Raw genomic sequence first — 101,488 nt, 5'->3', positions numbered from 1 at the left:
ACCCTTCATAATTTCACTGGCATAGTCAAATACTTCTATTTCTCTTTTCATAATTTCCTCCTCGTAAAAATATTATATTTTAATAATAGATTAGTATACACCCATTAACAAGTACGCACTTTTTAGTAAGTTACTACAAAATTCATTGATGCTATAACTAAAATGATAGATTCTTTTATTAAATTATTTAAATCTATACATAACTTATCCTATCCTAAAAATTATATTTTATCTTTACTATTTCAAAACTTTTTTAATAACATATGATGTTTTATTGATGGAAAATATGAAATAAAAATATAGCTACAAATATATTTCTGTCAATAAAAGTTTTACTAATGATAATTTATATTCTAAATGAGATATCCTTAATATTTTAACTGAAGAAAACCTAATTCAATATTTATCTAGTATGTTCTTAATAGATTTTTAAATAATATAATTATAGTAATTAAATTTCATCTTATTTTTATAATTAAAAATCACTCTTATTAGCAATAAGAGTGATTCTGATAAAAATAATTCAGTTATTTATACATAGAAATCACATTCTCGTCCAAAAGATTGTAATTCCTTTTTTATATCTATATAATTATTTTAATTTATTTTCTAAGTTTTTTCTTCTATTATCTAATGGATTTAAATTAATATGATGAACTCTTTCTTCTTCACTTGGATGCATTATTACATCTTCCATATATACCTTACCACCTGGAATATGTGCAATTACTCTAGGTTGTTTATACCCTTTTGAATATACCCATGTATACCTTTTATTTATCACTCTATCTAGATCTTTAACCGATACTAACGCCTTTGCTTGTGGCTTACCATATCTATCTTTTAGTATTACAGCTATTGTTTCGTCATCTATATTCTCATATTCATTTTTTTCCTTTTGGTTAACAAGCTCTAAGTTAGATTTTCTGTTATCTAAAGTATCTCCATTTATATGTCTAATTGGAGCGTTTGATTGAGTATCCAATACTACTGATTGGATATTTCTTTTAGTACTTTTCACTTTTTTATTATCCTTAGTTATAGTTATATTTTGAACTAAGTAACTATTGAAGTCTTTATGCCATTCTGCAAACCAAACTCCCATTGCTTGTACCTTTTCTAAATCTTCTGTATCTATTTTAGCTATAAGCTCAGAACCATTCTTTTTAAGTATTGTTATATTAGTAACTGAACCTTGAGTCTCATAATTATTCTTTGTTGTTTTGTAATTGTTTATGATAAACACCTCGATCTTTAAATTAGTATTATTTAAGTTTAACAGAGTTTGTTAATAAAAGCTAATAAGTTTTATTATTGTAATTTTTTCTCTTTATTGTTATACATATAATTCAACAAAATAAGCTTTAATCTATCCTCTTATTATCTAACTCAATTTTTTGTATGTTAACTTTTCTACTGATGCTTTTTTAGATGTTCTTTTTAATATTGAATTTATACTACGTATATAGTAATCATCATATATTGGCAGGCTTATACCTAATAGTATTAAGTGTGTGGTTTAATTTAATGCACTTTCTATTATATTTTCAAATTCTTCAACTATCATTATTTCAGTTATCATTTAACTTTATGAGGAGATATATCTCACATTTTTTTCAACCACAATTCTTTTTATAAAAAAAATATCAACTAAATATTTGATATTTTTTGTGGATTTCAATGTTGGAGACGAGGAGAGTCTATAAGTAAGTTTTTTCTATTTTTTATGTTTTTGTACAAACTAGTATTTACAATATCTTTAGTTGTTTCATTTTATATTTTTAAGTTTTAATTTTTATAATATTTTATTTGTATTACAATTGTGTTACTCTGTATTGAATCTATTTTAAGAAATATAATATAAATACATTGAAATAGATTTGAATCCTTTCTGTACGCCTCCTATGACTTCACTTAGATATATAAACTAATAATTAAATTAACTAATTTTTAATTAATCCCTATTTCTTTAAATTTAATTTCTCGGCTTATAATATAGCTCTAGTTTCACCATCTATTATAACTACTTATAACATCTTCACCTTTTATAAAAATTAATATAAGTATATTATAAAGTGTTCACTAAAATATCACAAAATAATCCCTCGTCATATTATAAGAATTTATGTTATTTGAATTATATTTAACTTGATATTTATTAATAAGTTATTACTTTATAGAATATATATTGTATAAAGGGGGATGATTTATTTGGATTCATTGAATATATTTTTTGATTATATAGTAAGTAAAAATTTTAAAAATGAAATTAATGCAATAAGAGAATATCCAGGATACTATCATCATGTAGACAACTATAAAAAGATGTGGAAGAAAACTTCTAAAAAATTAATTCCAGAAGCGAAATATTTACTTAGAACTAAATCTAATAATTCATGTGGTTTTTCAATACCATATGATTTAGCCGGAGGAGTAGAGTATAGGTTAAACTTCGATGTTGACAAATTAAAAAAAATAACTGAAGATATAGATTTATTAAGCGAGGATTCTATGGCATTAGATAAGTATTTTAAAAAACACGGATGTAATAAGTTTATGAATAAAAATCTTTCTAAATATACAAATGATATTGATAAGAATGGAGTTAAGTTAAATTTAAAAAGCGGATTCTTCAAATATATACTTGATTATAATATTGATGAAATTGATAAAAATTATGCAAAAACACGTTCAGATGTGGAGGACCCTATTATCTGTCTTGATATGCTTGGCCTTTTAAGTTCAAATTTACAAATAGTTGTAGCCGATGGCAATCACCAGGCATATGAAAAAATATATATATCTAAAAATGAATATATTGATATATATTTATTAAGTAAAAACTTATGGATAAATGCTTTATTAACAGAATTAGATACAGCCTTTATTAAGATATTTAATAATATTAATTATATGCATTTATATATGACTAATCATCTTTCTTTAGAGGAAAGTAATAAATATATGTTTAAATTATAATAAAAAAGCACATAACCTTAACTTTATACAATTCTACAATTCGTAAGAGTGGTTTTTATATACATATAAAATATATAATCAGTACTATTTGTGGTACTAAATTTAAAACCTAAAGCCTTTACAGTTGCTAATGTCAGCTAAATGGACTATTTGGATTAATTTCTAAAACTTATATATGTAATATATATATAATATTTAAACCGAAAATAGTTACACGTAATAATACTTTTAAAATATAGTCCATTTAGCCCTAATAGTTTATTATATATAAACATACTTTGAATATATTTAGTCCCACTATAATTTATACATAACTAAAGAAGATACTACAAAAATGTAATCTCTTTAACTCCATCAACCACACTATATAATTTTTCTGCAAAAACATCCTCTGTTACGTACTATTGATATTCGAACACATACCATAGTTATACTAGTCATACTTCAGTTACTTAAGTTAGCTGAATACTTATTCATTTTTAAAAGTATATTTCATACAATTAGAAAATGTTAAAATATCAATACTTTTCTATTTGACACCTTTTTTACATTTTTTTATACAACATTTTACAGCAAAAAAGGTGCAACTTTCTGATGGAGTACTACGAATACCATACTGTATAAACATATCTATTCTAACACTTATAAGCCAATAAAATTTGTATTAGTCGTTTTGTAATATTATTTTATTTTATAAAAAAAGGGTGCACCCAAAATATAAATATGTGCACCCTTTTATGGAACCTTCCTAATAATAAAGGTTTCATTGTTTGTCGTTTTGAAAATAATTATTTATTTTGAACCTGAGCAATCTGTATTAAAGATATTAGTTTTTTTATATAACTTAAATATCACTTGGAAAATTATTTATAACTATTTTAATTCATCCATGCGTATCATACATACTAAAATTAGATGACTAGTTATTTGGATCTTCTAAATTAAATTTGAAACTAAGATAGTAACTTTCCATATCTTTATCTATAATACCTTGGAAAACTTGTCCATATATTGAATAAATCTTATTTACGTCGTTACCATAAATATTTTCGTATTTTAATTCTAGTTTTCCTAACGGCATATTCACATAAGTTTTATCGTTTTTATTTCCTTTGTTTGTTAATGCTATGCATTCGATTAAGTTTTTTATTAAACTTTCCCATCCTACAAATAAATATGTCTCTTGGACATCTTGATTATCACAAGATTTAATTATTTGTATTTCATCATCTCTTTTTTCCGGCCTTGAATTGCAAATCAGATTAAAACATTTCTTAAATCTGTTATCTATATGTTTCTGCTGCAAGAAGTTCTCTATTTGATGAGTTTCAGGTGGATTCCATCCTAACGATAAATTAAAAGCATGCTCTTTACCTAAATTTATTAATTTAAAATAGATTTGTTCATATATAAAGAAATTTTCATCTTTTCCTTGGTTACTAAGATAACATGTCTCATTTATTACATCTCTATAAACTAATATAGTATTTTTTAGTGGTACTATAAATGGTTTATTTTTCTCATTTTCTTTTTCTTTTTCTTTTTCATTTTCTTTAATTGTATATCTAACTCCAGTTAAAGTCAAAAAACCTCCAAAAACTCCACCTAAAAAACTTCCCCAAAAAGCTAGCCAATCAGAATCTGATGTTGAGTTAGTTTTTATAGGTAAGTACATAACTTTATTTATAACATATGGAATAATTAATGTTATAGTGATAAAAGCTACTCCTACTATAATCCCAAATTGATACTTTTTTATATACTTTTTCATATTTATCCTCCTGTTTATTTTTCCAACTAATTGTATATTAAATTTCAATATTAAACAATAAAAAAACTGCAGTATATCATTATCATTTTAAAATATTTGATTTTAACAGAATTGGGATAAGCAATAGACAAAATAAACTCACTCTTGCTGTAACAATAATATCTTTCATTGGAGTTTTAGCCTATACCATGAATGTATTTCTATAATAATTTAAAGCCACTTAAAAAGCTATCAGAAGCTTGAGAAGTGGCTTATTTTCATTACTATAGCTGCAATATACATTTATATATACTGTTATTTAATAAATCTGGATTTGTTTTAAATGCTATATTACCTATTTCCTCAATCTTTTTTAACATATTGAGATTATCTAATTTTAAGTGTTCAGTTTGTGGGAATCCGTAAGGATCTTTTCTATCTTTAAAACCATCTTCATTTTCGATTAAAGTAGTTTTTATATTCACAGATTCTTCATATAAATTAGCTACAATAGAAATTATATAAAAGATTCAGCACTAGGTAGGATTAAATTAAAAGATTTAAAATCCATTCATCTACAACAAAATTATAACAAGCTTCTTTATATAGATAAAAAAGCCGTATCAACTATTAAAGGTTTAAATACTAGATTAAAGCCTTGTCTTGCTGAAGCTGAAAAGCAAGGATATATTCAAAAAAATTACTGTAAAATGGTTACTTTACCTAAGGATAATGTAACTAAAGAAATAAAAGTATTAACTAATGACCAGCAACAAGAATTTATTCAATATATAAAGGGTCATGAATTAGAAGTATTATTCTTAGTTGCACTAAGCACAGGATTAAGACTTGGTGAAATTTTAGGTTTAAAGTGGTGTGATATAGATTTTAACTCTGGAACATTAACAGTTAATAGAACTTTACAAAGGGTTACGGAAATAGATAGAAATGGAAATAGAGAAAGTAAAATTATTGAGCAACTACCTAAAACTAAAAACTCAATAAGGACTGTGCCAATACCACAAAATATACTTTCAAGACTAAAGGATCATAGAGTTGAGCAAAATAAAAATAGATTAAAACTCGGTGAAGCTTATTTAAATAATGATTATGTATTTTGTAATAACTTAGGTTATCCTATTGATGATAAAAGACCGGCTAGAAACTTAAAAAGTATTTTAACTAAATTAAACATTGAGCCTATAAAGTTTCATGGATTAAGACATACTTATGCTACTAGATTATTCGAAGCTAATGTACCACCAAAGACAGTTCAAGTTTTAATGGGCCATTATGATATCAGTATAACTATGGATATTTATACACACGTTATGGAAGATACTAAGTTAGAAGCTGTTGAAAAATTAAATAGTATATTTATTTTATAGTGTAGTGTTTATTTAGAATAACACTACACTATTTTTCTTTCTCCTAAATTTAATTTATTTAATCAATTTTAATTATATAATCTTTAATAATTGAAGATATTTCATTTATATTATTAATATCTAATTTATTATCTTTTTTTGTATGTATATTATTAATATATAGTTGTTCATGTTTATTTCTATGAAATGTAGCAAATCGAATTCTATTTTTAAATCTTCTTTCATCCGAATTGGCTTTACTTAAATCCATCTCTTTTACTAAAATATTTTTTCCCTTTATTCCTTTTTTATTTCCACCTATTTTTTTAGCTTCACATATACTATCCTTGTCCCCTGTAATTACTATATTATCTCCTACTCCTACACAGTCAAAATTAATAAATAACTTATTATCAACATCTTTATTCTGAATTTTAAATACTTTAGAACCAATTAATCCCCATTCTTCATTATCAAATAATATGAAGGCTACTTTTGAACTATTTAATTCTTTGAGTTCTGCTGCTATTTTAAATATCGTCAAAACTCCGGAAGTATTGTCATTTAAATTTTCTTTATTTGGGACGCTTAAAATAAATAATGTTATTACAATTAAATATATTGTAGTTGGACAATTAAGTAAAATTAATAGAATTCCTATAAATATCAAATATGCTAATATTGCAATACCACCTTTAATTATATCTCTCTTAAGCATTTTTTTTCCATAAATTATTTTATATCTATGAAGTGATCGAAATGGAGTGTCATAATGAGCACACATAATAACTTTTGCTTTTTCTATATCTCCTATTATTAAATTTTGATTTAAAAATACATATTCACTAAGTTCAACCTTTTCTTGTACATATGTTTTATAACCCATTTGTCTAAATATATTTTGTGCATATTTTATAAAATCTAGTTTTTGATTTCTTCTAAATCTAATTCCATACTTAGATTTTAAATTAGACATAATATCTTGTATTAAATCTAATTCAGTATTATAATTCATGATTTACTCCTTTATTCATAACTGCATAATTACTTTAATTTATATTTCTTATTAAATAAAAAACAAGGAGTAGCTTAATTTAAGCTACTCCAAATTTTTATAACGCTTTTAATTCAGAAAATTCATCTCTAAGATTATTAAGCATTTTTTTTCTATCAAACATAAACTCTAAATTATTATTTTCATAATAATAAATTGTATTAATAAAGTTCTTAGAATCAAATTGATAGTAAAACTTAATTCTAGACTTATCTATATCGCATAAAACTTCTGCTATAATTCCCTTTTCATTTTTAGCATAATTAATATTTATAAAACTATCTAAGTTTAAATTTTCAATTAAATTTGCAGGTGTAAGTAAAGGTAAATAAGTTAAATCATATATTTCATTAAATAAATTCATTAGTTCACCTCCAAAATCAGTTTATTTATTTAGTTAATTATAATATTGTTTTATTGTTCCTTCAACAAGTTTTGTTAATTCTCCAATATATTCAAACGCTAAATCAAAATCTCTATCAACCCATTCTTTTCTAGGCCTTCCTATCTTATTTTTTAGTCTAATATTAAAATATACTGCAATCATAGCTGCATTTTTTTTCTGTTGGTTAGGAATATACCAGTAAGAACCTTTAAATAGATCACAACTCTTCAAGTCATTTCCATCTTTGTCTATATCAAATTTACTTATAAGATTGGGTACTATTTCTTCTCGTATAGTCTCATCTAGACCCTTCTTTTTTCTCTTATACATTAAATCTGGTCTGCCAAGATTTGATGCCGAGCTACGTACTTGATCCATCATCACCTTAGCTTGTTCTTCGGAAATACCTAATTGCTCTTTTAAAACTTTTATTTTCTCATTATAAGCTTCTTCTTCTTGCTTACTTTTTTGAATTAAATGAGTATCAAGATAGTTATCTATATTTAATGAGTTAGACATAGATTCACTAACTTTTCCTAAAGAAGCAACCCCTTTAGAATTACGACATTCATTTGGTAATTCTGTATCAAATTCATTATCAAATTCATTATCTAAAGACTCTTCTATATCTTTAAGACTCTTTATAATATCACTTTCATTTATTTCTTTTTTGTATTTTTCCCATAATCCATCTAAGAACAAATGATGATGAGAAATTATTTGAGCTATATTATCATTTGTATTTCCTTCAGGTATATACCTTAAAACTCTTCCGATAAACTGAACATATGGAAGTTCTGCTCTAAATGGCCTAAATATAGCAGCTATAGATAAATATTTATGGTCATAACCCTCTCCAAGCATAGCTACATTTATAACAGCTTGTACTCTGTGGTTTTCTATATCTTTAAACAACGAAGCTTTTTCCTCTTCTGGAAGATTACTATGTATAACTGCAGTTTTAATTCCTCTTTGTTCGTATAATTTAGCTATTTTTTTTGCATGGCTTATACTACATGCAATAGCAATTATTTTATGTGGTACCTTACTATTTTTTAACTTTTTGTATAATGATTCAATACTAGCATCTACAATTTTTAAGGAACATTCTGTAGAGTATGCAACTGTTCGAGTAACCCAATCCTGATCCCTCAACCCTAAATTAAATATTTCATCTATAGTATATTCTTTAGATTCATCTCCGTCGATTGTAAGTTTTAACTCATCTGGAACATGTTTGATATTTTGTAAGCTTTTTACATATCCATGATACATAGCCCTGCTTAAAGGATATTTATAAATAAGCTTAGCTGTTATCTCTTGACCATCTGTCCTAAATGGAGTTCCCGTTAGCTTTAAAACTTTTGCATTCTTAAAAAAATCTATGCATTTAGTCCAAGTGTCTGCAGTTGAATGATGTGCTTCATCTATAATTATAAAATCAAAAAAATCTGAATCAACTCTATGAAGTAAGGATGAGTCTAATCTTTCTTGCAACTTATGTATATTTAATATAACTATATTCGATGCATTTAGTACCTCATTTGTAGTATTTGCACCTTCATATTCTATTACATTAGGAAGTCCCATACCCATTTGAAATATAGATCTACTATACCAAAAATTCATAGGATTTTCGGGGTTTAAATTTTCTAAAACACTATTTTTTATAGTATTCCCAGGTGTTATTATAAGAGTTCTTTTTTTACATAATCCAAATGGCGCTAATGCCATAATACCTGTTTTGCCTACTCCGGTAGGAAGCACAACTAATGCATTTCTATTATCATTTTTTGCATTAGAATAATAATTTTGTATCGCCTCATACGCTTCATATTGAGGTTGTCTTATCTTTTCATTAGTATTTATATTTGGCATAGATGCCATAAAAAAGTTTTCATTAAAATTAAATGACATACTCATTCCCCCTTTTTATTATTTTTTTATAATATATGCTAAATATAATAAATCATTTTATATTGACTTATATATATCCATTACATAAAAAACTATTTTGTATTCCCTTTATTTTTTTATAGTTGTGTTACTATTGTGTTATTTATGCATAAAAAAAGGAATCGCTATTTATTCTAATTAAGCAATTCCAATCTTTGTAACGATAATTTTTTTAAAATGGTGGAGACGAGGGGAGTCGAACCCCTGTCCGCAAGTCCTTTCCTCGTTGCATCTACGTGTGTAGCCAACTGATTTAGATTCTCGTCGCCCACATCGCCCAGCGGCAAGCTATGTGATTGACCAGTCCCAATTAGTCCACTTTAGGTCGAGACACCCAAAAAGTAGTTCCCTGCATAGTTGACGTCCAGGCCTAGCCGGCAGGAGGGCTGAGGCGGGACGAGCAGAACTAAGCTGCTAAAGCGTAATTATCGTTTGCGTTTGTTTTAAGTCCCCAGTTTTTACGTGACCCAGAGTAACACGACACGCAGCCCCAAGTTCCAAACCCACGTCGAAACCTTTACGCCCCCGTGGTATTTTTAAGTCCTTGGACTGTAGTTATATCGCAAACTTGTTTTTCACCATCTGTATTAAGTTGTTTATCTTGATATATATATTAATACTTTTCGTATTAAAAAGCAATGTTATTTAGTGGATTATACTATAGTATTTGTAACTACTATTAATATTTTCCTCTTAATTCTCTCTCTATATTTCTTTGTGCATCTTTTTTAGCTAAGTCTTGACGTTTATCATGTAACTTTTTACCTTTAGCTAATGCTAATTGTACTTTAACTTTACCATTTTTAAGATACACACTTAAAGGAATTAATGAATAACCTTTTATAGTTGTAAGTCCTATAAGTTTTCTGATTTCATGTTTGTGAAGTAATAATTTTCTAGTTCTTAAAGGGTCTTGGTTAAATCTATTACCTTGCTCGTATGGGCTTATATGAACTTGTTTTAAAAATACTTCTGTATTATCTACTGATGCATATCCATCAGTTAAGTTTAATTTACCTTGTCTTATTGATTTTACTTCTGTACCTTTTAATTCGATTCCACATTCATAAGTTTCTTCTATAAAATACTCATGTCTTGCTTTTCTATTTGTAGCTAATGTTTTTGTTCCTGCCATACTCTCACCTTCTTAACTTTAAAATTTCTTCACTAACATTTATAAGTAAAAATATACCATATCTATACTTACTAGTCAAGTTATAAGACCGTATCTTAAAATGTATAAAAATGCGAAATTATACACCTCAACCCATACGGTTAGGTTACTTAGCTAAAAAACTAAGATTTATATTTAACATTAATTATCTTTTCTCTTCTTTTACAAGTCTTAGGCAAAAACAATTAATAATAAATACTCTTTTCTATAAAATACCCCATAAAGTACTATAATACAAATCGCTTGGTCTATACTATATCTTTACAGAATAACAATTATACTATTTTAACTTATCTAAAAAACCTTGACCTTTTCTAGCTATTACATAGCTTGCACTCTGATGACTACTTAACTTCTTTTCATACGCATACTTCTCTATGCCTATTTTACTTGTATTATAGGGGTTTACCATCTTCAAACCTACCTTATTTCTAAAACAACTATTCTCAAAGGTTTCTTTATACCTACTATAATCTAATTGATTTACCATCTTATTATACGTTTTTCCTTGCTTTCCTTTACCTTTTAGGATCTTGGCCTTTGTTTTCTTAAAGTTTAAATCCTCTATTACTATATCTTTTCCTACTCCCAAAGCATAGTTACATACTTGCGATACTACTTGTCTTATCTCATTTATTGCCTTAATATTACAACCTTTATGGTACATCTTTATATGCTTTAAATTTACTATATTTCCTTCTTTATTTATTTCACATAATTCTATAAAACCTTTATTATAATCTAAACCTAATACTCCATTAGTACTTCTTGTTAAGCAAGTATTCACTTCATTTCTTATAGTTATTACTACTTGTAAATACCATTTCGTTCCTACTCTTTTTACTCTATATGTTAATGGATAAATACCTTCTATTAACATATTTTTTAAATACTCTCTTTGATATTTAAAGTTACATATACCTTCTATATACTTACTATCTTCGGTATACTTATTTTCTTTTCTTAACTTTATATAAAAGTCATCTGTAGTTTCATTATAAGTTATTTGGAATAATTGATTACCCTTTGTTTCATCTTTACTACCCATATAATAAATATTCTTATCTCTATTCTTTACAAAAGTGTTATACCAACCTTTATGACTTCTAAATCCGTTATCGTTTAATCTATATTGGCTATCATACAATTTCTTCGTTCCAAAGCATATCTTTAATATATTATTTTCTAACTCATAACTTAATTGCTTTAACTTCATTTTCTTCTTATTTAGCTTTTGATTTATATAATATAAATACCTTTTATTCTCCCTATACTTCTTTAATTGCTTTTCAGTAGCTTTATTTACCCTTACTTTAGGCTTTATATTATTTATAGCATAACTTAGCTTATTTCGTTTATTTTCTAAACTACCTATCTTATACTCTAATTGTCTTTTCTCATACTCTTTTAAGGCTTTTAAAGACTTTACCCTACCCTCTACTTCATACATTATTGAGTTAGCAGTCCTCTTTAAAATAGTATATTTAGTACATAAATGAGTTACAAAGTAAGACTTCTTAGGATACTCTTCTTTATATGTTGGAGATGTTAGTTGTCGCCATACGTATCTTAGTATTAAGTTATAATCACGTATATAATTTTCAAAGTAAGATACTAATTCTTCGTTATTTTTTAACTCTAAACGAGTTTCTATTGTATAATTCTTACTTACTACGGACATACTAACACCTCCTTCAATTAAATTTAACTATTCTACACCATGAAAGCTTTATCTATGTCTTTTTCTTTCATAGTCACCATCAAATCCATTAAATTTTTCATTCTATTACCCTAATTAACCACTTAACAATTTGTTTTGTAGGGTCTTATTATTTATTTGTTATTATTCTTCATCTTCTACTTGAGTTTCTTGATTATTATCTTCTATTTTATAAAGTATTCTAAAGTCGATTTCTCTTAAATCAACATTTACATTTTCAACTCTAATTTTTACAGGATCACCTATTCTATAAGTCTTCTTAGTTCTTTCTCCTATTATAGTATATGTCATATCGTCATAAATATAATAGTCATCTCCCATATTTGCAAGTCTGCATAATCCTTCTACTGTTGTATCTAATTCTATAAACATACCAAATGATGTTACACTTGATATGATACCATCGAATTCTTCTCCAACTTTGTCTAACATATATACAGCTTTGTAGTAGTCTTTTACATCTCTTTCAGCAAGTTCTGCTGCTCTTTCTCTTTCTGATGATTGAACTGATGCATATTCTACTATATTAGTAAGTTGTTCTTGTCTCTTATTATTTATTTTATTATTTAAATGTTCTTTCATTATTCTGTGTATTTGTAAGTCAGGATATCTTCTTATTGGTGAAGTAAAGTGACTGTAATACTGTGCAGCTAGACCAAAGTGACCACTACATTCTGGTGAATACTTAGCTTGCTTTAATGAACGTAACATTATTGTACTTATCGCTTCTTCTTCTCTTTTTCCTTTTATCTGTTCTATTATAGATTGTAATGCTTTTGGATGAACCTCTTCTAAATCACCTTTTATAGTATATCCAAATGTAGATATAAATTTATTTAAATCTTGCATTTTTTCTGGTGATGGAGTCTCATGTATTCTATAAACAAATGGCATGTTTAACCAGAAGTAATGTTCTGCTACTGTTTCATTTGTTATAAGCATGAATTCTTCTATTATTTTATTAGATATTCTTCTTTCATAATGTTTTATATCTTTAACTGTTCCTTCAGGATTTAATATTATTTTAGCTTCTGGGAAGTCAAAGTCTATTGCTCCTCTCTTAGATCTTCTATCCATAAGTATTCTTGCTAATACTTCTGAATTTTTGAAGTCTTCTACTACATGAGCAAATTTAGCTTTTAATTCTTCATCATCTTTTTCTAATATATCTGAAACTTCTGTGTAAGTCATTCTAGCTTTTGAATTTATTACAGATTCTTGTATATCATATTTTTTAACTGTACCTTTTCTGTCTATTTCCATAAATACTGATAATGTAAGTTTATCTTCATTAGGATTTAAACTACACATTCCATTTGATAGTGTCTTAGGTAACATTGGTATTACTGTATCTACTAAATAAACTGAAGTTGCTCTTTTTAAAGCTTCTTTATCTAGCTTACTTTTTTCTCTTACGTAATGAGTAACGTCAGCTATATGAACTCCTAGCTTAAAGTTTCCATTAGGTAGGACTTCTATAGATATAGCATCATCTAAGTCTTTTGCATCTTCACCATCTATTGTGAATATGTTTAAGTTTCTTAAGTCTACTCTTCTGTCTAATTCATCTTCTGGTATAGCTATTGCTACATTTTCCGCTTCATCTAATACTTTTTTAGGGAATTCTTCTGGTAGTCCGTGTGCTTTTATTATAGAAAGTATTTCTACTTCTTTTGTACCTTTTTGCCCTAATATTTCTACTACTTTACCTTCTGGCTTTCTACCCGCTTGCGGCCATACAGTTATTTGACATACTACTTTATCATTATCTCTTGCACCAGAGAAATATTTTTTAGGTATATATATATCTTGGTTAAATTTCTTTTCATCAGGTATAACAAATCCGAAGTTCTTGTTTGGTTGGAATACTCCTACTACTTTAGTTACTTCTCTTTGTAATATTTTTATTATTCTACCTTCTGCTCTTTTTTCATCTGTAGCAGGTGTTACTATTTCAGCTACAACTCTATCATTGTGCATTGCACTATTTATTTCGCTTGATGGTATAAATAAGTCTTGTGTATATTCTTCATCAGACTCAACAAATCCAAATCCTTTTCTATGAGCTACGAATTTTCCTACAAAGTATCCCATTTGTTTAGCTGATGCTATTTTACCTTTTTTAGTTTTACATATATATCCGTCTTCTTCTAATTCATCTAAAAAGTTATAAAACATCGGCATTTCTGTTGAATGTATATCAAATATAATTGCCAATTCTTCTTTTTTTAGAGGATTGTATGCTTCTTCATTTATTAGTCCTAATAAACGTTCTTTAAGTCCTGGTAACATTTAAGTACCTCCTGTTTTTGTATTTTATATCTATATCAATTACATAATATAAAAAACTATCTATACTGTATCTTATGTTTCTTTAAATATATAATTGATACTAATTTTTATTTCTTATTTTTTCTATTAAATTTATCCGTTTCTTTTCGTTTAGTTACATATATAAACTAAACTTTTATTATACTATTTCCTTATTATACACCATTGCCATACATTGGTAAATTAAACTTATATATATTTAGTTTTTCCTTTATTTAAAAAAAATAGACATATTTTAATACATGTCTATTTTTGGTATTTAATAAAAATAAATTTAATCATAAAGCCCATTTAATACTCTACTTATAGTTGCTTTGCTCCATCTTGTTTTTCTTGATATTTCACTATAACTAAGTCCACAAAATCTTAAATCTTTTATACTTTGTATATCTATATCTGAAATTTGTTTTTCTTTTGGTCTTAATGTGTTTTTACTATCTCTTATTCTTAGTATTTCTTGTTTTAAATTATCAATTTCATCTTGTTTCTTTTTTAATTTAGATTCATATGCATCTCTCATCTCATTAAACTCTAATATATAACTTTTCTTCCACTCATCTTCAGTTTTCATTTTAAACATTGCCATAATTAATTCCTCCTTGTTTCAGTAGTGTTGTACCAATCATAACAATTGATTTCTTTAAAACTTTTTAAAATCCTTGTTGTTTATTACAACTTTATTACGTTAAATTTGTGTATTTTTCAACATTTATAACTAATAACTCTTATTTTAATATTATATATTTTTAGATTTTTAGATTGTTATGAAACTTCATATCACAATATGTTTATAAATTATTTCTAAATCAATTATTTTAATTTCCAAAAATTAGTTGAATGGGTTTATTTTGAGGAATATAATAAAAACAGTAATGATTACTATTATTAAAATTAATGGAGGGGTTTATTATGAATTTAAAAGGAACTAAAACTGAACAAAATTTAATGTCTGCTTTTGCTGGAGAGTCTCAAGCAAGAAACAAATATACTTACTATGCTTCTCAAGCTAAAAAAGAAGGATACAACAAAATAGCTGCTGTATTCGAAGAAACAGCTCATAACGAAATGGCTCATGCTAAAATGTGGTTTAAATTATTACATGACGGTGTACCAACTACTGAAGAAAATTTAAAGGACGCTGCAAGTGGTGAAAACTACGAGTGGGTTGACATGTATGAGCAATTCGCTAAAGATGCTGAAGAAGAAGGATTCAAGCAAATAGCATTTTTAATGAGAGCTGTTGGTAAAATAGAAAAACAACATGAAGAAAGATACTTAGAATTACTTAAAAATCTTCAAGAAGAAAAAGTATTCGTTAAAGAAGAAAATGTTGAATGGAGATGCATGAACTGTGGTCATATACATGTAGGTCCTAAGGCTTTAGAAGTCTGTCCTGTATGTGCTCATCCTAAGGCTTACTTTGAAATAAAAGCTGACAAATTTTAATAATATATGAATTTTATGATATTGATTCAAGCTCTATAAAGTGCTTTATAAATGATCTATCAAGTGAACATGATATAGATATTAGCTCTTATAATATAGTCTTTAAAGGCGTATGTAAATCTTGCAAAAAGCTGACTTAAATTTTTAAGTCAGCTTTTTTATTTATTAAGCTTTACTTTTTTTGATTTCTAAATGTTCAAACCAAGCACTTACTATATTTTTAACTAGTACTCCTATTAAAAATATTATCCATGATACATCCCAGTTATCATAAGTAAAACTAACTATGAAGTATACTATCAAAGTTAATGAGCCTACTATTGATCTTATTCTATATTCCATAGGTGTTTTTTTACTTCCTCTATCTTTCCACTGAATAAATTCTTCATACAATTCATCATTAATTCTAGATGTTGGTTTATCATGATTATTATATCTAAATATACCTGTAGCTATTGCAACTATAACTAATAGTATAACTATACCTAATATTTGGAGTTTTTCAGGTGATTCTGCAAAGAGTAATAATGGTATTGGGCACATTATATATAGCATAGTGGCTATTGTTGTTCTTATGCTTGATTTTTTTCTATAATTTTCTTCTTCTTTTGTATAATCCCTAACATCTTGTATTAATTCATTTATATCGCCAATGTTATCAACTGCTCTTGAATAAGCTTCTGATTCATCTAATCCCAGATCTAGTAAATCATTATACTTATCATTTATATTTGATAGCATTTCTTCTTTTAGTTCATATGATTTTCTAGTTTTAGGTGCATTTTTAAATAAATCATCTACATACATTTTAATTTTATTATTCATATTATTCACCCCTATAGTTTTATATTCAGCTATCTATTAATCCTTTCATTCTTTTTCAGTCTTCCCTATGTTTTATATATATTTTTTTAATTAATATTGGTGCACAAAAAAAGAGTATTCCTAGATGAATTAAATCACCTTGAAATACTCTTTTTTCTCTTAAAAACTAAATTTAATTTTTAAATATTAATCAGTTATATTAAATAATGGCCAATTATTTAAATTACTTAATTAAAAGCATTGCTAATGCATTTAAGAAAAATAATACTGCTGATATTTTTGTAACTCTTCCAAGAAAAGCTTCTTTTCCTTTTGGCTTGAAGTAACTTTGATTCCCTTCTCCACCAAATTGTGAAGGAACTGCACTCTTAGTGTCTTGTGGCATTATGCTCCCTACTAAAACAACAGCTAATACTACTTGTACACCCATTAATATTGTAGTTATATCCATAGTTACTCCTCCTCTCTTTTGTTTTTTCAAAAATTTTGCTTACTCTTTAATATATCACATAAACCCAGTGTATTCAAGCTATGTACCTAATTTTGCTTATATGCATAATTATTGCCATTTTATATTTTTTCTATTAATATTAGGCTTTTATTATCTACTATTTTTTCCATAATAAATCCTGTATAACAAAAAACACCTATCACACAACACTTTAGAATTATTTATGTGACAGGTGTTTTACTAAATGTAAAAATTAGATTTTATTAAACTTATATACTATGAACTTTTATTAAGTTAGTTGTTCCACTTACTCCAACTGGTACTCCTGCTGTTATTACAACTAAATCTCCTTCTTTTAAGTAGTTCATATCTTTTACTGAGTTGATTGAGTTGTCGATTATTTCGTCAGTGCTTCCTGCATGACTTGTCTTAACTGGGTATACCCCCCAAGTTAATGCCAACCTTCTCATTACTCCTTCATCTTCTGTTGTTGCTATTATTGGACACTTAGGTCTAAATTTAGATACCATTCTAGCTGTATGCCCACTTGATGTAAATGTTACTATCGCTGAAGCACTTAAATCTACTGCCGTTGTGCATGTTGCATGACTTATTGCATTTGTTACTGTTACATCAGTTACTTTTCTTTCTTTTAACATTTCATCATAGTCTAATGTTTGTTCAGCTCTTTTAGCTATTGTTGCCATAGTTTTTACAGCTTCTATTGGATATTTACCTGCTGCTGTTTCTCCTGATAACATTATTGCATCTGTTCCATCATATATAGCATTTGCAACGTCTGTTACTTCTGCTCTTGTCGGTCTAGGGTTTCTCATCATAGAGTCTAACATTTGTGTAGCTGTTATAACTGGCTTACCTGCTTCATTACATTTTTTTATCATCATTTTTTGAGCTATTGGTATTTCTTCTGTTGGAATTTCAACTCCTAAATCTCCTCTAGCTACCATTATTCCATCAGATACGTTTAGTATTTCATCTATATTTTCTACACCCTCATGGTTTTCTATTTTAGATATTATTTGTATATGTGTAGCATTATTTTTTTCTAATACTTCTCTTATAGCTAATACATCTGATGCTTTTCTTACAAATGATGCAGCTATATAATCTATGCCTTGAGCTATACCAAATTCTATATCACTTATATCTTTGTCTGTTAGTGCTGGTAAGTTTATTTTTACTCCTGGTACGTTAACTCCTTTATGATTTTTAACTATTCCTGAGTTTTCTACTTTACAGTATATATCTTTTCCGTATACTTCTTTAACTCTTAGTCCTACTAATCCATCATCTATTAGTATAACGTCTCCTTCTTTAACGTCATTTGCTAATTCTTTGTAGCTAACTGTACATATTTCTTTAGTTCCTACAACTTCTTCCATCGTTATAGTAAAGTCTTGTCCTTCTTCTAATAATACTTCTGGGTCTGCAAAGTTTCCTGTTCTTATCTCTGGTCCTTTAGTATCTAATAAAATTGCTATTGGCTTGTCCAATTCAGTTCTAACTTTTTTTACTAAATCCATTCTTGATTTATGCTCTTCATGAGAACCATGAGAGAAGTTAAATCTACATACATTTAATCCGTTTAATACAAGTTCTCTTAGTATTTCTTCTTTATCTGTTGCTGGTCCTAATGTACATACTATTTTAGTTCTTTTTATATCTTTTAACATTGCTTGCCTCCTAAGTATTGCTATTTCTCGATGTCTCTATTAATAATTTTTACTATTTACTACATTATTATGCCCCACATTATTGTAGATACTATCGTCATTGATAAACCTATTAATGATTCATATGGTATTAGTTTTAATCTATCTCCTATGCTCATATTTGTTGCTCCTGCTGTTGCATGGAAAAATGATCCATGTGGTAAATGATCAAGCACTGTTGCTCCTGCATGTACCATTGCTCCACCTGCTAATGGTGATACTCCAGATGCTATTATAGCTGGTGCAAATGTAGCTGATGCTATCGTTGCTCCTGCTGTTGTAGATGCTGTTGCTGCTGACATTAATACTCCTGATATTGGCGCTAATAAAAATGCTGGCATGTTCATTGCATCTAGTAATCCTATTGTTGTTTGTTGTAATGTTGATGCTTTTATTATTCCTGCTACTGTACCAGTTCCTATTAAAAGTATTGCAACTGGCATCATCTTTGAAAGTCCAAATGTTATATATTCATTAAGGTTTTTAGCTTTGCCCATTACTAAACATCCAACTATACCTCCAACTGGAAGTGCTATTAATGGATCTATTGCTATACCTGCTATTGGTCTTAGTGCAAGTAATACTATTGCTACTACTGGACCTATTATTGCTGCAAAGAATGATGGTAACTGTTCATTTTCTTTGTCTTGTTTTACTTCTTCTATTTTAGTACCTTTAATTTTTTTAGCTAACATTGATGCTAATATTACTGTAACTGTAAGTCCTACTAATGCTGGTATTATGTTAGCTGCCATTAAAGATGATAATTCTACTCCAAAGTTTTCTGCTGCTGATATTGTGTTAGGGTTTGGTGATATTATATTTCCTGCTTTTCCTCCACCTATCATTGCTAGTAATATTACCATTGGTGCATATCCTAATTTTTTAGCTATTGCTAGTGCTATTGGTGCTACTGTTATTACTGCTACGTCGACGAATACTCCAACTGATGTTAGTATCATAGTTGATAGTGCTAATGCAAATAATGCTCTTTTTTCTCCTAAAGTCTTAATAATTTGATCTGCTATTTTAGCCGCAGCTCCTGTTTGTATAAGCACTCCAGCTAAAACCCCTGAAGTTACTATACGAAGTATTGCTGGCATTATATCTTTTGCCCCGCCCATCATTACGTCTACTGTACCAGTAAGTCCTGCTCCACCTACTAATCCTCCAACTACAGCTCCTATGATTAAACTGTATGCTGGATGTATTTTTTTGATGATTAAAATGATAGCTACCGCAAGTCCTAATAGGGCTCCTAATGTTGTTATTTGTACATCCATTTATTCCACCGCCTATTCTCCATTGTCTATTTTTTTTTAAGTACATATATTTCATTAATATTTTCTTTTGTTTATTATCAAAATTTATTTCATAGCTTTTATTAAGTTAAATATTTGAGTTGTTGTTTCTATCATATTTTCAGTTGCATTTTCTTTTTGCATAGCTTCTTCTAAAGACATTGATCTGTTTACTATTGAGAAATATGCATCGATTCCTTCTTCATTACATTTAACTGCATCTGAAGTTGTACATCCTGCTATAGCTATTACCTTAGCTCCATGCTTTTTAGCAAGTTTAGCTACTCCTATAGGTGCTTTCCCCATAGCTGTTTGGTTATCTAGTCTTCCTTCTCCTGTTATAACTATATCTGCATCTTTTATTTCATCTTCTAGCTTTATTTCATCTAGTATTATTTTTATTCCTGATTCTAATTTAGAATTTAAGAATCCTAAAAATGCAAATCCTAGTCCTCCTGCTGCTCCAACTCCAGGTACTTGAGCTATGTCTTTTCCTAAATCTTTTTTAACTACATCAGAGAAGTTTATTAATCCTTTATCTAGTTCTTCAACTATTTCTTTAGTCGCTCCTTTTTGTGGTCCATATATATGTGCCGCTCCATTTAATCCAAATAATGGGTTGTTAACATCACATGCTATTTTAAAGTTACATTCATCTAACTCTTTTAATCTGTTATCTATTTTTATACTTTTTATTTGATTAAGTACTTTTCCACCTAATCCAACTAAGTTATTATTTTCATCATAAAACCCAAATCCTAATGCTTGAAGCATTCCTACTCCACCGTCATTAGTAGCACTTCCACCTATACCTACTATAAAGTTTCTACATCCTTTTTCTATAGCTTCTTTGATTATTTCTCCAACTCCATAAGTTGTTGTATTTAAAGGATTTCTAAGTTCTGTTGGAACAAGTGGTAATCCTGATGCTTGAGCCATTTCTATTATTGCTGTATTTGTTTCTTTTAATATTCCATAAGTTGCATTTACTTTTTCATTTATAGGACCTGTAACTGATATCACTTGTTCCTGACCATTCATACCTTCTACAAGTGCTTCTACTGTACCCTCTCCACCATCTGCTAATGGCATTATTTTTATATCTGCTCTATTATAAACATTTAATATTCCTGTTTTAATTGCATTTGCTGCTTCTATTGAAGATAAACTTCCTTTTAACGAATCTATCGAAATTACTATTTTCATATCTTTCGCCTCCCTTTGTTAACATTGTACCAAATACATTTTTCGACATATATGTTATCTATACCAAATTAATACGTTTTCAAAATTTATTTTTTATTATGTATAACATTGATTAATACTATACTTTTTTAAATTAAACTATAGTTTATTTTATGCAAAAAAATAAACTTATTCTTAATTATTTTTTACAAAACAATTTAAAAATAAGTTTATTAATTAGCTGTTTAAATTATAAAGATAGTTTTATACATACTGCAATATAAAGTATTACCGATTCATTAAAACATCTTGGATTTAATCCGCATTTTTGTTGTATCTTTTCTAGCTTATATTGCAATGTGTTTTTATGAATATATAAGTCTTCTGATGTTTGTTTTAAAGACATGTTATTTTTATAATAAATTTCTAATAAATCTATTTCATTATCATCTAAATTTTGAAGTGTTTTTTCTACATATTGATTTTTTATTTCATTATCTACACTTTCTAATATTAATTCTAATTGTAGTGAATCTATATATGTTAAAATCTTATTGTTTTTGCTAGAATGCTTTAGAGCTATTCTTGCTTCTTGATAGGACTTATGGCTTTCATATAAATTCTTTAGCCTACCTACTCCGCCACTTAGCTGACCCTTATATTTTTTTAATATATCCATATATACAAATTTAAGCTTTTCATATCTTTCTTCATTAACTAATGCTATAAATTCGTTTGGATAAATATAAATTTTAAATATATTTCCTATAGTATCAAAAACTCTTTTTATATCACTTTCTATAATTTCTAAATCTGACGTACTATGAGTTTTATTAATTTTCATTATTACAATTGCAAATTTTTGATTTATAGGTATTTTAAATTCTTGTAATATGTTTTCTATTTCTTCTTTATCTTCTACATTATCATATATAAGAGACTTTACAACGTAGTTTATTCTTTGCTTATCAGCCTCATGTTTGTAATTTAATTGTTGTTCTTTTATAAAAATTTCAGTGATCTTAGTAACTAAAAAACCAAACTTACTTATCTCACTTGGTTCTCCTGTTATTCCTATTGCACCTACTGCACTTTCATTTATTCTTATCGGATAATTTATTCCTTTTTTGCTTCCCTTATACTCGTCATTGTCTTCAACAGTTATATTTTTTAAATTCTTTATAGCTTTGTATCCTGCTTGATGAAAAGTATTTAATCTTTTTTTGTCTGTACTTCCTATTATTATTCCATTTATGTCTATAAAGTTTATATCTTTATCTACTACTTCTTTTACTGCATTTACTATCTCTTGAGCTAAATTCAAACTAATTTTATTAACTGCCATAAATTTATCCTCTTAATATTATTTTTTATAAACATAAAGGGTCTTAGATTTCTCCAAGACCCTTTCATTTATATTAACTTAAGTTAAAACTTAAATTATTTTTTTAAGTTGTAGAAAGAATTTAATCCACAGTATCTAGAAGATTCTCCAACTATTTCTTCTATTCTTAATAATTGGTTGTATTTAGCAACTCTATCAGTTCTTGATGGAGCACCAGTTTTTATTTGTCCAGCGTTTACAGCTACAGCTAAGTCAGCTATAGTAGTATCTTCTGTTTCTCCTGATCTATGAGATATAACTGCAGTGTATCCAGCTCTCTTAGCCATTTCTATAGCATCTAAAGTTTCAGTTATAGTTCCTATTTGGTTAACTTTAACTAATATAGAGTTTGCTACACCAGCATCTATTCCTCTTTCTAATCTTTCAGTGTTAGTTACGAATAAGTCATCTCCAACTAATTGTAATTTGTTTCCTAATCTTTCAGTTAATAACTTCCATCCATCCCAATCTTCTTCGTCTAATCCATCTTCTATTGTTATTATAGGGAAGTTGTTAGCCCAATCTTCATATAAATCAACCATTTCAGCAGCAGTTAATTCTTTTCCTTCTCCAGCTAAAACGTATTTTTTAGTTTCTTTGTTGTACATTTCTGTAGCAGCAACGTCAAGACCTAATCTTACGTCATCTCCTGGCTTGTATCCAGCTTTTTCTATAGCTTCAACTATTAATTCTAAAGCAGCTCTGTTTGATGATAAGTTTGGAGCGAATCCACCTTCGTCACCTACACCACAAGCTAATCCGTTAGCAGCTAATACGTTCTTTAAAGAGTGGAATACTTCTGCACCCATTCTTAAAGCTTCTTTGAATGATTTAGCTCCTACTGGTAATATCATGAATTCTTGAACGTCAACGTTGTTATCAGCATGCTCTCCACCGTTTATTATGTTCATCATTGGAACTGGTAATTGTTTAGCATTAACTCCACCTATGTATTGGAATAATGGTAAACCAACTTCTTCAGAAGCAGCTCTAGCTACAGCCATAGAAACCCCTAATATAGCGTTAGCTCCTAATTTACCTTTGTTTGGTGTTCCGTCTAATTCTATCATAACTGCATCTATTCCTGGTTGGTCAGTAGCGTCCATACCTTCTAATTCAGCAGCTATTATTTCATTTACGTTAGCAACAGCTTTTTCAACACCTTTTCCTAGGTATCTTGATTTATCACCATCTCTTAATTCAACAGCTTCGAAAGCTCCTGTAGAAGCTCCTGATGGAACTATAGCTCTTCCAGTTACTCCGCTTTCTAATACTACCTCAACCTCAACAGTTGGATTACCTCTTGAATCTAATACTTCTCTAGCATATACTAATTCGATTACTGACATATCTTTATCTCCTCTCGACTTTTAGTAGGTGATTTTATCAACCTAAATTTTTTTAATAATTTTAATACTGTTTAAAATTTCGTCTTATTATATAAAAAGCTTTGATGGGTAAATTATAATTTTATATAACTTTTTAAATTTTTTAGTATTTTATAATTTTAAGGAATTTTTTATAATTCCATGTGTTATGCGTTAAATTGAATTTTATAATTAATTTATTTTATTATTAAAGATTCTCCAGTCATTTCTTCTGGTTTCTCTAAATCCATCATATCTAATACTGTTGGTGCTATATCACTTAATCTTCCGCCTTCTTTTAGCTTCATAGATTTAGCTTCTTCACCTACCACTATAAATGGTACTGGGTTTATTGAGTGTGCTGTTATAGTTGTTTTAGTTTCTGGATCTTGCATAAGTTCTGCATTTCCATGGTCAGCTGTTATTAATGCACATCCGCCCTTAGAAACTATTTTATCAACTATTTTTCCTACACATGTATCAACAGTTTCAACAGCTTTTATTGCTGCTTCTACAACTCCTGTATGTCCTACCATATCAGGGTTAGCATAGTTTAAAACTATGAAATCATATTTATCTTCATCTATTTTAGCAAGTACTTTTTCAGTTAATTCATCAGCACTCATCTCTGGTTGTAAATCATAAGTTGCAACCTTTGGAGATGGAACTAATAATCTATCTTCACCTTCATTCGGTTCTTCTACTCCACCGTTGAAGAAGAATGTAACGTGAGCATATTTCTCAGTTTCTGCTGTTCTAAGTTGAGTCTTATTATTTTTTGCTAGGTATTCTCCTAGTGTGTTTTCAAGACTTTGAGGTTTGAACGCTACATTAACATTCTTTATTGTTATATCATATGTAGTTAAACATACGAAGAATGTTTTTATATTAGGTCTTTCAAATCCAGCAAAATCAGTGTCAACTATTGCTCTAGTTATTTCTCTAGCTCTATCTGGTCTAAAGTTACCAAATATGATAGAATCTCCTTCTTTTATTGTTCCTACTGGTTGATCATTTTCAACTATAACTGTTGGAACAACAAATTCGTCATTCTTATCATCTGCATAAGATTTTTCTATAGCTTCTTTTGCTGAAGTTGCTGTATTTCCTTCACCTTTAACCATTGCATTATATGCAAGTTCAACTCTTTCCCATCTCTTATCTCTATCCATAGCATAGTATCTACCTGAAACTGAAGCAAATTTACCTACTCCAAGTTCTTTCATGTAGTCTTCTACATCTGCTATAAATTCTAAAGCACTTCTTGGAGCAACGTCTCTTCCATCTGTGAAAGCATGAACGAATACATTTTTAACTCCATTTTCTTTAGCCATTTTTAAGATACCTTTTAAGTGGTCTATATGAGAGTGAACTCCTCCATCAGATAATAATCCCATTAAATGAAGAGAATGATCTTTAGCGTTATTCATAGCTTGTAATAATACTTCATTCTTGAAGAAATCACCATCATTTATTGATTTACTAACTCTAGTTAAATCTTGATATACTATTCTTCCTGCCCCGATGTTTGTGTGTCCTACTTCTGAGTTACCCATTTGTCCATCTGGAAGACCTACATCTAAACCACTAGCGTTTATTAAAGTATGAGGGTTGTTTTCAACTATTTTATCTAAATTAGGAGTTTTGGCATTTAAAACAGCATTTCCTTCAACTATTTTACTTTCTCCAAAACCATCCATGATTATTAATGCGATTGGTTTTTTCATATTTGATCTCCTTAGTAATTAACAAGTTGTGTATAATCACTAGCAGCTAAACTAGCTCCACCAACTAAAGCTCCATCTATGTCGCTTTGTCCCATTATTTCTGCTACGTTTGCAGGCTTAACACTTCCACCGTATTGAATTCTAACTTCGTTAGCTAATTCACCGTAAAGTCCAGCTACAACTTCTCTTATGTATTTTATTACATCGTTAGCATCTTCACTTGTTGCAGTTTTTCCAGTTCCTATAGCCCATATTGGCTCATAAGCTATTACAACTTTAGCTAAATCTTCTTTAGCTACGTTTTCTAAAGCTTTTTCTACTTGAACTTTACATACTGCTTTAGTTTCTCCTGCTTCTCTTTGCTCTAAAGTTTCTCCACAACATAATATTGGATCTATTCCAACTTCTAATGCTTTTAAAACTTTTTTGTTGCAAGTTTCATTTGTTTCATTGAAGTATTGTCTTCTTTCAGAGTGTCCTATTACTACATAGTCCATATCTATTTCTTTAAGCATTAATGGAGATACTTCACCAGTGAATGCTCCGTTTTCTTCGTAGTGCATGTTTTGAGCACCGATCTTTATGTTAGTCCCCTTAGTTGCTTCTTTTAAATCTTTTAATAATGTGAAAGGTGCACATATTACAGCTTCTACATTATCATTATTTACTTTATCTTTAACTTCATTCACAAATTCTAAAGCTTCTGCTATAGTTTTGTGCATTTTCCAGTTTCCTGCTATTATAGGTTTTCTCATTTTAATTATTCCTCCCACTTGGTATTAAATCTTTGAGAAATCTGAGTTTTTCAGATCTCTCACGATTTAATTTAAAATTTATAAGGATGTTTTATTTTCATAAAACTAAAACTGTGGACAATTTTATATATATAAATGTTTGACATGTTTAATTAATGTCTAACGATAATATTCAAATTTATTTATTGTCTAAAGCTACTATCCCTGGTAATTCTTTACCTTCTAAGAATTCTAATGATGCTCCACCACCAGTTGATACGTGAGTCATCTTGTCTCCGAATCCTAATTGGTTAACAGCTGCAGCTGAGTCTCCACCACCTATTACAGTAGTAGCATCAGTTAATGCTGCCATAGCTTTAGCAACAGCTAATGTACCTTGGTTGAAGTTTTCGAATTCGAATACTCCCATTGGTCCATTCCATACTATTGTTTTTGATTCGTTTACTGTATTTACGTATAATTCAGTAGTTTTAGGTCCTATATCTAGTCCCATATGTCCCGCTGGTATGTTAGCATCTTCAGTTATAACTGGAGCTACATCAGCAAATTTATCAGCAACAGCGTTGTCTATTGGTAATAATAATTTAACACCTTTAGCTTTTGCCTTATCCATCATTTCTTTAGCGTATTCTACTTTATCTTCTTCAACTAATGAAGTTCCTATTTCATATCCTTGTGCTTTTAGGAATGTATAAGCCATTCCTCCACCTATTATTAGGTTGTCTACTTTTTCTAATAACTGCTCTATAACAGCTATCTTATCCGATACTTTTGCTCCCCCTAATATTGCAGTAAAAGGTCTCACTGGAGTTGCTACTGCTTCTCCTAAGAACTTTAATTCTTTTTGTATTAAGTATCCACAAACTCTTTCTTCTAAGAATTCACCAGCACCTACTGTAGAACAATGTGCTCTATGTGCAGTACCGAAAGCATCATTTACAAATATTTCAGCTAATGAAGCTAATTCTTTAGAGAAGTTTTCCTCATTTTTAGTTTCTTCTTTTCTGTATCTAGTGTTTTGTAGTAATACTACATCACCATTTTCCATTTTTTCTACTGCTGCTCTTGCATTTTCCCCTACAACGTTATCATCAGCAGCAAATACTACTTCTTTGTCTAACATTTGTGATAATCTAGTAGCAACTGGTGCTAAAGATAGCTCTGGCTTAGCTTCTCCTTTTGGCTTTCCTAAGTGAGAACATAATATAACTTTTGCGCCTTTTTCTATTAAGTATTTTATAGTTGGTAAAGCTCCGTTTAATCTGTTTTCATCTGTTATAACACCATCTTTTAGTGGAACATTGAAATCACATCTTACTAAAACTTTTTTTCCGCATACGTTTATATCTTCTATTGTTTTTTTGTTAAGCATTGACATATTTATTATCTCTCCTTTTAAAAATAAAGCTAACCCATTGTTAATTCTATCAACTCTTCATAACACCGAATTTAGCATATCACGTTTCTTTTTTAGTTTATAATTTATGTTTACCCTTTAGTTGTTTTAAAAAAGTCCTAAGCCTGTAGTTTTAACTACAAGCTTGGACTTTATATGAAATTACTTAGCTAATCCAGCAAAGTATCCTAATGTTCTTATTAATTGAGCAGTGTAAGACATTTCGTTATCGTACCAAGAAACAACTTTAACTAATTGCTCTCCGTTTACTTCCATAACTTTTGTTTGAGTTGCATCAAATAATGATCCAAAATCTATTCCTATTATATCAGTAGATACTAATTGCTCTTCAGTGTATCCAAATGATTCGTTAGAAGCAGCTTTCATAGCAGCATTTATTTCTTCTACAGTAGTTTTCTTTGCTAATGTACAAACTAACTCAGTTAAAGAACCAGTTATAACTGGAACTCTTTGAGCTCCTCCGTCTAATTTACCTTTTAATTCAGGTATAACTAAACCTATAGCTTTTGCAGCTCCTGTAGTGTTAGGAACTATACTTGCAGCAGCAGCTCTACCTCTTCTTAAGTCACCTTTTGCATGAGGTCCATCTAATGTATTTTGATCATTAGTGTAAGCATGTATAGTAGTCATGAATCCTTTTTGTAATTCAAATTTATCATTTAATACTTTAGCCATTGGTGCTAAACAGTTAGTTGTACAAGAAGCTCCTGATATAACTGTTTCAGAACCATCTAATATATCATGGTTTACGTTGAATACTACTGTTTTTAAATCTCCTGTAGCAGGTGCTGATATAACAACTTTCTTAGCTCCAGCTTCTAAGTGAAGTCCAGCCTTCTCTTGAGAAGTGAAGAATCCTGTACATTCTAATACTATGTCTACCCCTAATTCAGCCCATGGTAAGTCAGCTGGGTTTCTTTCAGCAGTAACTTTTATTTCTTGTCCGTTAACAACGAAAGCTCCGTCTTTAACTTCTATTTCACCGTTGAATCTACCTTGAGCAGAGTCATACTTGAATAAGTGAGCTAATGTTTTAGCATCTGTTAAGTCGTTTATTGCAACTACTTCAAACTTATCAGTTTGCTCCATTAATTTTCTTAAAGCTAATCTACCTATTCTTCCAAATCCATTTATCGCAACTTTAACCATCTTGCTACCTCCCTAAATGTAATTAAATATATTCTGACTAGCACTGCTAGTTATAAACTTTGTTATACTAATTCTAATATTCTATTAGCGCTTTCCTCATCAGTTATAAGCACTATGTTTTTATTAATCTTTGTCATCGCTATTAAAGCGTCTGCTTTTTTTGTTCCTGCGAATATGGCAATGTTTTCTTTTACATTTTTAAATGTATCTAAGTGAATACCTACTGTATTTAACTTACAAACTATTTCACCATTTTCATTGAAGTAATGTCCAAAGGCTTCACCTATTGCACCTTTTTTAACTATCTCTTCAACTTTTTCTTCAGGAAGTCTTCTTCTAGTAGCCATCTCAGCTGCTATACCTATCCCAAAAACTAACACATTAGTTTTTTCAATCATATCTAATGTACTTTTTATTTGAGGTTCTTGAGTAAGTGTTTTCATTGCTGCTGTACCTAACTCATCAGGTATATGTAACAACTTATAATTTGAGCTAAGCTTTTTGCTAGTTGTTGCTACTACATTGTTTGACTGAATTTCAACATCTTTACCCATACTTCCTCTAGCAGGAACTATTGTAGCGTTTTCATATTTCTTTTCAGTCTTTATAGCGTTTGAAAATTCTAACATTGTACTTCCACCAGTTATAGAAACTATATCTCCATCCTTTAGGATGCTTAAGAAGTACTCTGCTCCAAGTCGAGCTACATCTTTTATTAAGCTCGGATTATTATCATAGCTACCTGGTACTAGTAAAACTTTTTTGATTCCTAGCTTTTCTTTTACCTTTTCTTGTAGTGTCGATAATCCCATGATGTCATTCATCATATCTTTAAGTTCGTCTAAAAGCTCTAATCCTTCTTGAGTCATGGTCATTCCCGATACTGCTACGTCTATAAGACTTTGTTCTTTTAGGAATTCAGTTTCTGACCTTACTACTCTTTCGCTAATTCCTAGAACATTTGATAATGTTCTTCTACCTATCGGTTCGCTTAAAGATATTTGTCTTAGAATAGAGTATCTTCTTTCCATAACCTCTATAACTTGTGGAATTAACTTTTGTTGTACCTTTAATAAGTTTTTCATATTGTAACTCCTTATTAGTCATTTACATAAGGGACTTTTTTCGTCCCTTGAGTTTATTTTAGTCCCACAAGATAATTTTATTTTAAATGAAATGGAAAGATATTTCAATACTTTTTATAATATTTTTATGTTTTTTTATTTTCTAGTACTCTTTTCTCTTACTCGACGATAAAATTCCTAATTCTTCTCTATATTTTGCAACCGTTCTCCTTGCGACATTAATTCCTTCTTCTTTCAACATTTTAGCTATTTTTTCATCACTTAATGGTTTATTTTTATTTTCGTCCTTTATTTTATCCTGTATTAATTTTTTTATGCTAGTGCTAGATATACCATATTCATCTTCACTTTCTAATGAGCTACTGAAGAAATATTTAAATTCAAACATACCAAAAGGAGTTAGCATATATTTTCCATTTACTCCTCTACTAATTGTCGATTCATGGAAGTCTAGTTTTTGAGCTATATCTTTCATTCTCATTGGTTTTAAGTATCTTGTTCCATATTTAAAGAAATCCTCTTGAGATTTAACAATCTCTTGAGCTATTTTTAGTATAGTATTAGCTCTGCTATCCATATTTTTTATTAATTCCGTTGCTGAATTTAACTTTTCTTTTATAAATTCCTTTGCACTATCATCTGATTGTGCATTTTTTAATATTTCCTTATAAAAATTATTTATTTTTATTTTACAGCTGTCACTTTTGTTATTGTATACTATAAATTCATCATCTATCCTCTCCACAATTACGTCAGGCTGTACGTAAACGCTTTTTTCAGCATTACAACTTAATCCAGGTTTTGGATCTAATGTTTTTATTATGCTAATTAAGTTAACACATTCTTGCAATTGAATTTTATACTTCTTACTTATTTCTTTATATTTATTATTAGCTATAAGTTCTAAATCATTTGCAACAATTTCTTCTAATATTTCATTGTGAATACCTAAATTGTTCATTTGAATTTTTAAACATTCTGATAGATTTCTTGCACCTACTCCACTAGGTTCAAGTTGTTGTATATTTAATAAGCATGTTTCAAATAAAGTTTCATTTATATTCAACTTTTTTATAATCTCTTTTTCTTCGCATCTAAAATAACCATCTTCATCTAAACTATCTATTATATACTTGCAAATTTCCATTTCCTTCTTATCTAATTTATATAAACTTATTTGAAAGTGTAAATTTTCATATATATTTGATGAATACTTAATCATATTTTCTAAATTTATATCATTATCTGAGTTATAATTTATTTCATTTTTATCAAATCTACTAGATTTTTCAATGTGTTTTATATATTCTTCCCAGTCTATATCACTTGTTTTTTCTACTTCTATTAATGGATTTTCTCCTGCTTGTCTTTTTATTTCTTCTTCTATTTCTAATTTATTCATATTAAGTATTGATAACGATTGTTTTAATGCAGTTGTCATTACTAGTTTTTGAGATTGTGTCAGCTCTAAACTGTTATTAAAATTCATAATACTCACCTCATTGTTTAAATATAAGTTTTTTAATTTCCCCATATATTCAATAAAATTAAAATAACCGAAATAACAACTTGCTAAATATAGTTACTTTAACTTAAGAAAACCCTTTTGTACAAATATATTCTATCATATATTTTGCACAAAAGGGTTTTATAGCTTACATCTCGTTTAAGATTTCTCTAAGTTCTTCTTCTGTATACTTATATTTAGAGCTGCAGAACTGACATCCGATCTCAGCTTCTTGTTGCTCATCTATTATAGCTTGTAGTTCATACTTCCCTATAGCTATTAAAACTTTCTTTACTCTTTCTTTTGAACATTCACATTCAAATCCTACTTCTATCTCATCTAATATTCTAGGATTTAATCCATCTAAAACTATACTTAATATATCTTCTGGTGTTTTACCTTCACTCATCATAGTAGTTATAGATGATAATTTAGATATATTTTGTTCTAATTGAGATATAGTTTCTTCTGTTGCATCTGGCATTAATTGTACTATAAGGCCACCAGCATGTTCTACATGTAACCCTGTTGTAAGTACACCTAATGCAACTATTGATGGTGTTTGCTCTGATAGTGCAAAATAGTGAGTTAAGTCTTCTGCTATTTCTCCACTTACTATAGGATACGCTCCATTGTAAGGTTCTCTAAGACCTAAATCTTTAGTTACTTTTACAACACCATTTGTACCTACTGCTGCTGCAACATTTAATTTACCATTTTCATAATCAGGAACTTCTACATATGGATTTTCAACATATCCTTTAACTATTCCTTTTGAATTTGAAGTAGCAAGTATAGAACCTATTGGCCCTCCACCTTTTATTATAACAGTGATCTTGTCACCTTCATTTTTCATCATTAATCCCATCATAGATGTAGCTGTTATAGTTCTACCAAGCGCTGCTGTTGCAACCTTTGTAGTGTCATGTAATCTTCTAGCTTCTTCTACCATATTAGTGGTAGTTGCGACGAAGGCTCTAACTTGTCCATCGCCAGCAGTTGCTCTTATTACGTAATCTTTCATACATATTCCTCCGCCTTATATATTTATTTTTTACATACAAAGAATATTCTTTCACTATCTTTTTTAGGTTTTTCAAATGTAAAGTCACCATAGACTTTTATATCTGTAAATCCTGATATTTGTAAGCTTTCTATTATTTCATCTTCAGTATATGCTCTTTGTTGATGAACTTCTTCAAACTTATCAAATTTTCCATTTGCATCTTTAACAAAAAATGCTAATTCCATTTCTATTAAGTTTTGTTCATCATCAAAATAATTTTGCCATAAATAAGATATATCGTCTCTATTTTCACCATGCATGTTGTTTCCAAGTATAGTAGATAATTTATAATGTGAACTTATATCAAATATAAATAATCCACCATCTTTTAATAATTCATGAGACTTTGCAAATACATTTTCTAAATCGTCATCATAAGTTATGTAGTTAAACCCGTCACATGCACATAATATACAGTCTAAATTTGTAACATCGAAATCTAACTCAGCTATATCTTGTTGAAGCAATACTAGCTCAACACCTTCTTTTTCAGCTTTTTCTCTAGCTACATTAAGCATTTGATCTGATATATCAATACCTGCTATATCATAATTTTTCTTAGTTAAAGGTATTGTTAAGTTACCTGTTCCACAAGCTAGTTCTAATATATTTTGTACTTTAACATTTTCTTTTTCAATTATTTCTTCTATATATTTAATCCATCCATTATAATCAACATCATTCATAAGTTCATCATAAATGAATGCAAAATCGCTATACTGCTCCATCGTCCTTTTTTGCTTCCTCCATCATCTTTTTCTGTTGTTTTTTTCGTGATGTAAGTATCCCACCAATTCTTCCAGCTTCTTTAGCTGTAAGTCCAGCCCATCCTTGTTCTGTTACCTTGTCTAACAGCCCAAGTTCTGATGCTATCTCATATTTCATTATATCATTATCTGTCAATATTTTCTTTTTAGTACTTTTTGCTTTACTTTTTTTACCCGGTTTATTTAAAAGATCATTATTCATAAAAAACACCCCTTTACATATTTGTATTTTTGTCATATGTATGAAATTTATACAAATATTTACGAAGAAAGCATCTTACAATGAATTTGAGTTTATCATTACCAAGATGCTCTTTTTTTAAGTATAAGCTTTTAACATATTGATCCTTTATATTTTAATAGATTAATATATGTCTCTATCCCATTTATAAGGACTTTTTCATCAAAGTTGAAGTTTATATTATGAAGACTGTTAATATATCCTTGTTTTTCATCTCTGCATCCTAGCATAAAAAACAGCCCCGGTACTTTCTTTTGATAATATGAAAAATCTTCAGATATCATTAATGGATTTAATTCAATAATTTTTTGTTTTCCAATTGCTTCGATGAATTCATTAGTTAAATCTTTATCATTATTAACTGCCGGATAATCATCTCTTATCTCAACGTTTATCTTACAATTATAAGAAATTTCTATTCCCGTACATATTTCTCTTACTCTTTTTTTCATATACTCATAAGTGTGTGGATTAAATGTTCTTATAGTGCCTTGAAGATTTACATTTTCAGCTATTATATTCCTTCTAACACCTCCATCTATTTTTCCAATACTAAGTACAGCAGTATCAATAGGACTTACATTTCTAGATACAATTGTTTGTAAATTATTTACTAAATTAGAAGCTATAATAATTCCGTCTATTCCATTTTGAGGCATTGCACCATGTCCACTTTTAGCTACTATATCTATATCAAAATCACCTATTTGAGCCATAAAATAACCTGATTTTAATCCTATATACCCACTTTCAACCTCTGGATACATATGTAGTCCATAAACTTCATCTACTTTATACTCCTCAAATATACCTAATTTTAATAGTTCTTCTGCTCCCCCTGGCCCTTCTTCTGCTGGTTGAAATATAAACACTATATTATCATTTAAATTTTCCTTATGTCTATGTAAAAACTCTATAAGTCCTAATAAAACACTAGTATGTCCATCATGTCCACACAAGTGCTTAACTCCCTGATCAGTTGGAAGACCGTCTATGTCTGCTCTAAATGCTATAGTCCTTTTACCTTTTTTCCCTTTTAATATTCCAACTGTTCCCGTTCCTAAACATTTTTTATACGCTATACCTAAACTATCTAAATAATTTCTTATATATTCTGATGTCTTAAATTCTTCTCTTCCCTTCTCTGCTATACAATTTAAAGTTTTTCTATGGTTATATACCGTTGACTTTAGCTCACTTTCTATTCCCATTAGCCCACACTCCCTTAAATTTTATATTTGATATAAAATTCTATGCGTAAGATTCTATAAATTGCGTCTTTTTTATATTATATATTTTCTCAGTATTATTATCTGTCGATTATTGAAAAACGAATTATTATATAAGATTATAAAATCTAAAGGTTTATTATTAATAAATCAAGAATAAAAAATAAACAAGAATAAAACAATATAAGAAATACTAATAAAACATATCATTTCTGCTAAATTAACTTTTATATTGTTAATAATGTCACATATATCATTTTCACATTTTCTGCATGTTTCTAATATACATGAATATATATTATTGATATCGTGTATTTCACTTCATATTTATTACAGTCTAATCTTTTTAATATGAAATCATTACCTTTATCAATATGTAATTTTATTTTTATATTTTAAATATAAGACTTGCTTTATTTAGCATTTGGCTTATAAATATTACATTTTTGGGGGGATTTTTATGAAAAAAATAAACGTAGCTTTAATTGGTGCTACTGGCATGGTAGGAAGAACATTTTTAAAAATACTAGAAGAAAGACAATTCCCTATAGCTAACTTTTTCCCATTTGCTTCACCTGAAGACGCAGGTACTGTTATTACGTTTAATGGTAAAAATTACTACGTTGAAGCTTTAAGTGAAAATGTTTTTAACAGAGATATACAAATAGCTTTATTCTGTGCAGGTGGGGATGTAAGTGCTAAATATGCTCCTATAGCTGCATCTAAAGGTGTTGTAGTTGTTGACAATTCTAGTCATTTCAGAATGGATCCTGATGTTCCACTAGTAGTTCCTGAGGTTAATCCTGAAGCTGTAAAAAATCATAAGGGTATAATAGCTAATCCTAACTGCTCAACTATACAGGCTATGGTTCCATTAAAACCTCTTCATGATAAATATAAATTAAAAAGAGTAATTTACTCAACTTATCAAGCTGTTTCCGGATCTGGAGTTAAGGGTGTGAAAGATTTAGAGGAGGGTGTACAAGGTAAACAAAATAACTTCTACCCTCATCCAATAGCTTATAACTGCTTACCTCATATAGATGATTTTACTGAAAATGGGTATACAAAAGAAGAATTAAAAATGATTAACGAAACTATGAAAATATTTAATGATTATAATATAAAAGTTACTGCTACTACAGTAAGGGTACCTGTTAGAAATTGTCATAGTGAATCTATAAATGTTGAATTTGAAAAACCTTTCGAACTAAAAGAATTAGTAAATGAATTAAAAAATACTAAAGGTGTAGTTGTAGTTGATAATCCTAACAACAATGAATATCCTACTGCTATAGATTGTGATGGAAAAGATGAAACATTTGTTGGAAGAATCAGAAGAGACTTTAGTATAGAAAATGGAATTAATATGTGGGTTGTAGCTGATAACATAAGAAAAGGTGCTGCTACTAACGCTGTTCAAATAGCTGAATTATTATTAACTTATAATTTAGTGTAAATGTTTTCATTGGCTATTTAATAGTATTCTGCTTCGTGATATCATAAGTATATCACTTACCATTATATGGTTTTAAATATTATTATTTATTGCAATATAAAACTTTAAATGCCTTTATAGGCAAATATATATATAAAAAGGGGATTTTAATATGATATTTAAAGGTTCTGCAGTTGCTTTAGTTACACCATTTACTGAAACTGGAGTTGATTTTGAAACATTAGGGAAATTAGTAGAATTTCATATAGAAAATAAAACTGATGCTTTACTTGTTTGTGGTACTACAGGAGAATCTACAACAATGAGTGATGATGAGCAATTGACTGTTATAAAATATGTTGTAGATAAAGTTAATAAAAGAATACCTGTTATAGCTGGTACTGGTTCAAACAATACTATGCACTCTGTTCATTTAAGTCAAAAAGCTGAAAAATTAGGTGCAGATGGTTTATTAGTTATAACACCTTATTACAATAAGGCTAATCAAAATGGTCTTAAAAAACACTTTGAAACAATAGCTAAAAGTGTTAATTTACCAATAATTCTTTATAACGTTCCAGGAAGAACTTCTATGAATATCAAGCCAAGTATGGTAGCTGAATTAGCTAAAATAGATAACATAGTTGCTGTTAAAGAAGCTAGTGGAGATATAGCTCAAGTTGCTGAAATAGCTAGATTAGTACCTAAAGATTTTGCTATCTATTCAGGAAATGATGATTCTATATTACCATTATTATCTGTAGGTGGTCATGGTGTTATATCAGTTCTTGCTAATATATGCCCTAAAGAAACTCATGATTTAGTTCAAAAATTCTTTGATGGAGATATAGAAGGTTCTAGAGAATTACAACTTGGTATGAAGCCATTAATAGACGCTTTATTTATTGAGGTAAATCCAATTCCAGTAAAAACTGCTATGAATTTATTAGGATTTGAAGTTGGAAACCTTAGACTTCCACTTGCTGAAATGGATCCTAAAAATTTAGAAGTATTAAAACAAGAATTAGTTAATAGAGGTTTAAATTTAGCGGAGGGATTATGTTAAAGGTTATTATAAATGGATGCCTTGGTAAAATGGGGAAAGTATTAACTAAGTGCGTTCAAGATGATGATGAATTAGAATTAATTTGTGGGGTTTCCCAACATCCTAATGATAGTGCTCTATTTAAAGTCTATCCTAAAATGAATGATGTAGTTGAAAAGGCTGATGTTATAATAGATTTTTCTCATCATTCTACTTTAGATGATGTATTATCATTTGCTACTAAAACTAAAACTCCATTAGTAATTGCAACTACTGGATATAATGAAGATGAGTTAGATAAAATAAAAGAAGCTTCTAAGATTATTCCTATATTCCATTCTTCTAACATGTCTTTAGGAGTTAATGTTTTATTAAGACTAGTAAAGGAAGCTACTAAGATGCTCGCTGACTTTGACATTGAAGTTATAGAAAAACATCATAACAAAAAAGTTGACGCTCCAAGCGGTACTGCAGTTATGATTGCAAATGCAGTTAAAGAAGTATTACCACAAGTTGAATATAATTATGGTAGATATGGACGTGAAGCTAAAAGAACTAAAAATGAAGTAGGTATACATGCAATAAGAGGCGGAACTATTGTAGGTGAACACGATGTAATTTATGCTGGTCATGATGAAGTTGTAGAACTAAAACATATAGCTCAGTCTAAAGATATATTTGCTAAGGGTTCTATTTCAGCTGCTAAATACTTAGTTAACCAAGGTGCGGGTTACTACAACATGGATAATATGTTGGGTTAATTTTAAGTCTACAGAAGGAGGATATCAAATGATAAATTTGAATGATGCTTATGAAATTGCTAAGTATATAAAAGAATCTAAGAAGGTTACACCGGTAAAAGTTTATATAAACGGACACTTCTTAAACTTTAAAAATGATAAAGATTTTAAAGTTTTCGGTTCTAATGGATCTTACATTTTAATAGGCGATTATGAAACAATAATGAAATTCCTAGAAGACAAAAAACATCATATTGATGAAATTCATATTGAATACGATAGAAGAAACTCGGCAATTCCTCTTTATGATTATTTAGGTGAACATGCTCGTATTGAACCAGGCGCTATAATAAGAGATATGGTTAGTATCGGAAAAAATGCGGTTGTGATGATGGGTGCGGTTGTAAACATAGGTGCGGTCATTGGGGAAAATTCAATGATAGATATGAATGCAGTCATTGGAGCTAGAGGTATAATCGGAAATAATGTGCATCTCGGTGCAGGTGCTGTTGTTGCAGGTGTATTAGAACCACCATCTGCAAATCCAGTAACAATAGAAGATGATGTTATGATAGGCGCTAATGCAGTAATTTTAGAAGGTGTGCGTATCGGTAAAGGTGCGGTTGTCGCTGCAGGTGCGATTGTTACTCGTGACGTAGAGCCAGGCTGTGTAGTTGCTGGATCTCCTGCTAAAGTTATAAAGCTAAAAGATGAAAAAACTTGCGATAAAACTAAGCTAATGGATGGCTTAAGAGATTTAGATTAAAAAAAGCTCTAGAGTAAAGTATTCATACTTTACTCTAGAGCTTTTTTTGCTTAATTTAAATTATATTAAAAATGTTGCTCCATCTAATGTTTGTATGATATCTACATTAGGTATTTTTCCTATTGCATAAAATGTATAAATTTTATTTGGATTAAGATTTATTTTATTAGTTAAAGCTATTGTATTGTTTTTAGCTACCTCTATATCCATCTTATACTCTTTTGGATCTAATTCTTCATATTCAGTATAATCCATATATTTTACATTCGAAAATATTTGTTGATTATCCATTAATATATTTACATCAGGTGCATCTGGAACTAAATGAACAAATTTAAATTTAGATGTATTTCCAGTAGGTACTCCCATTTCTTCTTTGATTGGTAGTAAATCTACTTTTCCATTATTAATTATAATTGGCATTGTTATCAGTTCATTGCACTTAACATCGACTGTTTTTTCAACTATCGGTTCATCCTTCGTATCTTTAAGATAAACACTAAATATGTGACTTCCTTCTGGTACATATATATATGGAGTAAACTGTGCAAATCTTATATCATTATAAAAAGGAAATCCATTTATATATACATCCACTTCTTCCCCCTCTGGTATAGCATGCAAAATTCTAACCAAAGAATAGTTTTCTTTGAAATTTCTCATTTATATCCCCCCAAGCATAGTAATCTATACTTTTATAGTATTAATTAACCTATACTTTTGTCACTTATTTCACTTGGTTATGGGCATTTATCTATATATCTGTATCTCTAATTTCTATTTCTGTTCCTTCTGGTGCTTTTATCTTAAATAAACTTTCACCTTCTACTTTGTATACTATTTCACCATTTTTAACTTTAAATTTATTATATCCTAGATCTATTATTCGTTGATATTCCTCTTCAACATTGTCTACTAAAAATCCCATATGCACAGGTCCTGCATTTAAAGAGCTCCACTCATTAAAGTTATCCCCAGCTTTTGGTGTTTGTAACTCTATCATAAAGTTTCCTAGCTTTAACCAAGTATTATACTCTCTAGTATGAAAGTCTGGTGTCTCGCTAACTATTTCAAATCCTAATATTCTAGTATAAAAATCCAATGATTCTTGATATTTTTTAGTCTGAATACATATATGGTGCATCATTTTTATCCCCATATTTTAACCTCCTGTAACTGTTTTCATTTAGAAGTTATCCACTTTTCAACGTTTTATCCCGTTAATATGTGAATAACGTAAAAAATAGCTATTCCAAAATATGTTATTAACAATAATATAGCTTGATTTAGTATATAAGTTTTACTTATAACCAAATCAAGCCATAGTTTGTTTGTAACTTTTTATTTTGATATAGCTTTATTTATTATCTGTCTTCGTTTGTAACATTAAATACGTAAGGTATATTTCTATAATAATCTCCGAAGTTTAATCCGTATCCTACAACAAATTTGTCTTCTATTTCAAATCCGCAGTAATCTGGAACTAATTCAACTTTTCTTCTACTTGGTTTATCTAGTAATACACAACATTTTATGCTAGATGGATTTTTAGATTTTAAGTGACTCATAACGTGGCTCATTGTAAGAGCTGTATCTGTTATATCATCAACTATTAAAACATCATATCCTTCTAAGCTTGAATTTATATCTGATACTACTTTAACATTACCAGTACTTTGCTCTCCATGTCCGTAGCTTGAAGTAGTCATAAATTCAATTTTAACTGGTACAGTTATATTTCTTACTAAATCTGCACAGAATATAAAACTTCCTTTTAATAAAGATACTACTAAAAGATTTTTTCCTGCGTAATCTTTAGATATTTCTGATCCAAGTTCCTTTAATCTAGTTGCTATTTGTTCTTCTGAACATAAAACTTCCCATTTTTTAGTTTCTATATCCATAGTTAATCCTCCACTATATATAATGATACTTTCCATTTTATCGAAGATTATCTCCTTTGGCAAGGAGAATTAATTAACCTTATTCATATCATCCATTACATTTATTATAACCTCATCTGTAACAGACATTCCTTTATCACTTACTCTACCTAAGTTTTGTATACTTTGCTCAACTCTAGCACCAACTATACCGTTCATTGGTGGTACAAAACACTCATGTTTAGCTATTATTGCACTTTGTACTGCTGCTGATGCTGCTGACGCTAATTTTAGCGCACAACCAGCTTTAGCTCCATCACATATCATACCACTTAAGTTTGCTACCATGTTTTCTATAGCACCTTCTATTTGTTTTATATCTCCACTCATTAGCCAAGATATGCCAGCTGTTGCTCCTGTTGATGCTGCAACTCCACATCCACAAACTGCTGATAATCTTCCTGTAAAGTTTTTAACGTAAGCTGTTACTAAGTGAGATATAGCTAAAGCTTTAGCTAATTTTTCATCTGATTGAGGGAATTTTTTGTTGTATGCAACTATTGGAAGTATTGCTGTTATACCATGATTTCCACTACCGTTTGAACTCATAACTGGCATTTTAACTCCTGCCATTCTAGCATCTGATGCAGCTGCTGTTATCATCATAGCTTGATTCATTAAATCATCACCAAGTAATCCTTCTTCCATAGATTGTTTTATTCCGTATCCAACACCTATACCTATTTTCCCACTTAATCCGTAGTTAGCTATTTCTTCATTCATAGTTATTCCTTCTAATAAGAATTCTATGTCTTTTAATTCTAATGCTTCTACATTTTCAACTAACTCTTTTATAGTTACTGTATCCATTATATTTTCTTCTTTTGCTACTGTAGCTGCTACTTCTTGATGTTGTGGCTCTTCATTTAATAAAACTTTTCCGTTTTCTTCTAAATAAACAAAGTTATCATGTTTAGCTCTTATAGCTACTTTAGAAGTTCTTGTAGCTCCTTCTAATTTTACTTCTATATAAACTTTTTCTTTTGTATCCGCTGGTGATATAGATATTGGGTTGTTATCCATATATTCTTCTGCTTTTTTAACTTCTTCTTCTGTTAATGTTTCTAATACTCTTAGACCATTTTCAGAATGACCACCTATAAATCCTAATGCTACTGATATTTTTAATCCTAATCTATCTGTTCCCGGTATTCCAACACACATACCATTTTTATATACATTAGGGCTAACTAATACACTATGCTTTACTATTTCTTCTCCTAATAATTCTTTAGCTTTAGCACATGCTAGTGCAACTGCTACTGGTTCTGTACATCCTAATGCTGGTTTAACCTCAGCTTTTAATATATCAACTAATTTTGCTCTTATATCCATCATAATAAATTCCTCCAATTAAATTAAGTATTATGCTTTATTATATAAGCAAATTTCATGCCAAGTTTTTTTAATGGAAAAATTTTTTTAAAAAAATCACTATTTTATTATAATTCCTTGAAAATTTGCATGTTTATTATAATTTTTTATCTTTATTTTTTATTATTTGTATTAAATAATGAATATTTTTTACATAGACATATATTTCTATGATTACGTTTTCATATTTTTTCTCAAAATAAAACAAAAAAATCTCAAAATGAGATTTAGTCTCATTTTGAGATTATATTATACTTTTCTAACTTTCTGTATAAAGTCGCTCTTGATATTCCAAGAGATTTTGCTACTAGCTCTTTATCTTTTTTATAATTTTTATATTTATTTAGCGCCTTTAAGATTTCTCGTTTTTCTAATTCTTCTAACGTTCTTATATTGTCATCATTTATAACAATCTCTTCTGATTCAATATTGTTAACTCTGTTAGGTATTACATTTCTAGTTATTTTAGGAGTAGATGACATGTTTACACTATACTCTATTACATTTTGAAGCTCTCTTATATTACCTGGCCATGAATAGTGTTCCATAAGTTCAATTACATCTGAATCTATGCCTATAACATCCTTATTTAACTTTCTAGCATACTCTAATATCATAAAATCTATTAGTAATGGTATATCACCTATACGCTCTTTTAAACTTGGTAATTTTATCGGTATAACATTTAATCTATAATATAGATCTTCTCTAAAAGTGCCTTTTTTAACCATACTCTCTAAATTTTTGTTTGTTGCTGCAATAACTCTTACATCTATAAGCTTATTTGAGTTTGCTCCTATTTTATTTAGCTCTTTTTCTTGTAATACCCTTAATAACTTGGCTTGTAAATGAAGGCTCATATCTCCTATTTCATCTAAAAATATAGTTCCTTTATGAGCTAATTCAAACTTTCCTAACTTGCCTCCCTTTTTAGCACCTGTAAATGCGCCTTCTTCATATCCAAATAATTCGCTTTCTAGCAAGTTGTCTGGTATTGCTGCACAGTTTACAGCTACAAATGGGTAGTCACACCTAGGACTGTGATTATGTATTGCTCTTGCAAATAGCTCTTTTCCAGTTCCACTCTCCCCAGTTATAAGCACTGTTGATGTAGATTTTGATGCCATTAAAGCTTCTTTTTTAGTATTATTTATTACTTCACTGTTTCCTATTATGTTATCTAAAGTTATCTTGTAGTCCTTGTTTATCTTATTATAATTCTTTATTGCATCTTTTTTGTCTATAAAGTCTATTACATATCCTTTAAGCTCATTGTTTAATATTATTTTACTTATATTGTAAATTCCCTTTAATTCATACCCATCTATTTTATAATGAAAACTACATGATTTATTGTTCTTAAAGTTGTCTACTGTAGGTGTATTTATAAATTTAAGTATATTGAATATATTTTTAGACTTTATGTTGTTATCTAAGTTAAATATTTCTTTAAACTTAGAGTTATACTTATCTATTTTTCCATTTACATCTATAGACACAATTGCTTTGTCGATACTATCTAAAAGTGTTTCTAATTTTTTCTTTTCTAATTCAACTTCATATGATTTTATTTGAGCTTTTATCTTGCTTGATATCAAGTCAGCCATTTTTCTTAAAAAATTCATTAAGCTATCTTTATTATCTTTTATTAAGTTTGCTTGCTCATCTGTGAAAGCTATTAAGCCTATAACACCATAGGCTTCATTGTCTGATATTATAGGGCAACACACTTCCGCAAACTCCTTACAGTTGCCTTTATTGTAACATTCCTTACATATTTCATCACAGCTAGGATCATCTATTATTATTTCTATTCTTTCTGTTAATGATTTATTGAATGCTGAGTATCCATTTACCTTTTTACCAATTTTATCTAGGTATGTGCCAGTCCCTGCAACTCTTACTAGATCTTGATTAATTATAGTTACATCTACTCCCAATACAGCTTCTATTGCCTCTGCTATATTTTGAATATCTTCTTTTATATATTGTAAATTACTCATTTATATCATTCCTTAATCTTTTTTAAATTAAGTATTTCTTTTATTTCTTTTAATATCACATATATTTTATTTAATGTGAATTGAATAGACATTAATATTACAAATAACATTACTATTATAATTAACCCATAATTTAAATCCATATGTATATCCACTCCTCTTTTTATAAATATTCTTTAGTTAGTATAATTAATTATATTTTTTTATCTATTATTAATAATGGATAATATAAAAGACTAGGATAATCCTAGTCTTTATTATATATTATATTACATTATTTATTTTCTTTTTCCTATATAAATGTATCTCTCATTCTCAACTTCTTTTAAATTTCCTTCAAAGTTTAATTTAGAAAATAGACTTACTATTTCTTGAGGATATCGATAATTTATATTTTCTCCACAAAGCCTATGCTTTAAGTTTTTTAATTTAACCTTTATATTCTTAAGGTTTAAATCTTCTAGTACTAATTCACCATTACATTTTAAAACTCTGTTAATTTCTTTTGAAGCTCGCTTGTAGTCATTAGTGTTATTAAAATGATCTAATATTATTACCTTATCAAAGTATTTATCTTCAAAAGGTAAAAATTCTAGTGATCCTTTAACAACATTACAGTTACAATTGTGTATTAAAGAATAACATACATCTTCATAACAGTTATTTTCTAATATCGTAACGTAAACACCTAACATCCTCAATCTTTTTCCTAAGTTGCCTATATTTCCAACAAGTAATATATTGTTTCCTATATCATACTTGATACTATCTAAAAAACATGTTACATCATCAGAAGTATCTGTCAAATCAGCATTAGGTTCATAATCATGATATAATACGCTTTTCACAGTGTTCCCCCTCTTTGTTTTATACATTTATAAATAACATCATAGAATAGATTATAATCAATAAGGGGCAACTATTCAATATATAAATTTCGTGGTTTTTCTAGGAAATCTTATTCATTGTTGTTTTCACTAGTTTTTTTTATTTTTGAAATTGAAACTTCATATGCAACCTTCTTTAATACAGCTCCATCTTCTGTCTTTTTTTCGTACTCTCTGCTCTGAACTCTACCCCACATTTGTATTCTATCACCAACTTTAAGTGACTTTGCAAACTTAGCATTTCTTCCCCAAACTATAGATGGAATATAATCAGATTTATTATAAGGTCTATTTATAGCTACTAATAAATCCGTTATTTCCCTTCCTAACGGTGTTTTTCTGTATATAGGTTCTTTACATATAAAGCCATCAAGGAAAATGCTATTTGGATCTTTATTATCTTCCTCTGATAATTTTATTTCTCTAACAAATACAGTAAGTACTAATCTATTTTTATTATTAATATTCTTATTATAAGATCTCAATTGTCCAACTATTCTGACAGACTTATTATTTTCAAAATCAATTTCTTCTAATAATCTTTCTGATATAGTTATCGGTAGTACATCATTTGAATTACTTAATCTATTTATTCTTATCTTTGTGTTGTAGAATTTTTCACCAAATATTTCATGACTAAATTCTAATTCTCCATCTAATTCTCCTCTTAGGTTTACTACATTAGTATCATCCTTAACAGTAATCATTTCTTTATCCCCCCACAATTGTTAATTCTTATGTTTTATCTTTCTTATATAATAAATATATTTATATCGGACAATTTTTATTACAATTTCTTCACTTGTATTTAACTTAATTTAATATTTTTTATAGTGAAAGTTAAATTTTTAAACAAAGTTAACATTTTTCAAAAATTAATTCCATTATATGTACTTTTATTTAGATTTTTGAACTCCATTACTATCTATTGTAAAATTTTCTTTATAAAGCATTTCTGAAACTGGAACTATCTTATAATCTTCTTTTTTTAGATTCGTTATTATAGAGTCTAAATATGTAGCACTATTATTTATGTTTGCATGAAATAAAACTATAGAACCTGGTTGTGAATTTTTTACAACTCTTTCTATAACATGATTAGGACCTAATTGTTTCCAATCCATAGAATCTACATCCCATTTAACTACTTGATACCCTAAAGATTTACATATGTCCAATGTTTTTGTATCTACGTCTCCAAATGGAGGTCTAAATAAAGTAGTCTTTTCACCTGTTATATTTGAAATTTTATCTGATGTCAATTCTATTTCTTGTACTACTGCATCTTCTGACAGTTGCTTAGTATTTGCATGAGTGTTAGAGTGATTTCCTATTTCATGTCCTTCTTTATGTATTTTTTCAACTAACTCTTTGTTATCATCTACCCAACTTCCAACTAAAAAGAATGTTGCTTTTACTTCATGCTTTTTTAATACTTTAAGAATGTCATCTATATTATCAGTTCCCCATGCCACGTCAAAGCTTAATGATATTTTTTTTTCGTCTGTATCTACTTTGTATATAGGCATGTTTACATTTCCTTGTTTATAGCATAAATATCTTATTCCATAAACTAATCCAAATATTAACGCTAATGTTAATATTAAAAAAAATGCACTAGATAATAAAGATCTTGTTTTCTTAAATCTAGTATTCATATTGCACCTCCTTTTTATATATATGTCCTATATTTAAAACTTATTTTTCAACATTTCAAAAAATTACTATTAAAATAAATTTATTAATTGGGCAAGCTAAAATCAATACTAATAAAAGGTGGTGCATATATGTTAAATCAAAAAAACTCATTTAATCATATGAATGGTAATCAAGTAAATGGCACTAGATTGCCATTAAAGGCAGAACACCAACACGATCTTAGAGAGTCTCACAAACTTGAAAACGGTATAAGAAAAGACAAAAAGACTAAGATGAACAGAAAATTCACTTAGAATAAAAAATTTTTTCAAATTACGTATATAACATTTAGTTTTGGGACATATTAGTATTAACAACACATACACAAAACAGTTTAAGCAAAATTAAACCAGTGTTGTTAGACATCAAAATATCAGGAGGTAATTTACTATGTCAAGCAAAAAAGCAGTTCCAGCAGCTAAAGCTGCACTAAACCAAATGAAATTAGAAATAGCTAATGAAGTAGGTATAGCTAACTACGATAGCGTAGATAAAGGAAACTTAACAGCTAGACAAAACGGTTATGTTGGTGGTTATATGACTAAGAAATTAGTTGAAATGGCTGAACAACAAATGGCTGGGAAGTAAATAGTAAATTCTGACATCTAGGAAAAAGGCTACCAAATTGGTAGCCTTTTTTTCTTGAATTTTATCCAAATATAATATTAAATAAATTGTGCTTTTATTTTTATATATTTTGGTTTAATATATTATATAGAAATAGTTTACGGAGGATGATATTATGTTTGAAAACTCATCTGAAGAATTAGCTTCTCATAAGCTTTTAATTTTATATGTATTAAATAAAATTAATATGGATTTAACTAATTCTCAAATAACTCAAGTTGTATTAGAAACAGAAATAATGAATTATTTTTCACTTCAACAGTTTTTATCACAACTTATGGAATCTAAGTTTTTAGCTACATATAAAGAATCTGATAGAGAATACTACTCTCTTACTCAAAAGGGTCTTGAAATTTTAGAATACTTTTTAACAAGAATTCCAGAAAATGTAACTAAAAAAATAGATGAGTATATACTTAATAATAAAGAAAGTTTATTATCAGATACTCAAGTAAAATCAAGTTTTGTTAAACAAAGTGATCATGAATTTATTGTTAATTTAAGAGTTATAGAAAATCAATCTAATTTAATAGATTTAAACTTAAATGTTTCTTCGGAGAAACAGGCTAAGCTGATTTGTAACAACTGGAAAAAAAATGCTTCATACATGTATGCTGAAGTAATAGACTTACTTATACGCGATAGCCACTAGGCCTACACACATAAAATTGTTGTAGGCTCTTTTCCTACTTTAATCTCTTTTACAAGTTCATCATTACTTGTATCGTATATCTTTATTGCATTTTTTTGAGTATCTGATACTATTAATAGTTTTTCGTCTTTTGTTATTTCTAATCCTTGAGGATTTCCATCTATATTTATACAACCTAAAAGTTCACCCGTATCATAATCTAATATGCTAATATTTTTGTAACCCAGATCTGCAACATACACTTTATTATCTTTGTAGCTAAAACAAACTTGAACCGGCAATAAAAATCCTTCTAGCACCTTTATTATTTTCATTTTAGATTCATCTAATATTACTATTTTTCCGTCCAATGTAGATGTATATATTTCACTTTTCTTACAATCAATTTTTATGTGCCAAGCCTTAAAGCCTATTTCTTTTTTTCTATCAATGCATTTGCTTAAAGTATCTATACATATAATTGAATTTACACATGGTACATATAACTTATTTTCTATATTATTAAAATCAAATCCATGAGGCATTTCATCTACTCCAATTATTCCAACCGGATTTAGAGTTTTTTGATCTAAAATATAAATACTATTTGAATCTTCATTAGATATAAATAATTCTCCGTTACACAATGATATTTGACTTAGATTACCACCTATTGATATGCTTTCGACTATTTCATTAGAGATTAAATCCAATATATACAAAATTCCATTACTAGAACTTGGTATATACATTAAATTTTTTTCTTCATCAACACAAATATGATGTGGATATATATCCTCCTCTAAATAAATTTCTTTTTCAACTTCAAATTTAGGATAACTTAATATGCTTATGCTCTTTGATAGGTAATTAGAAATATATACTTTCAAATAATAACCTCCCCTCTTTATATACATACTACAATAATATATTATTAATGGCTCTTCATTATGACTATGTTTTATACTTGAAATATTATGTAGATATTGGTATTATTAGGGTAATAAAACTATTTTAATTAGGAGTTCATAATTATGAAAATTACTTTTAAACCAAGTGGGGTTTGTTGTAGAGAGATGATGTTTGAAATCGACGATAATAACGTTATCACTGATGTTGAGTTCGTTGGTGGATGTCCAGGAAATTTAATAGGACTTAGACAGTTAGTTATAGGACAAAATGCACTTGAAGTTGCAGACAAATTAGCGAATATACCTTGTGGAGGTAAGACTACTTCTTGCCCAGATCAATTATCTAGAGCTATACGTCAATCTTTATAACAGCTATTATATTTAAAAATGTTTAATAACTTTTGTTAATATCACACATATCAATAATAATTTTAATAGAAATTGTTATTGATAAAAAAGGTGGCATCTTGCCACCTTTTTTGTATACAATAAACTTTGTATTAATTTAACACTAACATTTTATTAACTAAAGTTCTTACTGTCCCTATCATATATAAAGAACCTGCACTTATTACTATATCATCCTCAGATGAATTTTTTAGTGTATATTCTACAGCTTCTTCTATGCTAGGTTTTGAAACTATATTGTCCACATATTTTGAAATTTTATCTTTTAATTTTTCACTATCTATTGCTCTTGGATTATCTGGTGTAGTAGTTATAACTTTATTAAAATATGGCATAAGTATTTCTAATACTCCATCTATATCTTTATCTTCTAACATACCGATTAGAAGAGTTGCTTTTTTTCCATTAAAGTTTTTGTCTATGGCTTTAGCAAGCGATCTAGCTCCATCTTCATTATGAGCTCCATCTATTATAAATATAGGTTTTTCCATTATTTTTTCTATTCTACCTGGCCATTTTGTATTTATAAGACCTTTTCTTATATCTTCTTCTGTTATGTTTAATCCTTTTGTTTCTTTTAAGAAATCTATAGCGCTTAATGCTAAAATAGAATTGTTTACTTGATGGTCTCCTATAAGTTTTATTTCTAAATCCTCATATTTTTTACCCATTATGCTACAATCATATACTTGTGAATATATATCCGATTGCTTTATATTTATGTCATCAAATTTAACTTCTATATACTTTGCATTTTTTTCCTTACATATATCTTTTATAACATCTTTAGCTTCATCACTTTGATAATAAACTATTGCTGTTCCATTTTCTTTTATTATTCCACCTTTTTCATAGGCTATTTTTGCTACTGTATCTCCAAGTATTCCAACATGATCTAAACTTATGGATGTTATTACACTTACATCTGATGTTTTTATAATATTAGTTGCATCATATCTTCCACCTAAACCAACTTCAAGCGCGACAAAATCAACATCTTGTTCGCAATAATAATAAAATGCCATAGCTGTAACTATTTCAAACTCTGTTGGATATATATCTCCTTGCTCTATTTTTTCTTTTATTAATGTAACAATTCTAGCTACATCTTCTTCAGGTATATTTTCTCCATTTATTTTTATTCTTTCTGTGAAAGTTTCTAAAAATGGCGATGTATACAATCCTACTTTATATCCTGATTCTTTTAATATACTAGTTATAAATGAGCAAGTTGAACCTTTACCATTAGTTCCTGCCACATGTATTACATTTAATTTGTCTTGTGGATTTCCTAAAAGTTCTAATAAGTTTCTCATATTATCTAAGCCTAATCTAATTCCAAATTTGTGTGATTCATTAATATAATTTAATGCTTCTTGGTAGTTCATCCCACTTCCCCCTTAGTCAATTTCTCTTTTATGTGTTTATATGTAAAAGTTGTCCTATTTCCAACATATTAGGACAACTTTATCTACTTTTTATTATAGTATATTTTAACTTTAATAAAAACTAATTTTATTCACCTGACATCATAGTCCAAATTCCAATTTCCTTAAATCCAATCTTATGATATATCTTTCCAGCCTTTGGATTATCATAAAATAAACATAAGCTCTTTCCTTCATTCAATAAATCATTACAAAGATTTGATAAACACTTACTCATATAACCTTTTTCTCTATATCCAACTCTAGTTGCAACACCTACAACCATTGCTGACTTACTATTTTCAGCAGTAGTCTGAGCGATACTTAATATTTCATTTTCATCTTTCTCTATATAATAAGCTCTACCACTTTTATCTTCTATTCTATCTCTTATAATATTTTCATTGTGTTCAGATGTATCAAATTCCTCTATTGTATTTAATATATCGCATATCCTGCTTGCATCTTTTCCTATTGCCAGCTTTACACTATCATCATATCTTATTAAATTTTCTTTATCTCTAAGTTCACAAAAATATGTATCTCTTGATTGTTGATTTTTTAAAATACCATCAAACTTGTATAGTAAATCTTTTTTACCAGATATTAGCTTTTTACCACTATATGATTTTATAATTTCTTTAAATTCATCTAAGTTTTCATTTACATCTTCGTAGTATGGTATAAAATTATTTAAATATCTAAGTAAAACACCTTTCAAATTGCCTATATCATCAAATTTACCCCAAACATCTTGAAAATCTTTATCAAACCCAAACTGCTCTATATCACCTATAAAAAATAAATTTATACTTGGCTGCTTTCCTACATAAGATAATACCAATTCTCTATCCTTTTCACTTAGTTTTTGTATCATAAATTTTCCCCTTTTAAATTATTTAAGGTATATATATTCCCTTAAATTAAATATTATCCTTTAAAAAATATAAAAAAGTCGCTTCGCTCCTGTCCCCAACGACTTCGTCCGTTGCTCAAAAATGTCATTTTTACTTTCACAGAGGTGTTAATATTCCCTTGCTTCATAACTCACTAACAGTTTTTTATGTATTATAATTCCCTTAAGCATAAAAAAGCTAACTCAGTAAATTATGAGTTAGCTTTATATATTAATTATTTATATACTTTTCAAATACTTCAGTAAAATCTTTATTACTATATTTTTTTCTTAATGCTTCCATCCAATCTAAATTGAAGTTAGTTAAATCATGTACTATGTTTGTTACATTTCCTTCTATTACACATCTTGATAAAGCTTCATTTGCCATTTTTAAACCATTAGTACCATCTTCTATTGATATATAATTTTTCCCTTGAAGTTTTCCTATCTCAACTAAAGCCTTATATAAATCTTTTAGTTGTTCTAATTGATTTTTATCTACGTCTATACTAAATGCTTGGTTTCCAAAGTTAAACTTTATTTCTATATCTAAGTCTACAGTTCCAGCTGTCTCTAAGGTTACTGAATGAACTTTTTCATAATAAAATTCATGTCTTTCTACTGTTCTTTTCTTGCTAACTGCACTTGCTCCATCTACATGTAAAAGTCCTCTATTAGTAAACACATACTCATCAGATTTAGACTTTATTACAAAGAATATTTTTTCTCCATCTTCATGCATTATATAGTCATCGCCATCAACCTTATCAAAATCTTTAGGCTCAATTATTTTTCCAATGTCTGATAGACCTAATGTATCTGCTGCTATTTTTCCAAATAAGTTCCCTGCCATTTTACCCTCCAAAATTTATGTTATTTTACTCATATTATACCACTAATAAGTATAAATATATTTACATATTGTAATGTTTATAGCGTTAAATAATCTAAATAAAATAAAGTATAAAAATGATTAATTTATTAATTATAATTTTAATAATTTTTAATATAAAAAGATTATAATCTTATATACAATTTTTCAAAAAAAGATTATAATGTAGTTAGAATTCTAAACATGATAATTACAGGGGGGATTGAGTATGAAAAAAGCTTGCATTATGATTCCAATAATATCAATATTGGCGTTAAGCGGTTGTTCAAAACTTGATGATTCACAGATATCAGAAGTTAAAAGCGCCGAAGATTCTGCTAAATCAGAAGAAGCAACTGATAGCTCTACGTCTGATTTAGATATAGGTAAAGAAGTTAGAAAGAAATTTGACCAATTAAAATCAGGAAATAAAGATGAAACACTAAATACTGAAGTTAAGGATAGCTCTCAATCTAATTTAGAGTTATCTAATGATATAAGAAAAAAACTTGATAAATTAAATTTTGAATCAGCTTCAGACAATCTAAAAAATAATTCAACAACTTCAAATTCATCAAGTTCATCAAATAAGTCTAGTATAAATATACCAGACCTAAGTGATACATCTTATAAATTAAATAAAATTAACGATAAATTAGATTCTGTTGAAAGTAATAAAAGCCAATTAAAATCTAAAATAAACGATGCTAATTATAAAATTTCTAATGCTAAATCGACTATAAATGATCTTAATAATAAAGTAGATAAAGCTGGTAAAGACTTAAATACTACTTTAAATGAAAGTAATCAAAGACTAAATGATTTATTAGATAAAAGTAATAGAATCAAAGATATTATTTCAGAAAAATTAGATATATTTTCTAACTAAAGTATAAACTAGGGGTTATATCATCTTTGATATTTAAGCCCTTTCTTATTGAAAATATCCAACATTTTTTAATAAACAAAAAGAGTGTCTTAAAAATAAGACACTCTTTTTTATTTATTATTTCATTTTAGCTTCTATGTTAGCTATTCTTTCTACAACAGAGTTCATCATTTCTTCAAACTTTTCTTTCTTAGCCTTTTCTTCATTTACTAAGCTTTCTGGAGCTTTAGCTAAGAAACCTTGGTTTGAAAGTTTTCCGTTAACTCTCTTTATTTCGCCTTCTAATTTAGCCTTTTCTTTGTTTAATCTATCTAATTCTTTAGTGAAGTCAACTAATTCATCAAGTGGTATAAATATTTTAACACCTTCTATAACAACACTTACTGCATCTTCAGGTATATTAGTTTCATTTTCAACTATTTCAACTACTGATGCAGATGCTAATGTTACAAAGTAATCTTTACCTGATTCCATAGCTTCTTTCTTTTCAGCTGTTGGAACTATTATAACCTTAGCTTTCTTTGATGGTGGTACATTCATTTCCGCTCTTACGTTTCTTATGTTTCTTATACCATCCATTGTTAAGTTCATCATTTCTTCTTCTTTAGCCATATTATCAGCTTCATTGTAGTGAGGGAACTCAGCTACTACTATACTTCCTTCTACTGTTGGAAGATGAGTATATATTTCTTCTGTTATAAATGGCATATATGGATGAAGAAGTTTTAATATCTTCTCTAGTACATATGTCAATGTATATAAAGCTGTTTGCTTAGCTTCTTTATCTTCAGAATATAATCTTGGTTTAACTATTTCTATATACCAGTCACAGTACTCTGACCATGCAAAATCATATATCTTTTGAGCTGCTATACCTAAATCAAACTTATTCATGTTATCAGTAACTTCTTTAATAACGTTGTTTGCTCTTGATATTATCCATTTATCAGCTAATGTCATATTAGCTTCTACAGACTCTCTAGTTACACCTTCCATTATTTCTTCATCTATGTTCATGAATACAAATCTTGATGCATTCCATAATTTATTAGCGAAGTTTCTTGATGCTTCTACTCTTTCCATGTAGAATCTCATGTCATTTCCTGGGGAATTTCCAGTTGCTAACATGAATCTTAGAGCATCTGCTCCATATTGGTCTATTACTTCTAATGGATCTATTCCGTTTCCTAGAGATTTACTCATTTTTCTACCTTCAGAGTCTCTAACTAATCCATGTATTAATACATGTTCAAATGGAGTTTCTCCCATACAGAACATTCCTGCAAATGCCATTCTAACTACCCAGAAGAATATTATATCGTATCCAGTTACAAGTACACTTGTTGGATAGTAGTAGTTTAATTCTTCTGTATTGTTTGGCCATCCTAAAGTTGAGAAAGGCCATAATGCAGAAGAAAACCATGTATCTAGAACATCTTCGTCTTGCTTGAAGTTAGTACATCCACATTTACATTGTTTTGGCATTTCTTTAGCAACTACTACTTCACCACATTCTTGGCAGTAGTAAGCTGGTATTTGGTGACCCCACCATAACTGTCTTGATATACACCAATCTCTTATATTTTCTAACCATTGAGTATATGTTTTATCAAATTTATCAGGAACGAATTCTAAATCTTTCTTCTTTAATATATCTAAAGCAGGCTTAGCAAGCTCGTCCATTTTAACGAACCATTGATCAGAAAGTCTTGGTTCAACTACAGTTTTACATCTATAACAAGAACCTACATTGTGGTTGTGGTCTTTTATTGCTATCATGTATCCTGCTTCATCTAAGTCAGCTATAAGTTGCTTTCTGCACTCATATCTGTCCATACCTTCGTATTTACCAGCTAACTTATTCATAGTTCCATCTTCGTTCATTACATTTATCTTTTCAAGATTATGTCTTTGACCTACTTCAAAGTCATTAGGGTCATGAGCTGGAGTCATTTTAACTGCACCAGTACCAAACTCTAAGTCAACATAATCATCAGCAACTATTATTAAATCTCTTCCTATCATAGGAAGTATAGCATGCTTACCTACTAAGTGCTTATATCTTTCATCTTCTGGATTTACAGCTATACCTGTATCTCCTAACATTGTTTCTGGTCTAGTTGTAGCTATTTCTAAGAATTCATCACTACCTTTTATTGGGTATTTTATGTGATAGAATTTACCATCATGCTCTTCGTGCTCAACTTCAGCATCTGATAAAGTAGTCTTACAATCAGGACACCAGTTTATTATTCTATTTCCTCTGTATATTTGACCTTTTTCATATAGTTTCACAAAGAACTCAGTAACAGCTTCGTTACATCCTTCATCCATTGTGAATCTTTCTCTATCCCAGTCACAAGAATCTCCTAACTGTTTCATTTGGTCTACTATCTTTCTACCAAATTCATTTCTCCAGTCCATAGCTCTGTCTAGGAATTCTTCTCTTCCTATTTCATACTTAGTTTTTCCTTCTTGTTCTTTTATTCTCTCAACAACTTTAACTTCTGTTGCTATAGATGCATGGTCAGTTCCTGGTTGCCATAAAGCTTCATAACCGTCCATTCTCTTCCATCTTATAAGTATATCTTGTAATGTATGGTCAAGTGCATGTCCCATATGTAATTGCCCTGTTATATTTGGCGGTGGAAGCATTATTGTAAATGGCTTCTTATTTGGGTTTGGCTTAGACTTGAATAATCCATCTTCAACCCACTTTGAGTATAATCTAGATTCAAAATCTTTAGGATTATACGTTTTTGGTAAATTAGTATTTTCCATTGTGTTTCCTCCTTATTTATAATTAATATAATTATTTGCTTTTAAGCTTTGTTAGTTTATTGCAATAAAAAAAGCTCTTCATCCTATAATAAGGACGAAAAGCTCGCGTTACCACCTTAATTCCACAAACTATACTATGCTTAATTTCCCCAACGATATAACATTCAGTCACATCCGTTGTTTAAATTCACATAGTTGAAAATAATTAAACTTATTTTCATAGTTATGGCTCTCAATAGATTTTAACGATTCACACCGTCTAAGCTTACTGTTAGTTCAGCTTAGAAACTCCGAAGCTACCTTCTACAAATCTATTCCAAGAAGACTTTTCAGCCTATGAGTCTTCATCTCTTTTGGTAGTATTTATATACTCCTCTTCATCACAGTTTTTATTTTCATTTATTATTTAATTATATCCAATTACTAATATTATTGTCAATTATTTATAATAATATATACCTTATTTTAAGTTTTACTAATATTTTTATAAGTTTTTATCCCAATAATTTCTAGGTTGTGTATCTTCTGTTATTGGTAATATTTCATATCCTCTATCTTTTAAAACCTTTATCATACTATCTAAAGCTTTTACAGTTTGCTCTTTTTCATGCATTAATACTACTAAATTTGGATTATCTCTTCCATAATATAGTACGTTACTTACTATAATATCAGTAGTAGCTCTCCAGTCTTGAGTGTCTAAGTTCCAGTCCCACATCTTATATCCATTTTCTTTTAATAATTCATGAGATGCATCTGGCATATAAGGTTTACTTCCATAAGGAAGTCTTATTAATTTTGATACTTCTCCTGTTATACTATAAAAAGTATTTCCACATGTTTCAAACTCTTTTAATGTATTTTGTGGTGTTTTATATAATTGCTTTATATCATGTGATACGCTATGAAATCCTGCACTATGACCATCTTCTTGTATTCTTTCTACTTCATCTTTATGAAGTTTCATATTACCATTAATCATGAAGAATGTTGCTTTAACATTATTTTTTTCTAATATATCTAAGATTTCATTTGTATATTTTGATGGTCCATCATCTATAGTTATATATGCTATTTTTCCGGATCTCGGTATTGGACCTTTTTGCTCCGGTGTTGTTACTTTTTTCATAATTTCTGTAAGTGTATTATCTCTTATTAAACTTTCTACTTCGTTATTTTCTGTATAGCTACTAGTTTCTTTAACATTTCCCTTAAAATAATTAAAACTTATTACTGAACCAATTATTGCGATACATACTATAGACACAATAATAGATATGTTAGATTTATACTTCATCCCCCTAATCTCCCTCTCATATAATAACGTTAATTATTATCTGTGATATTTCTACTAAATATTTTTAGCACTTGTTCTTCTTCCTTTTCTCCTAACGACTCAATTCTTTTTATTCCCATCATAGTTAAAAACTGAATTACATTTAAATTTTCAAATGGTGTCTGCATTTGAGTTTCTTTGCAATAATCCTCTACATATTTTGTCCCTTTTTCAACTGGCAAGATTCGTTTTGGTCCTCCTACGCATCCACCTACGCATCCCATTCCTTCTATAAAAGTAGCACTTATTTCATTATTGCTTAATTTCTCTAGTCCTTCTTTACATTCTTTTACACCTTGGAATGAATGACTTGTGAATTTTATATCTTCATTTATCCTCTTAGCTGACGTTTTTATAGCCTCACTAACACCTCCACTTTTAGCATACACACGTCCTGCAAATGAAGATTCTACTCTCTTTTCATCTTCTTGATCTACTAAATTAACATTTAATGCATTAAATATTTCTTCTACTTCTTTAAAAGTTAAAACAAAGTCTATAGCTCCCTTTAGCTCATCTATAACTGCTTCTTTTTTCTTTGCCATACAAGGACCTATAAATACAACTTTTGCATCTGGATTTAATAATTTTATAGATCTTCCACAGGCTATCATAGGAGATACTGATGGTGAAACATTTGGTAATACATGTTTAAAATTATTTTCAATCATTCCTACCCATACAGGGCAACAACAGCTAGTTATAAAGTATCCTTCTGGATTTTCTTTCATATGCTCACAATATTCATAAGCCTCTTTAGCAGTTAATAGATCCGCTGCTAAGGCAACTTCTAACATATCTTCAAATCCTAAAAACTTTAAAGCTGATCTTAACTTACCAGGAGTTACTTCATCTCCAAACTGACCTACAAAAGCAGGGGCAACTATAGCATATACTGGACAGTCTTTATCTTTTAATAAATTTACCATTGGCATAAATTGTATCTTGTCCGATATTGCACCTATATTGCACTTTGAAACACAATCACCACATGAACTACAAGTATTGTTCACATTACAATTAATATGCTTTTCTTTTACAAAACATTCCTCTTCTTTATTAGTTCTATCACAATACTTACATGCTTGAGAAATTATAGATATTATTGGTTGAGTAACCTCATTTATATTCATAGCTTCATACGCTAACTCTTTTAATGTTAAATCATATTCTTCTGATACATCTAATCCCATTGTTACTCTCATTAAGTTTGTTATAGTCTCTTTATCGAATTTTTCATATACATCCTCCCCTATAATTTTTTGAGGAATATTATCTATCTCTTCTAAATTGTCTTCCCATACTAACCTTATCAACTCATTAAACAACTTCATCTTATAGTCATCCAAAATTTTTGTATTTAAATTAATCGATTCCATAAAAAAATGCCTCCTTAATATTACTTATATAGGTAATATTTACAGAGACACTGTTTTTTATTTATATTTTATTGATTATTCATTAGATTTATTTATATTATGAAGTAATTTTATTTCTTCTATAATTTTGCTTAAATGATAATTAAAAACAGGGCTTTTACTTTCATGTAAATCCCATTTTATATCTTCTAGCTTATGCAATTCTTTTATCTTTTCATAGTTATCTTGACTTAAATATAGCTTTTTCTCTAATAATTCAATAGACTGCATATGAAAATAAATTTCTCTACTAATGCACAAAGCACTTCCTAATTTTTCAATATCTACATCATTTCTACTATAATTTAATTCATCAACCAATTTAGAATATACACTTTCGACTTTTTTAATTTCTTTTTCTAATTTTTTAATTTCAAAACTTGCTTTATTTACTATTTTAGATTCAATAAATTCAACCGTTAGCTTCTCAATTTGTTTAAATTCATTTATAGTACTATCTAAATAGTCTGGTCTAGCTATAATATAATTTATTAATACACCTACTACTACACCTATAGATGTGTCTAGTACTCTATGAAAAGAATACTGAGCTGGATTTGAGTCTATTATTCCTAAATGTATAGATAAAAATGTTACACATGCTACAACTATGGATTTATTTAGCTTAAATAAATTACATACATAAATAGTCGCCATAACACCTATTCCACATAGTATAGGATTACCTGGATCAATCAAAACAATTAAATATCCTATTATTCCACCTAAAATTGTCCCCTTTACTCTATTTATTCCTGCTTTCATAGATCCTTTTACAGTATCTTGCATAGATATTATACACGCTGTCGCTGAATAAAAAGGGCTCTCAACTAAAAGTCCACCCAAAATTACACACAGCATAACTGCTAAACCTGTTTTTGTGGTCCTCATTCCAATCTTTTGCAATTTCAAAATCTTACCTCCTGGTCGTAGAAACATTTAACTTTATATGACCTTTTTAGATATTTTTTATACTACTTTAATATTATCTATATAAATACATTATTTGTCGATAGTATTTACTCATATTTATATATAAATTCCTACAACGCAAAAAGGGGACTATCTTTTCAGATAGTCCCCAGCTATATATAAACTTTTAGTTAGTTTATTATATTATTCCTTGGCTAAGCATTGCATCTGCAACTTTTAAGAATCCTGCTATATTAGCCCCTACTACGTAGTTTCCTGCATGACCATATTCTTCAGCAGCATTTTTAGATGCTTCGAATATATTTTTCATTATAACTTTTAATTTATCTTCTACTTCTTCAAATGTCCAAGATAATCTCATACTATTTTGAGACATTTCTAGAGCTGAAGTTGCAACTCCACCTGCATTTGCAGCTTTAGCTGGAGCTACTAATAATCCTTTTTCTAAGAAGTATTCTACAGCTTCATTAGTACAAGGCATGTTAGCACCTTCACCTATAACTTTAGTTCCATTTTCAACTAATATCTTAGCTGAGTCTATATTTATATCATTTTGAGTAGCACATGGCATAGCTATATCACATTTAACAGTCCATATTCCTTTTTGACCTTCAACGTATTGAGCTCCTTCTTTTCTGTTAACATACTCTTTGATTCTTTTTCTTTCAACTTCTTTTATTTGTTTAACTATATCTAAATCAATACCATTTTCATCTACTATGTATCCAGCAGAGTCACACATAGCTATAACTTTAGCGCCATGTTCCATAGCTTTTTGAGCTGCATATATTGCAACATTTCCTGATCCAGATATAACTACTCTCTTACCTTCAAATGTATCTTTATGGTAATTTAACATTTCATTTACAAAGTATACAACTCCAAATCCTGTAGCTTCTTTTCTAGCTAAAGAACCACCGTAAGTTAATCCTTTACCAGTTAAAACTCCAGCATCATAAGAGTCTCTTATTCTCTTATATTGACCAAATAAGAATCCTATTTCTCTAGCACCAACACCTATATCTCCAGCAGGCACGTCTATGTTAGGTCCTATATGTCTATATAACTCTGTCATGAAACTTTGACAGAATTTCATTATTTCATTGTCTGATTTTCCTTTAGGATCGAAGTCAGATCCACCTTTACCTCCACCTATTGGTAAACCAGTTAAAGAGTTTTTAAATATTTGTTCAAATCCTAAGAATTTTATTATTCCTAAGTTAACAGATGGATGGAATCTAAGTCCTCCTTTGTATGGTCCTATAGCACTATTAAATTGTACTCTGAAACCTCTGTTAACATGTACATTTCCATTATCATCTACCCATGGTACTCTAAACATTATTTGTCTTTCAGGTTCAACTATTCTTTCTAATATACTAGCATCTATATACTCTGGGTGCTTTACTAAAACACCTTCTAAAGAATGTAAAACTTCTTCGATTGTTTGATGGAATTCAGATTCCCCTTTATTTCTTACTTTAACATCTTCTATAACCTTTTCAATTACTTGCTTTACATTTTTTTCCATATTAATAGCCCCCCTTTTAACTTTAGAAAAACCTTTTCTCTTACATAGTAGTATTTTGTTGTCCTATTTTCAATATCTTTTTTGTAAAAATTTTCTTACTTATTTTAATTAACAAAATCACACTTTAGTGTTAATATAATTACATTTTCTTATCGTATTACATTATTTTTTAAGGTTTTATTAATATAGAATTTTCTGACTTTTAAAGCTGTTTGACAATATTTTCTTATACTTATTTACTTTTATATAAATATATTTTTTTACATAAAATTCGCTTTGATTGAGCCACTGCGTGGGCGCTATCTTTTACTTACTATAAGTTTCTTAATATTTCAAAGTTTAAATTATTTATCTACAATTATAATGTAATCATAATTTTTTTATACGTAAAAAAGACTATTAAATTTATATTTTTAATAGTCTTTTGCTTTTTAAAATGTTTTAACTTCTCTTAGCATGTTTATATAATTGTTAGCTATCCAGTACTTATCTATATCCATATCTATTGCATCGTATATATCACATACTCTACAATACAATTTTTCTATATATTTTGAATCAGAAGCTTTCTCTGGAAGTATCTCACATATGTAATCTTGTAGATCTCTGTTTTCTTTTTCGCCTTCCATTAATACCTCTAATAAATTTCTATAATTCTTTTGTTTGCTCATTACCTTTCCCCCTCATTAATTTTTTATATTTAGATTATGGAAAGATAATAAGTTTTTTAAACCTATTTTTTAATTTTTTTTTAATATACAAAAAAAGAAGGGTAAAATATAATTTTACCCAATCTCTACCATATCGCCTTTTATAGCGTATATTAACTTTTCACATACATTAGTAATATGATCCCCAATTCTTTCTAGGTATCTACCTACAAATAACAATCTAACACCTTGATTTACTGTAGCTGGATTTTGATTCATAATTTCTAAGCAATCTATATGAATTTGAACATATAAATCATCAATTCTATCATCTTGAGCTGCTATTTTGTAGCATAGCTGTTCATCTTCATTCTCTAATGCTAATTTAACTTGAGACAGCATATCCTTACATTCTTTTGCCATTTTAGGAATATCTATTAGTGCTTTTATATATGGTTCTTCTCCTATTTTCAGAGTCTCTAAAGCTATATTTACAGCATAATCGCCTATACGCTCTAGTTCTATAGCTATATTCCCTAGCGCATATACATATCTTAAATCTTTTGCCATAGGTTGTTTTAAAGCAATTAATTCAATACTTCTATCTCTTATATATTCTCTTAAAGTATCAATTTCATCATCTTCTTCTATAACTTTTTTAGACCCTTCTAAATCTTTTCTTACCATGCAGTCTACAGCTTTATCAACAGCATCTTCACATCTTTCAATCATAGTAAGAGTGTATTGCTTAAGTGTATTTATACTTAATTCTAAACTTGTATTAACCATATAAAAAATCCCTTCTTTTAATATTATCTAATATTTAATTCACTATAACGTGATTTTTAAGCAACGGATGTTACCGAAGCGACTTTTTTTATCCAAATCTTCCTGTTATATAATCTTCTGTACGCTTATCTTCTGGATTAGTGAACATTGTTTTTGTATCTCTAAACTCTATTACTTCACCATTTAAGAAGAATGCAGTATCATCAGATACACGTGCTGCTTGTTGCATATTATGTGTAACTATAACTATTGTATAATCATCTTTTAGCTCTTCTATTAATTCTTCTACTTTTAAAGTTGATATTGGGTCTAGAGCTGAAGTAGGTTCATCCATAAGTATTACTTCTGGCTTCATAGCTATTGCTCTAGCTATACAGATACGTTGTTGTTGACCTCCAGATAATCCTAGAGCTGATGACTTTAATCTATCTTTAACTTCATCCCATATAGCTGCTCCCTTTAAACTTTCTTCAACTATTTTGTCTAAAGTTTTTTTGTCTCTTATACCATGAGTACGAGGTCCATAAGCTACATTATCATATATGCTCATTGGAAATGGATTTGGCTTTTGGAATACCATTCCTACTTTAGTTCTCAGCTTTATTACATCGCTGCTATTATATATATCTTCTCCATCTACTTCTATTTTTCCTTTTATAGTTACATTTTCTATTAGGTCGTTCATTCTATTTAATGATCTTAAAAATGTTGATTTACCACATCCTGACGGACCTATTAGAGCTGTTACTTTTTTTTCTTTTATATTCATATTTATGTTTTTTAAAGCTTGTTTCGTTCCATAAAATAAATCTAAATTCTCTATATTTAACTTAGTGTTGTTTTCCATATCTACACCTCTTGATATTATTAGTAATTTGCTTTGTTTAATTTCTTAGCTACTACTTTAGCTATTGTATTTAAAATTAACACTAATATTATTAGCACAACTCCGATACTTGCTGCTCCTTGTATATCACCTTTTTCCTTAGTTAAAAGGTATGCATGTACTGTAAGTGTTCTAGCACTATCAAATATAGTTCCAGGCATTTGTGCTACTGTTCCTGCTGTTAATAATATTGCTGCTGATTCTCCTATAACACGACCAACTGATAATATAATTCCTGATAATATACCTGGTATTGCACTTGGTAATATTACTTTGTAAAGTGTTTGGAATTTAGTTGACCCTAAAGCTAAAGATGCTTCTCTATAACTTTGTGGTACTGTTTTTAGAGCTTCTTCTGTAGTTCTTATTATTACTGGTAATATTATTATTGCTACTGTCAGAGATCCAGATAGTATTGAATACTTCATCCCTAAAGTAACTACAAAGAATATCCCTCCGAATAAACCATATATTATTGAAGGTATACCTGCTAAACTTTCTGTAGCAAATCTAATTGCTGTTACTAACTTACCTTTTTTAGCATATTCTTGTAAGTATATTGCTGATAAGATTCCTATTGGAGTAGCAACTGCTATTGAAAGTAATACTGTATATATTGTAGTTACTATCATTGGCAATATTCCTCCATCTCCTGATGCTGAATAATTGCTAAACAAGAATGTTGGGTTTATTCCACTGATTCCTTGCATAAATATATATCCTACTATTACAACAAGTGTAATAACTGTAAATCCTGCCGATAAATAAACTGCTGATTTTAAAATATTTTCTTTTAACTTTCTCATTTTAATCTACCGCCTTATTTGAAAGTTTGTTTAATACTATATTTAATATTAATATAAATGTGAATAATACAACTCCTGTTGCAAATAACATTTCTTGATGAGTTCCGAATGCATATCCCATCTCTAAAGCTATATTAGTAGTAAGTGGTCTTACGCTATCCATTAAAGATGATGGCATTACTGGAGAGTTACCTGCTACAAGTATTACTGCCATTGTTTCTCCTAAAGCTCTTCCTACTCCTAAAACAACCGCAGCTAATATACCAGATTTAGCAGCTGGTAGAACAACTTTAAATATAGTTTCTATATGTGATGCTCCTAATGCTAATGAACCTTCTTTATAGGCTTGAGGTACTGCTCTTATTGCTGTTTCCGATACTGATATTACTGTTGGTAACATCATTACTGCTAAAACTATTATTACTGCGAATAAACTTTGACCTTTTGGTAAATTAAATATATTTTGTATACCAGGAACTATTATCGCTAATCCAAATACTCCATATAAAACTGATGGTATTCCTGCTAATAGTTCTACTGCTGGTGATATAATCTTTGCTAATCTTTTAGGTGCTACTTCTGCAATAAATACTGCTGTTAGTATTCCTACTGGAACACCAATTACTAAGGCCCCTATTGTAGCTAATATTGATGCTGCTACCATAGATGAGATTCCAAACTTATCTGCACTTGGTACCCAATCAGCTCCTGTTAAAAATTCAGTAAATGAATATCCTTTAAATAAAAATGGTGTTAGGCCTTTGTAGAATACAAATCCTATTATTAAAAGTAAACTTATAACAGCAATTAAGGCACTTATTAAAAACACATTTTTTGCTACTTTTTCTGCTAAGTACTTTCCTTCGTTGCCATTCTTATTGTCTCTTTTACTTACATTTACCACGCGAGACTTTGCTAACATAAAACATCCTCCTCAAAATATCCTTCACTTATTATAATTAAAATAATTTCTCTCTGCTTTATTAGGCATTGACTCCTACAAGTTTATAATAAAGGTCCTAAGTTAAATCCATATTAGATTTAAGTTAAACTAGCGTAAAATTCAGACAATTTTTTTAACATAAATTTTACTTTATTTTTATTATTTTTTTATTTTTTTAACATTTTAACTTTTAATTAATGTAAGGAAAACTTTATTAATTTTTCTTTACAAAACAAAAGACACACCTTTAGGTGTATCTTTTTCATGAGGATATCTATTTTATGCTTATAAAGCCTTTACCTTCCATTATTTTTTGACCTTCGTCACTTAATATGAAGTCTATTAATTTATTTGCTTGTTCTGTCATTGAATCTTCTTTATTAACTAATATAAATGGTCTTGCTATTGCATATGCATTTGACTTTACATTTTCTGGAGTTAATTCCACTCCCCCAATTTTCAACATATTTACAGTATCATCAACATATCCATATGATATGTAACCTATTGCATTTTCATTACCTTCTACTGTAGTCTTTATATTTCCTGATCCATCACTTATTTGAGCTTCTTTAGTTAATGCTTCTGACTCAAATCCTACTTTTTCTTGGAACCCATCTCTAGTTCCTGATCCATCTTCTCTTGATAATACTACTATTGGAGCATCTTTTCCTCCAACATCTTTCCAGTTAGTAATTTTACCTGTATATATACCTTTTATTTGATCAACTGTTAAATCTTTTACAGTGTTATTTTTATGTGTTACTAGGGCGATACCATCTAAAGCGATCTCTGTTTCTTTTAATCCAGCATTTTTTTCTTCATCTTTTAAATCTCTAGATGCCATACCTATTTGAGATGTTCCTTCAATAGTATTTTTTATACCTGCTGATGAACCAACTTGTTGTATTTCAACTGTAACGCCTTGATTATCTGCTTGGTATTTTTCTGCTATAGATTCCATTGCAGGTCCTACTGATGTTGACCCTGATACAGTTACTTTCGATCCATCGTTACTTGATGATCCTGAACCACATCCTACCGCTAAACTTCCTACTAATACTGTACTCGCTAATAATACCGCTATCTTTTTCTTAAACATTTGTTTACCCCCACTCACATATTTTATATTCAAATTATTTTAATGTGTTTTCCTCTTTACAATTTAATGATACTGTTGTTATGTTAAGTGAATATTATAAGTAAGTTAAGTAGATGTAAATTGTGTTAAGAATGTGTAAAAATATAGATTATTCAAAATTATTTCTCAATTATACCTAATTTAATTTAGCTTTTATCTATTTTTAATTTATTTTTTATAGATAGAAAAATTTTTATATATAAAAAGAGCTATCTTAGCTTTTCATACATATTCGCTACGATAACTCTTTTTTACTTAACTATTTATTATATTCTTGCTCTAATTGATCAACTAATTCACCAAATATTTTTAATGCATCATCTACAGATTCTTTCTTTTGCATATCTACTCCAGCTTTTTTTAATTGAGCTAATGGATATTCTGATCCACCACTTTTTAAGAATGATATATATCTATCAACTGCATTTTGTCCTTCTTCTAATATCTGTTGACTTAATGCACTTGCAGCAGAAAATCCTGTTGCATATTTATAAACATAGAAGTTTGAATAGAAATGAGGTATTCTTGCCCATTCTAATTCAATTTGTTGGTCTATAATACATGATTTTTTATAATATTTTTCATTTAATTTATAATATATTTCATTAAATTCTTGAGCTGTTAATGGTTCTCCAGCTTCTACTCTTTCATGAGTTAATTTTTCAAACTCACCAAACATAGTCTGTCTGTATACAGTAGTTCTAAATTGCTCTATATAATAATTTAATAAATAAATTCTTTCTTCTTTAGAATTTGATTTTTCTAATAAATAATTTATTAAAAGAAGTTCATTTAATGTAGAAGCAACTTCTGCAACAAATATTTTATAACTTGAGTATAGGTATTCTTGATTATGCTTTGAATAATAACTATGCATAGAATGGCCTAATTCATGTATTAATGTAAATAAAGAATTTAAATCATCTTTATAGTTCATTAGTATATATGGTTCAGAATCGTAACTTCCCCAAGAATAAGCTCCACCTTGTTTTCCTTCATTCTCATAAACATCTATCCATCTTTCATCAAATGCTCTTTTTATTAAACCTAAATATTCTTCACCTAAAGGTTTTAATGCTTCTAATATAATTTCTTTAGCTTCTTCATACGTAATTTTCATATCAAATTTATCTGTTAATGGAACATATAAATCATACATATGTATTTCATTTAATCCTAAAAGTTTTTTCTTTAATTCAATATATTTATTTAATGCATCTAAGTTTTCATCTACAGCGGATATTAAATTATTATAAACATCTACACTTATATCATCTTGGAATAATGATGCTTGTAATGCAGACTCATAATTTCTTGTTTTAGCATAAAATATTTCTGATTTTATTCCACCATATAAAGTCGATGCAAATGTATTTTTATACTGACCATAAACTGAATACATAGCATCAAAAGCATCTTTTCTAACTTTTTGATTTTTACTTTTTAAAAATACAGAATAATTAGAGTGAGTTAACTTAACTTTATTACCTTCTTCATCTTCTATTTCAGGGAATTCTAAATCTGCAAATGATAACATATCATACACATTTTCAGGTATTCCAGATAAATCAGAAACCGCTGCTAAAATCTCTTCTTCTCTTTCTGTTAATGTATGTGGCTTTTCTCTTAATATTTCACTTATATGTTTCTCATAAAATGCTAACTCATCATGAGTTAAATACTCTTTTAACTTTGCATCATCTATAGCTATAAGTTCTGGAACTATGTATGATGTTGCCATAGATAATTCTGTTGATAGCATATCAGTTTTAGTAGCTATAGATTGATTTTCATTTATTCTTGTATCTTCATGTTGCTTCATATGAGTGTATACATATAAATTTTGAAGTATTCTTGATGCATCTTCTGATACTTTTAAAGCCTCGTATAGGTTTTCCCATTTCTCACTAAGTTTGCCTTTATACTCTTTAGCTTTTTCTATAAGATCTTTTACTTTTTTAATATCTTTTTCTATAGCATCTTTACTAGCATACATTTTTTCTATTTGCCATTTAAATTTTTCTTCTATTTTACTTCTGTCTACTCCCATAATTTACTCTCCTTTAATAAAATTTTAAAGTTATTATATTTTCATTTATTCAACTATATATTCTATCCAATATAATCTAATAAAATGTAATTTTATATTATAAAACTGAGACTAGTATTGCACCTTCTGATGTGAACGTTCCCATTATAGGTCCTATACTAGATATTAATATTTCCTTAAAGTTAGAGCCTTCATTTATTATTTGCTTTATTTTTTCTGCTTTTTCAGGACAATTTGCATGACCTATTACTACTGTTCTAGTTTCAACATGAGTTAAATGATTTTTAACATATTCAAGCGCTTTCTTTAAGCTATTACTTCCACCTCTAGCTTTATCTATCGGCTTAACTAGACCATCTTCTATTCTTATTATTACTTTGAAATTTAATGCATTTATTAACTTACCTGCAACTGCATTAATTCTTCCACCTTTTATTGCATTTTCTAATGTATCTAATGCTCCAAAGAATATAATTTCTTGTTTAAATCCTTCTATTGCATCTAGTATTTCATCCATCGTTTTTCCGTTCTCTATTAGCTCATTACATTTTAATATCATCAAAGCAACACCTATTGAACCACTTTGGCTATCTATAACTTCGATTCTTTTGTGTGGATTTTCTTCTAAGTACATATTTTTAGCTAACACAGCATTACTATATGTACTAGATAATTTAGATGTTAGTGTGAATACTAATACTTCATCTTCCTCACAATTATAAAGTTCTAAAAATCTATCTGGAGAAGGACTTGATGTTTTAGGTAACTCTTTACATCCTCTCATTTTATTGTAGAAAGTCTCATCGTCTATTTCTACGCCTCCAATAAATGACTCATCTCCAAATGCAACATTTATTCCTACTATACCTGGATTTACCCTATCTATAACTTCTTGTGGAAAATCACACGAACCGTCTGTTATTATTTTTATGCTTTTTTTCAATTCATACACCTCAGCTTTAATTTAGTTATACTCTATTTTATATTATTTTAATGTAAATAATCTACACTTATTATGTTTTTTGACATATTTAATTCTTTAACTAACTCTTCCATTATTATTCTTCTATCATAAACTATAAAAAAGCTTAATTTCCAACAGTTATCACCGTCATTTTCTATATCTATATTTTTCACATCGATCTGAGACTTTTCAAACTTTCCATAAAGTATAGATATCATATTTATATTGTTTACTGTTACACTAAATATAGTCTGCTTTTTTCTAAATAAAACCTTATCTATATTTTTTAATATATATAAAGTTATCATTACAAATAACCATGCAGAGATACTTAGTACATAATATCCATATCCAACTGTTATTCCTATACATGCTGTTGCCCATATACCTGCAGCAGTAGTTAATCCCCTTATTCCATTAGACGTTTTTAATATCGCTCCTGCACCTAAAAAACCTATGCCAGATAAAACTTGTGCTGTTAATCTTCCTGGATCTATATTGGCATATGCGCTATAATCATGAAATAACGCTAATGATGTTAATGCAGTAATACATGACCCTACAGAAACTAATATATGGGTTCTAAACCCAGCAAACTGGTGAGATTTTTCTCTTTCTAATCCTGTTAATCCGCCTACCACTAATGCTATTAATAATCTTATTATTATTTCTTTATTGCTTACAGCTATAATTTTAATCTCCCCCTATATTCTCTTTACATTTATCCCCAAAAGAAAATTTTATTTTTTATTATAAACTTTATTTATTTAAATATAAAATATATACTTTATTGTATTATAAAAGAGCTAAATTTATAGCTCTTCAATGTTTTTTTCATGATGTAATATATTTATATGTGTAGGATAAGCAATATGTACATCGTTCTTTTTAAACACTAATAAAATTTGTAATTTAGTTTCCCTCATTGCAGAAAAATATTTATATGATTGTACAACCCCTGTTATAGTATATTTTGCTCCTACAGGATTATCCTCAATATCTGTAACACCATATACCTTAAAAGACTTCTTTTTATCTCCTGATGAAGGGCTTATTGTATAATCCTTAAACTTTTCATTCATTATATCACACACTTCTTCTAATGAATCCATAACTTTCATAGGATCTTCTTCATATGATACTCTAACATGTACTACTACTCTCATTTTATTTTTACTGTAGTTTCTTATACTTGTTATGCTTCCATTTGACACAGTGATCCTTCTTAAATCCCAGTCTCTTAATCCAAGACTTCTTAATCCTATTTCTTCAACAGTTCCTCTGAATTTTTCGTTTATTACAACAAAATCGCCTACTTGTAATTGCTTTTCAAATAATATAAAAAATCCATTAAATATATCTTTTAATATACTCTGGGCTGCAACACCTGCTATAAGCCCTACTATACTAGCACCTGTAACTAAAGTTCCAAATTTAGTAGCATCTATTATTTCAAACTCTCTAAGCACTAATACAAGACTTAGCACAAAAATAATATAATATGTTATAGAAGATAATACACTACATAATGTATTTTCATATCTTTCATCAAACGTAGTTATTTTAAATAATTTCTTTAAAAGATAATGAATTGTTTTTAGCGCTATATATGAACATACAAAAATTAAAATAGATTTTATAATTTTAGCTATCATAATAAATATCATCCTCAACTTCAAATTTACAATAAACTCTTCTAGTTATTTAATATTCTCAGTTTTTTGGTAATATATTCATTATCAACTTTTATAAATTTATGCACAAAAAAACCCACTTTTGTGGGTTATTTACTACTCAAACTCATATACTTATTTATTAACAAGTCTATCTTATTACTTGAATCAACAAGTTCTTCTTTGAATATTTCCGGATACTCTATGTAAGTGTTGATTTCGTCTCTTAATGCTTCTATCTCTTTTTTTAATGCTTCTATTTCACTATTCGCCACACTGATCACCACTATATACAAATTTGTCTATTTCTAGCTCTATAATATCAAATTTAAGCTGTTTTTGTCAACACAAGTACATTACAAAATGTGTCAATAAATGATTAAATTTACTTTAACTGGATATCTATATAAATAGTAGCTATTAGTTGACAATTATAATCATTATTGATATAATTTTATTGATAATGAATTTCATTAGGAGGTATTAATGATGACTGTTTACGATTTAAGAGTTGGTCAAAAGGGTACTATTAATAATATAAACGGAAATGAAAAATTAGCAAAAAGATTACTTGCTTTAGGATGTATAGATAATACTGAAATAGAAGTTAGAAAAGTTGCTCCATTTGGTGATCCAATTGTTGTAAGATTTAGAGGTTTCGATCTTGCTATTAGGAAATCTGACGCTAAAAACATTTCTTTAAAGTAAAGGAGCGGAAAATATGATTAATGTAGCATTATTAGGTAACCCAAATGTTGGTAAAACTACTGTTTTTAACCTTCTTACAGGTTCTAATCAATATGTAGGAAACTGGCCGGGTGTTACCATAGACAAAAAAGAAGGATTTTTAGGTGAAGATATAAAAATTATAGATTTACCTGGTATATACGCAATGGATACTTTCTCAAACGAAGAAAAAGTATCAAAAAACTTTTTAGAAAATGGAGATGTAGATGTAATAGTTAATGTTGTTGATGCATCTAACCTATCTAGAAACCTTTATTTAACAACACAGCTAATGCAATTTAATAAGCCAATAGTATTACTACTTAATATGCTTGATGTTGCAGATGCTAAAGGTATAAAAATTGACTATGATAAATTAGCTAAGGAGCTTAATGTAACTGTAGTTCCAATAATAGCTAAAAAGAAAAGTGGTACTGACAAAATTTCTCAATCTATAAAGTCTGCTTCAAATAGTAAATTATCTTATACTACTAACTGGGGTTCAGAGGTTGAGACTTATCAAAAAATAGAGTCTATATTAGATAAATGTAGTGTTTCTTATTCAAGTAAGAAAACTTCTATAAGCGATAAACTTGACAATATAATATTAAATCCAATATTAGCTTACCCTATATTCATAGCAGCTCTTATGTTATTATTTAAATTTACATTCGATTGGGTAGGTGGACCTTTACAAGAAGGTCTAGCTGGATTAATTGATGCACATGTTGCTAAACCATTGGGTGATATGCTAGTAAATTCTAGCCCTTGGTTTAAATCACTTATACTAGACGGTATAGTTGGTGGTGTTGGTGGTACTTTACCATTCTTCCCTCTAATATTTACTTTATTCTTAGGGTTATCATTCTTAGAAGATAGTGGTTATATGTCTAGAACAGCATTCTTAATGGATAACATAATGAGAAAAGTTGGTTTATCTGGTAAAGCTTTCATACCTATGGTAATGGGTCTTGGATGTTCTTCTCCAGCTATAATGGCAACTAGAACACTAGAAAGCGAAAAAGATAGAAGAATAACTGCACTTATTGCACCTCTTATGACTTGTAGTGCTAGGTTACCAATATATGCATTATTTGCTGGTATATTTTTCCCTGATACTGCAGCAATAGTTACTACTTCTCTTTATTTAGTTAGTATAGTAGTTGCAATACTAGTTGCATTAGTGTTAAATAAAACAACTTTTAAAACTGAAGTTGAACCATTTATACTAGAACTTCCAGAATATAAGTTGCCTACTATCAGTGCAATCTTAAAAAATACTTGGAATAAATCAAAAGGATTCTTATCAAGAGTTGTAACTGTAATGTTCGCAATGTCTGTTGTGATATGGGTTCTTTCATCATTTAACTTTAACGGGTTTACAGAAGATTTAAATAATAGCTTTTTAGCATACGCTGGAAAACTTGTAGCTCCAATATTTGCACCTCTAGGATTTGGTGATTGGAGAGCTTCAGTTTCTATATTAACTGGGCTTGGTGCTAAAGAGATAGTTGTTAATACTATGTATGTTCTTTACGGAAACTTAAATGAGGTTCTTCCTACAGTATTTACAGGAGTTACTGCTTATGGATTCTTAGTATTCTCTGCATTATATACTCCATGTATAGCTGCTCTTGCTACTATGAAAAAAGAGTATGGAAATAAGATGATGTTTATATCTCTTGGATATCAATTTGCTCTTGCATGGGTAGCAGCATTTATAGTTAAAATTATAGGAGGTGCTATATTTATGCCAGGATCATCAAGCTCTATAGTAGAACTACTTATCGGTGGTTCAATTATACTAGTATCTATAATAGTTATATTAAGAAAATTAAATTCAAAACAATCTTCACCTGGATGCAGCGGTTGTTCAGGATGTGCTAGCCAAGGAAATTGTTCTGTAGAGGTTAAGCAAGAAGTACAATAGAAAATTTAGGAGTAATTCTTTATAGAATTACTCCTTTTTAAATTCAATGTTTATTTTTTATATTTTACATAAATAAAAGACAGTAGTATTAATACTACTGTCTTTTATTTATTATATATTTTAGAATTTAACATCCATTTTAATTTCTTTTCCACCTCTATTTACTACTATAGAAGCTTTATCCCCTTTTGAGAATTTATATAGTGATTTATTTAAATCTGACATTGTTGAAACTTTATTATCTCCAACTTTTACAATTACATCACCGGCTTGAATTCCTGCTCTTTGAGCTGCTGTATTAGCTAATACTTCTGCTATATAAACACCTTCTTCAGCTTCTAGTTTTGTACCTGTTGATGATTCAAATATAGCTAAGTCTATTCCTTTTATACCTAATGTTGCTTTTTCAAATTTTCCTGTTTTTATAATTTGTTCAACTATTGGTTTAGCTGTATTTATAGGTATTGCAAATCCTAATCCTTCTGCTTGAGATGCTTTTGCCGTATTTACTCCTATTACTTGACCTTTTTCATTTAATAAAGGTCCTCCACTATTACCAGGGTTTATACTAGCATCTGTTTGCATTAAACCAGTCATATTAGATTTCTCTGTTTGTATAGTTCTATCTAAACCACTTATTATACCTTGAGTTACACTTTTTTGGAACTCAAGACCTAATGGATTTCCTATCGCTATTGCTATATCACCTGTTCTTACATTGTCACTATCACCTAATTCAGCTGGAGTTAATCCTTTTTTATCAACTTTTACCATTGCTAAATCAAGTTGAGGATCATTCCATAAAACTTTACCTGTTGTATTTGATCCGTCATTAAATAATACATTAACATCTACCGCTTTTCCATCAGATACAACATGTGAATTTGTAAGTATGTATCCATTTGCATCTACTATAACACCTGTACCTACACCTTGAGATTGCGTTGGTATAGCAAATATATTGTTAGTATCTATAGTTGTAGTAGTTATCCCAACTACTGATGGCATAGCCTTATCAGTTACTGCATGGTAGATATTCTTACTTTTTCCATCATCATTTATAACTATTTCTTTAGAATTTGATTCCGATTTTCCCATACTATTTTTCATTAAAACAACAGTTAATAAACTACTTAGCATACCTGTTATTATACAGACTATAACGATTAGTCCTATTCCTCTTTTACTTGACACAAATATCCCTCCTAATTAATTTCTAAAAATAAATAATCATCCTTATTATGTATTTTTAGCAAAATTAATATTTTAATAACATTTATTTTAATTTTGTCTAAAAAATTTATATGACAATTAAATATTTTTTATATTTACTTTTAATTTTTATAAAAGTATTGTTGTTTAAAAATAAAAGAAATCATCATTAAGATAAATTTATCTTAATAATGATTTCATTATATTACTGTATTCTTAATTTAACCTTAACTAATTTAATTAAGATTAAAGTCTTTTTTCTAATTCTTCTTTTTCTTTTTCAAATCCTGGTTTACCTAAAAGTGCAAACATATTTTTCTTATAAGCTTCAACACCTGGTTGATCAAATGGGTTAACACCTAATAAATATCCACTTACTGCACAAGCTTTTTCAAAGAAGTAAACAAGGTATCCAAAGTTATATTCATCTAATTGAGGTATGTTTACTATTAAGTTTGGAACTTGTCCATCTGTGTGAGCAAGTAAAGTTCCTTGGAAAGCTTTATTGTTTACGAAGTCTACAGTTTTACCTGCTAAGTAGTTTAATCCATCTAAATCTACTTCTGCTTCGTCTATAGTTACATTTTTCTTAGAGTTTTCTACATTAAGAACAGTTTCAAATAATATTCTCTTTCCTTCTTGTATATATTGACCCATTGAGTGTAAATCTGTTGAGAAGTCTACTGCTGCTGGGAATATACCTTTATTATCTTTACCTTCACTCTCTCCATATAATTGCTTCCACCATTCAGATACATAGTGTAGTTGTGGTTCATAGTTTACTAATAATTCAACATCTTTACCTTTTCTGTGTAAAACATTTCTTACTACAGCATATTGGTAACTGTGGTTAGTTTTTAAATCAGATGTTTTAAATTCTTCACAAGCATCTGAAGCACCCTTCATCATAGCATCTATATCAAGGTTAGCACATGCTATTGGTAATAATCCAACTGGAGTTAATACAGAGAAACGTCCCCCTACATCATCAGGTATTACAAATGTCTCATACCCTTCTTCATCAGCTAATTTCTTTAAAGCCCCTTTAGCTGAATCTGTTGTAGCATATATTCTCTTGCTTGCTTCTTCTTTTCCATATTTTTTTTCTAAGAAGTCCTTGAATATTCTAAAAGCTATTGCAGGCTCTGTTGTAGTACCTGATTTCGATATAACATTTATAGATACATCTTTATTTTTGATTACATCTAATAAATCCATCATGTATGTTGAACTTATATTGTTACCAACATAATATATTTCTGGAGCTTTTCTTTCGTCTTTAGATAAGTTATTTCTAAAAGAATGACTTACCATTTCTATAGCAGCTCTTGCTCCTAAATACGATCCACCTATCCCTATTACTAATAAAACATCTGAATCCGATTTGATTTTTTCTGCAGCTTTCTTTATTCTTGCGAACTCTTCTTTATCATAATTGTTAGGAAGATCAACCCACCCTAAAAAGTCATTTCCTAATCCAGTTTTTTCATGAACCATATTGTGAGCAGCGTCAACAAACGGTTGCATGCAGTCTATCTCATTTTGACTGAAGAATCCTAAAGCTTTACTATAATCAAATTTTATATTTCCCATAAACTTACCTCTTTCCTTTATGTAATATAATGAAATTATATCATAAAAAATATTATAGATTAACAAAAAAATAACAATTTTTTTAATTTGTATAATTATTTATAAAATAATAATATTGATATGTTTTAAATTTCTATTTTATTAAAATAATTTATTATCTAATAATTAATTTATATATTCTTATTTTAATATTATTTACAAAATTTAAAATAAAAAAGTTGCCTTTTTAAGGCAACTTTTTTTATTAATTATTTGTTACTCTGTCTGCAATAACTTGTTGTGCTATATTTACTGCATGATCTGATATTCTTTCTAAGTTAGATAATATATCTAAGTAAACAACTCCATTATCTATACTGCATAAATTGTTATTTAATCTATGCATATGATTCGCTCTACACGATTTTTCCATTATATCTACTTGTTCTTCCATCTTTATTACCTTACATGCTAAATCAACGTTAGATGTTCTCATAGCTTCTAAGGAATAAGTATATGCAGATATAACCTTGTTATACATATCTTTTAATTCAACCATTCCTAATTCAGAGAATGATACATCCGAATCTATAGCAAGTTGAGCTAATTCTGCTATATTTTCTGAATGGTCTCCTATTCTTTCAATATCATTTACTGTATTAAATAATACATCAACAGTTTCTCTTGAATTTTCGTCTAAAGATGCTTTAGATAATTTTAATAAATAATTTAATATTAGTTTTTGTAAATCATTTAGTAATAACTCTCTCTTAAATGATCTTTCAATTTTTTCAGGTGATTTTTCGATTAAACCTTCCATAGCTGAGTTTAGGCTTTCTTTTGCTTTCTCACCCATTCTTAGAGTTTCTTTTATTATATTAACTAATGCTATTGAAGGAGTTTCTATCATTCTATCATCTATATATTTAACTGTTCTTACTTCATCTTCATCTTCATCTGTTTCTTTATCTGGAACTAACTTTATAGCAATCTTTATTATTAGTTTAGTAAATGGTAATAAAGCTACTACTGATACTATGTTGAATAATGTATGTGTGTTTGCTAATTGTCTAGCTACATTTCCTGGATCCATAGCTACAACTATATGTTGAACTGGCTTGCTAAGGAATATTAAGAATATAATTGTTCCTAATACATTAAATACTAAATGCATCATTGCAGCTCTTCTAGCATTTTTATTAGCTCCAACACTTGATATTAATGATGTTACACATGTACCTATGTTTTGACCATATAGTATTGGTAATGCAGCCTCTAAAGGTATTAAACCTTTTGCTGCTAAAGCTACTAACATCCCCATTGAGGCACTTGAACTTTGAACTATTGCTGTTATACCAAAACCTAATAAAAGTCCTAATAAAGGATATTTACCAAATGTAAGTAATAAATCTGTAAATCCTTTGTATCCTGCTAAAGGCTCTACTGCTGCTTTCATAAAATCCATACCCGTAAATAATAAACCAAAACCTATAAGTATTTCAGCTAAATTCTTTTGCTTTGGTTTATTAGAGAATAAATATAGTATTATACCTATTCCTAAAGCTAGTGGAGCCATTCCTGTTAGGTCTAAAGATACTAATTGTGCTGTTATAGTAGTACCTATATTTGCACCCATTATAACTCCTACAGCTTGAGGCAGTGACATGATTCCCGCATTTACAAATCCAACTACCATAACAGTTGTTGCACTAGAACTTTGAATTACAGCTGTAACTAATGCACCTACTAAAACTCCCATTATAATGTTACTAGTAAGTAATTCAATTATTTTCTTTAATTTGGCCCCGGCTGACTTTTGAAGTCCGTCTCCCATAAGATTCATTCCATATAAGAAAAGTCCTAGGCCTCCCATAAGATTTACTATAATTTCCAAAATTGTTTCCTCCTAAAGATAATCCTCATTTCGGTATAAATAAATACACCCCTTGTATTTTATCAAATCCTAAGGGGTGTTATGTTAAAATTATGTTAAATATTATAGAATTATTAATAATTTGTTAAGATTATGTAAAATTTTGTAGATTTATAGGTTAGAATATTTCATTATTATTTTTTCTGCACACTTGATTCCATCAACAGCTGCAGTAACTATTCCACCTGCATATCCCGCACCTTCTCCACATGGATAAAGATTTTTTGTATTAGCTGATTCTAATGTTTCTTCATCTCTGACTATCCTTATAGGTGCTGAAGATCTAGTTTCTACTCCTGTTAATACTGCATCATGCATTGCAAATCCATGTAATTTATTATCTAAAGATACTAAAGCTTCTTTCATAGTAGTAGTTACAAATTCAGGAAGACATTCTCTTAAGTCAACAAATTCTACACCTGGTTTGTATGATGGCTCTACACTACCTAGACTTGTTGTTACCTTGTCATTTAAAAAATCACCTACAAGTTGAGCTGGAGCATTATAGTTTTTTCCGCCTAATTCATATGCTAATTTTTCATACTTCTCTTGGAAGTGTACACCTGCTAATGGATCATCACTACCAAAGTCTTCAGGTAATACATTCACTAAAAATGCACTATTAGCGTTTGCTTTGTCTCTTGCGTGCTCACTCATACCATTAGTTACTACTTCAAACTCATTCGATGCTGAAGCTATTACACTGCCTCCTGGACACATACAAAATGTATATGCAGTTCTAGCATTAGAAGTATGTTCTATTAATCTATAATCAGCAGCTCCTAATCTCGGATGGTTGTAAAATTCTTTGTACTGTGATTTATTTATTAATTCTTGAGGATGCTCTATTCTTGCACCTATAGCAAAAGGTTTTTGAATTATTCTTACGCCTCTTTTGTGTAACATTTTATAAGTATCTCTTGCACTATGACCTATAGCTAAAATAACAGCATCTGATTCTATAGTTTCTGTTTCATTTATAACTACAGCTTTTATTTCTTGATTTTCAACTATAACATCTGTAACTTTAGAGTCAAATCTAACTTCTCCTCCAAGTCTTATTATTTCATTTCTAATATTTTTAACTACACCTTTTAATATGTCCGTACCAACATGTGGCTTATGAGAGTATAATATTTCATCTGGAGAACCAAAATTAACTAATTCTTCTAATACTTTTCTACATCTTATATCTTTTATTCTTGTAGTAAGTTTTCCATCTGAAAATGTACCAGCTCCACCTTCTCCAAATTGTACATTTGAATTATTTTTAAACTTTCTATTATTCCAGAAATCATTTATATCATTTGTTCTGTTATCAACATCAAGCCCTCTTTCTAATAAAAGTGGATTATACCCTTTTTGAGCTAACAATAGCGCTGCAAATAATCCTGCTGGTCCGCTACCAATTATAATAGGTCTATTGTTAAGTTTTTCAGTACCAATCTCTACACCTATATATGTAGCCTGTTTTACTTTTACAACATCTTTTACTTTTGATTTTAAAATTTTATCTTCATTGTTAACTTGTGCATCTACAGTATATACAAAGTCTATTTTTCCTCTTCTTCTAGCATCTATAGATTCTTTATATATATTGTATTTTATAAGATCTTTTTCCTTAATTTTTAATTTTTTTATTACAAGATCTTTAAGTGAAGAAATATCTTCATCTATTCCTAATTTTAAGTTAGATATTCTTATCATAAATGTTTGCTCCTCTTTTGTTTTTTACAATCTACATATAAATTATATATTTATCTATAGATTTTTATGTATTATAGTTTGCTTGTATGTAAAAAAGCTAGGGTATTAAGCCTAGCTTTATATAAACATTACATCTATATTTTCTTTTTCTAAATCTATTTCATATATTTCATTGAAAATAAATTCTTTAATATCATCTGTTATAGATTCCTTGTTTACATTTGAGTTTAAATTTGTAACTAAAGCTAGTGCATCATTAGACTTACCTAATCTATCTACATAAGCTTGATTCACTTTTAATATCACAACCTTTAAGTCACATACAAACAGATCTTTGTTTCCTAAATCTATTTCATCATCATACTTATACACTTTAAACTCAGTTACTCCTTCATAAGGAGTTATATTCTCTATTCCTACTAAATTCATATTTAATTAGTCCTTTTTTGTTATAAGGCCTCTTATAACCTTCATATTATTAAATACTTTTTCTAAGAAATTCTCAGCTTCTTCATTATCTAAAAGAGCTATTTCTAATTGTTCATCATCATTAATACCTTTAGATTCACAATATTGTTTAGCAACTTTTACTAACTCATTTTTTGCATCTATAGATAAATCAAATTCTTTATAATCTATTATTATGTATTGTTTAGTTTTTTGAGTTTGTCCTTCATTGTATCCTATTTCTATATGATAAATAACAGCGTAAAGGTTATTTGGATTTTCTTCTCCTTTGTATACAGGTACTGCAGGATTAGATTTTATAATGTTTGTTGATACTGCTATTGCATTTCCTAAACTAAGACTCATAACTATACCTCTTTCTATACATTTTATATATTTACTATTTTATACATTATTCGCATATATTAAAACCTTTTTTTATAAATTATATAAAATTTAATTTTTATACAGTTATTTTTCAAATTTAGACAAAATTTTAGGAACTATATATTAATATAATTCCTAAAATAATTTTAAATATTTATTGTTGTTTGTAATATCTTTTATTTCCATATAATATTTCATATAATGAAAGTTTATAAAATATTTTAATAATTCCTATGATACTTTAAGATCTTTATATCTCTTACCTAATGTACTTGGACTTATTTCATATTTTTTAGATATTTGAGCTTGTGTTATGTTCTCTCCAGCAACCTTTTTGATGTGGTATTCAACTGCAGCTGCCCATCCGTTTTCAGAACCTTTCACTTCTCCATTAGCTTGTTTGTATTCATTCCAGAATGATATGCAAGCATCTATATGTTCTTTTTCAACGTTTTGTCTAAGAACTCCACACACTTTACATTCATCTTCTATAACTTCATCTTGCGTTACAGCTACTTCTTGAGCTGCTTGATTCATTTTAGATTCTTTTTGTTGTTTTAAATATTCTGCTATACTTGGATCTAATAGTTGTTGCATATACTTATATAGTATATGAGTATGATGTATTAAGAAAGTTTTCATGTCTTTATATAAGTCTTCATATTGTCCGAATAAATGTTTTATATCATTGCATATAACATCTTTAACTGCATCAGATATGCTTATAGTTACATCTATTAATATACTTATATCATCAACTGTAACTATTCTTGCTATCATGCTACTTCCTACTTTAAAGTCTTTTAATAAGTTTACGTCTTCTGTGTAAACTTCTTTGTCCGTTAAGCAATCTTTTAATAAAATTTTATCGTCTTTTACTTCAGTTACTTCGTATATTCCTACGTATGATTCGAATAAGTTTCTTAATATCTCTACATCTCTTGTAGTTAAGTTATCTCTGTTGTTTTCATAAAACTCAACAGTCATAACTTTCTTATTCTCCATTATATGATCTTGTATAAAATACGTATTGAAGAATCTTTCAAACTTTGTATTGATTGCTTCATCTTCTACTATATAAAACATTTCTTTAGCTTTTTCATACTCGTCTTGGTATTTGTCTTGCTTAGCAAATTGCTGTATTTTAGTATATAATTCCGAATATTGCTTTTGAGAAAGACTTACCTTTCTACTAGCTCTTTCAGATACAACATCTTTATTTAAACAACATTTTTTATATTTTCTGCCACTTCCACAAGGGCATAACTCGTTTCTCCCTAACAATGTGACTGTCACTCCTTCGTTTTTAAATTAAAGTACAATTTGTTATTATACCATTTTTTCTCCAAGTATTCTATAATTATGCTATTTTTTTATATTTTTTTGTATACTGTAAACTTTTGGTATAACAATTAATTGCATTATTTATAGATTTTCTATAAGTTTAATGCATATTCCTTTAAGTTTTACTAATTAAGTTTATACTAATTATCTTAATATTTATCATTAAAATCTATTAATTTATTCGTTTTTTCATGCTTTTTTATTATATGACCATATACGCCACTATAAATATTCTAATATCGACTTTAATTTATGTTTTATTTTTAGGTTGTTAGAGTTATTTTTTAATTACTAATTGGTTTTATTATCTTTATTACCTGTATCCACTTTAGATCCATCTTCTTCTTTATAATCTTTAGGATAAAATACCTGTTGTCCTACTTTCACAACAACTGTATCTTCTTTTATTTCTATACTAAATTCACCCTTTTGGCTTTGTGGAGAAGGCACTTTACTTAAATATTTGTTCTCTTTAAGTTTTTCAATTGGTATATTAGAATAATCTTGTATTTTTTCATCTTGCATAGCTAAATTTACTGCAGTAGCTATACTTGAAGCAGCTACATAATCAGCTTTTTCTTTTGCATTTCTTTGAATCTGTCCAAATTTCATAAATCCTAAACTTGTTAATATACCTAATATTGTTATCACAAGAACCATTTCAACTAATGTATATCCTGGTCTCTTTTTCTTCTTTAAATTTTCTTTAATACCTTTATTCATTAAAATTATCTCCTCTATTGTATTGCAGTTATTGAATCAAACATAGGTAAAACCATAGCAACCATAAATATACAAACAAAAATTCCTAGTATAATCATTATCGATGGTTCTATCCATTTCATCATCTTCTCTAACATAATATCTAATTCATTATCATATAATTTTTCACTAGTACTTAGGCAATCATCGAGTTTTCCACTTTCCTCTCCTATATTTATCATTGATATGAACATATCAGGAAATATATTTGAAATATTCAAAGAATATGCAACTTGATTACCATTTTGTATATATTCTATAGAAGTACTCATTTTTTTATAAATATAATCACTATTTATAACTCTAGAAGATATATCTATAGCTTCTACAATTTGTACTCCACTTTTTATCAAAATTCTTAAAGACTTACAAAATCTTGTTGTAATAATTATTTTCGTTATCTTATTAATTACTGGAAGTTTAAATTTAAGATTGTCAAATTTTACTTTAGAACTTATTTTTGATAGACAATATAAGGTAGGTATTATGGCTAAAGTAATAAATATTATATAAGTATATTTTGTTCTTATAAATTTAGATGTATTTATTAAAGCTTTCGTGATTAATGGTGGGTCTATTCCATTACCATCAAATAACATTTCATAGTTTGGTATTACAAATACCATTATAATTATAAATGATAAAAAAGCTAATGTAGATACTATTATAGGATATATAGATGCATTTCTTATTTTAGCTTTCATTTTGTACTCTTTATCGTAATATTGAGCTAAATTCGTCATTGCTACATCTAGTTTCCCACTAGTTTCACCTGCTTTTAACATACTTATGAAGAAATTTGAAAATGAATTGGTATTTGTAAATGAATCTGTTATTGAGTTGCCTTGTTTTATATTTTGAGATATTGCTTCTAGCTTTAATGAAATTTTTTTATCTGATTGTTGTTTTATTATATCTAAAATTTTTAATATTTCACATCCAGATTCTAATAATATAGACATTTGCCTGCATAAAATACTTAGATCTTTATCTTTTATTTTATTATCTTTTATCAGCATAAATTGCTTAAAATCATTTAAATTCTCTTTCGCTTTTATTACATTTTCAGAATAACTTTGCATACATTAATCTCCTACTAATATCAAATTCTCGGCTATAGAACATTCTTCTATAGTTGTTATTTTATCTTTTATCAATAGCTTAGCACTTTCTTCAAATGTAATCATATTGTTAGTTTTAGCTAATTTTTTTATTTCTTTATATCCATTCATTTGTTTTATTGATTCCCGTATATTATCATCAATTTCTAGTATTTCATAAATAGCCGTTCTTCCTATATATCCATCGTTGCAACTTTCACATCCGACTGCCACTTTACTTTTTATCGAATTATCTTTTACAACCTCTTTACTACATATTGGACAAACTTTTCTAACTAGTCTTTGAGAGATTACACCTATAAGAGACTCACTTATTAAATAAGGTGGAATTTGCATATCGATAAGCCTTGATATTGATGAAATAGCATCATTGGTGTGTAATGTACTTATTACTAAATGACCTGTAGTAGCTGCTCTAATTGCCATTTTTGCAGTTTCTAAGTCTCTAATTTCTCCTAACATTATAATATCTGGATCTTGTCTTAAAATAGACCTTAACCCAGACTCAAAACTGATACCATTTTTTCTACTCACAGGAGTTTGATTTATTCCTTCCATTTTATACTCCACAGGTTCTTCTATAGTCATTATATTCTTATTTTTATATCTTAATTCATTTAATAACGAGTATACTGTTGTAGTTTTTCCACTTCCTGTAGCACCCGTTATTAACAATATTCCAATATTTTTATTCATCATATTATTAATTTTTTCTATAGCATCTTTAGAAAATCCTAATTCCTCTTTTTTCTTTAGAAATGAATTTCTATTTAATATTCTAAGTACAATTTTTTCTCCATATACAGTAGGCATACTAGATGCTCTGATATCAATCTCATCATCATTTAAAACCATATCTACTCTACCATCTTGAGGAATTCTCTTTTCTGTTATATCCATAGACATTTCTAATTTTATAACAGATGATAAATATGGATATATATTCATAGGAAATTCTTTTATTTTTTTAAGTTCTCCATCTATTCTAAACCTTATAATTATTAAATTTTCAAATGGTTCTATATGAATATCACTAGCTTTTTGTAAGACTGCTTTATCTAAAATATCTTTAAATATACTTCTTGCATATCCTTCATCTAGTGTTTGATTTTCTGTATGAGTTTTTGTATGTATATTTTTATCTGATTCTTTTTCTTGCATTAATATCTTTGAATTACTTTTAATAACTTCATCTTTACTTACATTTACTTTATATTTACTTACTAACTTAATAGGAATTGCACACTTTAAAATATTTTCTTTACTAATAATCTTAATCACCCTTTATGCAATCTAATTTATTTGGAACATTCATCTTTTTCATAGATATGTTTTCGTCTACTTTAAATTCTACTTTCATAGGATAATTATCTTCTATACTTTTTATATAATGGCTATCTTTTTCTATGTACTTATTTAATTTTTTCAAGTCTCCAATAACCTTTATTTCGTAAGGTTGTACAATAGGCACAGAGTTTATATTTATATGACTACCAGCTAAAACTATTTCCGAGTATTGATTTAACCTTTGATCATTTATTGAAATAAATTCACCTCCATTTATTTTAATTTCATTGACTATGTTTACTAATATTTTATTATAGTCAATTAAATTTGCTATATTACCTACATCTTCACTTAATGCATCTATTTTTATTACTATTCCTTTACCCTTAATATCTGTATAAGATAGGCGTTGTTTTAAATTATCTATTTTATTTATAGATTTTTCATCAGCAAATTTATCTTTTAATTCATCTAACTCATCTTCTAAGTTTTCTTTTTCTTTTTCTAATTTTTTTATGTTTTTATTAATCTCTTTAGTTTCTTTTCTTAGTAGCTTAATTTTACTTATGTATTCGTTATTGTTAACTTTATTATCCTTTAGAGATATACCAATGAATGCTCCTGATACAATGCTCATTAGTATTATCAACACATATTTATTTTTCATACTTATATACTCCTATAAAACGATTTGTAATAATAAATATCATAGTTATTTTAGTATTGTTTTTGTTAAATATCTATATATTATTTTTTGCAACATATATTTATAAATATTTTTATTATAAATTAAAAGAGAGTATGCTTCATATTTCAAGCATACTCATCTTTACTTTTATATTTTTTTACATAAAAATTATTATCTATTTTTCGTATTTTAATATTCTATTAACTATCTCTTTTCTTAATGTTTCTATTTCATCAAATCTCATATTAGGAGCATAATGTGCTTCTATTACATCGTGTTTAGCTTTTGCTTTTTTTAGATTAGAAATTCCATAATTTATTAGTTCATTAAATACTTTCTTATCAAAATTTATTTCCTCTTCATATTTAGCTAATTTATATTGATCTAAATACTTATCTAAGTCGATAGTATTTCTTCCTTCAAATAGTTTACTTGTAGTTATTCCTATATCTAAATCCTTTATAATTATAGTCTCTAACTTATCTTTTATTAGAGGATAATGATATACTTCTACTTCCATTCCTTTTTTTATAGCTTTATCGCATACTCTTTTCAAGAATGTTGTTTTTCCAGTTCCGATATTTCCACTTAAATGATATATTTTAGATACTCCACTTAAAATGCTATCTGCATAATCTACATGACCTACCGGAGTTATCGCTGTTCCAAATAAATGTCTCTCTTTTTGATATATTCCTGTGCTACTTGCATTTTTAAATAAATCATATATAAAATGTTCTGTTAATAAATTTACCTGACCAAAATCCATGCAATCTTTATACTTTTCTTCTATATCATAATAAATTGGCTCTGCTGATTTTAAATATTTATATGCTCTTCTAAATGAGCTACTTATATCTTTTCCACACTCTACTATTTCCACTTTATTTTTTTCTAAATTTTCTAGATTCCAATAATCACCTAAGTTAACTATCTCATCTATAGCCCCTGGATCTTTAGGATCTACAATATGAGGTGCTGTTCCATCTAATAATACAACACCTAATTCTTTTATCAATACTGCATCTAATGAACTTGGATCTGATGGACAATAATGTAATTCTATATCATATCCTTTTTCTAAAAATTCATTAGCTATCTTTTTCATTAAAGATGATTTTCCTACTCCTGGGCCTCCTTTTAAACAAAATATTCTATTTATATTTTTTGTTATGATATTATCGAAGAAGTTAAATGATCCATTTGCTGTATTTGCTCCTGGAAATAATTTTCTAGATTTACCTTCCATGAATAAAGCCCCCTTTAATATTTATCTTCTATCTTATTAAAATATTACTAAAGCCCTTATTTTGTTACTCATCATACAGATAATTTATTTATCTTAGTAATTAAGTCTAATTATGCTTAAAATCAGCTTGTAGCCTTTAATTAATTATATTTGATGTTCTATACTAAAAATCCTCTACTTTATTTTTATAAAGGCTTTAAATCCATATTTTTAGCATTGTAGCCTTATTTATATTAATTTATTAAAATAAAAAATAGAGTAACTCACGTTACTCTATTTCTTAGTCAACTGTTATTTCATATCCATGCTCGTTGTATTGTTTAATTATCTCATCCCAAATTTCTTCAACTCCAGTTTTCTTTAGAGAAGATATTGGTAATATTTTTTCATCTTTTTCTAGTTGTAATTTTTTTCTTATTATACTCATATGCTTTTGATATTGTCCTCTAGATATTTTATCTGCTTTAGTAGCTATTACTACACAGTTATATCCAAAGTGCTTTATCCATTGATACATCATTACGTCATCATTAGTAGGTTCATGTCTTATATCTACAAGTAATAAAATGGCACATAGCTCATCTCTCTCTTGTAGGTATCTTTCCATTATAGTTCCCCATTTTTCTTTTTCAGACTTTGCAACTTTTGCATATCCATATCCAGGTAAATCAACAAAGAAAAACTCTTGATTTATAAGATAGAAGTTTATTGTTCTAGTCTTTCCTGGAGTTTGACTTGTTCTTGCAAAATTTCTTCTATTTAATAATGTATTTACTGTTGATGATTTCCCAACATTTGATCTACCAACTAAAGCTATTTCAGGTATACCTTCGTCAGGATATTGCGATTTATTTATCGCACTCATCGTTATTTCTGCATTTCTTATTTTCATTATTTTTCACCATTCCTTAATAATGCGTGATCTAATACTTGATCCATATGTTCTACAAATACAAATTCCATCTTTTCTTTTACATTTTGTGGTATCTCTTCTAAATCAGCTTCACATTCTTTTGGAAGTAATACTTTAGTTATACCAGCTCTATGAGCAGCTAACAGTTTTTCTTTTACTCCACCTACAGCTAATACTCTACCTCTTAGAGTTATTTCACCTGTCATTGCTACATTGTTTAATACTGGTATATTAGTTAATGCTGAGATAACAGCTAAAGCCATAGTTATACCAGCTGATGGTCCATCTTTTGGAACAGCACCTTCAGGTATATGAATGTGTATGTCATTAGTTTTATAAAATTCTGGATCTATATTAAATCTGTCAGCTATTGATCTTATATATGATATACCTGCTTGAGCAGATTCTTTCATAACATCTCCTAGCTTACCTGTTAACACTATTTGACCTTTTCCTTTAAGAGCATTAACTTCTACAGTTAATGTTTCTCCTCCTACTGATGTCCAAGCCAGTCCAGTTACAACTCCAACTTCTGGTTTAGCTCCTGCTAGTTGATGTCTATATCTGTTTTTTCCTAAATAGTCATCTAGATCTTTTTTAGTCACTACAATCTCTTCTAATGAAGGATCTTCAACATACTTTTTAGCAACTTTTCTGCATATTTTTCCTATCGTTCTTTCTAAACTTCTTACCCCTGCTTCTCTAGTGTAAGAATTTATTATATCTCTTATAGTTTCATCATCCATCTTTAAAAATTCAGGATTTAAAGCATGTTCTTTTATTTGTTTTGGAAGTAAGTATTTTTTAGCTATATTTAATTTTTCTTCTTCTATATAACCAGATACTTCTATTATTTCCATTCTGTCTAGTAAAGGTCTTGGTATTGTGCTCAAACTATTAGCAGTTGTTACAAAAAGTATTTTAGATAAATCAAACGGCATTTCTATGTAGTGATCTACGAAATCCTTGTTTTGTTCTGGATCTAACACTTCTAGCATAGCTGAAGAAGGATCACCCTTATAATCTGCTGACATTTTATCTATTTCATCTAATAAGAACACTGGATTTTTAGTTTTTGCTTCTTTTAGTCCATTTACTATTCTTCCTGGAATAGCTCCTACGTATGTTCTTCTATGACCTCTTATTTCAGCTTCATCTCTAACCCCACCTAAAGATATTCTTACGAATTTTCTACCTAAAGAATTTGCTATAGACTTAGCTATAGAAGTTTTACCAACTCCTGGAGGTCCTACTAAACATATTATTGGTCCTTTTAATGACTTTGATAACTGTCTTATTGCTAAATACTCTAAAATTCTTTCTTTAACTTTTTCAAGACCATAATGTTCATCATCTAATATCTGTTTAGCTTTTTGTAAATCTAATTTATCTCTAGTTTCATTATTCCAAGGTAAAGAAAATACATTGTCTAAGTATGTTCTACTTACTGATAAATCAGGTGACATCGGAGAAACTTTTGAAAACTTGTCTATCTCTTTAGCAATTTTTTCTTTAGTTTCTTTTGGAGCTTTAATCTTTTTAAGCTTAGATCTATACTCCTCAACTTCCGAATTTATATCTTCGTCTTCTCCTAATTCCTTTTGAATAGCTTTTAATTGTTCTCTAAGATAATATTCTTTTTGAACTTTATTCATTTGTTTCTTAACTCTTAAAGTTATTTTCTTTTCTATCTTTAATATGTCTATTTCTTCTAAAAGAATTGTGTAAACTAACTCTAGTCTCTTCTTAACATCAAATTCTTCTAAAACTTGTTGTTTTTGCTCAGGCTTTAGATATATATTAGCTGCTATAGTATCTATAAAACGGTCTACATTATCTATTTCTCCTAATGATATAAGTATCTCCGGAGAAACTCTGTTGCCAATATTTATGTACTCTTCAAATGCATCAAATACATTTCTAACAAAAGCTTCAACTTCTATATCTTCTTCTGCATTTTCTTCATCAAACAATATTTCTTCGATTTTTGCACTGAAATATCCATCCTCTAGCTTTATTTCTGTCGCCTTACCTCTAGAAATACCTTCCACTAATACACGTACAGTATCCCCTGGTAATTTTATCATCTGTTTAACTTTACAGATTGTCCCAACATGATAAAAATCGTCTTCTGTAGGCTCATCTACCTCTGCAGCTTTTTGAGATGTTAAAAATACTAAGTCCTCCGAGGCCATTGCTTCGTCTAAGGCTCTTAATGATACTTCTCTACCTACATCAAAATTTAATATCATATATGGGAATATCGCTAATCCTCTAAGTGGAATTAACGGTAATTCATGTTCTACTCTAGTATAATTCTGTTCCACTAATATCACTCCTTAAAGTGCTAGATTTTATTGCTTTATATATTATATATTTACGAAAGTTAATTTTCAACATTAATACTAACTTATTAGTATAATTTAATCTTATTTTACAACACATATTAAATTATATTCTAATTTTCAGCTATTGATATAATTCCCATCTATTTAGTTTAAAACTCATACTTTCTTAGTTTTTATTAAAAATATTATTGTTATGTTATAATGATTACATATAACATAATAACATATAAATTTTAAACTCTGGAGGTCTTATTTAAATGTTAAAATTATTTTTAACCTTTGTAAAGATTGGTACCTTTACGTTTGGAGGTGGCTATGCAATGGTTCCTCTTATTGAAGATGAACTTGTACATAAACAAAATCTCCTTACGCAAGAAGAATTTATAGATTATTTATCTATAGCCCAAAGCTTCCCTGGCGTTTTAGCTGTAAATATCTCAGTTTTACTAGGATATAAACTTTATAAAATTCCAGGTGTTATAGTATGTACACTAGGATCTATACTTTCAGCCTTTGTAATAGTTTTGGCTTTTTCTTATTTTTACTTTAGCAATGGTTCTTCAAAATTTCTCGACGGTTTCTTTAAAGGGGTTAGCCCAGTTGTAATAGCACTTTTATTTTACTCATTCACTAACCTGCTTAGTAAGCTTGATAAAACTAAAAAGAATATCCTATTACTTATTATATCATTTATAGCAATAGGTATATTTAAGTTAAGTCCAATTTACTTAATAATAGGAGGAGGTATATACAGCTTATGTACAAAATAATTTTACTTTTCCTCATATTCCTAAAAATCGGTGCATTTAGTTTTGGTGGTGGATATGCTATGTTACCATTTATTCAACAAGAGTTCATACATAAGTATAACTTTATTTCTAGTCAAGAATTCTTAGATTTATTAGCTTTATCTCAATCTACACCAGGACCTATTGCTATCAACTGTGCTACTTTTATCGGATATAAAGTTGGTAATATATTAGGATCTATATCCGCAACTTTAGGTGTGATAATTTTTTCAGTTGTTTGCTTAACTATAATTTCTAAACTATTTGATAAATTTAAAGATAACCCTAAAATAGAAAATTTGTTAGTTGTACTAAGACCAATCACATTAGGATTTATTTTAGCAGCTGCTTTCTCATCTGCTTTAGATATACCTTGGGACTTATATTCAATAATAGCATTTGTATCTTCTTTTTATCTTTTATATACAAAAAAAATCGGTTCAATATCCGCAATTTTTATATATGGTATTATCGGGATGATACTATTTATGTAAGTTAAATTTCTCTCAATAATTAAATTTAAAAAAGAAGCCTACAAGACTTCATAATTATAAAAATTCTAATTTTGAGGAATTTAAAAAGGAGCTATAAGCTCCTTTTTTATTTATGCACTTTCTTCTTGATCTTTAAGTACTATAACTGGTTGAGCTCCTCCGTCTACCGCTTCTTTTGTCACTATAACCTTTTTAACGTCATCTCTAGAAGGAACTTCAAACATACTTTCCATCATAACATTTTCAACTATACTTCTCAGACCCCTTGCACCCGTATTTCTCTCTATAGCTTTTTTAGCTATAGCACGAAGAGCATCATCTTCAAATTCTAGTTCTACTTCATCTAACTCTAGTAATTTTTTATATTGTTTTACTAAAGCATTTTTAGGCTCTTGTAATATTCTCATTAAAGCATCTTCATCTAATAATTCTAAAGTTGCAACAACCGGAACCCTACCTATAAATTCTGGTATTATACCAAATTTAAGTAAATCTTCTGGAAGAACTCGAGCATATACTTTACCTAAATCCATTTCTTTTTTACTTTCTATTTTAGCTCCAAATCCTAGTGTTTTTTCTCCACCACGTTTTTGGATTATCTTTTCTATTCCATCGAAAGCTCCTCCTAATATAAATAATATATTAGTAGTGTCTATCTTTAAGAATTCTTGATGTGGATGTTTTCTTCCACCTTGTGGAGGAACATTAGCAGTAGTTCCCTCTAATATTTTTAGAAGTGCTTGCTGTACACCTTCTCCACTAACATCTCTAGTTATAGATGGATTTTCAGATTTTCTAGCTATCTTATCTATCTCATCTATATAAATTATTCCTCTTTCAGCTTTTTCTATATCAAAATCAGCTGCTTGTATAAGCTTTAAAAGAATATTTTCAACATCTTCTCCAACATACCCAGCTTCTGTTAATGATGTAGCATCTGCCATTGCAAAAGGAACATTTAAAGTTTTTGCTAAAGTTTGAGCTAGTAATGTTTTACCTGAACCTGTAGGTCCTAATAAAAGTATGTTACTCTTTTGAATCTCAATTTCTTTAGTGTTAACTTTTTTGCTGTAGATTCTCTTATAGTGATTGTAAACAGCTACAGATAAAGCTTTTTTAGCCTTCTCTTGACCTATTACATAATCATTTAATATCTCCATCATTTCCTTTGGTTTTGGTAGTGATGTAGTATCCTCTTCTATAGTTTCATCTACTTCTTCTTGTATAATTTCATCGCAAAGTTCAACACACTCATCGCATATATACACATTTGGTCCTGCAATTAATCGTCTTACCTGCTCTTGATTCTTACCGCAGAATGAACATTTTAACTGTCTTTTTTCTTCGTATTTTGACATATTAACACCTCTTCCTATCTACGGTCTTGTTGTGATTACTTCGTCTATTAAGCCATATTCCTTAGCTTCATTTGCACTCATGAAGTTATCACGTTCAGTGTCCATTTGAATTTTTTCTAATGGCTGACCAGTTCTCTCTGATAGTATTTGATTTAATGTTTCTTTCATTTTTATTATTCTTTTTGCATGTATTTCTATGTCTGTCGCTTGCCCTCTAGTTCCACCTAATGGTTGATGTATCATTATTTCACTATTTGGTAAAGCAAATCTCTTTCCTTTTTCTCCTGCTGATAATAAAAATGCACCCATAGATGCTGCCATACCTATACATATAGTAGATACATCTGGCTTTATGTATTGCATAGTGTCATATATGGCCATACCAGCCGTTATACTTCCACCTGGTGAATTTATATATAAATGTATATCCTTATCTGGATCATCGGCCTCTAAGAATAATAACTGTGCTACTATAAGACCAGCAGTAGCATCATTTACTTCATCTCCTAGAAATATTATTCTATCCTTTAATAATCTAGAATATATATCGTACGATCTTTCTCCTCTTCCTGTTTGTTCAACAACTACAGGTACTAATGCCATGGATCATACCCCCTCTTATAACTTCTATTTTATATATATAATTTACAGTAGCCTATTAGGCTACTGTAAAAAATTAAGCTATTGTTGCGTTTTCAAGTAATAAGTCTATAGTTTTTCTTATTTTAACTTGACCTTTTATATCTTCAACATCTGTTTCTCTTAAAGAAGCTTTTAATTTTTCAACTTCCATGTTGTACATAGCTGACATTTTTTCTAATTCAGCTTCTACGTCTGCATCTGTAGCTTCTACTTTTTCTGCATCAGCTATAGCTTCTAATACTAAAGATGACTTAACTAATTTAGCTGCATCTTCTTTTCTTTCATTTCTTAATTCTTCTATACTTCTTCCAGTCATTTGTAATAACTGTTGTAAGTTTAATCCTTGGTATTGTAATTGGTAGTTAAGTTCCATTAACATATTATCTATTTGATGTTGTACCATAGCTTCTGGAACATCTACTTCTGTATTTGCAGCAACTTTTTCAACTAAAGTATTTCTCATTGTAGCTTCTGAAGCATTTTTAGCTTCTTCTTCTAATTTAGCTCTTACGTCTGCTCTTAATTCAGCTAATGTATCAAATTCACTAGCATCTTTAGCGAATTCATCATCTAATGCTGGTAATTCTTTAACTTTTACATCATTTACTTTAACATTGAATACAACTGGCTTTCCAGCTAAGTTTTCAGCATGGTATTCTTCTGGGAAAGTAACATTAACTTCTACTTCTTCTCCAGCTTTTTTACCAACTAATTGCTCTTCAAATCCTGGTATGAAAGTATTTGATCCTATAGCTAAGCTGTAGTTTTCACCTTTTCCACCTTCGAAAGCTACACCGTTTTCGAATCCTTCGAAATCTATAACAGCTGTATCTCCATTTTCTATTGCTCTATCTTCTACGCTTACTAATCTAGCGTTTTTATTTACCATTTCTTCTAAGCTGAACTTAACTTCTTCTTCTGTTACAGTATTATCAACTTTAGATATTTCTATACCTTTATAAGCCCCTAACTCGAATTCTGGTTTAACTTCTACATTAACAACCATTACTAATCCGTTATCTTTGCTTATTTCTTCAACATCTAAATCTGGTCTATCTATTGGATCTATATTTAATTCCTTTATAGCTTCTGGATATACTTCTGGGAATAATATTTCTATAGCATCATTGTAGAATACACCTTTTCCGTATTGAGTTTCTATAACAACCTTTGGTGCTTTACCTTTTCTGAACCCTTGTATATTGTACTTACCTTTAGTTTTGTTGTATGCTTTTGTTACTGCTTCTTCAAATTTATTGTTATCTACAGTTATTTTTAAAGTCACTTTGCTGCCTTCTTTTTTTATTAATTCTGCTTTCATTGACTTAATCCTCCTATATAGTTATGTAATAATTTTGTATATGGAATTATAATCCATTATACTTATAGTTAACTCTTTAATTATAGCACATAAGTTTTTTTATTTACAAGTGTTCCCTTCATTATGCAACTTAAGGATATTCCACTTATACACCACATTATAATCTTATTTCTTTTATATTGATTTGACCCTGTTTTATATCCATTATTACGAAGCTTTTATAGTTTACTCTTCTTGGTAAAGATAAACTTCCAGGATTTAAGTATAATATACTATCCTTTTCTATATTTAATGGAATATGCGTATGACCAAAAATTACTATATCTGCATTTACTGATTTAGCCTTTTGTTCAATTTCATCTATCCCATACTTTACCCCATATTTATCTCCATGGCATAAAAATATTATTTTATCTTCTACTTCAAATAATAATTCATCCTCTACATTGTCAAAATCGCAATTTCCTTTTACAGCCATTATACCTACATTAGTTTCATTATGTATGTACTTTGAATCCGAAAAATTATCTCCAGCGTGAATTATTAAATCGCACTCTTTCAAATATGGTATAGATTTGTCGATGAATTTCTTCATCATATGAGTATCACTAACTACTCCTATTTTCATTATCTCACTACCCTTTTGCTAAACTCACTTTTCATTAATTTTAAAGCATTCGCTCTGTGACTTATACCATTTTTTATAGTTGCAGGCATTTCAGCAAACGTCTTATTGTATCCATTTACTATGAATAATGAGTCATATCCAAATCCATTTTTACCTTTTTCTTCAAATCCTATAGAACCTTCACAAGTTCCTCTAACTACAAATTCTTTTCCGTCTGGGAAAACTACAGCTATCGCAGATACAAACCTTGCAGTTCTTTGACTTGCTGGAATGTTAGCTAATGCTTTAACTAACTTTTGTCTATTTTCTTCATCTGTAGCATTTTCTCCTGCATATCTAGCTGAATAAACTCCTGGTTTTTTTCCTATAGCGTCAACTTCTAAACCTGAATCATCTGATATAGCTATTTTATTAGTTAATTTTGCTATAGTTCTAGCTTTTATTAATGCATTATGCTCAAATGTTTTTCCATCTTCAACAATTTCAATTCCACCTAAGTCTACATCTTTTAATGAATATATAGTATAATCAAAATCGTCTAATATAGCCCCTATTTCTTCTAACTTATGAGCATTATTAGTAGCTATAACTACTTCATCCCCATACTCCATTCCTAATATATCATCTGCTATTTTTCCTAATGCAGCTCTTTGAGCTTTTATTAATTCTTTATTCCCTTTTTCACCAAGCTCTAACAATGCATTTAAATCAGTTCTTGAGAAAGGACGTTCTTCACCTGTTCCTTGAACTTCAACAAACTCACCTTTATCTGTCATTATTATATTCATGTCAACTTGTGCGTTAGAATCTTCTTCATAGCATAAATCTAAAACATGCTCTTGATTTACTATACCAACACTTATAGCTGACACAAAATTTCTAACTGGAATTTCTTTTATAACTTTAGACTTATGTAACTTGTCTAGAGCATCTACTACTGCAACAAATGCACCTGTTATTGAAGCAGTTCTAGTCCCTCCATCAGCTTGAATCACATCACAGTCTACCCAAATAGTTCTTTCTCCTAATTTGTTTAAATCTATAACAGATCTAATAGCCCTTCCTATTAATCTTTGTATTTCTTGAGTTCTTCCATCTACTTTACCTCTAGATGATTCTCTTATTTTTCTTTGATGAGTTGATCTAGGAAGCATAGAATATTCTGCATTTATCCATCCAGTTCCTGTATGTCTTAAAAAAGGTGGTACTTTCTCTTCTATAGATGCCGTACATATAACTTTAGTTTCTCCCATTTCTATTAGTACAGAACCTTCTGCATACCTAGTATAATTTCTTGTTATTTTTATATCTCTTATCTGATCGTTACTTCTATTATCAATTCTAGCCATTACTAATACCTCGCTTAAGTATGTTATGTTGATTTTTCATTCGTTCAACTTTATTCATATATTACTAATATTAACATATATTACAAGTTATTTTCCACTATTAACAATTTCTATATACTCGTTAATAACTTTAAAATAATATTAATTTTGATCTATTGTATTAAATATCTTTTTTTAATATCAGCATATTACTTTATAAATTATTCTTTACATCTTCTTTTGTTTCTAGTTTAGCCAATTCAATAAATTGATTTTCATCGATAACTTTAATTCCTAATTCATTTGCCTTAGTTAACTTAGATCCAGCTTCTTCACCTGCTAATACAAATGTAGTCGATTTACTTACGCTACTAGTTGCTTTTCCACCTCTAGATTCTATAATTTCTTTAGCATCATTTCTTTTTAATGTAGGTAATGTACCTGTCAGAACAATTTTCATACCTTCAAAAATTTTAGGAATATCATTATTTGAGTCATCTTCTGCATTCATATTTACGCCTGCATTTTTTAGCTTATCTATTACATTAAGATTTTTTTCTTCTTTAAAGAATTCTATAACACTTTTTGCCATGATTTCTCCAAATTCTTCTAAGTTTATTAAATCTTCAAAAGATGCCTTTATAATTGAGTCTAAACTATCAAAATTCTTAGCTAAAATTTTAGCTCCTTTAACCCCTACAAATTTTATCCCTAGTCCATTTATTAATCTCCATAAATCATTTTCTTTAGATTTTTTAATTGACTTAACTAGGTTGTTTGCAGATTTATCTCCCATCCTTTCTAGATTAACTACATCTTCTTTTTTTATACTATATAAGTCTGCAACATCTTCTATTATTTTTTCATTTAATAATAATGTTATTATCGATTCACCCAATCCATCTATATTCATTGCATCTCTCGAAACAAAATGTATTATTCCTCTTCTTATCTGAGCAGGGCAAGACATATTTATGCATTTTACAGCAACTTCGCCTTCAAGTCTTACAGTAGGCTCAGAACATACTGGGCATTTTTTAGGCATTTCAAAAGCTAACTCATCGCCAGTTCTTTCTTCTTTTATTACTTCAACAACCTGTGGTATTATATCTCCTGCTTTTTGAACTAATACAACGTCATTTATTTTTATGTCTTTTTCTCTTATATAATCTTCATTATGTAATGTTGCTCTACTTACGCTAGTTCCTGCCAACCTAACAGGTTCTAATACAGCTGTAGGAGTTATTGTACCTGTTCTACCTACTTCAACTATTATGTCTATTATTTTTGTTTTCTTTTGCTCTGCTGGGAATTTATATGCAATAGCCCATCTTGGACTTTTTGCAGTATAACCCATAACTTCTCTTTGTTTTAAGTTATTTACTTTTATAACCATTCCATCTATTTCAAAATCTAGGTTTCCTCTATTTTTAGTCCAATATTCTATATAATCAATTACTTCATCGATTTTATTACATACCTTATAGTTAGGACTTACCTTAAACCCTTGAGATTTTAAAAACTCTAATGATTCACTATGGCTCTCAAACTCTAGATTTTCACCATGTTCTAGATTAAATATAAATATATCTAAAGGTCTCTTTGCAGTTAACTTAGAATCTAACTGTCTTAGTGATCCTGCCGCTAAATTTCTTGGGTTCGCAAATAACTGAAGACCTGCTTCTTCTTGTTGAGCATTTATTTTATGGAAATTTTCTTTACATATGTAAACTTCTCCTCTTACTACTATCTCATTATCTTCTTCTATTTTTAGAGGAATTGTCTTAACTGTCATTAAATTTTTCGATATATCTTCCCCTACAACACCATCTCCTCTAGTCGCTCCTTTTTCAAAAACGCCATCATTATATGTAAGCCCTACTGAAAGTCCATCTATCTTAAATTCAACTACATATTCAACATCACCATTTACCATATCTCTAACTCTCTTATCAAAATCTCTTAAATCTTGACCTGAGTATGCATTTGATAGACTTAGCATAGGTATTTTATGTACTATTTGTTCAAATTTATCTAAAGGTTTACCTCCAACTCTGTTTGTAGGTGAGTCAATTCTCTTTAATTCTGGATTTTCCTCTTCTATTTTTATTAATTCTTTCATTAAATTATCGTATTCAAAATCCGATATCTCAGGCTCATCCTGATTATAGTATTTTTCATTGTGATAGTTTATTAAATCTATAAGCTCATTCATTCTATTCTCTATACTCATGCTATCATCACCTCATATGCTTATTTACATTTTTAGTATTGCCATTTTCTAACTTTTAATATATTTTAGTATATCATTTTAGCATTATCCTTGTGAAATTTTTTATTCACCTTAGAGTAACAAAACTGGTATTTCTAAATACACTTCATATTTAGTAATTTTTAAAATTTATTATAATATCTTTAATGACAAAAAAGTTACTCTATTAATAGAGCAACTTTTATTATTTTCACCTAATATCCTTTATATATATCCATAGTATTATTTAAAGGTTTATTATTTATGTAATTTTTAAGATTATTATATATCATATTAAAATTCCTATCATTATTTTTATCTGATACCCATGAATTATGAGGTGTTATAGTTATATTTGCAAATTTCCATAGTTCATTATCTTCGCTCAATGGTTCCTCTTGAAATACATCTAGCGCTACCCCTCTAAATTTATACATATATTTAATTAGATCATTTTCATTTACAATGTTTCCTCTTCCTACATTTATAAACACTGATTTATCTTTCATAACACTGAATTTATCTTTATTTATTATTCCAATAGTATCTTTTGTAGCTGGTGTTGTACATACAACCGTATCGCAGTTTTCAAATACTTCATTCATATCATTTGTTGCAAAGCACCTATCAAAATATTTTTTATCGGTTCCTTTTGTATTTACTCCCCATAGTTCAACACCAAAAGCTTTTAACCTCTTAGCTGCTTCTGTAGCTATTGTACCTGTACCTACAAAACCAATTCGTCTACCGTATATTTCTGTCATGTCAAAGTTCATTTTCCACTTTTTATCTTGCTGTTGTTTATAGAAAATTTTACTATTTTTATATATTTGCAAAATATACATTACTATCCATTCACTTATAGGAATGCTATATCCACCTTTATTATTCGCGATTATTATATTCCTTCCATTTATTTTTTCTTTAGGTATCTGGTCCACACCAACACTAGATGTTTGGATATATTTTAGATTATTCATTTTTGATATATCTAAGGTACTAAATGGATTATATGTTACTAATACATCCACTTCATTAATATCTTTATCATTTGTCACATTCTTTTCATTAGCATATATTACATCGTATCCTAGTTCTCTGACTTTTTGAAATTTTTCTTCCCCATAATTTATAGTAAATAAAATCTTCACTACAATCCCTCCCATGTATTATTTTGTTATATTATAAGTATTTTATGTCAAAATAAAAAGTCCTTCAATTCTGAAGGACTTAATCTATTTAAA

At 28.6% G+C, this 101,488-nt stretch carries 92 protein-coding genes, 1 other RNA gene, 1 pseudogene and 1 other annotated feature; of the genes and pseudogenes, 16 read left to right on the top strand and 78 right to left on the bottom strand.

Annotated features, from left to right (window positions below; all coding sequences use genetic code 11):
• Positions 1-592: 592 nt before the first annotated feature.
• Positions 593-1,246: an HNH endonuclease gene (locus BLP75_RS13805; protein ID WP_330385817.1), complete on the bottom strand. Its 654-nt coding sequence runs from the start codon at positions 1,244-1,246 to the stop codon at positions 593-595.
• Positions 1,247-2,211: 965 nt separating this feature from the next.
• On the opposite strand from BLP75_RS13805, the gene BLP75_RS13800 reads away from it, so the two are divergent.
• Complete coding sequence (locus BLP75_RS13800) at positions 2,212-2,979, top strand: hypothetical protein (protein ID WP_092727123.1); 768 nt, start codon at positions 2,212-2,214, stop codon at positions 2,977-2,979.
• A gap of 919 nt (positions 2,980-3,898) precedes the next feature.
• On the opposite strand, the gene BLP75_RS13795 is transcribed toward BLP75_RS13800, so the two are convergent.
• On the bottom strand, positions 3,899-4,750 hold the full coding sequence (locus BLP75_RS13795) for a hypothetical protein (RefSeq protein WP_092727122.1): 852 nt from the start codon (positions 4,748-4,750) through the stop codon (positions 3,899-3,901).
• Positions 4,751-5,013: 263 nt separating this feature from the next.
• Positions 5,014-5,214, bottom strand: a complete 201-nt coding sequence (locus BLP75_RS13790; RefSeq protein WP_092727121.1) for a hypothetical protein — start codon at positions 5,212-5,214, stop codon at positions 5,014-5,016.
• Positions 5,215-5,439: 225 nt separating this feature from the next.
• Between BLP75_RS13790 and BLP75_RS13785 the strand changes: the two genes are divergently transcribed.
• Positions 5,440-6,117, top strand: a complete 678-nt coding sequence (locus BLP75_RS13785) for a site-specific integrase (protein ID WP_242872441.1) — start codon at positions 5,440-5,442, stop codon at positions 6,115-6,117.
• Between the two features lie 58 nt (positions 6,118-6,175).
• On the opposite strand, the gene BLP75_RS13780 is transcribed toward BLP75_RS13785, so the two are convergent.
• The 8 genes from BLP75_RS13780 to BLP75_RS13745 all read right to left on the bottom strand — a co-directional run bounded on the left by BLP75_RS13780 (position 6,176) and on the right by BLP75_RS13745 (position 15,302).
• Positions 6,176-7,111 (bottom strand): M28 family peptidase, encoded by a 936-nt coding sequence (locus BLP75_RS13780; protein ID WP_092727119.1) that lies wholly within the window; start codon positions 7,109-7,111, stop codon positions 6,176-6,178.
• A gap of 97 nt (positions 7,112-7,208) precedes the next feature.
• Positions 7,209-7,514 carry a hypothetical protein gene (locus BLP75_RS13775; RefSeq protein ID WP_092727118.1) on the bottom strand — a complete coding sequence of 102 codons (306 nt, stop codon included), beginning with the start codon at positions 7,512-7,514 and terminating at the stop codon, positions 7,209-7,211.
• A gap of 33 nt (positions 7,515-7,547) precedes the next feature.
• Positions 7,548-9,452, bottom strand: coding sequence for a DEAD/DEAH box helicase (locus BLP75_RS13770; RefSeq protein WP_092727117.1), 1,905 nt, complete (start codon positions 9,450-9,452; stop codon positions 7,548-7,550).
• 217 nt (positions 9,453-9,669) lie between these two features.
• Positions 9,670-10,018: a transfer-messenger RNA gene (ssrA, locus tag BLP75_RS13765) on the bottom strand.
• A gap of 152 nt (positions 10,019-10,170) precedes the next feature.
• Entirely contained in the window at positions 10,171-10,626 is a 456-nt protein-coding gene (gene smpB, locus BLP75_RS13760; protein WP_092727116.1) for an SsrA-binding protein SmpB, read from the bottom strand.
• Between the two features lie 319 nt (positions 10,627-10,945).
• Positions 10,946-12,346 carry an IS200/IS605 family element transposase accessory protein TnpB gene (locus BLP75_RS13755; protein WP_092727115.1) on the bottom strand — a complete coding sequence of 467 codons (1,401 nt, stop codon included), beginning with the start codon at positions 12,344-12,346 and terminating at the stop codon, positions 10,946-10,948.
• A gap of 162 nt (positions 12,347-12,508) precedes the next feature.
• Positions 12,509-14,677 (bottom strand): ribonuclease R, encoded by a 2,169-nt coding sequence (rnr, locus tag BLP75_RS13750; protein ID WP_092727114.1) that lies wholly within the window; start codon positions 14,675-14,677, stop codon positions 12,509-12,511.
• A 313-nt stretch (positions 14,678-14,990) separates the two neighbouring features.
• Positions 14,991-15,302, bottom strand: coding sequence for a helix-turn-helix domain-containing protein (locus BLP75_RS13745; protein ID WP_092727113.1), 312 nt, complete (start codon positions 15,300-15,302; stop codon positions 14,991-14,993).
• Between the two features lie 323 nt (positions 15,303-15,625).
• Between BLP75_RS13745 and rbr the strand changes: the two genes are divergently transcribed.
• Entirely contained in the window at positions 15,626-16,162 is a 537-nt protein-coding gene (gene rbr, locus BLP75_RS13740; protein ID WP_092727112.1) for a rubrerythrin, read from the top strand.
• Between the two features lie 165 nt (positions 16,163-16,327).
• Here rbr and BLP75_RS13735 read toward each other — a convergent pair whose 3' ends face one another.
• The 17 genes and pseudogenes from BLP75_RS13735 to BLP75_RS13655 all read right to left on the bottom strand — a co-directional run bounded on the left by BLP75_RS13735 (position 16,328) and on the right by BLP75_RS13655 (position 35,333).
• Positions 16,328-16,987: a permease prefix domain 1-containing protein gene (locus tag BLP75_RS13735; RefSeq protein WP_092727111.1), complete on the bottom strand. Its 660-nt coding sequence runs from the start codon at positions 16,985-16,987 to the stop codon at positions 16,328-16,330.
• 223 nt (positions 16,988-17,210) lie between these two features.
• Entirely contained in the window at positions 17,211-17,438 is a 228-nt protein-coding gene (gene secG / locus BLP75_RS13730) for a preprotein translocase subunit SecG (RefSeq protein WP_242872440.1), read from the bottom strand.
• A gap of 272 nt (positions 17,439-17,710) precedes the next feature.
• Positions 17,711-19,132: pseudogene (gene pyk, locus BLP75_RS13725) on the bottom strand (pyruvate kinase); the annotation flags it as partial.
• A gap of 59 nt (positions 19,133-19,191) precedes the next feature.
• Positions 19,192-20,454 (bottom strand): GntP family permease, encoded by a 1,263-nt coding sequence (locus BLP75_RS13720; RefSeq protein ID WP_092727109.1) that lies wholly within the window; start codon positions 20,452-20,454, stop codon positions 19,192-19,194.
• Between the two features lie 84 nt (positions 20,455-20,538).
• Positions 20,539-21,678, bottom strand: a complete 1,140-nt coding sequence (locus BLP75_RS13715) for a glycerate kinase (RefSeq protein ID WP_092727108.1) — start codon at positions 21,676-21,678, stop codon at positions 20,539-20,541.
• Positions 21,679-21,907: 229 nt separating this feature from the next.
• On the bottom strand, positions 21,908-23,002 hold the full coding sequence (locus BLP75_RS13710) for a CdaR family transcriptional regulator (RefSeq protein ID WP_092727107.1): 1,095 nt from the start codon (positions 23,000-23,002) through the stop codon (positions 21,908-21,910).
• 95 nt (positions 23,003-23,097) lie between these two features.
• A complete protein-coding gene (gene eno / locus BLP75_RS13705; RefSeq protein ID WP_092727106.1) occupies positions 23,098-24,390 on the bottom strand; it encodes a phosphopyruvate hydratase in 1,293 nt (430 codons plus the stop codon).
• Positions 24,391-24,605: 215 nt separating this feature from the next.
• Entirely contained in the window at positions 24,606-26,135 is a 1,530-nt protein-coding gene (gene gpmI / locus BLP75_RS13700) for a 2,3-bisphosphoglycerate-independent phosphoglycerate mutase (RefSeq protein ID WP_092727105.1), read from the bottom strand.
• Positions 26,136-26,146: 11 nt separating this feature from the next.
• On the bottom strand, positions 26,147-26,890 hold the full coding sequence (tpiA, locus tag BLP75_RS13695; protein WP_092727104.1) for a triose-phosphate isomerase: 744 nt from the start codon (positions 26,888-26,890) through the stop codon (positions 26,147-26,149).
• Between the two features lie 178 nt (positions 26,891-27,068).
• A complete protein-coding gene (locus tag BLP75_RS13690) occupies positions 27,069-28,268 on the bottom strand; it encodes a phosphoglycerate kinase (RefSeq protein WP_092727103.1) in 1,200 nt (399 codons plus the stop codon).
• Positions 28,269-28,448: 180 nt separating this feature from the next.
• Positions 28,449-29,456 (bottom strand): type I glyceraldehyde-3-phosphate dehydrogenase, encoded by a 1,008-nt coding sequence (gene gap, locus BLP75_RS13685; protein ID WP_092727102.1) that lies wholly within the window; start codon positions 29,454-29,456, stop codon positions 28,449-28,451.
• Positions 29,457-29,518: 62 nt separating this feature from the next.
• Positions 29,519-30,541, bottom strand: coding sequence for a sugar-binding transcriptional regulator (locus tag BLP75_RS13680; RefSeq protein ID WP_092727101.1), 1,023 nt, complete (start codon positions 30,539-30,541; stop codon positions 29,519-29,521).
• Positions 30,542-30,683: 142 nt separating this feature from the next.
• The gene (gene rpoN, locus BLP75_RS13675) at positions 30,684-32,030 is read right to left on the bottom strand and encodes an RNA polymerase factor sigma-54 (RefSeq protein WP_092727100.1); all 1,347 of its coding nucleotides are present in this window, start codon (positions 32,028-32,030) and stop codon (positions 30,684-30,686) included.
• A 166-nt stretch (positions 32,031-32,196) separates the two neighbouring features.
• Complete coding sequence (gene hslO, locus BLP75_RS13670; protein ID WP_092727099.1) at positions 32,197-33,072, bottom strand: Hsp33 family molecular chaperone HslO; 876 nt, start codon at positions 33,070-33,072, stop codon at positions 32,197-32,199.
• A gap of 23 nt (positions 33,073-33,095) precedes the next feature.
• Positions 33,096-33,842, bottom strand: coding sequence for a class I SAM-dependent DNA methyltransferase (locus tag BLP75_RS13665; RefSeq protein ID WP_092727098.1), 747 nt, complete (start codon positions 33,840-33,842; stop codon positions 33,096-33,098).
• Positions 33,829-34,083 carry an alpha/beta-type small acid-soluble spore protein gene (locus BLP75_RS13660; protein ID WP_092727097.1) on the bottom strand — a complete coding sequence of 85 codons (255 nt, stop codon included), beginning with the start codon at positions 34,081-34,083 and terminating at the stop codon, positions 33,829-33,831. Before BLP75_RS13660 ends, BLP75_RS13665 begins: the two co-directional genes overlap by 14 nt.
• Before the next feature lie 131 nt (positions 34,084-34,214).
• A complete protein-coding gene (locus BLP75_RS13655; RefSeq protein WP_092727096.1) occupies positions 34,215-35,333 on the bottom strand; it encodes an amidohydrolase in 1,119 nt (372 codons plus the stop codon).
• A gap of 478 nt (positions 35,334-35,811) precedes the next feature.
• On the opposite strand from BLP75_RS13655, the gene BLP75_RS13650 reads away from it, so the two are divergent.
• The 4 genes from BLP75_RS13650 to dapD all read left to right on the top strand — a co-directional run bounded on the left by BLP75_RS13650 (position 35,812) and on the right by dapD (position 39,340).
• Positions 35,812-36,810, top strand: coding sequence for an aspartate-semialdehyde dehydrogenase (locus BLP75_RS13650; protein WP_092727095.1), 999 nt, complete (start codon positions 35,812-35,814; stop codon positions 36,808-36,810).
• A gap of 151 nt (positions 36,811-36,961) precedes the next feature.
• Positions 36,962-37,855 (top strand): 4-hydroxy-tetrahydrodipicolinate synthase, encoded by an 894-nt coding sequence (gene dapA / locus BLP75_RS13645; protein WP_092727094.1) that lies wholly within the window; start codon positions 36,962-36,964, stop codon positions 37,853-37,855.
• Entirely contained in the window at positions 37,849-38,595 is a 747-nt protein-coding gene (gene dapB / locus BLP75_RS13640; RefSeq protein ID WP_092727093.1) for a 4-hydroxy-tetrahydrodipicolinate reductase, read from the top strand. The genes dapA and dapB overlap by 7 nt, the downstream gene beginning before the upstream one ends.
• A gap of 28 nt (positions 38,596-38,623) precedes the next feature.
• On the top strand, positions 38,624-39,340 hold the full coding sequence (gene dapD / locus BLP75_RS13635) for a 2,3,4,5-tetrahydropyridine-2,6-dicarboxylate N-acetyltransferase (RefSeq protein WP_092727092.1): 717 nt from the start codon (positions 38,624-38,626) through the stop codon (positions 39,338-39,340).
• A gap of 60 nt (positions 39,341-39,400) precedes the next feature.
• On the opposite strand, the gene BLP75_RS13630 is transcribed toward dapD, so the two are convergent.
• From BLP75_RS13630 to BLP75_RS13595, 9 genes are all read right to left on the bottom strand, one after another.
• Positions 39,401-40,003, bottom strand: a complete 603-nt coding sequence (locus BLP75_RS13630) for a DUF4397 domain-containing protein (RefSeq protein ID WP_092727091.1) — start codon at positions 40,001-40,003, stop codon at positions 39,401-39,403.
• A gap of 91 nt (positions 40,004-40,094) precedes the next feature.
• Positions 40,095-40,499: a VOC family protein gene (locus BLP75_RS13625; RefSeq protein ID WP_092727090.1), complete on the bottom strand. Its 405-nt coding sequence runs from the start codon at positions 40,497-40,499 to the stop codon at positions 40,095-40,097.
• A gap of 205 nt (positions 40,500-40,704) precedes the next feature.
• The gene (gene hpt, locus BLP75_RS13620; RefSeq protein WP_092727089.1) at positions 40,705-41,244 is read right to left on the bottom strand and encodes a hypoxanthine phosphoribosyltransferase; all 540 of its coding nucleotides are present in this window, start codon (positions 41,242-41,244) and stop codon (positions 40,705-40,707) included.
• A gap of 69 nt (positions 41,245-41,313) precedes the next feature.
• Positions 41,314-42,621 (bottom strand): L-cysteine desulfidase family protein, encoded by a 1,308-nt coding sequence (locus BLP75_RS13615; RefSeq protein WP_092727088.1) that lies wholly within the window; start codon positions 42,619-42,621, stop codon positions 41,314-41,316.
• A gap of 269 nt (positions 42,622-42,890) precedes the next feature.
• Positions 42,891-44,660: a sigma-54-dependent Fis family transcriptional regulator gene (locus tag BLP75_RS13610; protein ID WP_092727087.1), complete on the bottom strand. Its 1,770-nt coding sequence runs from the start codon at positions 44,658-44,660 to the stop codon at positions 42,891-42,893.
• 5 nt (positions 44,661-44,665) lie between these two features.
• Complete coding sequence (locus tag BLP75_RS18190) at positions 44,666-44,803, bottom strand: hypothetical protein (RefSeq protein ID WP_170139048.1); 138 nt, start codon at positions 44,801-44,803, stop codon at positions 44,666-44,668.
• A gap of 135 nt (positions 44,804-44,938) precedes the next feature.
• Positions 44,939-45,508, bottom strand: coding sequence for a class I SAM-dependent methyltransferase (locus BLP75_RS13605; protein ID WP_242872439.1), 570 nt, complete (start codon positions 45,506-45,508; stop codon positions 44,939-44,941).
• Between the two features lie 110 nt (positions 45,509-45,618).
• Positions 45,619-46,254, bottom strand: a complete 636-nt coding sequence (locus BLP75_RS13600) for a single-stranded DNA-binding protein (RefSeq protein ID WP_092727085.1) — start codon at positions 46,252-46,254, stop codon at positions 45,619-45,621.
• A gap of 189 nt (positions 46,255-46,443) precedes the next feature.
• Positions 46,444-47,205: a polysaccharide deacetylase family protein gene (locus tag BLP75_RS13595; RefSeq protein ID WP_092727084.1), complete on the bottom strand. Its 762-nt coding sequence runs from the start codon at positions 47,203-47,205 to the stop codon at positions 46,444-46,446.
• Positions 47,206-47,292: 87 nt separating this feature from the next.
• Here BLP75_RS13595 and BLP75_RS18005 point away from each other — a divergent pair, with 87 nt between their 5' ends.
• The 3 genes from BLP75_RS18005 to BLP75_RS13585 all read left to right on the top strand — a co-directional run bounded on the left by BLP75_RS18005 (position 47,293) and on the right by BLP75_RS13585 (position 48,524).
• A complete protein-coding gene (locus BLP75_RS18005; RefSeq protein ID WP_139149844.1) occupies positions 47,293-47,499 on the top strand; it encodes a hypothetical protein in 207 nt (68 codons plus the stop codon).
• A gap of 136 nt (positions 47,500-47,635) precedes the next feature.
• Positions 47,636-47,833 carry an alpha/beta-type small acid-soluble spore protein gene (locus tag BLP75_RS13590; protein ID WP_092726898.1) on the top strand — a complete coding sequence of 66 codons (198 nt, stop codon included), beginning with the start codon at positions 47,636-47,638 and terminating at the stop codon, positions 47,831-47,833.
• 154 nt (positions 47,834-47,987) lie between these two features.
• Positions 47,988-48,524: a DUF4364 family protein gene (locus BLP75_RS13585; protein WP_092726896.1), complete on the top strand. Its 537-nt coding sequence runs from the start codon at positions 47,988-47,990 to the stop codon at positions 48,522-48,524.
• Positions 48,525-48,526: 2 nt separating this feature from the next.
• On the opposite strand, the gene BLP75_RS13580 is transcribed toward BLP75_RS13585, so the two are convergent.
• Complete coding sequence (locus tag BLP75_RS13580; protein WP_092726895.1) at positions 48,527-49,393, bottom strand: YncE family protein; 867 nt, start codon at positions 49,391-49,393, stop codon at positions 48,527-48,529.
• A gap of 144 nt (positions 49,394-49,537) precedes the next feature.
• On the opposite strand from BLP75_RS13580, the gene BLP75_RS13575 reads away from it, so the two are divergent.
• The gene (locus tag BLP75_RS13575) at positions 49,538-49,783 is read left to right on the top strand and encodes a TIGR03905 family TSCPD domain-containing protein (protein WP_092726893.1); all 246 of its coding nucleotides are present in this window, start codon (positions 49,538-49,540) and stop codon (positions 49,781-49,783) included.
• A gap of 131 nt (positions 49,784-49,914) precedes the next feature.
• On the opposite strand, the gene BLP75_RS13570 is transcribed toward BLP75_RS13575, so the two are convergent.
• The 3 genes from BLP75_RS13570 to BLP75_RS13560 form a co-directional block, all read right to left on the bottom strand.
• Entirely contained in the window at positions 49,915-51,210 is a 1,296-nt protein-coding gene (locus tag BLP75_RS13570; protein WP_092726892.1) for a bifunctional folylpolyglutamate synthase/dihydrofolate synthase, read from the bottom strand.
• Positions 51,211-51,337: 127 nt separating this feature from the next.
• Positions 51,338-52,126, bottom strand: coding sequence for a GNAT family N-acetyltransferase (locus BLP75_RS13565; RefSeq protein ID WP_092726891.1), 789 nt, complete (start codon positions 52,124-52,126; stop codon positions 51,338-51,340).
• A 250-nt stretch (positions 52,127-52,376) separates the two neighbouring features.
• Complete coding sequence (locus tag BLP75_RS13560; RefSeq protein ID WP_092726889.1) at positions 52,377-53,000, bottom strand: PH domain-containing protein; 624 nt, start codon at positions 52,998-53,000, stop codon at positions 52,377-52,379.
• A gap of 247 nt (positions 53,001-53,247) precedes the next feature.
• On the opposite strand from BLP75_RS13560, the gene BLP75_RS13555 reads away from it, so the two are divergent.
• A complete protein-coding gene (locus BLP75_RS13555; protein ID WP_092726887.1) occupies positions 53,248-53,907 on the top strand; it encodes a hypothetical protein in 660 nt (219 codons plus the stop codon).
• Positions 53,908-54,024: 117 nt separating this feature from the next.
• On the opposite strand, the gene BLP75_RS13550 is transcribed toward BLP75_RS13555, so the two are convergent.
• The 16 genes from BLP75_RS13550 to BLP75_RS13475 all read right to left on the bottom strand — a co-directional run bounded on the left by BLP75_RS13550 (position 54,025) and on the right by BLP75_RS13475 (position 72,083).
• Positions 54,025-56,688 (bottom strand): valine--tRNA ligase, encoded by a 2,664-nt coding sequence (locus BLP75_RS13550; RefSeq protein ID WP_092726886.1) that lies wholly within the window; start codon positions 56,686-56,688, stop codon positions 54,025-54,027.
• Between the two features lie 87 nt (positions 56,689-56,775).
• Positions 56,776-57,081 (bottom strand) — a binding site (T-box leader).
• A 91-nt stretch (positions 57,082-57,172) separates the two neighbouring features.
• Positions 57,173-57,985, bottom strand: coding sequence for a polysaccharide deacetylase family protein (locus tag BLP75_RS13545; RefSeq protein WP_092726885.1), 813 nt, complete (start codon positions 57,983-57,985; stop codon positions 57,173-57,175).
• A 29-nt stretch (positions 57,986-58,014) separates the two neighbouring features.
• Positions 58,015-59,403, bottom strand: coding sequence for a [Fe-Fe] hydrogenase large subunit C-terminal domain-containing protein (locus BLP75_RS13540; protein ID WP_092726883.1), 1,389 nt, complete (start codon positions 59,401-59,403; stop codon positions 58,015-58,017).
• 75 nt (positions 59,404-59,478) lie between these two features.
• Positions 59,479-60,354: an FUSC family protein gene (locus BLP75_RS13535; protein ID WP_092726882.1), complete on the bottom strand. Its 876-nt coding sequence runs from the start codon at positions 60,352-60,354 to the stop codon at positions 59,479-59,481.
• A gap of 199 nt (positions 60,355-60,553) precedes the next feature.
• Positions 60,554-61,906 carry an NADP-specific glutamate dehydrogenase gene (gene gdhA, locus BLP75_RS13530; RefSeq protein WP_092726880.1) on the bottom strand — a complete coding sequence of 451 codons (1,353 nt, stop codon included), beginning with the start codon at positions 61,904-61,906 and terminating at the stop codon, positions 60,554-60,556.
• A 431-nt stretch (positions 61,907-62,337) separates the two neighbouring features.
• Positions 62,338-62,577, bottom strand: a complete 240-nt coding sequence (locus tag BLP75_RS13525) for a hypothetical protein (protein ID WP_092726877.1) — start codon at positions 62,575-62,577, stop codon at positions 62,338-62,340.
• A gap of 114 nt (positions 62,578-62,691) precedes the next feature.
• Entirely contained in the window at positions 62,692-63,345 is a 654-nt protein-coding gene (gene phoU / locus BLP75_RS13520; RefSeq protein ID WP_092726875.1) for a phosphate signaling complex protein PhoU, read from the bottom strand.
• Between the two features lie 88 nt (positions 63,346-63,433).
• Positions 63,434-64,192 carry a phosphate ABC transporter ATP-binding protein PstB gene (gene pstB, locus BLP75_RS13515; RefSeq protein ID WP_092726873.1) on the bottom strand — a complete coding sequence of 253 codons (759 nt, stop codon included), beginning with the start codon at positions 64,190-64,192 and terminating at the stop codon, positions 63,434-63,436.
• Between the two features lie 20 nt (positions 64,193-64,212).
• Positions 64,213-65,037 carry a phosphate ABC transporter permease PstA gene (pstA, locus tag BLP75_RS13510; protein WP_092726872.1) on the bottom strand — a complete coding sequence of 275 codons (825 nt, stop codon included), beginning with the start codon at positions 65,035-65,037 and terminating at the stop codon, positions 64,213-64,215.
• 1 nt (position 65,038) lies between these two features.
• Entirely contained in the window at positions 65,039-65,959 is a 921-nt protein-coding gene (gene pstC, locus BLP75_RS13505; protein WP_092726871.1) for a phosphate ABC transporter permease subunit PstC, read from the bottom strand.
• A 295-nt stretch (positions 65,960-66,254) separates the two neighbouring features.
• The gene (locus BLP75_RS13500; RefSeq protein WP_092726869.1) at positions 66,255-67,082 is read right to left on the bottom strand and encodes a phosphate ABC transporter substrate-binding protein; all 828 of its coding nucleotides are present in this window, start codon (positions 67,080-67,082) and stop codon (positions 66,255-66,257) included.
• Between the two features lie 298 nt (positions 67,083-67,380).
• Entirely contained in the window at positions 67,381-69,171 is a 1,791-nt protein-coding gene (pepF, locus tag BLP75_RS13495; protein ID WP_092726868.1) for an oligoendopeptidase F, read from the bottom strand.
• Between the two features lie 97 nt (positions 69,172-69,268).
• On the bottom strand, positions 69,269-70,114 hold the full coding sequence (locus BLP75_RS13490) for a DegV family protein (protein WP_092726867.1): 846 nt from the start codon (positions 70,112-70,114) through the stop codon (positions 69,269-69,271).
• A 47-nt stretch (positions 70,115-70,161) separates the two neighbouring features.
• Positions 70,162-70,797, bottom strand: a complete 636-nt coding sequence (locus BLP75_RS13485; RefSeq protein ID WP_278335058.1) for an MgtC/SapB family protein — start codon at positions 70,795-70,797, stop codon at positions 70,162-70,164.
• Positions 70,798-70,947: 150 nt separating this feature from the next.
• On the bottom strand, positions 70,948-71,790 hold the full coding sequence (locus tag BLP75_RS13480; protein ID WP_170139046.1) for a mechanosensitive ion channel family protein: 843 nt from the start codon (positions 71,788-71,790) through the stop codon (positions 70,948-70,950).
• 128 nt (positions 71,791-71,918) lie between these two features.
• On the bottom strand, positions 71,919-72,083 hold the full coding sequence (locus BLP75_RS13475) for an aspartyl-phosphate phosphatase Spo0E family protein (protein ID WP_092726862.1): 165 nt from the start codon (positions 72,081-72,083) through the stop codon (positions 71,919-71,921).
• Between the two features lie 214 nt (positions 72,084-72,297).
• Here BLP75_RS13475 and BLP75_RS13470 point away from each other — a divergent pair, with 214 nt between their 5' ends.
• On the top strand, positions 72,298-72,516 hold the full coding sequence (locus BLP75_RS13470) for a FeoA family protein (protein WP_092726861.1): 219 nt from the start codon (positions 72,298-72,300) through the stop codon (positions 72,514-72,516).
• A 13-nt stretch (positions 72,517-72,529) separates the two neighbouring features.
• On the top strand, positions 72,530-74,464 hold the full coding sequence (feoB, locus tag BLP75_RS13465; RefSeq protein ID WP_092726860.1) for a ferrous iron transport protein B: 1,935 nt from the start codon (positions 72,530-72,532) through the stop codon (positions 74,462-74,464).
• 120 nt (positions 74,465-74,584) lie between these two features.
• Here feoB and htrA read toward each other — a convergent pair whose 3' ends face one another.
• The 14 genes from htrA to lon all read right to left on the bottom strand — a co-directional run bounded on the left by htrA (position 74,585) and on the right by lon (position 91,413).
• Positions 74,585-75,658, bottom strand: a complete 1,074-nt coding sequence (htrA, locus tag BLP75_RS13460; RefSeq protein ID WP_330385814.1) for a serine protease HtrA — start codon at positions 75,656-75,658, stop codon at positions 74,585-74,587.
• A 264-nt stretch (positions 75,659-75,922) separates the two neighbouring features.
• A complete protein-coding gene (locus tag BLP75_RS13455) occupies positions 75,923-77,269 on the bottom strand; it encodes a glucose-6-phosphate isomerase (RefSeq protein ID WP_092726859.1) in 1,347 nt (448 codons plus the stop codon).
• Between the two features lie 244 nt (positions 77,270-77,513).
• Complete coding sequence (locus BLP75_RS13450; RefSeq protein ID WP_092726857.1) at positions 77,514-79,142, bottom strand: Na/Pi cotransporter family protein; 1,629 nt, start codon at positions 79,140-79,142, stop codon at positions 77,514-77,516.
• A 150-nt stretch (positions 79,143-79,292) separates the two neighbouring features.
• The gene (locus BLP75_RS13445) at positions 79,293-80,888 is read right to left on the bottom strand and encodes an NAD(P)/FAD-dependent oxidoreductase (protein WP_092726856.1); all 1,596 of its coding nucleotides are present in this window, start codon (positions 80,886-80,888) and stop codon (positions 79,293-79,295) included.
• Between the two features lie 117 nt (positions 80,889-81,005).
• Positions 81,006-81,317: a hypothetical protein gene (locus BLP75_RS13440; protein ID WP_092726855.1), complete on the bottom strand. Its 312-nt coding sequence runs from the start codon at positions 81,315-81,317 to the stop codon at positions 81,006-81,008.
• Between the two features lie 6 nt (positions 81,318-81,323).
• The gene (locus tag BLP75_RS13435; RefSeq protein ID WP_092726853.1) at positions 81,324-81,701 is read right to left on the bottom strand and encodes a hypothetical protein; all 378 of its coding nucleotides are present in this window, start codon (positions 81,699-81,701) and stop codon (positions 81,324-81,326) included.
• Positions 81,702-81,953: 252 nt separating this feature from the next.
• Positions 81,954-83,006 carry a YecA family protein gene (locus BLP75_RS13430; RefSeq protein WP_170139045.1) on the bottom strand — a complete coding sequence of 351 codons (1,053 nt, stop codon included), beginning with the start codon at positions 83,004-83,006 and terminating at the stop codon, positions 81,954-81,956.
• Between the two features lie 351 nt (positions 83,007-83,357).
• The gene (locus BLP75_RS13425; RefSeq protein ID WP_092726851.1) at positions 83,358-83,789 is read right to left on the bottom strand and encodes a type II secretion system protein; all 432 of its coding nucleotides are present in this window, start codon (positions 83,787-83,789) and stop codon (positions 83,358-83,360) included.
• A 14-nt stretch (positions 83,790-83,803) separates the two neighbouring features.
• Entirely contained in the window at positions 83,804-84,910 is a 1,107-nt protein-coding gene (locus BLP75_RS13420; protein WP_092726849.1) for a type II secretion system F family protein, read from the bottom strand.
• Positions 84,911-84,913: 3 nt separating this feature from the next.
• Complete coding sequence (locus BLP75_RS13415; RefSeq protein WP_170827954.1) at positions 84,914-86,230, bottom strand: GspE/PulE family protein; 1,317 nt, start codon at positions 86,228-86,230, stop codon at positions 84,914-84,916.
• Positions 86,223-86,903 carry a DUF881 domain-containing protein gene (locus tag BLP75_RS13410; protein ID WP_092726847.1) on the bottom strand — a complete coding sequence of 227 codons (681 nt, stop codon included), beginning with the start codon at positions 86,901-86,903 and terminating at the stop codon, positions 86,223-86,225. Before BLP75_RS13410 ends, BLP75_RS13415 begins: the two co-directional genes overlap by 8 nt.
• 196 nt (positions 86,904-87,099) lie before the next feature.
• On the bottom strand, positions 87,100-88,173 hold the full coding sequence (locus tag BLP75_RS13405) for a PRK06851 family protein (RefSeq protein ID WP_092726845.1): 1,074 nt from the start codon (positions 88,171-88,173) through the stop codon (positions 87,100-87,102).
• 280 nt (positions 88,174-88,453) lie between these two features.
• Positions 88,454-89,065 carry a ribosome biogenesis GTP-binding protein YihA/YsxC gene (gene yihA / locus BLP75_RS13400; protein WP_092726843.1) on the bottom strand — a complete coding sequence of 204 codons (612 nt, stop codon included), beginning with the start codon at positions 89,063-89,065 and terminating at the stop codon, positions 88,454-88,456.
• Complete coding sequence (lon, locus tag BLP75_RS13395) at positions 89,065-91,413, bottom strand: endopeptidase La (RefSeq protein WP_139149843.1); 2,349 nt, start codon at positions 91,411-91,413, stop codon at positions 89,065-89,067. The genes yihA and lon overlap by 1 nt, the downstream gene beginning before the upstream one ends.
• Positions 91,414-91,691: 278 nt before the next feature.
• Here lon and BLP75_RS13390 point away from each other — a divergent pair, with 278 nt between their 5' ends.
• Together BLP75_RS13390 and BLP75_RS13385 are read left to right on the top strand one after the other, a co-directional pair.
• Positions 91,692-92,204: a chromate transporter gene (locus BLP75_RS13390; protein WP_092726841.1), complete on the top strand. Its 513-nt coding sequence runs from the start codon at positions 91,692-91,694 to the stop codon at positions 92,202-92,204.
• Positions 92,192-92,716, top strand: coding sequence for a chromate transporter (locus tag BLP75_RS13385; protein WP_092726839.1), 525 nt, complete (start codon positions 92,192-92,194; stop codon positions 92,714-92,716). Before BLP75_RS13390 ends, BLP75_RS13385 begins: the two co-directional genes overlap by 13 nt.
• A 110-nt stretch (positions 92,717-92,826) precedes the next feature.
• Here BLP75_RS13385 and clpX read toward each other — a convergent pair whose 3' ends face one another.
• The 7 genes from clpX to BLP75_RS13350 form a co-directional block, all read right to left on the bottom strand.
• Positions 92,827-94,074, bottom strand: a complete 1,248-nt coding sequence (gene clpX / locus BLP75_RS13380; RefSeq protein WP_092726837.1) for an ATP-dependent Clp protease ATP-binding subunit ClpX — start codon at positions 94,072-94,074, stop codon at positions 92,827-92,829.
• A gap of 18 nt (positions 94,075-94,092) precedes the next feature.
• A complete protein-coding gene (gene clpP, locus BLP75_RS13375; protein WP_092726836.1) occupies positions 94,093-94,677 on the bottom strand; it encodes an ATP-dependent Clp endopeptidase proteolytic subunit ClpP in 585 nt (194 codons plus the stop codon).
• A gap of 73 nt (positions 94,678-94,750) precedes the next feature.
• On the bottom strand, positions 94,751-96,037 hold the full coding sequence (gene tig / locus BLP75_RS13370; protein ID WP_092726834.1) for a trigger factor: 1,287 nt from the start codon (positions 96,035-96,037) through the stop codon (positions 94,751-94,753).
• Between the two features lie 157 nt (positions 96,038-96,194).
• Complete coding sequence (locus BLP75_RS13365) at positions 96,195-96,665, bottom strand: metallophosphoesterase family protein (RefSeq protein WP_092726833.1); 471 nt, start codon at positions 96,663-96,665, stop codon at positions 96,195-96,197.
• Positions 96,665-98,014, bottom strand: coding sequence for a ribonuclease PH (rph, locus tag BLP75_RS13360; protein ID WP_092726832.1), 1,350 nt, complete (start codon positions 98,012-98,014; stop codon positions 96,665-96,667). The genes BLP75_RS13365 and rph overlap by 1 nt, the downstream gene beginning before the upstream one ends.
• Positions 98,015-98,207: 193 nt before the next feature.
• Positions 98,208-100,226 carry an NAD-dependent DNA ligase LigA gene (gene ligA, locus BLP75_RS13355; RefSeq protein ID WP_092726830.1) on the bottom strand — a complete coding sequence of 673 codons (2,019 nt, stop codon included), beginning with the start codon at positions 100,224-100,226 and terminating at the stop codon, positions 98,208-98,210.
• A 233-nt stretch (positions 100,227-100,459) separates the two neighbouring features.
• Positions 100,460-101,395, bottom strand: a complete 936-nt coding sequence (locus tag BLP75_RS13350) for a phosphoglycerate dehydrogenase (protein WP_092726829.1) — start codon at positions 101,393-101,395, stop codon at positions 100,460-100,462.
• Positions 101,396-101,488 lie beyond the last annotated feature (93 nt).

Source organism: Romboutsia lituseburensis DSM 797, from assembly GCF_900103615.1.
Classification (GTDB): domain Bacteria; phylum Bacillota; class Clostridia; order Peptostreptococcales; family Peptostreptococcaceae; genus Romboutsia_F; species Romboutsia_F lituseburensis.
The sequence above is the reverse complement of the archived record's forward strand: the minus strand, read 5'-3'. Positions and strand labels throughout refer to the sequence as shown.

Excerpts from the sequence above, each read along its gene's own strand:
- dapD (WP_092727092.1), top strand. The coding sequence starts at position 38,624 with ATGATAAATTTGAATGATGCTTATGAAATTGCTAAGTATATAAAAGAA.
- BLP75_RS13625 (WP_092727090.1), bottom strand. The coding sequence starts at position 40,499 with ATGGGGATAAAAATGATGCACCATATATGTATTCAGACTAAAAAATAT.
- BLP75_RS13595 (WP_092727084.1), bottom strand. The coding sequence starts at position 47,205 with ATGAATACTAGATTTAAGAAAACAAGATCTTTATTATCTAGTGCATTT.
- BLP75_RS13660 (WP_092727097.1), bottom strand. The coding sequence starts at position 34,083 with ATGAATAATGATCTTTTAAATAAACCGGGTAAAAAAAGTAAAGCAAAA.
- rph (WP_092726832.1), bottom strand. The coding sequence starts at position 98,014 with ATGGCTAGAATTGATAATAGAAGTAACGATCAGATAAGAGATATAAAA.
- BLP75_RS18190 (WP_170139048.1), bottom strand. The coding sequence starts at position 44,803 with ATGGATTTAAATTATGGGTTAATTATAATAGTAATGTTATTTGTAATA.
- gap (WP_092727102.1), bottom strand. The coding sequence starts at position 29,456 with ATGGTTAAAGTTGCGATAAATGGATTTGGAAGAATAGGTAGATTAGCT.
- BLP75_RS13405 (WP_092726845.1), bottom strand. The coding sequence starts at position 88,173 with ATGGAAGGTAAATCTAGAAAATTATTTCCAGGAGCAAATACAGCAAAT.
- phoU (WP_092726875.1), bottom strand. The coding sequence starts at position 63,345 with ATGGTTAATACAAGTTTAGAATTAAGTATAAATACACTTAAGCAATAC.
- BLP75_RS13560 (WP_092726889.1), bottom strand. The coding sequence starts at position 53,000 with ATGGCAGGGAACTTATTTGGAAAAATAGCAGCAGATACATTAGGTCTA.
- BLP75_RS13785 (WP_242872441.1), top strand. The coding sequence starts at position 5,440 with ATGGTTACTTTACCTAAGGATAATGTAACTAAAGAAATAAAAGTATTA.
- smpB (WP_092727116.1), bottom strand. The coding sequence starts at position 10,626 with ATGGCAGGAACAAAAACATTAGCTACAAATAGAAAAGCAAGACATGAG.
- BLP75_RS13480 (WP_170139046.1), bottom strand. The coding sequence starts at position 71,790 with ATGATAGCTAAAATTATAAAATCTATTTTAATTTTTGTATGTTCATAT.
- BLP75_RS13600 (WP_092727085.1), bottom strand. The coding sequence starts at position 46,254 with ATGATTACTGTTAAGGATGATACTAATGTAGTAAACCTAAGAGGAGAA.
- tig (WP_092726834.1), bottom strand. The coding sequence starts at position 96,037 with ATGAAAGCAGAATTAATAAAAAAAGAAGGCAGCAAAGTGACTTTAAAA.
- pepF (WP_092726868.1), bottom strand. The coding sequence starts at position 69,171 with ATGGGAGTAGACAGAAGTAAAATAGAAGAAAAATTTAAATGGCAAATA.
- BLP75_RS13735 (WP_092727111.1), bottom strand. The coding sequence starts at position 16,987 with ATGAATAATAAAATTAAAATGTATGTAGATGATTTATTTAAAAATGCA.
- rpoN (WP_092727100.1), bottom strand. The coding sequence starts at position 32,030 with ATGAATTTTAATAACAGTTTAGAGCTGACACAATCTCAAAAACTAGTA.
- BLP75_RS13710 (WP_092727107.1), bottom strand. The coding sequence starts at position 23,002 with ATGGCAGTTAATAAAATTAGTTTGAATTTAGCTCAAGAGATAGTAAAT.
- BLP75_RS13780 (WP_092727119.1), bottom strand. The coding sequence starts at position 7,111 with ATGAATTATAATACTGAATTAGATTTAATACAAGATATTATGTCTAAT.
- rbr (WP_092727112.1), top strand. The coding sequence starts at position 15,626 with ATGAATTTAAAAGGAACTAAAACTGAACAAAATTTAATGTCTGCTTTT.
- secG (WP_242872440.1), bottom strand. The coding sequence starts at position 17,438 with ATGGATATAACTACAATATTAATGGGTGTACAAGTAGTATTAGCTGTT.
- BLP75_RS13470 (WP_092726861.1), top strand. The coding sequence starts at position 72,298 with ATGACTGTTTACGATTTAAGAGTTGGTCAAAAGGGTACTATTAATAAT.
- BLP75_RS13425 (WP_092726851.1), bottom strand. The coding sequence starts at position 83,789 with ATGAATAAAGGTATTAAAGAAAATTTAAAGAAGAAAAAGAGACCAGGA.
- BLP75_RS13585 (WP_092726896.1), top strand. The coding sequence starts at position 47,988 with ATGTTTGAAAACTCATCTGAAGAATTAGCTTCTCATAAGCTTTTAATT.
- BLP75_RS13365 (WP_092726833.1), bottom strand. The coding sequence starts at position 96,665 with ATGAAAATAGGAGTAGTTAGTGATACTCATATGATGAAGAAATTCATC.
- rnr (WP_092727114.1), bottom strand. The coding sequence starts at position 14,677 with ATGTTACCAGGACTTAAAGAACGTTTATTAGGACTAATAAATGAAGAA.
- BLP75_RS13610 (WP_092727087.1), bottom strand. The coding sequence starts at position 44,660 with ATGAGTAATTTACAATATATAAAAGAAGATATTCAAAATATAGCAGAG.
- yihA (WP_092726843.1), bottom strand. The coding sequence starts at position 89,065 with ATGAAAATAAGAAATGCAGAAATAACGATGAGTGCGATAAATAAATCG.
- BLP75_RS13575 (WP_092726893.1), top strand. The coding sequence starts at position 49,538 with ATGAAAATTACTTTTAAACCAAGTGGGGTTTGTTGTAGAGAGATGATG.
- BLP75_RS13680 (WP_092727101.1), bottom strand. The coding sequence starts at position 30,541 with ATGAAAAACTTATTAAAGGTACAACAAAAGTTAATTCCACAAGTTATA.
- BLP75_RS13440 (WP_092726855.1), bottom strand. The coding sequence starts at position 81,317 with ATGAATTTAGTAGGAATAGAGAATATAACTCCTTATGAAGGAGTAACT.
- BLP75_RS13445 (WP_092726856.1), bottom strand. The coding sequence starts at position 80,888 with ATGATAAGAATATCTAACTTAAAATTAGGAATAGATGAAGATATTTCT.
- dapA (WP_092727094.1), top strand. The coding sequence starts at position 36,962 with ATGATATTTAAAGGTTCTGCAGTTGCTTTAGTTACACCATTTACTGAA.
- BLP75_RS13770 (WP_092727117.1), bottom strand. The coding sequence starts at position 9,452 with ATGTCATTTAATTTTAATGAAAACTTTTTTATGGCATCTATGCCAAAT.
- pstB (WP_092726873.1), bottom strand. The coding sequence starts at position 64,192 with ATGGAAAACAACACTAAGTTAAATATAGAGAATTTAGATTTATTTTAT.
- BLP75_RS13775 (WP_092727118.1), bottom strand. The coding sequence starts at position 7,514 with ATGAATTTATTTAATGAAATATATGATTTAACTTATTTACCTTTACTT.
- hpt (WP_092727089.1), bottom strand. The coding sequence starts at position 41,244 with ATGGATATAGAAACTAAAAAATGGGAAGTTTTATGTTCAGAAGAACAA.
- BLP75_RS13545 (WP_092726885.1), bottom strand. The coding sequence starts at position 57,985 with ATGAAGTATAAATCTAACATATCTATTATTGTGTCTATAGTATGTATC.
- BLP75_RS13650 (WP_092727095.1), top strand. The coding sequence starts at position 35,812 with ATGAAAAAAATAAACGTAGCTTTAATTGGTGCTACTGGCATGGTAGGA.
- eno (WP_092727106.1), bottom strand. The coding sequence starts at position 24,390 with ATGTCAGTAATCGAATTAGTATATGCTAGAGAAGTATTAGATTCAAGA.
- BLP75_RS13540 (WP_092726883.1), bottom strand. The coding sequence starts at position 59,403 with ATGGAATCGATTAATTTAAATACAAAAATTTTGGATGACTATAAGATG.
- BLP75_RS13630 (WP_092727091.1), bottom strand. The coding sequence starts at position 40,003 with ATGAGAAATTTCAAAGAAAACTATTCTTTGGTTAGAATTTTGCATGCT.
- tpiA (WP_092727104.1), bottom strand. The coding sequence starts at position 26,890 with ATGAGAAAACCTATAATAGCAGGAAACTGGAAAATGCACAAAACTATA.
- BLP75_RS13755 (WP_092727115.1), bottom strand. The coding sequence starts at position 12,346 with ATGTCCGTAGTAAGTAAGAATTATACAATAGAAACTCGTTTAGAGTTA.
- BLP75_RS13715 (WP_092727108.1), bottom strand. The coding sequence starts at position 21,678 with ATGAAAATAGTAATTTCGATAGATTCGTTAAAAGGAAGTTTATCTTCA.
- BLP75_RS13455 (WP_092726859.1), bottom strand. The coding sequence starts at position 77,269 with ATGGGAAATATAAAATTTGATTATAGTAAAGCTTTAGGATTCTTCAGT.
- BLP75_RS13390 (WP_092726841.1), top strand. The coding sequence starts at position 91,692 with ATGTTAAAATTATTTTTAACCTTTGTAAAGATTGGTACCTTTACGTTT.
- BLP75_RS13410 (WP_092726847.1), bottom strand. The coding sequence starts at position 86,903 with ATGAAAAATAAATATGTGTTGATAATACTAATGAGCATTGTATCAGGA.
- clpP (WP_092726836.1), bottom strand. The coding sequence starts at position 94,677 with ATGGCATTAGTACCTGTAGTTGTTGAACAAACAGGAAGAGGAGAAAGA.
- gdhA (WP_092726880.1), bottom strand. The coding sequence starts at position 61,906 with ATGGAAAAAAATGTAAAGCAAGTAATTGAAAAGGTTATAGAAGATGTT.
- BLP75_RS13500 (WP_092726869.1), bottom strand. The coding sequence starts at position 67,082 with ATGTTTAAGAAAAAGATAGCGGTATTATTAGCGAGTACAGTATTAGTA.
- BLP75_RS13745 (WP_092727113.1), bottom strand. The coding sequence starts at position 15,302 with ATGGCAATGTTTAAAATGAAAACTGAAGATGAGTGGAAGAAAAGTTAT.
- dapB (WP_092727093.1), top strand. The coding sequence starts at position 37,849 with ATGTTAAAGGTTATTATAAATGGATGCCTTGGTAAAATGGGGAAAGTA.
- BLP75_RS13655 (WP_092727096.1), bottom strand. The coding sequence starts at position 35,333 with ATGGGAATAGAAAGTGAGCTAAAGTCAACGGTATATAACCATAGAAAA.
- BLP75_RS13525 (WP_092726877.1), bottom strand. The coding sequence starts at position 62,577 with ATGAGCAAACAAAAGAATTATAGAAATTTATTAGAGGTATTAATGGAA.
- BLP75_RS13795 (WP_092727122.1), bottom strand. The coding sequence starts at position 4,750 with ATGAAAAAGTATATAAAAAAGTATCAATTTGGGATTATAGTAGGAGTA.
- BLP75_RS13385 (WP_092726839.1), top strand. The coding sequence starts at position 92,192 with ATGTACAAAATAATTTTACTTTTCCTCATATTCCTAAAAATCGGTGCA.
- hslO (WP_092727099.1), bottom strand. The coding sequence starts at position 33,072 with ATGAAAGATTACGTAATAAGAGCAACTGCTGGCGATGGACAAGTTAGA.
- BLP75_RS13665 (WP_092727098.1), bottom strand. The coding sequence starts at position 33,842 with ATGGAGCAGTATAGCGATTTTGCATTCATTTATGATGAACTTATGAAT.
- gpmI (WP_092727105.1), bottom strand. The coding sequence starts at position 26,135 with ATGAAAAAACCAATCGCATTAATAATCATGGATGGTTTTGGAGAAAGT.
- ligA (WP_092726830.1), bottom strand. The coding sequence starts at position 100,226 with ATGAGTATAGAGAATAGAATGAATGAGCTTATAGATTTAATAAACTAT.
- BLP75_RS13615 (WP_092727088.1), bottom strand. The coding sequence starts at position 42,621 with ATGATGGATATAAGAGCAAAATTAGTTGATATATTAAAAGCTGAGGTT.
- BLP75_RS13555 (WP_092726887.1), top strand. The coding sequence starts at position 53,248 with ATGAAAAAAGCTTGCATTATGATTCCAATAATATCAATATTGGCGTTA.
- BLP75_RS13720 (WP_092727109.1), bottom strand. The coding sequence starts at position 20,454 with ATGGATGTACAAATAACAACATTAGGAGCCCTATTAGGACTTGCGGTA.
- BLP75_RS13435 (WP_092726853.1), bottom strand. The coding sequence starts at position 81,701 with ATGAGTCTTAGTTTAGGAAATGCAATAGCAGTATCAACAAACATTATA.
- BLP75_RS13690 (WP_092727103.1), bottom strand. The coding sequence starts at position 28,268 with ATGTCAATGCTTAACAAAAAAACAATAGAAGATATAAACGTATGCGGA.
- pstC (WP_092726871.1), bottom strand. The coding sequence starts at position 65,959 with ATGTTAGCAAAGTCTCGCGTGGTAAATGTAAGTAAAAGAGACAATAAG.
- feoB (WP_092726860.1), top strand. The coding sequence starts at position 72,530 with ATGATTAATGTAGCATTATTAGGTAACCCAAATGTTGGTAAAACTACT.
- BLP75_RS13420 (WP_092726849.1), bottom strand. The coding sequence starts at position 84,910 with ATGCAAAGTTATTCTGAAAATGTAATAAAAGCGAAAGAGAATTTAAAT.
- clpX (WP_092726837.1), bottom strand. The coding sequence starts at position 94,074 with ATGTCAAAATACGAAGAAAAAAGACAGTTAAAATGTTCATTCTGCGGT.
- BLP75_RS13550 (WP_092726886.1), bottom strand. The coding sequence starts at position 56,688 with ATGGAAAATACTAATTTACCAAAAACGTATAATCCTAAAGATTTTGAA.
- BLP75_RS13565 (WP_092726891.1), bottom strand. The coding sequence starts at position 52,126 with ATGATACAAAAACTAAGTGAAAAGGATAGAGAATTGGTATTATCTTAT.
- BLP75_RS13590 (WP_092726898.1), top strand. The coding sequence starts at position 47,636 with ATGTCAAGCAAAAAAGCAGTTCCAGCAGCTAAAGCTGCACTAAACCAA.
- BLP75_RS13570 (WP_092726892.1), bottom strand. The coding sequence starts at position 51,210 with ATGAACTACCAAGAAGCATTAAATTATATTAATGAATCACACAAATTT.
- pstA (WP_092726872.1), bottom strand. The coding sequence starts at position 65,037 with ATGAGAAAGTTAAAAGAAAATATTTTAAAATCAGCAGTTTATTTATCG.